General features: G+C 40.8%; 137 protein-coding genes, 1 tRNA gene, 1 pseudogene, 2 riboswitches and 1 other annotated feature (1 of these 142 only partly in view). Of the genes and pseudogenes, 115 read left to right on the forward strand and 24 right to left on the reverse strand.

All coding sequences use genetic code 11. The features are described 5' to 3' along the window. The 6 genes from ACQYAC_RS18685 to ACQYAC_RS18710 form a co-directional block, all read left to right on the forward strand. On the forward strand, positions 1-921 hold the 3' portion of the coding sequence (locus ACQYAC_RS18685; protein ID WP_429943874.1) for an acetylornithine transaminase. 231 nt of this gene lie to the left of the window's left edge; only the last 921 of its 1,152 coding nucleotides appear in the window; the start codon falls outside the window, past its left edge; its stop codon occupies positions 919-921. A gap of 69 nt (positions 922-990) precedes the next feature. After that, a complete protein-coding gene (locus ACQYAC_RS18690; protein ID WP_429943875.1) occupies positions 991-2,052 on the forward strand; it encodes a carbamoyl phosphate synthase small subunit in 1,062 nt (353 codons plus the stop codon). After that, positions 2,045-5,125 carry a carbamoyl phosphate synthase large subunit gene (locus ACQYAC_RS18695; RefSeq protein ID WP_429943876.1) on the forward strand — a complete coding sequence of 1,027 codons (3,081 nt, stop codon included), beginning with the start codon at positions 2,045-2,047 and terminating at the stop codon, positions 5,123-5,125. Before ACQYAC_RS18690 ends, ACQYAC_RS18695 begins: the two co-directional genes overlap by 8 nt. Then, the gene (argF, locus tag ACQYAC_RS18700; RefSeq protein ID WP_144462346.1) at positions 5,122-6,072 is read left to right on the forward strand and encodes an ornithine carbamoyltransferase; all 951 of its coding nucleotides are present in this window, start codon (positions 5,122-5,124) and stop codon (positions 6,070-6,072) included. Before ACQYAC_RS18695 ends, argF begins: the two co-directional genes overlap by 4 nt. Before the next feature lie 102 nt (positions 6,073-6,174). Next, positions 6,175-6,354, forward strand: a complete 180-nt coding sequence (locus ACQYAC_RS18705; RefSeq protein WP_003211282.1) for a YjzC family protein — start codon at positions 6,175-6,177, stop codon at positions 6,352-6,354. Between the two features lie 169 nt (positions 6,355-6,523). Further along, positions 6,524-7,789: an MFS transporter gene (locus tag ACQYAC_RS18710; protein WP_429943877.1), complete on the forward strand. Its 1,266-nt coding sequence runs from the start codon at positions 6,524-6,526 to the stop codon at positions 7,787-7,789. A gap of 114 nt (positions 7,790-7,903) precedes the next feature. Here the strand turns inward: ACQYAC_RS18710 and ACQYAC_RS18715 are convergent, their stop codons facing one another. Continuing rightward, on the reverse strand, positions 7,904-8,098 hold the full coding sequence (locus tag ACQYAC_RS18715; protein ID WP_003211779.1) for a YjzD family protein: 195 nt from the start codon (positions 8,096-8,098) through the stop codon (positions 7,904-7,906). A gap of 211 nt (positions 8,099-8,309) precedes the next feature. On the opposite strand from ACQYAC_RS18715, the gene ACQYAC_RS18720 reads away from it, so the two are divergent. The 4 genes from ACQYAC_RS18720 to ACQYAC_RS18735 all read left to right on the forward strand — a co-directional run bounded on the left by ACQYAC_RS18720 (position 8,310) and on the right by ACQYAC_RS18735 (position 10,962). Beyond that, positions 8,310-9,050: a hypothetical protein gene (locus ACQYAC_RS18720; protein ID WP_058014314.1), complete on the forward strand. Its 741-nt coding sequence runs from the start codon at positions 8,310-8,312 to the stop codon at positions 9,048-9,050. Between the two features lie 75 nt (positions 9,051-9,125). Continuing rightward, positions 9,126-9,701 (forward strand): nad binding enzyme, encoded by a 576-nt coding sequence (locus ACQYAC_RS18725; protein ID WP_429943878.1) that lies wholly within the window; start codon positions 9,126-9,128, stop codon positions 9,699-9,701. 90 nt (positions 9,702-9,791) lie between these two features. Continuing rightward, entirely contained in the window at positions 9,792-10,754 is a 963-nt protein-coding gene (locus tag ACQYAC_RS18730) for a BMP family ABC transporter substrate-binding protein (RefSeq protein WP_058014312.1), read from the forward strand. 10 nt (positions 10,755-10,764) lie between these two features. Further along, positions 10,765-10,962 carry a ComZ family protein gene (locus tag ACQYAC_RS18735; RefSeq protein WP_058014495.1) on the forward strand — a complete coding sequence of 66 codons (198 nt, stop codon included), beginning with the start codon at positions 10,765-10,767 and terminating at the stop codon, positions 10,960-10,962. Between the two features lie 10 nt (positions 10,963-10,972). Here the strand turns inward: ACQYAC_RS18735 and ACQYAC_RS18740 are convergent, their stop codons facing one another. Continuing rightward, a complete protein-coding gene (locus ACQYAC_RS18740; protein WP_058014311.1) occupies positions 10,973-11,206 on the reverse strand; it encodes a hypothetical protein in 234 nt (77 codons plus the stop codon). A gap of 169 nt (positions 11,207-11,375) precedes the next feature. Between ACQYAC_RS18740 and ACQYAC_RS18745 the strand changes: the two genes are divergently transcribed. The 9 genes from ACQYAC_RS18745 (at position 11,376) to ACQYAC_RS18785 (ending at position 21,362) form a co-directional block, all read left to right on the forward strand. Continuing rightward, positions 11,376-12,314 carry a beta-ketoacyl-ACP synthase III gene (locus ACQYAC_RS18745; RefSeq protein WP_012009552.1) on the forward strand — a complete coding sequence of 313 codons (939 nt, stop codon included), beginning with the start codon at positions 11,376-11,378 and terminating at the stop codon, positions 12,312-12,314. Positions 12,315-12,335: 21 nt separating this feature from the next. Further along, complete coding sequence (gene fabF / locus ACQYAC_RS18750) at positions 12,336-13,577, forward strand: beta-ketoacyl-ACP synthase II (protein ID WP_012009553.1); 1,242 nt, start codon at positions 12,336-12,338, stop codon at positions 13,575-13,577. A 76-nt stretch (positions 13,578-13,653) separates the two neighbouring features. Next, positions 13,654-14,457 (forward strand): DUF2268 domain-containing protein, encoded by an 804-nt coding sequence (locus ACQYAC_RS18755; protein WP_144462336.1) that lies wholly within the window; start codon positions 13,654-13,656, stop codon positions 14,455-14,457. Between the two features lie 160 nt (positions 14,458-14,617). Continuing rightward, positions 14,618-15,598, forward strand: a complete 981-nt coding sequence (locus ACQYAC_RS18760) for an ABC transporter ATP-binding protein (protein WP_429943879.1) — start codon at positions 14,618-14,620, stop codon at positions 15,596-15,598. Beyond that, positions 15,595-16,617 (forward strand): ABC transporter ATP-binding protein, encoded by a 1,023-nt coding sequence (locus ACQYAC_RS18765; protein WP_065098859.1) that lies wholly within the window; start codon positions 15,595-15,597, stop codon positions 16,615-16,617. The genes ACQYAC_RS18760 and ACQYAC_RS18765 overlap by 4 nt, the downstream gene beginning before the upstream one ends. 83 nt (positions 16,618-16,700) lie before the next feature. After that, positions 16,701-18,335, forward strand: a complete 1,635-nt coding sequence (locus tag ACQYAC_RS18770) for a peptide-binding protein (RefSeq protein ID WP_268498095.1) — start codon at positions 16,701-16,703, stop codon at positions 18,333-18,335. Positions 18,336-18,551: 216 nt separating this feature from the next. Continuing rightward, complete coding sequence (locus tag ACQYAC_RS18775; protein WP_044139928.1) at positions 18,552-19,502, forward strand: ABC transporter permease; 951 nt, start codon at positions 18,552-18,554, stop codon at positions 19,500-19,502. A gap of 33 nt (positions 19,503-19,535) precedes the next feature. Continuing rightward, positions 19,536-20,435 (forward strand): oligopeptide ABC transporter permease, encoded by a 900-nt coding sequence (gene opp4C, locus ACQYAC_RS18780; RefSeq protein WP_081042303.1) that lies wholly within the window; start codon positions 19,536-19,538, stop codon positions 20,433-20,435. Positions 20,436-20,609: 174 nt separating this feature from the next. Further along, positions 20,610-21,362, forward strand: coding sequence for a YjbA family protein (locus tag ACQYAC_RS18785; RefSeq protein WP_169056292.1), 753 nt, complete (start codon positions 20,610-20,612; stop codon positions 21,360-21,362). A gap of 35 nt (positions 21,363-21,397) precedes the next feature. Here ACQYAC_RS18785 and trpS read toward each other — a convergent pair whose 3' ends face one another. Continuing rightward, the gene (trpS, locus tag ACQYAC_RS18790; protein WP_429943880.1) at positions 21,398-22,393 is read right to left on the reverse strand and encodes a tryptophan--tRNA ligase; all 996 of its coding nucleotides are present in this window, start codon (positions 22,391-22,393) and stop codon (positions 21,398-21,400) included. A 53-nt stretch (positions 22,394-22,446) separates the two neighbouring features. Further along, positions 22,447-22,665, reverse strand: a binding site (T-box leader). 482 nt (positions 22,666-23,147) lie between these two features. Between trpS and ACQYAC_RS18795 the strand changes: the two genes are divergently transcribed. The 8 genes from ACQYAC_RS18795 (at position 23,148) to spxA (ending at position 30,479) form a co-directional block, all read left to right on the forward strand. Beyond that, a complete protein-coding gene (locus ACQYAC_RS18795; protein WP_144462329.1) occupies positions 23,148-24,785 on the forward strand; it encodes a peptide ABC transporter substrate-binding protein in 1,638 nt (545 codons plus the stop codon). 116 nt (positions 24,786-24,901) lie between these two features. Beyond that, positions 24,902-25,846 carry an ABC transporter permease gene (locus ACQYAC_RS18800; RefSeq protein ID WP_061407358.1) on the forward strand — a complete coding sequence of 315 codons (945 nt, stop codon included), beginning with the start codon at positions 24,902-24,904 and terminating at the stop codon, positions 25,844-25,846. Positions 25,847-25,849: 3 nt separating this feature from the next. Further along, complete coding sequence (locus tag ACQYAC_RS18805) at positions 25,850-26,767, forward strand: ABC transporter permease (RefSeq protein WP_429943881.1); 918 nt, start codon at positions 25,850-25,852, stop codon at positions 26,765-26,767. A gap of 12 nt (positions 26,768-26,779) precedes the next feature. Beyond that, positions 26,780-27,859: an ABC transporter ATP-binding protein gene (locus ACQYAC_RS18810; protein ID WP_199800891.1), complete on the forward strand. Its 1,080-nt coding sequence runs from the start codon at positions 26,780-26,782 to the stop codon at positions 27,857-27,859. A 1-nt stretch (position 27,860) separates the two neighbouring features. Next, on the forward strand, positions 27,861-28,778 hold the full coding sequence (locus ACQYAC_RS18815) for an ABC transporter ATP-binding protein (protein ID WP_169056296.1): 918 nt from the start codon (positions 27,861-27,863) through the stop codon (positions 28,776-28,778). A gap of 108 nt (positions 28,779-28,886) precedes the next feature. Then, positions 28,887-29,174 carry a hypothetical protein gene (locus ACQYAC_RS18820; protein ID WP_268498090.1) on the forward strand — a complete coding sequence of 96 codons (288 nt, stop codon included), beginning with the start codon at positions 28,887-28,889 and terminating at the stop codon, positions 29,172-29,174. Between the two features lie 137 nt (positions 29,175-29,311). Beyond that, positions 29,312-29,890 carry a GNAT family N-acetyltransferase gene (locus ACQYAC_RS18825; RefSeq protein ID WP_426972532.1) on the forward strand — a complete coding sequence of 193 codons (579 nt, stop codon included), beginning with the start codon at positions 29,312-29,314 and terminating at the stop codon, positions 29,888-29,890. A gap of 193 nt (positions 29,891-30,083) precedes the next feature. Beyond that, positions 30,084-30,479: a transcriptional regulator SpxA gene (gene spxA, locus ACQYAC_RS18830; RefSeq protein WP_003211421.1), complete on the forward strand. Its 396-nt coding sequence runs from the start codon at positions 30,084-30,086 to the stop codon at positions 30,477-30,479. A 40-nt stretch (positions 30,480-30,519) separates the two neighbouring features. On the opposite strand, the gene ACQYAC_RS18835 is transcribed toward spxA, so the two are convergent. Further along, positions 30,520-31,185: a TerC family protein gene (locus ACQYAC_RS18835; protein ID WP_058014294.1), complete on the reverse strand. Its 666-nt coding sequence runs from the start codon at positions 31,183-31,185 to the stop codon at positions 30,520-30,522. 175 nt (positions 31,186-31,360) lie between these two features. Between ACQYAC_RS18835 and ACQYAC_RS18840 the strand changes: the two are divergent. From ACQYAC_RS18840 to pepF, 5 genes and pseudogenes are all read left to right on the forward strand, one after another. Continuing rightward, positions 31,361-31,481: pseudogene (locus ACQYAC_RS18840) on the forward strand (hypothetical protein); the annotation flags it as partial. After that, a complete protein-coding gene (mecA, locus tag ACQYAC_RS18845) occupies positions 31,448-32,113 on the forward strand; it encodes an adaptor protein MecA (protein WP_012009573.1) in 666 nt (221 codons plus the stop codon). The pseudogene ACQYAC_RS18840 and the gene mecA, both read left to right, overlap by 34 nt. Before the next feature lie 85 nt (positions 32,114-32,198). Then, positions 32,199-33,719 (forward strand): cardiolipin synthase, encoded by a 1,521-nt coding sequence (cls, locus tag ACQYAC_RS18850; protein ID WP_058014293.1) that lies wholly within the window; start codon positions 32,199-32,201, stop codon positions 33,717-33,719. A 162-nt stretch (positions 33,720-33,881) separates the two neighbouring features. Next, positions 33,882-35,042: a competence protein CoiA gene (locus ACQYAC_RS18855; RefSeq protein WP_429943882.1), complete on the forward strand. Its 1,161-nt coding sequence runs from the start codon at positions 33,882-33,884 to the stop codon at positions 35,040-35,042. 214 nt (positions 35,043-35,256) lie between these two features. Continuing rightward, entirely contained in the window at positions 35,257-37,083 is a 1,827-nt protein-coding gene (gene pepF, locus ACQYAC_RS18860) for an oligoendopeptidase F (RefSeq protein ID WP_426972537.1), read from the forward strand. Positions 37,084-37,186: 103 nt separating this feature from the next. On the opposite strand, the gene ACQYAC_RS18865 is transcribed toward pepF, so the two are convergent. From ACQYAC_RS18865 to ACQYAC_RS18885, 5 genes are all read right to left on the reverse strand, one after another. Then, positions 37,187-37,360: a hypothetical protein gene (locus tag ACQYAC_RS18865; protein ID WP_044139629.1), complete on the reverse strand. Its 174-nt coding sequence runs from the start codon at positions 37,358-37,360 to the stop codon at positions 37,187-37,189. 296 nt (positions 37,361-37,656) lie between these two features. Further along, positions 37,657-38,568 carry a ClpXP adapter SpxH family protein gene (locus tag ACQYAC_RS18870; protein ID WP_429943883.1) on the reverse strand — a complete coding sequence of 304 codons (912 nt, stop codon included), beginning with the start codon at positions 38,566-38,568 and terminating at the stop codon, positions 37,657-37,659. Continuing rightward, entirely contained in the window at positions 38,565-38,963 is a 399-nt protein-coding gene (locus ACQYAC_RS18875; RefSeq protein WP_429943884.1) for a thiol management oxidoreductase, read from the reverse strand. The genes ACQYAC_RS18870 and ACQYAC_RS18875 overlap by 4 nt, the downstream gene beginning before the upstream one ends. Before the next feature lie 276 nt (positions 38,964-39,239). Next, positions 39,240-40,007, reverse strand: a complete 768-nt coding sequence (locus ACQYAC_RS18880) for a lytic transglycosylase domain-containing protein (protein WP_429943885.1) — start codon at positions 40,005-40,007, stop codon at positions 39,240-39,242. Positions 40,008-40,028: 21 nt separating this feature from the next. Then, complete coding sequence (locus ACQYAC_RS18885) at positions 40,029-40,607, reverse strand: CYTH domain-containing protein (RefSeq protein WP_058014289.1); 579 nt, start codon at positions 40,605-40,607, stop codon at positions 40,029-40,031. Between the two features lie 236 nt (positions 40,608-40,843). Here ACQYAC_RS18885 and ACQYAC_RS18890 point away from each other — a divergent pair, with 236 nt between their 5' ends. The 4 genes from ACQYAC_RS18890 to ACQYAC_RS18905 all read left to right on the forward strand — a co-directional run bounded on the left by ACQYAC_RS18890 (position 40,844) and on the right by ACQYAC_RS18905 (position 43,649). After that, on the forward strand, positions 40,844-41,209 hold the full coding sequence (locus ACQYAC_RS18890) for a hypothetical protein (protein WP_058014288.1): 366 nt from the start codon (positions 40,844-40,846) through the stop codon (positions 41,207-41,209). 33 nt (positions 41,210-41,242) lie between these two features. Continuing rightward, positions 41,243-41,872 carry a GTP pyrophosphokinase gene (locus ACQYAC_RS18895; RefSeq protein ID WP_003211990.1) on the forward strand — a complete coding sequence of 210 codons (630 nt, stop codon included), beginning with the start codon at positions 41,243-41,245 and terminating at the stop codon, positions 41,870-41,872. A 65-nt stretch (positions 41,873-41,937) separates the two neighbouring features. Continuing rightward, positions 41,938-42,738: an NAD kinase gene (locus tag ACQYAC_RS18900; protein ID WP_058014287.1), complete on the forward strand. Its 801-nt coding sequence runs from the start codon at positions 41,938-41,940 to the stop codon at positions 42,736-42,738. A gap of 44 nt (positions 42,739-42,782) precedes the next feature. Continuing rightward, complete coding sequence (locus ACQYAC_RS18905) at positions 42,783-43,649, forward strand: RluA family pseudouridine synthase (protein WP_429943886.1); 867 nt, start codon at positions 42,783-42,785, stop codon at positions 43,647-43,649. Between the two features lie 43 nt (positions 43,650-43,692). On the opposite strand, the gene prpE is transcribed toward ACQYAC_RS18905, so the two are convergent. Then, positions 43,693-44,436, reverse strand: coding sequence for a bis(5'-nucleosyl)-tetraphosphatase PrpE (gene prpE / locus ACQYAC_RS18910; protein ID WP_429943887.1), 744 nt, complete (start codon positions 44,434-44,436; stop codon positions 43,693-43,695). Between the two features lie 162 nt (positions 44,437-44,598). On the opposite strand from prpE, the gene ACQYAC_RS18915 reads away from it, so the two are divergent. From ACQYAC_RS18915 to ACQYAC_RS18960, 10 genes are all read left to right on the forward strand, one after another. Then, positions 44,599-46,440, forward strand: coding sequence for a monovalent cation:proton antiporter family protein (locus tag ACQYAC_RS18915; RefSeq protein WP_429943888.1), 1,842 nt, complete (start codon positions 44,599-44,601; stop codon positions 46,438-46,440). Between the two features lie 59 nt (positions 46,441-46,499). Further along, positions 46,500-46,609, forward strand: a riboswitch (TPP riboswitch). Positions 46,610-46,687: 78 nt separating this feature from the next. Next, on the forward strand, positions 46,688-47,398 hold the full coding sequence (tenA, locus tag ACQYAC_RS18920; protein WP_144462314.1) for a thiaminase II: 711 nt from the start codon (positions 46,688-46,690) through the stop codon (positions 47,396-47,398). Then, entirely contained in the window at positions 47,373-47,990 is a 618-nt protein-coding gene (gene tenI / locus ACQYAC_RS18925) for a thiazole tautomerase TenI (protein ID WP_061407366.1), read from the forward strand. The genes tenA and tenI overlap by 26 nt, the downstream gene beginning before the upstream one ends. Then, complete coding sequence (gene thiO / locus ACQYAC_RS18930; RefSeq protein ID WP_429943889.1) at positions 47,974-49,086, forward strand: glycine oxidase ThiO; 1,113 nt, start codon at positions 47,974-47,976, stop codon at positions 49,084-49,086. Before tenI ends, thiO begins: the two co-directional genes overlap by 17 nt. Further along, on the forward strand, positions 49,083-49,286 hold the full coding sequence (thiS, locus tag ACQYAC_RS18935) for a sulfur carrier protein ThiS (protein WP_180309222.1): 204 nt from the start codon (positions 49,083-49,085) through the stop codon (positions 49,284-49,286). Before thiO ends, thiS begins: the two co-directional genes overlap by 4 nt. Positions 49,287-49,290: 4 nt before the next feature. Beyond that, complete coding sequence (locus ACQYAC_RS18940) at positions 49,291-50,058, forward strand: thiazole synthase (RefSeq protein ID WP_058014279.1); 768 nt, start codon at positions 49,291-49,293, stop codon at positions 50,056-50,058. Continuing rightward, complete coding sequence (locus ACQYAC_RS18945) at positions 50,055-51,068, forward strand: thiazole biosynthesis adenylyltransferase ThiF (protein WP_429943890.1); 1,014 nt, start codon at positions 50,055-50,057, stop codon at positions 51,066-51,068. Before ACQYAC_RS18940 ends, ACQYAC_RS18945 begins: the two co-directional genes overlap by 4 nt. Positions 51,069-51,084: 16 nt before the next feature. Further along, the gene (gene thiD, locus ACQYAC_RS18950) at positions 51,085-51,891 is read left to right on the forward strand and encodes a bifunctional hydroxymethylpyrimidine kinase/phosphomethylpyrimidine kinase (protein ID WP_429943891.1); all 807 of its coding nucleotides are present in this window, start codon (positions 51,085-51,087) and stop codon (positions 51,889-51,891) included. Between the two features lie 149 nt (positions 51,892-52,040). Beyond that, positions 52,041-52,817 carry an enoyl-ACP reductase FabI gene (gene fabI / locus ACQYAC_RS18955; protein WP_003211867.1) on the forward strand — a complete coding sequence of 259 codons (777 nt, stop codon included), beginning with the start codon at positions 52,041-52,043 and terminating at the stop codon, positions 52,815-52,817. 114 nt (positions 52,818-52,931) lie between these two features. Continuing rightward, complete coding sequence (locus ACQYAC_RS18960) at positions 52,932-53,618, forward strand: CotO family spore coat protein (RefSeq protein WP_429943892.1); 687 nt, start codon at positions 52,932-52,934, stop codon at positions 53,616-53,618. A 35-nt stretch (positions 53,619-53,653) separates the two neighbouring features. Here ACQYAC_RS18960 and ACQYAC_RS18965 read toward each other — a convergent pair whose 3' ends face one another. The 5 genes from ACQYAC_RS18965 to ACQYAC_RS18985 all read right to left on the reverse strand — a co-directional run bounded on the left by ACQYAC_RS18965 (position 53,654) and on the right by ACQYAC_RS18985 (position 56,284). Beyond that, a complete protein-coding gene (locus ACQYAC_RS18965) occupies positions 53,654-54,097 on the reverse strand; it encodes a CotY/CotZ family spore coat protein (RefSeq protein ID WP_058014276.1) in 444 nt (147 codons plus the stop codon). A 205-nt stretch (positions 54,098-54,302) separates the two neighbouring features. Further along, positions 54,303-54,794, reverse strand: coding sequence for a CotY/CotZ family spore coat protein (locus ACQYAC_RS18970; RefSeq protein WP_003211658.1), 492 nt, complete (start codon positions 54,792-54,794; stop codon positions 54,303-54,305). Between the two features lie 146 nt (positions 54,795-54,940). Beyond that, the gene (locus ACQYAC_RS18975) at positions 54,941-55,429 is read right to left on the reverse strand and encodes a spore coat protein (protein WP_058014275.1); all 489 of its coding nucleotides are present in this window, start codon (positions 55,427-55,429) and stop codon (positions 54,941-54,943) included. A gap of 88 nt (positions 55,430-55,517) precedes the next feature. Further along, positions 55,518-55,853 carry a hypothetical protein gene (locus ACQYAC_RS18980; protein WP_058014274.1) on the reverse strand — a complete coding sequence of 112 codons (336 nt, stop codon included), beginning with the start codon at positions 55,851-55,853 and terminating at the stop codon, positions 55,518-55,520. 44 nt (positions 55,854-55,897) lie between these two features. Beyond that, positions 55,898-56,284, reverse strand: coding sequence for a spore coat protein (locus ACQYAC_RS18985; RefSeq protein WP_429943893.1), 387 nt, complete (start codon positions 56,282-56,284; stop codon positions 55,898-55,900). Positions 56,285-56,461: 177 nt separating this feature from the next. On the opposite strand from ACQYAC_RS18985, the gene ACQYAC_RS18990 reads away from it, so the two are divergent. The 5 genes from ACQYAC_RS18990 (at position 56,462) to ACQYAC_RS19010 (ending at position 57,939) form a co-directional block, all read left to right on the forward strand. Next, positions 56,462-56,812, forward strand: coding sequence for a DUF1360 domain-containing protein (locus tag ACQYAC_RS18990; protein WP_058014494.1), 351 nt, complete (start codon positions 56,462-56,464; stop codon positions 56,810-56,812). A 72-nt stretch (positions 56,813-56,884) separates the two neighbouring features. Continuing rightward, positions 56,885-57,013: a hypothetical protein gene (locus ACQYAC_RS18995; RefSeq protein ID WP_003211271.1), complete on the forward strand. Its 129-nt coding sequence runs from the start codon at positions 56,885-56,887 to the stop codon at positions 57,011-57,013. 86 nt (positions 57,014-57,099) lie between these two features. After that, positions 57,100-57,321, forward strand: a complete 222-nt coding sequence (locus ACQYAC_RS19000) for a hypothetical protein (protein ID WP_106049036.1) — start codon at positions 57,100-57,102, stop codon at positions 57,319-57,321. 84 nt (positions 57,322-57,405) lie between these two features. After that, positions 57,406-57,543: a YjcZ family sporulation protein gene (locus ACQYAC_RS19005; protein WP_003212017.1), complete on the forward strand. Its 138-nt coding sequence runs from the start codon at positions 57,406-57,408 to the stop codon at positions 57,541-57,543. Positions 57,544-57,681: 138 nt separating this feature from the next. Beyond that, positions 57,682-57,939, forward strand: a complete 258-nt coding sequence (locus ACQYAC_RS19010) for a stage VI sporulation protein F (RefSeq protein WP_003212292.1) — start codon at positions 57,682-57,684, stop codon at positions 57,937-57,939. 16 nt (positions 57,940-57,955) lie between these two features. On the opposite strand, the gene ACQYAC_RS19015 is transcribed toward ACQYAC_RS19010, so the two are convergent. Beyond that, positions 57,956-60,268 carry a UvrD-helicase domain-containing protein gene (locus ACQYAC_RS19015; RefSeq protein WP_429943894.1) on the reverse strand — a complete coding sequence of 771 codons (2,313 nt, stop codon included), beginning with the start codon at positions 60,266-60,268 and terminating at the stop codon, positions 57,956-57,958. Between the two features lie 126 nt (positions 60,269-60,394). Between ACQYAC_RS19015 and ACQYAC_RS19020 the strand changes: the two genes are divergently transcribed. Continuing rightward, positions 60,395-60,652 carry a hypothetical protein gene (locus tag ACQYAC_RS19020; protein WP_058014270.1) on the forward strand — a complete coding sequence of 86 codons (258 nt, stop codon included), beginning with the start codon at positions 60,395-60,397 and terminating at the stop codon, positions 60,650-60,652. A gap of 83 nt (positions 60,653-60,735) precedes the next feature. On the opposite strand, the gene ACQYAC_RS19025 is transcribed toward ACQYAC_RS19020, so the two are convergent. Genes ACQYAC_RS19025 through ACQYAC_RS19035 form a run of 3 tightly spaced genes read right to left on the reverse strand, consistent with a single transcriptional unit; the run spans position 60,736 to position 62,485 of the window. After that, entirely contained in the window at positions 60,736-61,170 is a 435-nt protein-coding gene (locus tag ACQYAC_RS19025) for a GNAT family N-acetyltransferase (RefSeq protein WP_058014269.1), read from the reverse strand. A 6-nt stretch (positions 61,171-61,176) separates the two neighbouring features. Continuing rightward, positions 61,177-61,692: a YjcG family protein gene (locus tag ACQYAC_RS19030; RefSeq protein WP_058014268.1), complete on the reverse strand. Its 516-nt coding sequence runs from the start codon at positions 61,690-61,692 to the stop codon at positions 61,177-61,179. Positions 61,693-61,744: 52 nt separating this feature from the next. Further along, the gene (locus tag ACQYAC_RS19035) at positions 61,745-62,485 is read right to left on the reverse strand and encodes an alpha/beta hydrolase (protein ID WP_339165529.1); all 741 of its coding nucleotides are present in this window, start codon (positions 62,483-62,485) and stop codon (positions 61,745-61,747) included. Between the two features lie 221 nt (positions 62,486-62,706). Further along, positions 62,707-62,828, forward strand: a riboswitch (SAM riboswitch). 80 nt (positions 62,829-62,908) lie between these two features. Here ACQYAC_RS19035 and ACQYAC_RS19040 point away from each other — a divergent pair. The 3 genes from ACQYAC_RS19040 (at position 62,909) to ACQYAC_RS19050 (ending at position 65,403) form a co-directional block, all read left to right on the forward strand. Continuing rightward, complete coding sequence (locus ACQYAC_RS19040; RefSeq protein WP_429943895.1) at positions 62,909-64,027, forward strand: methionine biosynthesis PLP-dependent protein; 1,119 nt, start codon at positions 62,909-62,911, stop codon at positions 64,025-64,027. Next, positions 64,024-65,202, forward strand: a complete 1,179-nt coding sequence (gene metC, locus ACQYAC_RS19045) for a cystathionine beta-lyase (protein WP_429943896.1) — start codon at positions 64,024-64,026, stop codon at positions 65,200-65,202. Before ACQYAC_RS19040 ends, metC begins: the two co-directional genes overlap by 4 nt. Positions 65,203-65,330: 128 nt before the next feature. Beyond that, positions 65,331-65,403, forward strand: a tRNA-Val gene (locus ACQYAC_RS19050). A gap of 94 nt (positions 65,404-65,497) precedes the next feature. Here ACQYAC_RS19050 and ACQYAC_RS19055 read toward each other — a convergent pair. From ACQYAC_RS19055 to ACQYAC_RS19070, 4 genes are all read right to left on the reverse strand, one after another. Beyond that, positions 65,498-66,733, reverse strand: coding sequence for a tyrosine-type recombinase/integrase (locus ACQYAC_RS19055; RefSeq protein ID WP_429943897.1), 1,236 nt, complete (start codon positions 66,731-66,733; stop codon positions 65,498-65,500). An 86-nt stretch (positions 66,734-66,819) separates the two neighbouring features. Beyond that, complete coding sequence (locus ACQYAC_RS19060; protein ID WP_246877080.1) at positions 66,820-67,338, reverse strand: ImmA/IrrE family metallo-endopeptidase; 519 nt, start codon at positions 67,336-67,338, stop codon at positions 66,820-66,822. Between the two features lie 85 nt (positions 67,339-67,423). Then, on the reverse strand, positions 67,424-68,065 hold the full coding sequence (locus ACQYAC_RS19065; RefSeq protein WP_429943898.1) for a hypothetical protein: 642 nt from the start codon (positions 68,063-68,065) through the stop codon (positions 67,424-67,426). Positions 68,066-68,099: 34 nt separating this feature from the next. Then, complete coding sequence (locus ACQYAC_RS19070; RefSeq protein WP_144525743.1) at positions 68,100-68,432, reverse strand: helix-turn-helix domain-containing protein; 333 nt, start codon at positions 68,430-68,432, stop codon at positions 68,100-68,102. A gap of 164 nt (positions 68,433-68,596) precedes the next feature. Here ACQYAC_RS19070 and ACQYAC_RS19075 point away from each other — a divergent pair, with 164 nt between their 5' ends. From ACQYAC_RS19075 to ACQYAC_RS19280, 42 genes are all read left to right on the forward strand, one after another. Then, entirely contained in the window at positions 68,597-68,791 is a 195-nt protein-coding gene (locus tag ACQYAC_RS19075) for a helix-turn-helix transcriptional regulator (RefSeq protein WP_429943899.1), read from the forward strand. Between the two features lie 22 nt (positions 68,792-68,813). Beyond that, positions 68,814-69,008 (forward strand): helix-turn-helix domain-containing protein, encoded by a 195-nt coding sequence (locus ACQYAC_RS19080; RefSeq protein WP_429943900.1) that lies wholly within the window; start codon positions 68,814-68,816, stop codon positions 69,006-69,008. A 111-nt stretch (positions 69,009-69,119) separates the two neighbouring features. Next, positions 69,120-69,362: a helix-turn-helix domain-containing protein gene (locus ACQYAC_RS19085; RefSeq protein ID WP_223251388.1), complete on the forward strand. Its 243-nt coding sequence runs from the start codon at positions 69,120-69,122 to the stop codon at positions 69,360-69,362. Positions 69,363-69,364: 2 nt separating this feature from the next. Further along, positions 69,365-69,634, forward strand: a complete 270-nt coding sequence (locus ACQYAC_RS19090) for a hypothetical protein (protein ID WP_106156873.1) — start codon at positions 69,365-69,367, stop codon at positions 69,632-69,634. Beyond that, positions 69,635-69,805 carry a hypothetical protein gene (locus tag ACQYAC_RS19095; RefSeq protein ID WP_155267116.1) on the forward strand — a complete coding sequence of 57 codons (171 nt, stop codon included), beginning with the start codon at positions 69,635-69,637 and terminating at the stop codon, positions 69,803-69,805. It abuts the gene before it with no gap. Between the two features lie 189 nt (positions 69,806-69,994). Beyond that, positions 69,995-70,186 carry a hypothetical protein gene (locus tag ACQYAC_RS19100; protein WP_025092874.1) on the forward strand — a complete coding sequence of 64 codons (192 nt, stop codon included), beginning with the start codon at positions 69,995-69,997 and terminating at the stop codon, positions 70,184-70,186. 32 nt (positions 70,187-70,218) lie between these two features. Beyond that, a complete protein-coding gene (locus ACQYAC_RS19105) occupies positions 70,219-70,440 on the forward strand; it encodes a YqaI family protein (RefSeq protein WP_025092875.1) in 222 nt (73 codons plus the stop codon). Between the two features lie 110 nt (positions 70,441-70,550). Further along, entirely contained in the window at positions 70,551-71,471 is a 921-nt protein-coding gene (locus tag ACQYAC_RS19110) for a hypothetical protein (protein ID WP_284385219.1), read from the forward strand. Beyond that, positions 71,431-72,231, forward strand: coding sequence for a PD-(D/E)XK nuclease-like domain-containing protein (locus tag ACQYAC_RS19115; RefSeq protein WP_284385418.1), 801 nt, complete (start codon positions 71,431-71,433; stop codon positions 72,229-72,231). The genes ACQYAC_RS19110 and ACQYAC_RS19115 overlap by 41 nt, the downstream gene beginning before the upstream one ends. Before the next feature lie 213 nt (positions 72,232-72,444). Beyond that, positions 72,445-73,302: a hypothetical protein gene (locus ACQYAC_RS19120; protein ID WP_284385220.1), complete on the forward strand. Its 858-nt coding sequence runs from the start codon at positions 72,445-72,447 to the stop codon at positions 73,300-73,302. 5 nt (positions 73,303-73,307) lie between these two features. Then, entirely contained in the window at positions 73,308-73,595 is a 288-nt protein-coding gene (locus ACQYAC_RS19125; protein ID WP_429943901.1) for a replicative helicase loader/inhibitor, read from the forward strand. Then, positions 73,567-74,859, forward strand: a complete 1,293-nt coding sequence (gene dnaB, locus ACQYAC_RS19130) for a replicative DNA helicase (protein WP_429943902.1) — start codon at positions 73,567-73,569, stop codon at positions 74,857-74,859. Before ACQYAC_RS19125 ends, dnaB begins: the two co-directional genes overlap by 29 nt. A gap of 14 nt (positions 74,860-74,873) precedes the next feature. Then, positions 74,874-75,068, forward strand: a complete 195-nt coding sequence (locus ACQYAC_RS19135) for a hypothetical protein (RefSeq protein WP_429943903.1) — start codon at positions 74,874-74,876, stop codon at positions 75,066-75,068. After that, positions 75,065-75,514, forward strand: coding sequence for a RusA family crossover junction endodeoxyribonuclease (locus ACQYAC_RS19140; protein ID WP_429943904.1), 450 nt, complete (start codon positions 75,065-75,067; stop codon positions 75,512-75,514). Before ACQYAC_RS19135 ends, ACQYAC_RS19140 begins: the two co-directional genes overlap by 4 nt. Continuing rightward, positions 75,502-76,188: a hypothetical protein gene (locus ACQYAC_RS19145; protein ID WP_429943905.1), complete on the forward strand. Its 687-nt coding sequence runs from the start codon at positions 75,502-75,504 to the stop codon at positions 76,186-76,188. The genes ACQYAC_RS19140 and ACQYAC_RS19145 overlap by 13 nt, the downstream gene beginning before the upstream one ends. 132 nt (positions 76,189-76,320) lie before the next feature. Then, a complete protein-coding gene (locus ACQYAC_RS19150) occupies positions 76,321-76,605 on the forward strand; it encodes a hypothetical protein (protein WP_129548419.1) in 285 nt (94 codons plus the stop codon). 71 nt (positions 76,606-76,676) lie between these two features. Further along, entirely contained in the window at positions 76,677-76,877 is a 201-nt protein-coding gene (locus ACQYAC_RS19155; RefSeq protein WP_133743970.1) for an XtrA/YqaO family protein, read from the forward strand. Between the two features lie 65 nt (positions 76,878-76,942). Then, positions 76,943-78,175 carry a putative phage abortive infection protein gene (locus tag ACQYAC_RS19160; protein ID WP_429943906.1) on the forward strand — a complete coding sequence of 411 codons (1,233 nt, stop codon included), beginning with the start codon at positions 76,943-76,945 and terminating at the stop codon, positions 78,173-78,175. A 24-nt stretch (positions 78,176-78,199) separates the two neighbouring features. Next, positions 78,200-78,583, forward strand: coding sequence for an ArpU family phage packaging/lysis transcriptional regulator (locus tag ACQYAC_RS19165; protein ID WP_429943907.1), 384 nt, complete (start codon positions 78,200-78,202; stop codon positions 78,581-78,583). 87 nt (positions 78,584-78,670) lie between these two features. Next, on the forward strand, positions 78,671-80,380 hold the full coding sequence (locus ACQYAC_RS19170) for a ribonuclease YeeF family protein (RefSeq protein ID WP_429943972.1): 1,710 nt from the start codon (positions 78,671-78,673) through the stop codon (positions 80,378-80,380). A 12-nt stretch (positions 80,381-80,392) separates the two neighbouring features. Further along, positions 80,393-80,797 (forward strand): hypothetical protein, encoded by a 405-nt coding sequence (locus tag ACQYAC_RS19175; protein WP_283860091.1) that lies wholly within the window; start codon positions 80,393-80,395, stop codon positions 80,795-80,797. Positions 80,798-81,261: 464 nt separating this feature from the next. Beyond that, positions 81,262-81,441, forward strand: coding sequence for a hypothetical protein (locus ACQYAC_RS19180; RefSeq protein WP_429943908.1), 180 nt, complete (start codon positions 81,262-81,264; stop codon positions 81,439-81,441). A 91-nt stretch (positions 81,442-81,532) separates the two neighbouring features. After that, positions 81,533-81,877 (forward strand): structural protein, encoded by a 345-nt coding sequence (locus ACQYAC_RS19185; protein ID WP_429943909.1) that lies wholly within the window; start codon positions 81,533-81,535, stop codon positions 81,875-81,877. Between the two features lie 146 nt (positions 81,878-82,023). After that, entirely contained in the window at positions 82,024-83,265 is a 1,242-nt protein-coding gene (locus tag ACQYAC_RS19190) for a PIN-like domain-containing protein (RefSeq protein ID WP_429684580.1), read from the forward strand. A gap of 89 nt (positions 83,266-83,354) precedes the next feature. Beyond that, positions 83,355-83,693, forward strand: coding sequence for a hypothetical protein (locus ACQYAC_RS19195; RefSeq protein WP_429943910.1), 339 nt, complete (start codon positions 83,355-83,357; stop codon positions 83,691-83,693). Positions 83,694-84,046: 353 nt separating this feature from the next. Then, positions 84,047-84,580, forward strand: a complete 534-nt coding sequence (locus ACQYAC_RS19200; protein WP_429943911.1) for a GNAT family N-acetyltransferase — start codon at positions 84,047-84,049, stop codon at positions 84,578-84,580. A gap of 82 nt (positions 84,581-84,662) precedes the next feature. Continuing rightward, entirely contained in the window at positions 84,663-84,851 is a 189-nt protein-coding gene (locus ACQYAC_RS19205; RefSeq protein WP_429943912.1) for a hypothetical protein, read from the forward strand. 163 nt (positions 84,852-85,014) lie between these two features. Then, on the forward strand, positions 85,015-85,731 hold the full coding sequence (terS, locus tag ACQYAC_RS19210) for a phage terminase small subunit (RefSeq protein ID WP_429943913.1): 717 nt from the start codon (positions 85,015-85,017) through the stop codon (positions 85,729-85,731). Beyond that, positions 85,731-87,035, forward strand: a complete 1,305-nt coding sequence (locus ACQYAC_RS19215) for a PBSX family phage terminase large subunit (protein WP_429943914.1) — start codon at positions 85,731-85,733, stop codon at positions 87,033-87,035. The genes terS and ACQYAC_RS19215 overlap by 1 nt, the downstream gene beginning before the upstream one ends. Next, positions 87,032-88,561: a phage portal protein gene (locus tag ACQYAC_RS19220; RefSeq protein WP_429943915.1), complete on the forward strand. Its 1,530-nt coding sequence runs from the start codon at positions 87,032-87,034 to the stop codon at positions 88,559-88,561. The genes ACQYAC_RS19215 and ACQYAC_RS19220 overlap by 4 nt, the downstream gene beginning before the upstream one ends. Continuing rightward, entirely contained in the window at positions 88,558-89,472 is a 915-nt protein-coding gene (locus ACQYAC_RS19225) for a phage minor head protein (RefSeq protein WP_429943916.1), read from the forward strand. Before ACQYAC_RS19220 ends, ACQYAC_RS19225 begins: the two co-directional genes overlap by 4 nt. Before the next feature lie 59 nt (positions 89,473-89,531). Further along, a complete protein-coding gene (locus ACQYAC_RS19230; protein WP_429943917.1) occupies positions 89,532-90,455 on the forward strand; it encodes a hypothetical protein in 924 nt (307 codons plus the stop codon). A gap of 44 nt (positions 90,456-90,499) precedes the next feature. Beyond that, a complete protein-coding gene (locus tag ACQYAC_RS19235) occupies positions 90,500-91,666 on the forward strand; it encodes an XkdF-like putative serine protease domain-containing protein (protein WP_429943918.1) in 1,167 nt (388 codons plus the stop codon). Positions 91,667-91,689: 23 nt separating this feature from the next. Continuing rightward, positions 91,690-92,619 carry a phage major capsid protein gene (locus tag ACQYAC_RS19240; RefSeq protein WP_106048419.1) on the forward strand — a complete coding sequence of 310 codons (930 nt, stop codon included), beginning with the start codon at positions 91,690-91,692 and terminating at the stop codon, positions 92,617-92,619. Between the two features lie 5 nt (positions 92,620-92,624). Next, positions 92,625-93,002 (forward strand): YqbF domain-containing protein, encoded by a 378-nt coding sequence (locus tag ACQYAC_RS19245; RefSeq protein ID WP_429943919.1) that lies wholly within the window; start codon positions 92,625-92,627, stop codon positions 93,000-93,002. Between the two features lie 5 nt (positions 93,003-93,007). Next, the gene (yqbG, locus tag ACQYAC_RS19250) at positions 93,008-93,400 is read left to right on the forward strand and encodes a protein YqbG (protein WP_119124902.1); all 393 of its coding nucleotides are present in this window, start codon (positions 93,008-93,010) and stop codon (positions 93,398-93,400) included. After that, entirely contained in the window at positions 93,397-93,753 is a 357-nt protein-coding gene (locus ACQYAC_RS19255; protein WP_429943920.1) for a DUF3599 family protein, read from the forward strand. The genes yqbG and ACQYAC_RS19255 overlap by 4 nt, the downstream gene beginning before the upstream one ends. Continuing rightward, on the forward strand, positions 93,750-94,256 hold the full coding sequence (locus ACQYAC_RS19260; RefSeq protein WP_341016201.1) for an HK97 gp10 family phage protein: 507 nt from the start codon (positions 93,750-93,752) through the stop codon (positions 94,254-94,256). The genes ACQYAC_RS19255 and ACQYAC_RS19260 overlap by 4 nt, the downstream gene beginning before the upstream one ends. A 4-nt stretch (positions 94,257-94,260) precedes the next feature. After that, positions 94,261-94,716 carry a phage tail terminator family protein gene (locus ACQYAC_RS19265; protein ID WP_429943921.1) on the forward strand — a complete coding sequence of 152 codons (456 nt, stop codon included), beginning with the start codon at positions 94,261-94,263 and terminating at the stop codon, positions 94,714-94,716. Positions 94,717-94,756: 40 nt separating this feature from the next. Next, positions 94,757-94,927 (forward strand): hypothetical protein, encoded by a 171-nt coding sequence (locus ACQYAC_RS19270; RefSeq protein WP_225310411.1) that lies wholly within the window; start codon positions 94,757-94,759, stop codon positions 94,925-94,927. Between the two features lie 2 nt (positions 94,928-94,929). Beyond that, positions 94,930-96,276, forward strand: a complete 1,347-nt coding sequence (locus tag ACQYAC_RS19275; protein WP_429943922.1) for a phage tail sheath family protein — start codon at positions 94,930-94,932, stop codon at positions 96,274-96,276. A 1-nt stretch (position 96,277) separates the two neighbouring features. Next, on the forward strand, positions 96,278-96,721 hold the full coding sequence (locus tag ACQYAC_RS19280; RefSeq protein ID WP_044139480.1) for a phage tail tube protein: 444 nt from the start codon (positions 96,278-96,280) through the stop codon (positions 96,719-96,721). Between the two features lie 275 nt (positions 96,722-96,996). Here ACQYAC_RS19280 and ACQYAC_RS19285 read toward each other — a convergent pair whose 3' ends face one another. Further along, positions 96,997-97,086 (reverse strand): putative holin-like toxin, encoded by a 90-nt coding sequence (locus ACQYAC_RS19285; protein WP_074041930.1) that lies wholly within the window; start codon positions 97,084-97,086, stop codon positions 96,997-96,999. Positions 97,087-97,238: 152 nt separating this feature from the next. Here ACQYAC_RS19285 and ACQYAC_RS19290 point away from each other — a divergent pair, with 152 nt between their 5' ends. The 18 genes from ACQYAC_RS19290 (at position 97,239) to ACQYAC_RS19375 (ending at position 111,828) form a co-directional block, all read left to right on the forward strand. Next, a complete protein-coding gene (locus ACQYAC_RS19290) occupies positions 97,239-97,688 on the forward strand; it encodes a phage tail assembly chaperone (protein ID WP_429943923.1) in 450 nt (149 codons plus the stop codon). Positions 97,689-97,711: 23 nt separating this feature from the next. Next, positions 97,712-97,864, forward strand: a complete 153-nt coding sequence (locus tag ACQYAC_RS19295) for a hypothetical protein (protein WP_234898342.1) — start codon at positions 97,712-97,714, stop codon at positions 97,862-97,864. A gap of 3 nt (positions 97,865-97,867) precedes the next feature. After that, on the forward strand, positions 97,868-102,823 hold the full coding sequence (locus ACQYAC_RS19300) for a transglycosylase SLT domain-containing protein (RefSeq protein ID WP_429943924.1): 4,956 nt from the start codon (positions 97,868-97,870) through the stop codon (positions 102,821-102,823). After that, positions 102,816-103,478, forward strand: a complete 663-nt coding sequence (locus tag ACQYAC_RS19305; RefSeq protein ID WP_073979144.1) for a LysM peptidoglycan-binding domain-containing protein — start codon at positions 102,816-102,818, stop codon at positions 103,476-103,478. Before ACQYAC_RS19300 ends, ACQYAC_RS19305 begins: the two co-directional genes overlap by 8 nt. 11 nt (positions 103,479-103,489) lie before the next feature. Beyond that, positions 103,490-104,587 carry an XkdQ/YqbQ family protein gene (locus ACQYAC_RS19310; RefSeq protein WP_429943925.1) on the forward strand — a complete coding sequence of 366 codons (1,098 nt, stop codon included), beginning with the start codon at positions 103,490-103,492 and terminating at the stop codon, positions 104,585-104,587. Further along, entirely contained in the window at positions 104,584-104,865 is a 282-nt protein-coding gene (locus ACQYAC_RS19315; RefSeq protein WP_144491120.1) for a DUF2577 family protein, read from the forward strand. Before ACQYAC_RS19310 ends, ACQYAC_RS19315 begins: the two co-directional genes overlap by 4 nt. After that, positions 104,865-105,290 (forward strand): DUF2634 domain-containing protein, encoded by a 426-nt coding sequence (locus ACQYAC_RS19320; RefSeq protein ID WP_429943973.1) that lies wholly within the window; start codon positions 104,865-104,867, stop codon positions 105,288-105,290. Before ACQYAC_RS19315 ends, ACQYAC_RS19320 begins: the two co-directional genes overlap by 1 nt. Continuing rightward, positions 105,283-106,326, forward strand: coding sequence for a baseplate J/gp47 family protein (locus tag ACQYAC_RS19325; protein ID WP_429943926.1), 1,044 nt, complete (start codon positions 105,283-105,285; stop codon positions 106,324-106,326). The genes ACQYAC_RS19320 and ACQYAC_RS19325 overlap by 8 nt, the downstream gene beginning before the upstream one ends. After that, positions 106,313-107,236, forward strand: coding sequence for a YmfQ family protein (locus ACQYAC_RS19330; RefSeq protein ID WP_429943927.1), 924 nt, complete (start codon positions 106,313-106,315; stop codon positions 107,234-107,236). The genes ACQYAC_RS19325 and ACQYAC_RS19330 overlap by 14 nt, the downstream gene beginning before the upstream one ends. Positions 107,237-107,248: 12 nt before the next feature. Then, entirely contained in the window at positions 107,249-107,632 is a 384-nt protein-coding gene (locus tag ACQYAC_RS19335; RefSeq protein ID WP_429943928.1) for a phage tail protein, read from the forward strand. A gap of 17 nt (positions 107,633-107,649) precedes the next feature. After that, positions 107,650-108,777, forward strand: coding sequence for a hypothetical protein (locus ACQYAC_RS19340; protein ID WP_178897068.1), 1,128 nt, complete (start codon positions 107,650-107,652; stop codon positions 108,775-108,777). A gap of 4 nt (positions 108,778-108,781) precedes the next feature. After that, positions 108,782-109,156 carry a hypothetical protein gene (locus ACQYAC_RS19345; RefSeq protein ID WP_429943929.1) on the forward strand — a complete coding sequence of 125 codons (375 nt, stop codon included), beginning with the start codon at positions 108,782-108,784 and terminating at the stop codon, positions 109,154-109,156. After that, complete coding sequence (locus ACQYAC_RS19350; RefSeq protein WP_429943930.1) at positions 109,153-109,296, forward strand: XkdX family protein; 144 nt, start codon at positions 109,153-109,155, stop codon at positions 109,294-109,296. The genes ACQYAC_RS19345 and ACQYAC_RS19350 overlap by 4 nt, the downstream gene beginning before the upstream one ends. 59 nt (positions 109,297-109,355) lie before the next feature. Next, a complete protein-coding gene (locus ACQYAC_RS19355) occupies positions 109,356-109,568 on the forward strand; it encodes a BhlA/UviB family holin-like peptide (RefSeq protein ID WP_034620157.1) in 213 nt (70 codons plus the stop codon). A gap of 12 nt (positions 109,569-109,580) precedes the next feature. Further along, a complete protein-coding gene (locus ACQYAC_RS19360; RefSeq protein WP_429943931.1) occupies positions 109,581-109,844 on the forward strand; it encodes a phage holin in 264 nt (87 codons plus the stop codon). A 51-nt stretch (positions 109,845-109,895) separates the two neighbouring features. After that, a complete protein-coding gene (locus ACQYAC_RS19365; protein WP_429943932.1) occupies positions 109,896-110,708 on the forward strand; it encodes a peptidoglycan recognition protein family protein in 813 nt (270 codons plus the stop codon). Positions 110,709-110,837: 129 nt separating this feature from the next. Next, positions 110,838-111,344 (forward strand): hypothetical protein, encoded by a 507-nt coding sequence (locus tag ACQYAC_RS19370; RefSeq protein ID WP_429943933.1) that lies wholly within the window; start codon positions 110,838-110,840, stop codon positions 111,342-111,344. Next, positions 111,334-111,828 carry a hypothetical protein gene (locus ACQYAC_RS19375; RefSeq protein ID WP_429943934.1) on the forward strand — a complete coding sequence of 165 codons (495 nt, stop codon included), beginning with the start codon at positions 111,334-111,336 and terminating at the stop codon, positions 111,826-111,828. The genes ACQYAC_RS19370 and ACQYAC_RS19375 overlap by 11 nt, the downstream gene beginning before the upstream one ends. Positions 111,829-111,933 lie beyond the last annotated feature (105 nt).

Consider the following 111,933-nt stretch of genomic DNA (forward strand, 5'->3'; position numbering starts at 1 on the left):
GAAAAACTGGCTGCAAACAGTTCAGGGGATCTCGTGTTTTTCTGTAATAGCGGAGCTGAGGCAAATGAAGGTGCGATCAAATTAGCGCGTAAAGCAACAGTGAAAACAAACATCGTGACATTTTTGCACTCTTTTCATGGGCGTACGTATGCTGGTATGGCTGCTACAGGTCAAGATAAAATCAAAACGGGTTTTGGCCCCATGCTGGAAGGCTTTCATTATGTACCGTTTAATGATCCAGAAGCGATTGCCGCATGTGAAGTCGATAATGTGGCAGCGGTGATGCTCGAGGTTGTGCAAGGAGAAGGTGGCGTAAATCCAGCGACAACAGAATTTCTAGAAGCTGTTCAAGCGTTTTGCCAAAAGCATGAAGCACTTCTGATCGTAGATGAGATTCAAACGGGTATAGGACGTACAGGAACAGCATTTGCATACGAACAAACGGGACTTGATCCTGATATTATCTCTTCTGCAAAAGGATTAGGGAATGGCTTCCCAGTCGGTGCAATCATCGGGAAAAAGGCTTTAGGAGACGCATTCTCACCAGGTTCACACGGAACAACCTTCGGTGGCAACATGCTTGCCATGGCAGCAGTGAATGCAACACTCGATGTCATTTTCAAAGATGAGTTTCTGACAGAAGTGAAAGAAAAAGGCGCTTATCTGTTAGAAAAGCTGCAAGATCTGAAACAACTGAATATCGTAAAAGAAGTACGCGGAAAAGGATTGATGGCAGGGATTGAATGTCATCAGCCAGTGGGGGATTATATCACAGCTTTGAGAGAACAAGGATTGCTAGTACTTCCAGCTGGTCCGAATGTGATTCGGTTATTGCCTCCGCTGAATGTAGAAACAGCAGAAATAGATCAAGCAATAGAAGCGATTACTCATGTTTTAGCAAATGAAACAGTGACGGTATAAATTTTTTTACACCAAAACGCATAAAAATTCATTTATATTACTAATTATTCAATTTGGGGTGACACAAGCATGAAAGGTTATTTAAATTTAGAAGATGGAGCCTCTTTTGAAGGAGATCTGACAGGAGAAGCTGGCAAGACAGGTGAAGTGGTTTTCTTTACAGGGATGACAGGTTACCAAGAGGTACTCACAGATCCTTCCTATAAGGGACAAATCATTGTTTTCACATATCCACTAATCGGAAATTACGGCATTAATCATGAAGACTTTGAGAGCAAAAAACCACAAGTGAAAGCGGTCGTTGTGTATGAAGCAGCCGATCATTTCTCTCACCATCTTGCTGCGGTTAGCTTAAAAGATTATTTACAGAAGTGGAACATCCCGCTTCTGACACATACAGATACACGTGCAGTCGTGCAAAACATTCGGGCAAATGGGACGATGAACGCTGTGATCAGTGTAGACGAAAACGAAACACCGCCGGCCATGAAACAAGACAATGTGGTTGCACAGGTGACAGACGAGGAAATCTACACTCAAGGCAGCGGCGAGGAACATGTAGCGCTTATTGATTTTGGCTTTAAAAAATCAATAGCAGATTCGCTTGAAGCGCGCGGCTGTAAAGTAACCGTCATTCCATACAAACAGCTGGAAAAGGTGTTTGAAATGAAGCCAGATGCGGTCCTGCTATCAAATGGACCTGGAGATCCCAAAACATTGAAGCCATATTTAAAAACCATTCATGAGATCATGATGACTTTCCCGACACTTGGGATCTGCTTAGGTCATCAATTAATCGCTCTTGCACTTGGCGGGGATACGTATAAACTTCCATTTGGCCACCGCGGGGCGAATCACCCTGTACAAGATACAGAATCCAAACGTGTGTTCATGACAAGTCAGAATCACAGCTATGTGGTGAATGAAAAAAGCATGAATGACAAAGAAGTGGACGTGAAATTCCTTCATGTTAATGATGGATCTGTCGAAGGATTCATTCATAAAGAGAAGCTCATTATGTCAGTTCAATTTCATCCAGAAGCACACCCAGGGCCTGCTGAAAGTGAATGGGTATTCGATGATTTTATTGAGAAAGTGAAACAAGCAAGGAGAGAAGTCGCACATGCCTAAAGATCAAAGCATACAAACCATTCTAGTCATCGGGTCTGGTCCAATCATCATTGGTCAGGCAGCAGAATTTGATTACTCAGGAACACAAGGATGTATGGCCCTAAAAGAAGAGGGCTACAAAGTGATTTTAGTGAATAACAACCCAGCAACCATTATGACAGACGAATCATTTGCTGATGAAATCTATTTTGAACCGCTTTCAGTTGATTCAGTGACAAGAATCATCGAAAAGGAAAAACCAGATGGTCTTTTAGCCAACCTTGGCGGACAGACCGCTTTAAACCTTGCTGTCGAGCTAGAAAAAGCCGGTGTGCTGAAAAAGCACGGAGTAACCCTGCTCGGAACGTCAGTTGAAACAATTGAAAACGGTGAAGATCGAGAGAAATTCCGTGCTCTCATGAAGCAGTTGAACGAACCTGTGCCAGATAGTGAAATTGTGGATAATGCAAAGGATGCCCTTCAATTTGCAAAAGAAGTAGGCTTTCCAGTCATCCTAAGACCAGCATACACACTTGGCGGTAAGGGCGGCGGAATCGCTTTAACAGAGGAAGCGTTTAAACCACTTATTGAAGGAGCCCTTTTAGCGAGCCCGATTCATCAGTGTTTAGTTGAAAAAAGCATCGCGGGCTTTAAAGAAGTGGAATATGAGGTCATGAGAGACCGTCAAAATACGTGTATCACGGTTTGTAATATGGAAAATATCGATCCAGTTGGTGTGCATACAGGAGACTCAATTGTCGTTGCACCTTCGCAAACATTAACGGATCAGGATTATCAAATGCTTCGTTCAGCGAGCCTGAAAATCATTTCAGCACTCGATGTAGTCGGTGGATGTAATATCCAATTCGCCCTTGATCCGCTTAGTAAAGAATACTTTGTCATAGAGGTGAATCCGCGGGTTAGCCGTTCATCCGCTCTTGCCTCAAAAGCAACGGGCTATCCGATTGCTAAAATGGCAGCAAAGCTTGCGGTAGGCTATACACTAGACGAACTCAAAAACCCGCTCACAGGCACAACTTATGCTAGTTTTGAGCCGGCACTCGATTATGTCGTCGTGAAATTCCCGCGCTGGCCGTTTGATAAATTTAAACAGGCAGATCGTCAATTAGGTACAAAAATGAAAGCGACGGGTGAAGTCATGGCGATTGACCGTAATTTAGAGTCAGCCATCCAAAAAGCCGTTGCCTCCCTTGAAATTAAAACAAAGGGCTTCCACCTGCCAGAATTGAAAGGTCAATCGACTGAACAACTATTTGAGCTTGTCAAAACACCAGACGATCGACGTTTCTTCGCTGTTATGGAGCTTCTTTCAAGAAAGGAAACGGTTGAAGCGATCCATCAAGCGACGAAAATCGATCTATTCTTCTTACATGTGTTCAACAATATGATCACGCTCGAACAGGAATTGAAGAACCATGATGGAACGCTCTCTAAAGACACCTTGAAAAAGGTAAAGGAAAAGGGGTTCCTTGATGAAACGATTGCTCTTCTAACAGGCAATAGTGAAGATGCTATTAGACAGCTTCGTCAAGAATATGGCATTACGGCTTCATTTAAAATTGTCGACACATGTGCAGCGGAATTTGATGCAAAAACGAACTATTTCTATTCCACATACTTTGGTAAAAGTGATGGAGAGCATCAAGAGAAAACAAAACAGCGTGCACTCATCATTGGCTCTGGTCCAATTCGAATTGGGCAAGGAGTCGAGTTTGACTATAGTGCGGTGCATGGCGTTCTTACCTTGCAAAAGCTTGGCTTTGAAACCATCATGATGAACAACAATCCCGAGACGGTCAGTACGGATTATGAAATTGCAGATCGTTTATATTTTGAGCCCATTACATTAGAGCACATCTTAAACGTTGTGGAAGCAGAGCAAATTGATTTTGTGATCGTTCAATTTGGCGGACAGACTGCCATCAATGTAGCAGAAGGCTTAGAAAAAGCGGGCATTACGTTGTTAGGTACATCTTTTGACACGCTAGATGCGCTGGAAGATCGTGATCTGTTCTATCAGCTTCTTGATGAACTGAACCTTCCTCATGCAAAAGGAGATACAGCTCATTCTAAAGAAGAAGCACTCACGCATGCTAAAAGCATCGGTTACCCTGTGTTAATTCGCCCATCGTATGTCATTGGCGGAATGGGAATGATGGTTGTCCAGTCAGAAGCGCATTTGACGTCACTACTTGATCAGCCAGATCATTTGCCATACCCAATTTTAATTGATGAGTATGTCACTGGAAAAGAAGTTGAAGTGGATCTGATTTCTGACGGAAAAACGACCTTCATCCCAACGATCGTCGAGCATATTGAGAAAGCGGGCGTCCATTCAGGTGACAGCTTTGCCATCCTACCAAGTGTCTCCATCAGTGAAGACATCAAACAGCAGGTGCATACTGCGTCCGAACAAATAGCGAATAAATTATCGTTTAAGGGCATTATGAATATCCAATTTGTGATCAAAGGGGATCAGGCGCTTGTACTAGAAGTGAACCCGAGGGCAAGCCGGACCGTTCCAGTTGTCAGCAAGGTAATGGGCATTGACATGATTCCGCTTGCGACTCAATTATTAGCGGGTGCAACGCTTCAAGAACTGAACCCAGTAACGAAAAACAAAGGGGGAACAGCGGTCAAATTCCCAGTTTTCTCATCACATGCCATTCAAGATATTGACTTAAAGCTGACACCTGAAATGAAAGCGACAGGAGAAGGAATGTGTGTAGGTAAGAACGCCGAAAGCGCCTTGAAAAAAGTGTTTGCGTCAATCTGGCATCAGAAAGGCAGCTTATTTATAAAAGGCAGTGAACAATTGGTAGATGAAGCAAAACATGCAGGTTTTGATGTCTGGACGGACAGCTTTGACACTTGGCTGCAAAACGAAGATAAATCCCTTCATATCCATTTAGGCGAAGATGAAGAGGCAAAAGAGCAACGCGTAAAAGCACTCACACATGGCGTCCAAGTTCTAACCGAATATGAAACCGTTCAAGCATTCCTGCAAGGGGAAAATGGAGATGTATCACCAGTATCGCTCCAAGAATTATACAAAAAGGAAGTGACGGCATGAGTCAAGTTGACCTGCAACCGACATTATACGGAAAAGACTTTTTATCATTAAAAGATTTCTCAATCAATGACATTGCTTATTTAATTGAAAAAGCGGAAGAAATGAAACAAAACCCATACCAAGATTTATTCAAAGGGAAAACATTAGCGATGATTTTTGAAAAATCGTCAACTAGAACCCGTGTATCATTTGAAGCGGGAATGACGCAGCTTGGGGGACATGCGCTCTTCCTCAGCTCAAATGATTTGCAAATCGGCAGAGGAGAAACGATCAGTGATACAGCGCAGGTGCTGTCTGGCTATGTAGACGGCATTATGATTCGAACCTTTGAACATGAGAAGGTCGAGGAGCTGGCACAATATGCGTCCATTCCTGTCATCAATGGGCTGACTGACTACTCCCATCCATGCCAGGCACTTGCTGATTTATTGACAATAAAAGAAGCAAAAGGAACATTAAAAGGAATCAAAGTCGCCTACATCGGTGACGGAAATAATGTGGCGCACTCCTTGATGGTTGGCTGTGCGCAGCTAGGCTGTGATATTGCAGTTGCATCTCCGAAAGGCTATGAACCACTTCAAGAAGTAACAGACACAGCACGTGAGTTTGCAAAACAATCAGGCGCAGAAGTCATCGTTACGACAGATCCTGTCGCCGCTGTCCAAAATGCAGATGTCATTTATTCTGATGTGTTTACAAGCATGGGGCAGGAAGCAGAAACAGAGAAACGCCTTGCTGAATTTAAAGAATATCAAGTCAATGATGAACTAATGCGTCATGCAGCAAAAGATTATATTTTCCTTCATTGTCTCCCAGCACACCGCGGAGAAGAAGTGACAGCAGACATTATTGATGGACCGCACTCAAAAGTATTTCAGCAGGCAGAAAACCGCCTGCATGTACAAAAAGCATTAATCAAAGAGCTCATGTATCAACAAACCAAATAAATGAAAAGCATCCCTGACTCGTAGGAGCAGGGACTTTTTGCATAAAGGATTGGAGAGGCAAGTCACGGGACATAATAACATCATCGAGAAAGGAGGATGGAAATGGGTCAGCAGCATCAGTTTAAATCAGGGAATAAAGCACCAAATAATGGTGTGTATGTCGAGATCGGTGAAACCGGCAGTATGGTGAAAGATCCTTTAAAGATTAAGCTTCAAGCAGGTGACGTCTTTCCGGATAACTCAAACCATAACCGTGTTTGGACCTATCAGAGAAAGCCGTAAGCAATTGACTAAGAGTCGGTTGGAATAAGTCTTTAGAGGCATGTGTCATGCCTCTTTTTTCTTTATAATAAAAAACAATTAAGTTCAAATTTTCAAATAAATAGTATGAATAAAAGAGAAAATAAGGTAAAATATGTAATTGTAATATATTGTTGAAAGGATTTGTGTGATGGAAAAGACGAATCTCAGTGAAAGTGTTTGGAATAAACGCTTCACCTCATTATTCATATCAAGACTTATTAAAAACACAGGAGAAAGTTTTGCTTTTACATCCGTCCTTTGGCTATTGATTTTGAGAGGGGATGGAGCGCTCGGTACAGGACTTCTCCTAGCAGTAACCGTACTTCCTTCATCTTTGCTAGCCCCAATACTAGGACCTCTTATGAAAAAGCACCATTTGTCTAAATGGATGTTCGCTTCAGACGTCGTTCGAGCAACCATTGTACTCATTATTCCGCTACTGCATTTTTCGCATCTATTGCCTTTATGGTTATTGATCTCATTAATGGTTATTCAATCGGCAACTGGTGCAGCGTATAACCCAGCTTCTGTGGCGATTTTACCTCAGATTGTACCGAAGCATCTGATTCAAAAAGCAAACGCCATCCTGCAATCTTCTTTTGAAATTGTTGCACTTGCAGCAGTCATGGTGGCTGGTCTTTTAGTGAAATTAATCGGACCTGCAGATACCCTGCTTATCACCACTGCCTTATTTATCATATCCGGCCTGTTTATTATCGGCGTTAAATTAAAGAAAACCGATGAAGACAAAGCAGCAGGCATTAAACAAGCAAAGAATACATATTTGTATAACTTAAAAAGAGGGTTTCTCGTCGTTAAAAATCATCATATTTTATTTGCGCTGACGTTGTATTGTATTTTAATGAATGTCGCCGCAGCTCCGTGGCAGGCACTTTCTGCTGTATATGTAGCAGAAGCATTGCAAAGCGATTCCATGGTGTATTCCATTTTAAGAGGTGTTGCTGCAGTAGGTGCCTTTATGATGGGCTTTGCTCTAGCGAAAGTGAAAATTAAGAGATTTGGTTTGTTCTTTATTGTCGCAGGTATGATTGAAGGGGCTGCATTCTTTATCACAGGGATGAGTACATGGCTGCCGATCGTTTTACTTGCTTCCTTTATATTCGGTGCCGCCGTTAGTGCGATCAATGTACCTGAAATGGTCATTATTCAAACGTCTGTCGACCAAGATGATCAGCCGCAAGTATACGCAGTGATCAATGCTTCATCAAATGTTTTCCTCCCGCTTGCAGCTGTCGTATCAGGCGTCCTGGCAGAAAGATTTGGAGCGGGACCTGTCATTGCTGGCGGTGGGGTCCTTGAAATTTTATCAGGTATCGCAATCTTCCTGTTTACAGGGCTTGCGAAAAGTCATTTGACAGCAGACAAACAGAAGTCCGAAACCGTCGAGGTGTAGGCAATAAAAAACCCCCTGTGGCTGCAGGGGGTTTTAGCGTACCTCTTTTCATAAAAAGAAAAAGAGCTAAAATCAAGATCATTTTAGCTCTTTCTCACATTCATCTCTTACGTATTAAGAGTGTTTTGTTGAACTTTCCGTTTCTTTCATTGGACTTACTTCAGCAAAGATGAATAAAATAACCGTAAACACCACTGCAAGAATAGAAGTCAAAGTAAAGTCATAAGCAGCGCCATTCATCGAAGCAACGATGTAACCAGCCATATGTGTCAGCAGAAAAGTCCAAATGAGGGTGATAATATAATGCATAATCCCACCGTCCTTTATGTAACAATCTATTGATTATCATACCATAGATACGAGTGAGGGGAAAAGACTGTTTTAGCCTTTATGTGACCATTTTTAGACCTTCTGCTATAAAAATAAAAAGAATTCTTCTGTCATTAGGGGATTTCCTTATTCCTACAAGAGTTGTTGTTCATATCATAGAAAGCAGAATCACTGAAAGGAGGCTGGCCATATGGGTGTAAGCGAACGGTTTTTCCAGCTTGGTTCCCAGTGGAACGTCATTCACCTTCCTCAAAAACCAAATGGCTTTGGCATTCTTATCCTCGGTGACCGAAATCACTTTGTGCAGGAAAATACATCATTCTGGCTTCAGCACTATGGAAGAAACCAGCTTTTAACTGCCTTAAAGGATGAAGGATATACATTGTTTAATAGTCATCTTCATGGGAATCACTGGGGATGCGAAGATGCTGTTTTTAGTGCAAAGCAGCTCGTTCATCACACATTAAAACAAGAAATATTAAACCGAGAAATTCATGTGCTGGCAGAGGGGATGGGCGCACTCGTTGCTATGAGTCTTGCAGAAGAGATGCCAGAAGTGCTAAGATCCATTGCACTGGTGAATCCATGTCTGCATCTCCATGCACAACGAGAAAGAGAAAAGGAACACAAATTCTTTTATAAACAGCTAATCAAAGAATTAGCGAAGAGCTACGGCTGTTCTGAAAAGGAAGCGGAAACGTATCAGCTCCCGGCTTGCCCTGTTCATTCTGCTCATGTACCAATTCACATATGGCAAAGACTAAACGGTGCACCCTATGCATATGAACTGCATGCAAAGCCTTTTATTGATCAGCACATGAAGAATCCAGAGCATTGTCAGATCGATCTCACCTTGCATATGTTTGATCATCCGAGAAGAATCTTTCAATCCATTCACAAGTTTTATAAATCGCATGAAAAAGAATTGTGATGAATAGGATGATAACAGCCCTTCATGGAAAGGGCTCTTCTTTTTATTCGATAAGCTAAAAAAGGGGACATGAACATGGAGACAGGACTGATCATAGGGGCAGATGAATTTTTTGGCCTAGCGCTGTGTGAATATATGATGAAAGAGGGCATTCAAGTGGACATCACATGTCCTCATGATCAAACAGAAGAGCAAAAGATGTTATTAGAAGAACGAATGATGTGGCTTGGCAGAAATGAGCTTTTCCGTGTCATTGACCTTCAGGATGGAAAAGACACGTATGATCTGATCTTTATTCAATCAGATGAATCAGATAAAAGACAGGAAGACTTGAAAGCGGCGCATGGCATGTACCGTGTTCTTTACGAAAAAACCGAAGACAAATCATCCAACCAGAATGTGCCGGCAGTTATTCTACCGCGCATGTTTGGACCATGGACACTTGATGAAGAAAGAACGAAGCGTGAAGAAGCATTTTTTGTAGAAGATGTAGCTAGGGATTTGTTCAAGTGGGCATCGGGCTCTGAACAAAGACAGGAAATGACACATGAATTGAAGGTAGAAAGACAAATAGATGACAAACAAGCAGAAGAAATGATAGCAGAATGGAAAAGACAAAACTCAACATTTTTCGACAAAAAGCAAGAATGATCTTCCATCTTATCTTTTTTCAGTATAAAATAAACCTATATTTAACATACAGGTTCATGCCTGCATGTGGCAAAGGGAGTTGAACATGGCATGAAGTATCAGCGGCTTGTCATGATCTTTTCGTTCCTTCTCCTATTATCTGCCTGCTCACAGGCACCTTTAAAAGGACAGATTGAGAAGGTGGGTTTACTCGTCCCCGATACTATTAATGATCAAGTTTGGGGAACGAAAGGTTATAAAGGCTTATTAAATATTCAATCAACATTTGGTGTAGATGTTTATTATAAGGAAGGAATGGTCGACAAAGAGAAAATCGTTGATGCCATTGAAGAATTTCACAAAAAAGGAGTCAATTTGATTATTGGCCATGGCAATGAATACAGCGAAATTTTCAATTTAATCAGTGAAGATTATCCGAAAACACAATTTATCACGGTAAATGGAAACAAGCCTCAGGCGGATAATGTTGCGAATGTGACGTTTAAAGGTGAAGCGATGGGCTTTTTCGGAGGCATGACAGCAGCACATATGTCAAAATCAAAAAAGATTGGTATTCTTGCTACATATGATTGGCAAAGCGAAGTAGACGGCTTTATCAAAGGTGCAAAATATCAAGATGAACATGTACAAGTGCTTGCTGAGTTTGTCGAAAACTGGGATGATGCGGACAAAGCCGTGGAGCTCTATCAAAAATTGAAAAAACAAGGCGTAGATGTTGTATATCCAGCAGGTGATGGTTATAATATCCCTGTCATTGAACAAATCAAAGCCGATAATTTATCAGCGATCGGATATGTCACCGATCAATCCAACCTCGGCAGCCATACCGTTTTAACAAGCACAGTCCAGCATGTGGATAAAGCGTACGGTATTATTGCGAAGAAATTTAATGAAGGCAAGCTAAATGCACAAGGTGAGTACTCCTTTGACTTTAAAGAAGGAGTGATCGAAATGGGGAAATTTAGTTCTACCATTGACCGTGCTTTTTTGAAAGACATTGAAAGTGATATTGCGACTTACAAAAAAACTGGCAAACTGCCAAATGAAAAGTGAGGATACGACGATGCAGCAAGAAAAATCGATGGAGTTTTTACAAATTGCCATGAAGTATTTTCCTCAGGCAAAAGAAGAATTAGATAAAGCAGGTATTCAGCTTGAGCCCGAAGCTCTTCAGCCGCTTTTATCATTGTTTACATCTGTCATGCAAGAGGCATATGAGCTTGGAAAAGCAGATGCAGAATCAGGAAAAGCCACAGAATAGTGGCTTTTTTTTATGATAATTTTTTTTTGAAGGCACTAATCATAGGCCCAACATCTTTAAACACAGGCTTCAATTCATCTATGGAGTTCATAATGTTCCCAATTTGATTCATGACATGCATGTAGTCAATGGAGTCTTCACTTGAAGTTGTTTCTGCTCGTTCCTCCTTTGCTTCTGTCTTGCCTTTCTCCTTTTCAAGCGGCTGTCCAAACATCATCGCCGAAAAAATATCTTTTTGTGCCATATCAAATGCTCCTTTCTACTATCGGTATATCAATAATCTATGAAAAAAGTGAGAGGAAAGGTTAGACGTTTGTATTGCCAAGGAGAAAAAAATAAGGTAAAATTAGTACCAGATACTAATATAAGATCACAATATCACATGCTCGTATGAGTAAAAGGAGTCTTATTCAATGAATGCTGGAATTATTGGCCTTGGCCGCTACATACCTGAAAAAGTGTTAACAAATCTTGATTTAGAAAAAATGGTTGAAACTTCTGACGAATGGATTCGTACTAGAACAGGTATAGAAGAAAGAAGAATTGCTTCTGATGATGTCAATACATCACATATGGCGCTTGCTGCTGCAAAAAAAGCATTAGCTGACGCAGATGTAGCTGCAGAAGATATCGATATGATTCTTGTGGCAACAGTCACGCCAGATCAAGCATTTCCGACAGTCGCTTGTATGATTCAAGAGCAGCTCGGTGCACATAAAGCATGTGCAATGGATATTAGCGCTGCGTGTGCTGGCTTTATGTATGGGCTTGTTACTGGAAAACAATTTATCGAATCAGGTACGTTCAAGCACGTGCTCGTCGTTGGCGTTGAAAAACTTTCTCGTATTACCGACTGGGATGACCGCAATACTGCTGTTCTGTTTGGAGATGGAGCAGGTGCTGCTGTGTTAGGAGAGGTCAGCGAAGGGAAAGGAATTCTCTCATTTGAGCTTGGAGCCGACGGAAGAGGCGGTAAGCACTTGTACTTAGATGAAAAAGATCATACAATCATGAATGGACGAGAAGTATTTAAATTTGCTGTAAGACAAATGGGCGAGTCAAGCGTAAACGTCATCGAAAAAGCTGGACTATCAAAAGAAGACGTTGACTTCTTGATTCCGCATCAAGCAAATATTCGCATTATGGAAGCAGCCCGCGAACGCCTAGAGCTGCCAGTTGAAAAAATGTCGAAGACAGTCCATAAATATGGAAACACATCAGCAGCATCTATTCCAATTTCACTATGTGAAGAAATCGAAGCCGGAAAAATTCATGACGGCGATGTGATTGTAATGGTAGGTTTTGGTGGCGGATTAACGTGGGGCGCAATCGCTATGCGATGGGGCCGATAAAAGAGTGAGGTGCACAAATTAATGGATAAAAAACGAGTAGTTGTTACAGGGTTGGGTGCTTTGACACCTCTTGGCAACGATGTAGAATCAACATGGAAAAATGCTTTAGCAGGTGTATCAGGAGTTGGACCAATCACACGTGTCGACTCAAGTGAATATACAGCAAAAGTGGCTGCAGAATTAAAAGATTTTAACATTGAAGATTACATGGAGAAAAAAGAAGCACGAAAAATGGCACGCTTCACGCAATATGCAGTTGTTGCTGCTCAAAAGGCTTTAGAAGATTCACGTCTTGAAATCACAGATGAAATCGCACCGCGTGTTGGTGTATGGGTTGGATCTGGTATTGGTGGACTTGAAACATTTGAAGAGCAGTTTGAAGTGTATTCAAATAAAGGGGCAAGACGCGTAAGCCCGTTCTTCGTTCCAATGATGATTCCAGATATGGCAACAGGCCAAATTTCAATTGCACTTGGCGCAAAAGGAGTTAACTCTTGTACTGTAACAGCATGTGCAACAGGTACAAACTCAATTGGTGATGCATTTAAAGTCATTCAGCGCGGAGATGCAGATGCGATGATCACAGGCGGAACAGAAGCGCCGTTAACAAAAATGTCGTTTGCTGGTTTCTGTGCGAACAAAGCGCTTTCGACAAATCCTGATCCAGAGACAGCAAGCCGTCCATTTGATAAAAACCGTGACGGATTTGTTATGGGTGAGGGTGCAGGGATTGTCGTTCTTGAAGAACTTGAGCATGCATTAAAACGTGGCGCGACGATTTATGCAGAAATCGTTGGATATGGATCAACTGGAGATGCGTATCATATTACAGCACCGGCTCCAAACGGAGAAGGAGGCGTCCGCGCAATGAAAGAAGCGATTCGAGATGCTGGTTTGTCTGTGGAAGAAATTGATTATATCAATGCCCACGGAACAAGCACACCGTACAATGATAAGTTTGAAACAATGGCGATTAAAGAAGTGTTCGGAGAGCATGCGAATCAGCTTGCGATCAGTTCGACAAAATCGATGACAGGTCACTTACTTGGCGCAGCAGGCGGAGTAGAAGCTATTTTCTCTGTACTTGCAATTAAAGACAGCGTCATTCCTCCAACCATTAACCTTGAAACACCGGATGAAGAATGTGATCTTGATTATGTGGCAAATGAAGCACGTTCAAAAGAAGTACAAGTGGCTCTAAGTAACTCACTTGGCTTTGGCGGACATAATGCGACAATTATCTTTAAAAAATACGAAGCATAATATTTCCTAAGAGGCGGCGATCTATAAACAGATCGCCGCTTTTTTGCATATGATGAAAATGGAGGTGTTTAGCAGTATGGGTCTAGTCAATACACAATATCTCATTCATCAATCTTCATCATTTCAGGAGCTTGCGTCGCGCTTTGTTCCTTATTTTAAAGGGGCGGAGGAAAAAGAATGGTCCTCTATTCTCTCCCACCTGCAGCATCACGGCATGATTCGGTCTTTTAGATCATGCATAGACATGATCGACAAGCTCAAAGAAAAAGGGTACTTCCAGCTCGTCATGAAAGAATACCGGGCGCTCCAAAAGCAGTGGAAAGGCCCTGACATTCCAGTCTTTATTTTGCCAGTCAATGAGAGCAGCAAAGAAATTAGAGAGCAATTTTATTATCAATCCGGCATGGCATTTGACGACAAGGTCTTTCTCTTTTTGTCGCCAAATACCCCGAAAGAACGTATCGGAACATTGCTGACTCATGAATATCACCATGTATGCAGGTTGCATTTTCTCACGAAAGAAGAAAAAGATTTTACATTCCTTGATACAATCATGATGGAGGGGCTCGCTGAATATGCTGTGTATCATAGATACGGAGAAAGCTATACAGCCAAATGGACCACTCTCTATGACGAAACGCAGCTTCAGCGTATGTACCAGAAATGGGTATCCAGTCATCTTGATCAAAAAGTGCAGGACGACGAAAGACTGATACAGAACCTCCTTTATGGAAAAGGGAACTACCCCAAAATGCTTGGTTACGCCACTGGATTTTATATCGTGAAAAAGTATTTCAGTGAACATAGAATCAGCGAGGAGTCTATGATTGCAGAGCCGTCCGAAACTTTTTTAAAGGCGATAGACTCACAAAGTGAATGATTCACATAAAAAGAGACATATTACAAATTTACTAAATTCTTCTTGATTTCGTCATAACGATGTAATAATATACAAATATAAATTTTGATAATTCTTTTTATTCAAAAAAAGCTGAATTTTAGATCCATTTCTATTAATTGATGGTGAAAGGGGCGAATAAATGACCACACTGCTTGAAGTGCAGAACTTAAAAACCTATTTTTTTCGAAAAAAAGAAGCGATACCTGCTGTAGATGGCGTTGATTTCAGCATCAACAAAGGAGAAACTGTTGCATTAGTCGGTGAGTCTGGATCTGGTAAAAGCATTACGTCCTTATCCATTATGGGCTTGATTAACGGCACTGGTGGAAAAATTATGGACGGTTCCATCAAGCTAAATGGTAAGGATCTCGTTACATATGGTGAAAAGGAATTATGCAGCATTCGTGGTAATGACGTATCGATGATCTTTCAGGAGCCCATGACCTCACTTAATCCAGTCCTAACTATCGGGGAACAAATAATAGAAATCCTCATCTATCACAAAAAACTTTCAAAAAAAGAAGCGACGAAAAAAGCGATTGACCTGCTGAAGCTTGTTGGTTTTTCCAGACCGGAACAAATCATCAAAGATTATCCGCACCGTTTATCAGGCGGCATGCGGCAAAGAGTGATGATTGCCATTGCGCTAAGCTGTGATCCGAAGCTTCTCATTGCAGACGAACCGACAACTGCCCTAGATGTTACGATTCAAGCCCAGGTGCTCACATTGATGAAAGATTTATGCACGACATTTGGTACATCGATTCTCCTCATTACGCATGATCTAGGTGTCGTGTCTGAAGTGGCAGATCGAGTCATTGTCATGTACTGCGGACAGGTTGTTGAAAATGGGACCGTCGAAGAATTATTTGATCAGCCGCTTCATCCTTACACAGAAGGGCTGCTTGAATCGATTCCTGTCATTGACGGAGACATACAGCCGTTAACGGCGATAAAAGGGAATGTCCCTGCGCCAGATCAGCTTCCAGCCGGCTGCCGCTTTGCTCCTAGATGCCCGCAAGTGAAGGAGCGATGCCTAGGCGAACTGCCTAAGCTGAGGACTTTTGAAAATGGCAGAAGCGTCAGATGCTTCTTATATGAGGAGGCAGACCGAACATGACCCTTGCTCAGAATCAGCCACATGCAACAGATCTAATAGAGAAAGAGACCATTCTTGAACTGAAACAGATTAAAAAACATTTTCCGATTAAAGCAGGCGTCTTTCAGAAGAAAGTCGGTGCAGTCAAAGCTGTTGACGGCATAGATTTGAAGATTTATAAAGGTGAAACGTTAGGGATAGTGGGGGAATCAGGATGTGGTAAATCGACATTAGGCCGGACTATGATTCGTTTATATGAGCCAACTGACGGTCAAATCCTTTTTAAAGGGCAAGATATCTCCCGCGTATCAGAATCAAAGCTAAGACAATCAACGCGAAAAAACATCCAAATGGTTTTTCAAGATCCCTTTGCATCACTCAACCCTAGAAAAACACTTCGAAGCATCATCAAAGAACCCTACAAAACACACCACTTATATTCCTTAAAAGAAAGAAATGAAAAAGTAGAACAGCTTTTATCAAAGGTGGGCCTACATCCAAGCTTTGCAAATCGCTATCCCCATGAATTTTCTGGCGGGCAGAGGCAGCGAATCGGCATTGCTCGTGCGCTTGCCATGAATCCCGAAATGATCATCGCAGATGAGCCGGTTTCAGCACTTGATGTATCCATTCAGGCGCAGGTGATTAATCTGATGGAGGAACTTCAGGAGGAATTTGACCTGACATATCTATTTATCTCTCACGACTTAAGTGTGGTCAGGCATATTAGTGATCGAGTCGGCGTGATGTATCTCGGTAAAATGATGGAGCTTGCCGATAAGCACAGCTTGTACGATGAACCGCTCCACCCATATACACAGGCATTGCTTTCTTCTGTCCCTGTTACCCGTAAAAAAGGTCAGATCAAAAGAGAACGGATCATGCTTCAAGGCGATCTGCCAAGTCCTGCAAATCCGCCAAAAGGGTGTGTATTTCACACAAGATGCCCGCATGCGAAACAAATCTGTAAAGAAAAAATACCAGCATTTCAAGAATTAAAACCAAACCACTTCGTTGCCTGTCACCTCTACGACGCTTAATCGGCTTGGATGAATTCATCTTTGAGAGGGGGGATGAAGCGGCTTCTGTCGTCATTTCTAAAAAAGGATAGGGGGAATTGTATATGAAAGGTAGAAATAGAAAATCCATATTGTTCAGTTTACTGCTGATCTTCACGCTCATGCTTGCGGCTTGCTCTAGTGGAAATAAAACCTCTGGAGACAGTGAAAAGAAATCCACCGGTAAACCTGTGCAGGGCGGAGATCTTGTCATCGGTTCCATTGCAGAACCAACATTATTTAACTCGCTTTATTCAACAGATGTGGCTAGCTCAGATATTGAAGAAAGAATCTACAGCTTTTTACTTCAAACTGACGGAAAGCTGAACCCTCAGCTATCACTCGCAGAAGATATTAAAGAATCTAATGACGGCAAGCAGTTTGATGTGACCATTAGAAAAGGCGTAAAGTTTCATGATGGAGAAGAACTGACAGCTGATGATGTTGTGTTTACATACAGCATTCCGATCAATAAGGACTACAATGGGGAGCGCGGATCAGGCTTTGAAGTATTAGATTCTGTTAAAAAGACAGGGGATTACTCAATCGAATTCAAGCTCAATAAAAAAGATCCTTATTTCTATAATGTCACACTAGGAAGCTATGGCATTTTACCTAAGCATATTTTAGGTGATGTGCCTATAAAGGATCTCGGTGAAAATGAATTTAACCGAAAAAAACCAATTGGTTCTGGTCCATTTAAATTTGCCGAGTGGAAAGAAGGCGACTACGTGAAACTAGAAGCCTTTGACGATTATTGGGATGGGCGTCCATATCTTGATACCGTCACGATTAAAACCATTCCTGATCAGAACGCAGCAATCGCCCAGCTTTCAGCAGGTGATATTGATTTCTTTGCGGTACCGGGATCTGAGCTGCAAACAGCCGAAAAAGTCAGCAACATTAAAATTGAATCTGATCTCGGACTCAATTATTCATACATTGGCTGGAACCAGAAAAATGAACTCTTCAAAAGTAAAAAGGTCCGTCAGGCGCTGACACATGCCATTGACCGCCAAACGATTGTCGATCAAGTGTTGGATGGAGACGGCAAAGTAGCCAACATTCCAGAAAGTCCACTGTCATGGAACTATCCAAAGACTGATCGTGTTCCAGTATTTGAGTTTGATCAAGAAAAAGCGAAAAAGATGCTGAAAGAAGAGGGCTGGGAGGATACAGATGGAGATGGCTATCTTGATAAGGATGGCAAAAAATTCTCTTTTGTCATAAAGACCAACCAAGGAAACAAAGTCCGTGAAGACATTGCTGTCGTTGTCCAGCAGCAGCTCAAGGAAATTGGTGTGGAAGCGAAGCCGCAAATTGTGGAATTCAGCGCACTCATTGAACAGACGACACCGCCTAAATGGGATTATGATGCGCTGCTGCTCGGCTGGAGCCTTGCGACATTCCCTGATCAATACAGCATCTTCCACTCAAGCCAGTCAGAAAAAGGCTTGAATAACATTTGGTATAAAAATAAAGAGGTCGATAAGCTGTTAGTAGATGCCAAGAATTTAAGTGATCGAAAAGAATACTCAAAGGCATATGAAAAAATTTATGAACTGATCGCAGAGGATCAACCATATACGTTCCTTTACTATGCCAACTCACATCGCGCGATGCCATCTAATCTCCAAGGCTACTCATACCACCCGAAAGATGAGTATTACAAAATCGAGAAATGGTGGATTGAACAGTAGGCTGCTAGTGAAAAGAAGAGGAAAGTTCTCTCAGATAACCCCTTTCATTCGGTGTTAATCAGGCGTGCTGGCGCTCACAATTTTATTCACCGAGCACCAGTTAGATTGAGAGGGTTTTCATATCACGATGCAAATGAAGACAGAGGGCTAAAAGAAAGATCATTTTAGCCCTTTTTCATCACAGTATGGCGATCCGATGAAAAAGGAGTTGTGCATATGGTTACATATATCATTAGAAGGACATTGCTTTCCATTCCCATCTTATTTGGGATTACCATTTTGTCCTTCGCCATCATGAAAGCAGCACCAGGCGATCCGATGTCACTTATGATGGACCCAACCATTAGTGCGGCAGACCGAGAAGCCTTTATTGATAAGTACGGCTTGAACGATCCTGAATATGTGCAATATATGAAATGGCTTGGCAATATGCTTCAAGGTGATTTTGGCACCTCCATTGTTAAAAAGGGAACGCCTGTGGCTGATTTGATTTTTGCAAGGCTGCCAAATACCCTCATCCTCATGATCTTTTCTACATTAGTTGCCCTGATCATCGCCATCCCATTCGGTGTTCTTTCAGCAAAACGTCCATATACAAAGCTAGACTATGGCATTACAGTTACATCTTTTATCGGACTGGCTATTCCGAACTTTTGGTTTGGACTCATTCTCATTATGGTTTTATCCGTGAACTTAGGATGGTTTCCAACTGGGGGAGTCTCTACCTTGAATGCCGATTTTAATGTGTTTGACCGGCTCCATCACATCATTTTACCAGCCTTTGTTTTAGCAACGGCTGATATGGCAGGGCTCACTCGGTACACAAGGTCGAGTATGCTTGATGTCATGAGGCAGGATTACATTCGTACCGCAAGAGCGAAAGGCTTTCGAGAAAACAAGGTCATTTTCAAGCACGGGTTAAGAAACGGTCTTATGCCTGTCATTACGATTTTCGGATTGATGATTCCATCCTTTATTGGTGGTGCAGTCGTGGTGGAGCAAATTTTCACTTGGCCAGGGCTAGGGAAGCTGTTTATTGATTCTGCTTTTTCGAGAGATTATCCGGTCATTATGGCGATGACTGTTATTTCCGCAGTGCTCGTGGTGGTTGGAAATTTAATTGCGGATATTCTCTATGCGATCGTTGATCCGCGTATTGAATATTAGAAGGGAGCTGAAGCACAATTGGCACAGCCTAATATGGGAACACCTCCTGTTGATCTCAAATTAAAGGAGGGTCTTCCGCCAAAGCCAGAGACGATGCTGCGTTTATTTTGTGAGAAGTTTTTCAAAAATAAATTGGCGGTTGCCGGCTCCGTGATCTTATTGGTCATTATCTTTTCAGCCATTTTCGCTCCAGTGATTGCCCCTTACGCACCAGAGCAGCAAGATTTATTAAAACGGCTTCAGCCGCCAAGTGCTGAGCATTTGATGGGAACTGACAAGTTTGGCCGCGATATTTTTTCAAGGGTGCTATATGGCGCGAGGGTCTCTTTATTAGTCGGTTTCGTCTCGGTGGTCGGTGCGATTACCATTGGTACTGTGGTAGGAGCGGTAGCAGGGTATTTCAAAGGATTTGTTGATTCCTTGTTAATGAGATTTGTGGATGTCGTGTTGTCGATTCCCGATATTTTTCTCTTGATCACGCTCGTTACCATTTTCAAACCGGGTATTGATAAATTGATTTTAATCTTTGCATTGACCGGATGGACCACAACCGCGAGACTAATCCGCAGTGAATTTTTATCACTGCGAACAAGAGAATTCGTACTCGCAGCAAGAACCATTGGAACGAAAAACCATGTCATCATCTTTTCGCATATTTTACCGAACTGTATCGGTCCTATTATTGTGTCAGCTACACTAAAAGTAGGTTCCGTCATTTTAGCCGAATCAACGCTGAGCTATCTAGGGTTTGGCATACAGCCGCCAACGGCGAGCTGGGGCAACATGCTGCAAGATGCACAAAATTTCTCGATTATGGTGCAGGCGTGGTGGTATCCATTGTTTCCAGGTTTACTGATTCTACTGACCGTTTTATGCTTTAATTTCTTAGGAGATGGGCTGAGAGATGCACTTGATCCTAAAAAGTTAAAGTAATGCCTCATTTGTATGACAAGATGAAAGGGACTCTGCGACACCCTTTCTTTTCTTTATGTCATAAAGAAAAGCATGCCGTGATTCACTCAGCTTGAAGTTTAATAAAGTTGGAATAATTTCTCTATCCCTTGCCCATACTGTGGACAACAGTTTTTATAAAGTGAGGGATTGGTTATGTTATTTCTTCATGACGTATGGGTGAATTGGTTTGAAGGGGAAGAAAATGGCTACAATGTGTGTCATTTTCATGAGTGGCGTAAGGAGGACAGCGTGGAGCTGTTAGATCAAGTACCTTTACTCAAGGTGCAGAGTCCTTTGTATGATTACATAGAGAATGATCTTTCAGAACTGCCAAAGACGCTGCTAGAAGCAGTATTTGAGAAATCATATATTCGAAAAAATCATGAACGGCGCAAATTAGAGTATTGTTTTGTGGTGACGGACGGTATACGAATTATTGCTGTGGATACGATTGGGTATTCCATTCCTGTGAGGAAAAGCCGCTTAATCCCAAGGCAGGAGCAATTGGTGTATGAAATGGTGAAAGATGTGAGGGCTGAGGAATATGAATTCTCTCAGGACAGTCTTGAGTCAGCGAAGGAGTATCATATTTTGTCTTTGCCGCCGCAGCACATCTGTGGATTAACGAGAAAAGAAAGACAGTTGAAGCAGCTCATGTTTATGGCGCTCGATCAATTAAAAGGTCTTCAAAACAGGGCGGAGATTGCGTATTGGTATACGGAATGGAACCCTCGCATGTACAATCAAATTAAACGAATGTCATTCGAAGAGATTTGGAACATGCTTTACAATGAAACCATTGATGGATGGTCAGAAAATCATTTAGCATTTTGTGAAAAAATGATTAAGGGACAGCCATTTTTTGAAAAGCTTTGGGAAATGGAAAACGAATCAAAGGTGAATTAGAAAAAGCTTGCAGCGTGATGTGCTGCAAGCCTTTTTTATTTGCGTTTTCTGCCAAGACCCATTGCATTCTCCATTTTTTTCAGCATTTTATTTGCTGCGCGGTTTGCTTTTTCAGCACCTTCGTCAAGAATACGATCAAGCTCGTCTGACTCAATGAGTTCATAGTATCGATCTTGAATTGGTTTTAAAGCATCAATGACGACGTTCGCAAGATCTCCCTTAAACTCACCATACCCTTTGCCTTCATACTTTTGCTCAAGCTCTGCAATCGATATGTTACCTAATACAGAGTAAATCGTCAGCAAGTTGGCAATTCCAGGCTTGTTCTCTTTGTCATACTTAACGATGCCTTCTGAATCCGTCACAGCACTTTTGATTTTCTTTTCAAGCTGCTTTGGTTCATCTAATAAAGTAATGAAGGATTTTTGGTTCGGATCGGATTTGCTCATTTTTTTCGTTGGATCTGCTAAAGACATAATCCGAGCGCCTTCTTTTGGAATCTTCACTTCAGGTACAGTGAAGATGTCATTGTATTTACGGTTAAAACGTTCAGCAAGCGTTCTAGTCAATTCAAGATGCTGCTTTTGATCTTCTCCGACAGGAACTAAATCAGTACCATATAACAAAATATCGCCAGCCATTAATGGCGGATATGTTAATAGTCCTGAAACAACCGCTTCCTTACCAGCGGATTTATCCTTAAATTGGGTCATTCTCTCTAATTCCCCAATATAAGCAACACATTGAAGCATCCATCCTGCCTGGGCGTGAGCAGGTACCTCTGATTGGATAAACAATGTCGCCTTCTCAGGATCAAGTCCCACTGCTAAATAAAGAGCTGCTAAGCTTCTAATATTTTGTCGAAGGGCTAAACGATCCTGATTCACCGTGATAGCATGCTGATCGACTACACAAAAGTAGCCATTATAATCATGCTGGAGATCGACAAATTGCTTCATCGCTCCAATATAGTTCCCCAATGTTACCGAACCGCTCGGCTGAATGCCTGAAAAAATCGTCTTCTTTGTCATACTAAAACCTCTTTTCCTCAATATAAAAAGGCCCACCCGTCACTTTTCAACAGAAAAGGGACGAATGAACCGTGGTACCACCCTTGTTATTTCACATGGAAATCACTCAAGACGTTGATATCGGAGACTGCTCCGTCTAAGCCTACTTACTTTCGAAAGTGTTCGGTTAGCTGCTCCAAAGCCCATTCCATACATGCCATTGTCTGCTCGCACCAGCCGCAGACTCTCTGTTAATGGTGAATATATGTACTCTTCTTTTTCATCGCAACAGTATGTCTATCTATTATAAAGGATGACCATAAAAAAGTCACGAAGCCCCTTATGTGACCTTCTCATCATGTCGTTTGACACTTAAAATTTTAGGTAAAATACCAACTATCTGTCACAATTTTTTAAAAAGGGATGATTAATTATATGTATAAAACATTATTCCTGCTGAATTTGTTAAATTATTTTAATCAATTTCCGCTTTAATTTGTTGAAGTGATTGAGACTTTAGTTTATAAAAATCCCTCTTTATCCCCATTTACGTTTTTTAAAAATATATGAAATTGATATTGCAATAAATTATTCTATTCATTATAATTAATTTGTTCACACGTTTGTGCTAGGCTCTTTACATAGTGAAAATTCAGAAAAAACAAAAGAAATAGAAAGTAAGCTATTTAGGGACTTTTTTACGCTATTTCTTAAATCTGAATCTCATCTTCTATCGAGACCTTTGAACTAAAACATATTATAAGGGGGAATACAGTTGAAAAAGCGTTGGTCTGTTGTTACTTTAATGCTTATTTTCACACTTGTATTAAGCGCTTGTGGTTTCAGCGGAAACAAATCAGGCGACAGCACGAGCAGTTCTGGAGAGGCTAAAACAACACTAAATGTGAATATCTCCACTGAGCCTTTTTCTCTACATCCGGGATTGGCAAATGATTCAACTTCAGGAAGTGTCATCCGTCAGACTTTTGAGGGATTAACAAGAATTAACGCTGAAGGTAAGCCAGAAAATGCAATGGCTTCTGATATCAAAACAAGTGCTGATGGTAAAACATACACATTCACACTTCGTGATGCAAAATGGTCTAATGGTGACCCTGTCACAGCTGAAGATTTCGAATATGCTTGGAAATGGGCATTAGATCCTAAAAATGAATCTCAATATGCTTACCAGCTTTACTATATTAAAGGTGCTGAAGAAGCGAACAAAGGGAAAGCGAAAGTTGCTGATGTTGGCATTAAAGCAAAAGACAAAAAGACGCTTGTCGTTGAGTTAGAGAACCCAACACCGTTCTTTACTGAACTAACTGCATTCTATACGTATATGCCAGTCAACAAAAAAGTGGCTGAAAAGAATAAAAACTGGTACACAAATGCAGGTGAAAACTACGTATCTAACGGACCATTCGTTCTTTCTAAATGGAAACATGGCGGTTCTATCACGCTTGAAAAGAACAATGAATACTGGGATAAAGATACTGTGAAATTGAAAAAAATCAACATGTCTATGATCAAAGATACAAACACTGAACTTAGCATGTTCAAAAAAGGCGAGCTTGACTGGGCTGGTTCACCAACTGGAAGCCTTCCAACTGAGTCTTTAAAAACATTGAAAAAAGAAGGCGGTCTGAAAATCCAAACGATCGCTGGTATTTATAACTACAAATTCAACACAGAAGTAAAACCTTTAAACAATGCAAACATCCGTAAGGCCCTTGCATACTCAATCAACCGTCAAGCGATCGTTGACAAAATTACGCAAGGTGAACAAGTTCCAGCTATGGCAATCGTTCCACCAACAATGGAAGGGTTCACTGATAACAAAACTGGCTACTTCAAAGATCACGATGTAGATACTGCTAAAAAACTTCTTGAAAAAGGTGCGAAAGAATTAGGTTATAAGTCTGTTTCTGATCTTCCAGCATTGAAACTTTCTTACAACACTGATGAAGGCCACCAAAAGATTGCACAAGCAATTCAAGAAATGTGGAAAAAAGATTTAGGTGTGAAAGTTGAACTTGATAACTCTGAGTGGAACGTATACATCGACAAAATCCACAGTGGAGATTACCAAATCGGACGTATGGGCTGGTTAGGTGACTTCAACGATCCAGTGAACTTCCTTGAGCTTTACAAAGATAAAGACGGTGGAAACAACGACACTGGATGGGAAAGCAAAGAGTACAAACAATTGTTGAATGATTCTGCGAAAGAAACAGATAAAACGAAGCGTGAAGAAATGCTGAAAAAAGCAGAAGAAATCATCGTCAACGATATGCCTATAGCACCAATTTACTTCTACACTCAGCTTTGGGTACAAGATCCAAAACTAAAAGGTGTGGTTGTATCTGGACTAGGTGATGTTCAATACAAATGGGCACATTTCGAAAAGTAAGAATTATAGTGTAAGAGATCTACGGCAAGGATCTTAAGGTATATGGAGGATGTCTCTCCATATACCTTTCTTGCTGATTAGAGAAAATGTTGTAAAATCATGGAGGTGCAATTCCGTTGCTTAAATATATCGGTAAGCGATTAATATATATTTTAATCACACTGTTTGTTATTGTAACTGCAACTTTCTTTCTCATGCAGGCAGCACCGGGTGGTCCATTCTCTGGTGAGAAGAAACTTCCTGCTGAAATTGAAGCAAACCTAAACGAGCACTACGGGTTGGACAAGCCCTTATTTGTTCAATATGTAAGCTACTTAGGTTCAGTTGCAAAATTAGATTTTGGTCCCTCATTTAAATATAAAGGACAAACTGTAAATGACTTAATCAGTTCTGGATTCCCCGTTTCCTTTACCCTCGGAATTGAGGCAATTCTCCTCGCATTAGCATTTGGTGTATTGTTTGGGGTCCTTGCAGCGCTCTATCATAACAAGTGGCAAGACTATACGATTGCCATTTTAACGATCTTTGGAATTTCAGTTCCAAGTTTCATTTTAGCTGCGCTACTACAATATGTATTTGCATCTGAGGCAAGCGTTATAGCGATTTTCCCAGTTGCAGGATGGGAGACTTGGGCCAGCACCGTACTACCTTCTATTGCACTTTCCTTCATGCCTATGGCATTTATCGCTAGACTTGCACGGTCAAGTATGCTTGAAGTTTTAAACAGTGACTACATTAGAACGGCTAGAGCGAAAGGATTAACGAAATCAGCTGTGACGATTAAACACGCCATTCGAAACGCATTGTTACCTGTCATTACATATATGGGACCAATGGCTGCTTCAGTTTTAACAGGTAGTTTTGTCGTGGAGAAGATTTTCGGTATTCCTGGATTAGGCTCTCACTTTGTCACAAGTATTACAAACCGTGATTACACCGTCATCATGGGTGTCACAGTCTTCTACAGTATTATTCTATTAATTAGTATTTTAGTCGTTGACGTCCTCTACGGTATTATCGATCCTAGAATTAAACTGACGAAGGCGAAGAAAGGGGTCTAACACATGGAAGAGATGAGAAAAGATTTATTTGTTCCTGCGACAGCTGACGCAGCAGAATCTGAAAAAATTTCTAAACCTAGTCTATCTTTATGGAAGGATGCTATGCTTCGCTTCCGTGCAAATAAACTTGCAATGGTTGGTCTTACAATCATTTTTATTATTGTGATGTTGGCCATCTTTGTTCCGATTTTTTCTAAGTATGATTATTCAACGACTGACTTACTGAATGCGGACCAGCCGCCTTCAAAAGAGCACTGGTTTGGTACAGATGATTTAGGACGTGACATGTTTGTCCGGACATGGGTCGGGGCAAGAATTTCGATCTTCATCGGTCTTGCTGCAGCTGTTCTTGACGTCATCATCGGGATTATCTGGGGAAGTATTGCAGCATTCAAAGGCGGCCGTACAGATGAAGTGATGATGCGTATTGCTGACGTTTTATGGGCAATTCCAACACTACTAATGGTCATCTTAATGATGGTTGTTCTGCCAAAAGGATTATTAACGATTATCCTTGCCATGACAGTTGTAGGCTGGATCAACATGGCACGTATCGTTCGGGGACAGGTTTTACAATTGAAGAGTCAAGAGTACGTTCTTGCCGCACAAACATTAGGTGCGAAAACATCTAGACTTTTATTTAAACACTTAATACCAAACTCAATGGGACCAATTCTTGTGACGATGACATTAACGATTCCTTCGGCTATTTTCACGGAGGCATTCCTAAGCTATCTAGGGCTTGGTGTACCGGCTCCATTAGCGAGCTGGGGAACAATGGCGTCTGACGGAATTCCGGCCATGACGTACTACCCATGGAGATTATGGTTCCCAGCCGCATTTATCTGTATTACAATGTTTGGTTTTAACGTGGTTGGAGACGGACTAAGAGACGCTTTAGATCCGAAGTTGCGTAAATAAGGAGTGATTAGGATGGAACGTGAACGTATTCTAGAGGTGAAAGACCTTGCAATCTCATTTAAAACATATGGTGGAGAGGTTCAAGCCATTCGTGGTGTGAACTTCCACTTAAATAAAGGCGAGACACTTGCTATTGTAGGTGAATCTGGCTCTGGTAAAAGTGTGACATCACAGGCCATCATGAGATTAATTCCGATGCCGCCGGGTTATTTCAAGCGCGGACAGATCCTGTTTGATGGGCAAGATATTGTTAAGAAAACTGAAAAACAAATGCAAACCATTCGAGGAAAAGACATCTCAATGATCTTCCAGGATCCGATGACTTCCTTGAATCCAACGATGAAGGTCGGGAAACAAATTACAGAAGTGCTGTTCAAGCACGAACAAATTTCAAAAGAAGCGGCTGAAAAAAGAGCCATTGAATTACTGGAGCTTGTTGGGATTGCAATGCCTGAAAAAAGAATCAAGCAATATCCACACGAATTTAGTGGCGGGATGAGACAAAGGGTTGTCATTGCGATGGCACTTGCAGCAGATCCAAAGCTATTGATTGCCGATGAGCCGACAACAGCACTAGATGTAACGATTCAGGCGCAAATTTTAGAATTAATGAAAGAAATTCAGCAAAAGGTGGAAACGTCAATTATCTTTATTACACATGATCTAGGTGTTGTCGCCAACGTCGCTGATCGTGTAGCTGTTATGTATGCAGGTCAGATTGTCGAGACAGGAACGGTTGATGAAATTTTCTACAATCCACAACATCCATATACGTGGGGACTTTTAGCATCAATGCCGAGCCTTGATACAGATGGCGGAGATGAAGGAAAGCTGACTGCAATCCCAGGAACACCACCAGATCTGACAAACCCGCCGAAAGGAGATGCATTTGCACTCCGAAGCGATTATGCAATGAAAATTGACTTTGAACAAGAACCGCCAATGTTCAAAGTATCAGATACGCATTATGTGAAATCATGGCTACTTCATCCGAATGCACCTAAAGTTGAACCGCCTGCTTCTGTAAAGGCGAGAATGCGTGAACTAGAAGGTAGCTACGAAAAACCTGTATTAGTAAAAGAGGGTGAATAGCATGGCAGAAAAACTGTTAGAAATCAAAAATTTAAAGCAGCATTTCCATACAGCAAGAGGGACTGTGAAAGCAGTTGACGGCGTTTCATTTGATATTTATAAAGGTGAAACACTTGGCCTTGTAGGGGAGTCTGGTTGTGGTAAATCCACTACTGGCCGTTCCATCATTAGACTTTATGATGCGACAGATGGTGAGGTTCTTTATAAAGGGGAAAGTGTACACGGGAAGAAATCAAGACAAAAAATGCTTGAATTCAACCGTCAAATGCAGATGATCTTCCAAGATCCATATGCCTCACTGAACCCTAGAATGACAGTGCTTGATATCATTGCAGAAGGCATCGACATTCATGGCCTAGCAAAAACAAAGCAAGCACGTAAAGAGCGTGTGTACCAATTGCTTGAAACTGTTGGCTTGAACAAAGAGCATGCAAACAGATATCCGCATGAATTCTCTGGTGGTCAAAGGCAGCGTATCGGGATTGCCCGTGCATTAGCAGTTGAACCAGATTTCATCATTGCCGATGAACCAATCTCTGCATTAGATGTGTCGATCCAAGCACAGGTCGTCAACTTAATGAAAGAGCTTCAAGAAGAAAAAGGGTTAACGTACTTATTCATTGCCCATGACCTGTCCATGGTAAAATACATCAGCGATCGTATTGGCGTGATGTATTTCGGGAAATTGGTAGAGCTGGCACCAGCGAATGAATTATACGAAAACCCGCTTCATCCATATACAAAATCATTACTATCTGCGATTCCGCTTCCAGATCCAGATTATGAGCGTAACCGCAAACGAATCAAGTATGATCCATCTGTTCACAAAGGAACAAACACTGAGTTCCGTGAAGTGAAGCCAGGTCACTTTGTGAGCTGCACAGAGGAAGAATTCAAAGAACTTCAGGCAAAACAATGATAAGAAGGAAGAAGCGCTGCTATGTCAGTGCTTCTTTTTTTATTTTACAAAAAAACGAGATGATGGTAATTTCTAGTTAACAACAAGCGGGTTCTAGGAGGAAATCAGATGTCGATATGGAAGACGTTTCGCTATTCATTCTTTCACTTTCTCATTGTATTCATGCTTTTTTCAACGTCATTTTTGAGAAAGCCAAATGGAGGACAGTGGATGCTCATATTTATGGTGCTCATTGGCATCGTGTCTTTTTCCGTGGAATATATGCTTCACCGGAAAACAAGCAATCAGAAAGAGGAAGCACATCGCAGGAAGTACCTTTATTTCATCATGTTTCAAACCGGGATGACACTCATCCTGTTTGTCTGTTTTCAATTACTCATGGAACGTTCGATATAAAACTTTTTTCTGTTGTTTGAAAAAAAAGTGAAACTAGAGGAGACTTTGCTGCGTCTTACTAGTACAGGCGTTTAAATTGCAGGAAATCGGGAATATCTAAGGAAGTGGTTCTTAACGATATCATAAGGAGCGGATCCATGAATTGGTATGAAAAGCTCAGTGAATACTTCCCGATAGAAGAAATGAAGTCAAAAGAGCATATGGAAGCTTTATTAAAGGAAAGAAGTGATGTTTATCATAAGGAGGAAGGACCTCATCATGTGATGATGTACGCCGAATTTGATAATTTTATCTTTATTGATTATTTATTTGTTTCCAGAGATGCAAGAGGTGAAGGCCTCGGATCAAAGCTCATTCATAAGCTGAAGGAAAAAAAGAAACCGATCTTGCTTGAGGTTGAGCCTGTAGATGAAGATGATGTAGATACTGCAAAACGCCTAAAGTTTTACCAAAGAGAGCACTTCAAGCATGCAGAATCAATCGGTTATAAACGCAGGTCACTTGCAACAAATGAAGTGAACCGCATGGAAATCCTTTATTGGTCGCCTCTTACAGATAATGAAGAAGAAATGATGGAGGCTATGAGGAAAACCTATGAACGAATCCATACGTATAAAGATGAAGAATGGTATGGGCAGTCGTATGAAGATGTTGATGATGTATTGAAGGTCATTGAAAATAGAAAACAAAAAAATATTTTCGATCATCTCGACTAAATGAGAATGTTCAGACATCAAGCAACACGAGAAAATGAATGAAATTGTCTAGTTTTTGTCACAAAAATTGCAAGAAAATCTGTTCACACTTACTTTTTTATAGTATAATCACTATAAAGATTACTTATTTAGAACAATTTTAATTTAAGAATACAGATCAATATTCATTCTACAAATTGAGGAGTGAAGATTTATGGTAACATTATACACATCACCAAGCTGTACATCATGTAGAAAAGCAAGAGCGTGGTTAGAAGAGCACAATATTCCGTATCAAGAGAGAAACATCTTTTCAGAGCCTCTTTCAATCGATGAAATCAAAGAAATTCTTCGAATGACTGAAGACGGTACAGATGAAATTATCTCAACACGTTCAAAAGTATTCCAAAAGCTAAATGTGAATGTTGAGACAATGCCTCTCCAACAATTGTATAAACTAATCAATGAGCATCCAGGTCTTTTAAGACGTCCAATTATCTTGGATGAAAAAAGACTACAAGTTGGCTACAATGAAGATGAAATTAGACGTTTCCTTCCAAGAACGGTTCGTACATTCCAACTAAGAGAAGCTCAGCGACTTGCTAACTAATAGAAAAAACGAAAAGCTGCCGATGATTTGGCAGCTTTTTTTATTTGTTTTCAGCCGTTTGTTCGTAAAACAGGCTGGCTAAAATGACCATGACGACTGTTAAAAACGGAAGCATCAATTCAAGAGTCGCATGCTGAGCCATAAATTCATTCAATTTCACATCACGAACAATCATTTCACCGCCAGTAAAAGCCAAAAGAGCACTTCCTCCGTATAAAAGATACGGAAATTTGGTTAGAGCGGTATGAATCAGTTTACTTCCCCAAATAATAATCGGTACTGAAATCATCAGGCCAAAAGCAGTCAGCAGCATGTTGCCTTTTGCCGCCCCTGCAACTGCAATCACATTATCAAGTGACATAAAGAGGTCGGCAATCACAATGGTCTGAACCGCACGCCAAAGGGAGCCGCTGCTTTTAATGCGAATCGATTCTTTCTTTTGTTCAATTAACAAATTGTATCCTATATAAAGGAGAAAAAGTCCGCCGATAAATTGTAAATAAGGGATGGTCAATAAATAAACTGCGGCACCTGTCATTGTAATTCTCATCAGCACGGCCAAAAGTGTGCCGATCCATATGGCTTTATTCCGTTTGTCATTTGACAAGCTGCGGCTAGCCATCGCAATGATCAATGCGTTATCTCCGCCTAAAATCAGATCAATGCCAATAATCATCAGTAAGGATATGATCCACTCTGTTTCCATCCATTTCACCTCATGTCTAATAGAGCTCGTACAACCAATATATGAGGACAATTCAAATATATGTTTCTGTAAGTTTTCTCTGCAAAAAATGCGTTTTTATTTCTTTTATTCATGTTTTATCATAAAATAGACTGTACGAAGTGATACCTCAATTCTTTAAAAGGTTAACATGTAGACGGAACGGGTAAAGTGTAGTAAAGTACTATTAATTGGGAGCTTGTATGTCCCTTCAACATCTTATATAGAAGGGAAGGTTGGCAAAATGGAAATCGAAAGAATTAATGAACATACAGTGAAATTTTATATTTCCTACGGTGATATTGAAGACCGCGGATTTGACCGTGAAGAGATTTGGTATAATCGTGAACGCAGTGAAGAGCTGTTTTGGGAAGTAATGGACGAAGTGCACGAAGAAGAAGAATTTGCAGTTGAGGGGCCGCTTTGGATTCAAGTGCAGGCACTTGACAAAGGTCTTGAAATTGTCGTGACGAAAGCCCAACTTTCTAAAGATGGACAAAAGCTCGAATTGCCGATTCCAGAAGATAAAAAAGATCAAACAGATGAAGAAAGTCTAGATGCACTGCTTGATGATTTTCAAAAAGAAGAGCAGGATCAAGAAGATCATAATGAGAAGGACAAAAAACTTCAACTTCAATTTGTGTTGAAAATGGATGACTTTGAAGATTTGATTGCACTTTCTCAATTAAATATGCAGGATTTTACCACAAGTTTATATTCGTTTGAAAACCGTTATTATCTATATGTTGACTTCCACGAGGATTTGTCAGATGAGCAAGTGGAGAATAAGCTCAGCATTTTGCTTGAATATGCTCATGAATCAGTGGTCAGCATTTACAGACTGAAAGAATACGGTCAGCTGATTATCGAAGGAAATGCCCTTGAAACGATTCAACAGCACTTCTCGTAACCAACAAAAGTCGATTTCTATAGAGGAATCGGCTTTTTTCTCTGAATGAATAGGTAAATAAAGAGATCGGCAAGGAGAAAATGAAATGAGAAATTTAGTCAAAGTTCTATTTTTTCTTATCATTACGATAGGTGCTTATTTAGTCATTCAATTAATTGCTGGTGATTTAGCTGTAAGTGTATTAAGTTCTGTCAGTGTTCTATTCACTTTATCGATTATCTTCATCGGGTTTGTCATATTCTTGGAGAACCGGAATCCATCTCAAACGATAACGTGGCTTGTCCTGCTTGGCAGCTTTCCGTTATTCGGCTTTCTGTTCTATATTTTCTTTGGACGCAATATCAAAAAACGCCGGCTGTTTGAAAAGAAAGCCATCCTGGACGAACAGTTAATCCAGGAAGATGAACATATTCATAGAGAAGCGATTGAGAAAATGACGCATATGGGTGATCATCAGCAGCTCTTATTTAAGCTGGCCCACAGACTTGGACATACCCCTATTACGTATCGCACGTCCTCTAAAGTCCTGACCAATGGAGAAGAAACATTCTCTCATATTTTTGAAGAAATTAAAAAGGCGACACATCACATTCATTTAGAATATTATATTCTCCGTCATGATGACCTTGGACAAGAATTAAAGGATATTCTCATTGATAAAGCGAAAAATGGTGTGATTGTCCGCTTTTTATATGACGATGTAGGGAGTTTGAAGCTCTCTCGTCAATATATTGCTGACCTCGAAAAGGCTGGCGTTCAGATCGTTCCATTTTTACCTGTGAGGCTGCCTCTGTTAAATAATAAAATCAATTTCCGAAATCACAGAAAAATTGTCGTGATTGATGGAGAAGTTGGATTTGTTGGCGGGCTGAACATTGGAGACGAATATTTGGGCAGAAGCAGACAATATGGTTTTTGGCGTGACACTCATTTGATGATTAAGGGTGAAGCTGTACGTGATCTGCAGCAGATTTTCATGCAGGATTGGTACTATATGACGAATGAAAGATGCGCAGGTGTGGACTACTTTAAAGATTTCAGCCATCTTGAAAGCACAACAGAAGGCGTACAAATGATTGCTGGTGGTCCTGATAAACAGTGGGAGGTCATTAAAAATCTCTTTTTCTCCATGATTATCTCTGCCAAAAAGTCTATTTGGATCGCTTCACCATATTTTGTGCCGGATGATGATATTTTGTCTGCATTGAAAATTGCTGCTTTAAGCGGAGTAGACGTACGGATTATTGCACCGAAGAATCCAGATAAACGGATCGTCTTCCATGCGTCCCGTTCATACTTCCCGGAGCTTTTAGAAGCAGGGGCAAAGGTGTATGAATATGATCAAGGCTTTATGCATAGTAAATTTATCATTGTGGATAGCGAGCTGGCTTCGATAGGAACGGCCAACATGGATATGAGAAGCTTTCATTTGAATTTTGAAGTGAATGCCTTCCTCTACAAAACGAGAAGCACTGAGAAGCTCGTGAACGACTTCTTAGGTGATTTAGAGCAGTCACACGAGATAGTCCCAGAAGAATTTGCAAAGAGACCGTTAAGGGTAAGGCTCTTTGAATCAACAGCAAGATTATTATCGCCATTACTATAAAGATTGTATTTTCCCCCTTTTTATCAGAGGGGGTTTTTCATTTTCCTCAGTAAAACATCAGTAAAATCATATTTTCACACCATAAAAGTTCATTTTGCCTATTCGCTCTCTTATAGATGAACAAGCTATAATACGGTCATCAAAGACTAAGGGGCGAGCTGAATGAATACAGCGATCATGGATAATGGAAAGCTTATTCGTATTACACATCATTTATCTAAAAACCGGCTGGAGCATGTCAGGACGACGTGCAAGTTTTACTGCCCTGAATGCAGGGAAGAAGTGCAATTAAAGCTTGGTGAACAACGTGTCTATCATTTTGCACATAAACAGCTCACTGCATGTCCACTAGCCTCAGGCGAAACGGCTTATCATCAGGCGGGAAAAGAAGCCATTATGAATTGGCTTCAGCGGCTTGGGCATAAACCGGTGCTTGAAAAGTATGTGTCAAAGGTTCATCAGCGCCCTGACGTGGCCGTCTCTATTGGAGGAACAAGCTATGCAATCGAATATCAATGCTCAAATATTTCGCGGCAAGAGCTACGTAAAAGGACAGCAGGACTCCGTCAAGCAGGGCACTTCCCTATATGGGTCATAGGAGCAAATCGTTTAAAGCGAAAATCTGCCCAGCTCTTTTCCTTCTCCTCCATTCATTGGGGAATGTTGAGGGAATCAAAGAAAGGGGATCTGATTTTTTACTGTCCGCTTCAGAATCGATTCATCCATCTTGCTCAATTCCTTGTATTTCAACCAACAAAAATATGTGCCGCTATGACTGTCAGATCGCCAACAGCATACCGCCAATTTTCAGATATCCTATTGCAGCCCTCAAGCAAGCGCCAAGTCTCCAAGCAATGGCTAAGATGTATACAGCAATTTAGACAGCGGCCACCTCGTATTTTATCAAATGAAAGCAAACGGTTAAGAGACATTTTTTATGAGCATCATCAAACAGCTTTCCCTTTTCTGCCGGCTGAATTATTTATCCCGCTGCCAGAAGCGTCCATCTTTACAAGCCCCGTTTATGTCTGGCAGGGGTGTCTATATGATTGGATCATAAGAAAAAAAGGAAGCAGTCCAGTGACGATTCAACTGCTGATGAAAGAAATGAAGCGGTGTATCCAGATGAAAGAAGTAAAACTTCGATATGGCGATGTTTCAATAGAAGAAATGAAAGAGGTTATCACATCATATGTTCATGCGATTGTCAGACAAGGGTTTTTGCATATGACGAAAGAGGGTAATTATGAAGTAGCGTCAAAACAACTGCCGATACAAACAGTAGATGAAGCGTTCAAACGAGATGCTTTCTTATTTCATTAGCATGTTTCATGCCCACTTTGATCATGATAAGAAAAAGGTGGTGCTGCGATTGAATAGAAAGAAACGCTTTTTTCTCATTTTTTTAGTCTGTTTGGTATTTATTTCTGCATATGATTTGACAAATATAGTTCAAAACAAAGAAGATAAATACAACACCAATTTCTTTCACTTTCTGAAAGGTTGGTTCAACACAACTTATGCAAGGGGGATTCATATGACTTCACAAAGCAAAAACAACCATTTACCAGACAGAAGCGAAGTAAAAGAAGAAAACAAATGGCGGCTTGAAGATATTTTTGAAGGCGTCGATGCATGGAACAAGGAATTCGAAGCGGTCAAAAAAGAAATTCCTAAGCTCGCCCAATTTAAAGGCAAGCTCGCCCATTCTGCTGATGTACTGTATGAAGCCCTAACCTTTCAGGATCAGCTTTCTGAAAAGCTTGGTAAGCTTTATACATATGCGCACATGAAATACGATGAGGATACAACGAACTCATCATTTCAAGCGCTGAATGATAAAGCATCGAATTTATTTACACAACTCTCTAGTACTTCTGCTTATATTGTTCCAGAGATTTTATCGATTCAAGAAGATAAATTGCAGCAGTTTATTTTGGAAAAAGAAGAATTAAAACTGTATTCCCATGCTCTTGAAGAAATTAATAAAGAACGTCCACATATTTTAAGTGAGGAGCAAGAGGCCTTATTAGCTGAGGCATCTGAACCTCTCTCAACTTCATCTACTACTTTTAGTATGTTTAACAATGCTGATATTTCGTTCCCTTCTGTAAAGGATGAAAATGGGGAAGAAAAGAAGATTACCCACGGCAACTTTATTACATTTTTAAACAGTGATGACCGTGAAGTGAGAAAGAATGCTTTTAAAGCTGTGTATAAAACGTATGATCAGTATAAAAACACGCTTGCTTCGACACTGAGCGGTTCGATTAAAAAGGATAATTTTTATGCAAAAGTACGAAATTATAAATCGGCAAGAGAATCAGCACTATCTCGGAACAGTATTCCAGAAGAAGTATATGACAATCTAATTGATACCGTTCATCAATATTTACCGTTATTACACCGTTATATTGAATTGCGTAAAAAGGTATTAAAGCTTGATGAAGTGCATAACTATGACTTGTATACGCCACTTGTAAAAGATGCTGGCATGAAGCTAACCTACGATGAAGCAAAGGATTATATGCTAAAAGGGTTAGCACCATTAGGAGAAGAATATGTATCCGTGTTAAAAGAGGGTCTCGATAATCGCTGGGTGGACGTTTATGAGAATAAAGGGAAACGTAGCGGTGCGTATTCATCTGGAAGCTATGGCACAAATCCATATATCCTCATGAACTGGCAAAATAACATTGATAATTTATTTACACTGGCTCATGAATTTGGGCACTCTGTCCACAGCTACTATACAAGAAAGCATCAGCCATATCCGTATGGAAACTATAGCATCTTTGTAGCTGAAGTAGCTTCTACGACAAATGAAGCGTTACTTGGCGAATACCTGCTGAATCATCTAGATGATAAAAAACAGCGTTTGTATGTGTTAAATCACTTGCTAGAAGGATTTAGAGGAACGGTATTCAGACAGACGATGTTTGCTGAGTTTGAACATCTGATTCATGTGAAAGCACAAGAGGGAGAGGCTTTAACGCCAGAATTCATGACGAACCTCTATTACGACCTGAACAAGAAGTATTTTGGAGACGGCATGGTTGTGGATAAAGAAATCGGATTAGAATGGACGAGAATCCCTCACTTCTATTACAACTATTATGTATATCAATATGCAACAGGCTATAGTGCAGCACAGGCATTAAGCAAGCAAATCTTAGAAGAAGGAAAACCTGCGGTGGAGCGCTACACAGACTTCCTTAAAGCAGGAAGCTCTGATTATCCAATCAATGTGCTGAAAAAAGCAGGTGTTGATATGGCTTCCAAAGAACCAATCGAAGCAGCATGTCAATTGTTCGAAGAAAAATTAAAAGAAATGGAAGAGCTCATCTCTAAAACGGGTGAGTAATGAAAAGACTTCTGTCAGACGTGTGAGTGCAAACTCATCTTTTGACAGGAGTTTTTTTCTCACAAAAAAAGACCTCTTCGCATGTAGAGGCCGCTTCCTATCATCACCCTTTAAATCCCTTAAAGGTCTTCCGATGGTTCATTCGATAAAGTGTAAAAAGTATTGCAGCAAATAAGAGAGGCGATGTGAGATAAAGAGGAAGCATTTTCATTAAGCCTAATATATTTAAAAAGAAACATAAGCCAATGGAAACAAGTCCAATGGTTGTGCTGCGCATGCAGATCCCTCCATTTTTTCGTTACTTTCACTATATGAAAGTGACAACCCTCTTATGTTTTGTGACAAAAATATGAACATATAGTATATCTGTTGTCATAAGTCGACAAAATTTGATATACTACAGATGTGAAATTAATCACATACAAACATTACCCCTTTGTTTGACCGTGAAAAATTTCTCCCATCCCCTTTGTTGTCGTTAAGACATAGTGAAACCGCGCTTATCCCGGCGCGGTTTCTTCGTGGTTTAAAAAAGAACAAATGTTCCTTTTTGAGGTAAAGAAAAAACATGGGTCAGCACCCATGTTCATTCTCACAGCGATAGACATCAGGATCTGAAGGATGATCATCTTCTTTGTAGCGCCAAAACATTTCTTGATGCACTTGTACACGTTCGACTTTTTTAGCGAAAGCCAGCTTTTTCATTTCTCGTTCAACTTCTTCAAGTGTCAGGTCATATACGACAGCAATCTCTTTGGCAGATGCAAATTGAAAGTAAGCAATAAACCATTCAATTGGAGGTCGAACTGATGGGGTCGGTTTTTCACCAATCATTTCAAAAAGGATTTCCTCGTACACATCGTAAGAGTACGCACCTGAAATTTTTAATCCTTCATCTCCGTTTACTGTATTAAAAAAGGCAAAGGTCGGAAGCTCAGACACGTCCATTTCAGCGGCAATTTTCATATCACATTTTAGTGCTTTGACAGCACTTTGAGAATGAATATCGCGCTGGAATTCCTCGATATCTAGTCCAGCGCTTTTTGCATTTTCTAGCAGTACATGTTCACTTGTGACATCTTGCTGATGGCAGAAAAGTGATTCTTGAATGAGACGCAGAAATTTCATTCCGCATTTTCTGCCTTGAAGTTCAGCCGCTTTTAATGCAAGCGAGGCGAGATAGGGTGAGGTCACAATTTGTTCAGACAGCATTTGTTCTTTTTTGGTCTGAGTTTTGGTCGCGAATTTCCCCCATGCTTCGGTCAGTAAATGCTTTTTTCGTTTTCGATTCAATGCATTAATACTAGAGCTTGTCACCGTTCGTAAAGTGAAAAACCGGCCGTACTTCATTTTTAATTTTTTAATGGATGGCTCTAATAACCAGCAGTCTGGACTTAGAGGGTCAATGAATACATAGATTTCAATCGGCTTTTGAGGATGTCCGTGACAGTGTGAGAAATATTGATCGTGCGTATTGCAGCTCAAGATCGTCCATCCTTTTCAGGTGTTTGATTGACCATATGACGAGCCGTTAAAGAGAGCCGCTCAAATAAAAAGTCACGAATATCGCCGGTTAATCCTACTTGATCCATTGCATCCTCCATGCATTCAAGCCATGCGTCAGCCCGCTCCTCAGTAATCGGAAAAGGGAGATGTCTTGCCCGTAGCATAGGGTGGCCATGCTCCTCTGTATAAAGCGGGGGTCCGCCTAAATATTGAGTTATAAACTGTTTTTGTTTTCTTGCTGTTTCTTTTAAGTCATCCGGGAAAATAGGATGAAGCAAAGGATGACACTTTACATTTTCATAAAAAGTATCAACAAGTTGCGATAGAAGTTCCTCTCCAACCGCTTCGTAAGGTGCGTTAAACGATTGTACCATGTTGACTACTCCTTTTACTCGTAGTTAATAGGATGAAGTGCCCTATTGTGAATTCATTTATTTCAAAAGTGATATTCAGTTTGTTCTATTTTATTGTTTCTATTCTTGTATATTTATTTTAACAACCTCAACTCAATTCCACAAACAAACCGCTTTGGTCTATTGGAAATAAGGGGAGATGCGAGTTCCGTGATCAATTGACCATATCATAACACATTCAGTCAAAAAAGGGTGAAAAGCGACATACAAAAAACCGAAGAGGTTATTCTCTTCGGTTTAAGCGAAATATTGTGCTGTGATTTTCTTTACATAATTTTGTGTTTCTTTAAATGGTGGAATGCCGCCGTATTTATCGACATTTCCTGAGCCTGCATTATAAGCAGCTAAGGCGAGTGAGACATTTCCATTATATTTCTGAAGCATTTGTTTTATATATTTCGTACCGCCTTCGATGTTTTGGGCCGCATCAAAGGCATTATTCACACCAAGGGACTTAGCTGTAGAAGGCATAAGCTGCATGAGGCCAAGCGCGCCTGCATGGCTAACCGCATTCGTACGATAGCCGGATTCTTGCTTAATGACCGCATGAATCAGCTTTTCTGGAACACCATGTTTTTGAGCCATTTGTGACACAATTTGATTAATTTCTTTTGATGATGAGCCGCTTGAAACAGCCTTTTGAAGCGGCGGCGTGTAGCTGTTGTTTAAGACATTTCCAATACCATTTGCTGTATTCAATTGAGCGTCATTTGCATATGAAGGTTGAGCTTGAAGCTGCTCACCACCAGCGATAGCAGATAAGTATGGGTTTGTACGCGCGTATTGCGTGTTGGGAGCCGTTGATGGGTCCGTTCCCATCAATGCAGAAATTGAAAGCGGCAGGCGTGATAATTCTGATCCGCCTAAAAAATCTTGCAGCAGCGACTGAAATGAAGCTTGTGCATTCGATTCTTGGCCGCCCGGCATTTGCGTTTGTCCAGTGTCTGATTGTAACGTTTTAAGTGCTTGGAGCTGCATAAAGGATTGAATTTGATTGACGTTCATTTTGTTCCTCCTTCAAGGAATTCATCTATTCTGTGTTTTCATTTTCTCTTCATAAAAACGTACGACTTTGTTTTTCGTGTTTCGTACAGGGATTTGAAATTGTTGGAGCAATGCGGAGAATGCGGCTTGTCCAATTTCCAGGTCGCTCACTTCAAATTCAAGTTCATAGTCCTCTATTGTTAAATATCGGCTGTGATCCAAAACAATTAAGCCTTCTTTGATCATTTTTTCAGCTCTTGACGTTTCAAGTGAACCAAAATACACAATTTGATCCTTTTGAATGTTCAAATGGTCTAGCCTGTCAGCCACTTCACCTTTTGGCAGCTGAAAATCGTCAAGGCTTGAAGGAGGCGCGATCGTTTGGTGGGTTTCGAGTAAGCCTATTTCGTGTGGTTCCTTTAACGTGAGAACCCACTGATCGTTTTTTTCTCTCATTCTTAATGCAGCAAATTGAGATTTTATATCAAATTGGGGTGTATCAAAGTAATAGTTGGTTTGTGTGTGAAAATCCGAATCCTTCAATTGGAAATGTTGTTTCAACTGTTCAAATTCTTCTTTCATTAACAATTGCTTTAGTTCTATTTCAATTTCCTGGGCCATTTTGACATCAACCTTTCATTTAGAGGAAATATGATTATTGTACATGAAGTATGTTCATCATGTAAAAGACAGTTTTTATCTATTATTTCTCTTTCCGCATGTGCCAAAATCAATGGATAATTACGTGAAAGGATCATTTATAAGAAGAAAATAGGATTTTCTCAAAAAGTTCGGTTTATCAATATTGAACTTGATATGATAAAATAAAGCTGTACTTTGTTGTAAAGGAGATCATGATGCAAAACCGAATTGAAATCGCAGAAGCAACTTTAAAAGAAGACAGGCTGATTTTGACGACCAAGTCAGAAGAGCAAATCCAAAAAGCAAAAGCATCAGGACAAATGCTTGTTGATTCTGATCACTTTGCGTTCGTTTACATACTTGAAAACGAGGAGTCCTTTTCATATCTTATCTTAGGGGAACATACATGGGCTCCATTAAAAGAAGCAATGAATCTTGACATCCCTGTCTATTTGACAGCAGGAGGCCATTCGTTAGAACTCATTCAGCTTCATCAAGAATTACATTATTTAATTGACAATATTAAAGACAATGCCAATTACGGAGATATGGAAGAGAAAGTGAAGAGCACATTCCTCTGAAATAATTAGGTATATGGAATTGGGGGAAGTTTCATGGACAAAAAACAATGGGATCAATTCCTCGCACCGTATAAACAAGCAGTCGAAGAATTAAAAGTGAAACTAAAAGGCATTCGAAAGCTGTATGAATTCGAGGATGACCATTCACCAGTAGAATTTGTCACAGGCCGAGTGAAACCCGTTGCCAGCATATTAGAAAAGGCAAAGCGTAAAAACATCCCAATGCATGAAATTGAAACGATGCAGGATATTGCTGGGCTTCGCATTATGTGCCAGTTTGTAGAAGACATACAAGTCGTGAAAAAAATGCTCCAGTCACGAAAGGACTTCGTGGTTGTTGATAAACGCGACTATATTGCAGAGCATAAAGAAAGCGGATACCGTTCGTACCACCTTGTTGTGTTATATCCGCTGCAAACGATCAATGGAGAGAAACAGCTCCTTGTCGAAATCCAAATTCGTACACTTGCGATGAATTTTTGGGCGACCATTGAGCATTCTCTGAATTATAAATATAGCGGGAATATCCCGGAGAAAGTCAAGCTGCGCCTTCAAAGAGCTTCTGAGGCAGCATCTCTTCTTGATGATGAGATGTCCGAAATTAGAGGGGAAATTCAAGAAGCACAAGTAGCATTTTCCCGGAAAAAGAAAAACGATAGCTGAGCCTGTGCTTAATCAAATATGATGCTGCCCTCTTATAGCAGCAAGGTGGAAAAGGAGAAGAATTCATGAAATTTGCAGTTTCTTCGAAAGGGAATTCTGTATCTGACACACTCAAAAATAAAATTCAGACCTACTTATTGGATTTCGGAATGGAACTCAATGAAGAGGAACCAGATCTTGTCATTACGGTTGGTGGTGACGGCACCCTTCTTTATGCATTTCACCGTTATAGCGACCGTCTGAATGAAACAGCTTTTGTGGGTGTTCATACAGGTCATCTTGGTTTTTATGCTGACTGGGTGCCAAGTGAAATTGAAAAACTCGTCTTAGCTATAGCGAAAACACCTTATCACATTGTGGAATATCCAATCTTAGAAGTCATTGTCAGATACAACGACGGCGGCAGAGAAGAGAAATATTTAGCCATGAATGAATGTACGATTAAAAGTATGGAAGGGACACTTGTGGCAGATGTTGAAATTAGGGGTCAGCTGTTTGAAACATTCAGAGGTGACGGTCTTTGTCTGTCTACACCGTCTGGCAGTACAGCCTATAATAAAGCACTTGGGGGCGCCATTATTCATCCTTCCATTAGAGCCATTCAGCTGGCAGAAATGGCTTCAATCAACAACAGAGTGTTTCGAACGGTCGGTTCGCCGCTTATTTTACCAGACCATCATACTTGTGTCATTAAACCGAGGAATGATGTCGATTTTCAGGTAACCATTGATCATTTGACGCTGCTTCATAAGGACGTCAAATCCATTCAATGCCGGGTAGCAGACGAGAATGTCCGCTTTGCCCGATTTAGACCATTTCCGTTTTGGAAAAGGGTGCAAGATTCCTTTATCGGAAAAGGTGAATAAGAAAGAGGTCGTTCTCGCTGGAATACTTTACACTAAACAAAACCATGACAGCCAAAGAAGAAGGGCTGCTTTTAAAGGATTATTTAATAGATATTGGCATTTCGAAAAGAATGCTGACGGATATTAAATTTGATGGCGGTGATCTCCTCATTAATGGAGAGCATGTGACTGTGAGATACAAGTTGCATAAAGGAGACAGGCTCACTATTTTATTCCCCGAGGAAAAAGTGAGTGAAGGGCTGAAGCCTGCTCAGATTCCGCTTGATATTTTATTTGAGGATGAGCACGTCCTTGTGCTGAATAAAAGGCCATATATCCCGTCTATTCCTTCTCGGGAGCACCCAGAGCACAGTATTGCGAATGGATTGCTGCATCATTATGCAGAGCAGTCTGTTAGGCTGACGGTTCATTTAGTGAACCGCCTTGATCGTGATACATCTGGCGTCATGCTTGTGGCCAAGCATCGCTTTGCCCACAGCCTTTTATCAAAAGCGCAGAAAAGTGGAGCGGTCAAACGAACATACAGAGCGTTTACACATGGCTTGATCAAAGAAAAGCGTGGAACCATTCGTGCAAAAATTGCCCGAAAAGGAGATAGTATCATCGAGCGAATGGTCGATGATACTGGACAGGAAGCTGTGACGCATTTTACAGTGCGAGCGGTGGACGCTGAGTTGAACATGTCAGATGTGACGCTGGCACTTGAAACGGGGAGAACCCATCAAATTCGTGTTCATATGCAGTATCTTGGTCATCCGCTCATCGGAGATACGTTATATGGCGGAACGAGTGAGCAGATGAACCGGCAGGCACTGCATAGTGAGACTCTTGTCTTTCCTCATCCGATGACCGGGGAGGAAATGACATTCTCGGCTCCGCTTCCTGAAGACATGAAATCATTGCTGCTTTAAATAGAGAAACCCGGCTACCTGCAAGCTCAGGACCGGGTTTTTTTTATGATGTGAAATGCTGAAACCTTGAATCGTCATAAGGCATAGAGGATGGAACAGAAATCGTTTCAAGCTCAGGGTATTTAAGGGCAGACAGCCGGTGGCCAAATACACAGCCTGTATCAATGTTGACGGTTCTACCAACGAATCGCGGTTCTTTCACTGGTGTATGCCCGTAGACAATCCATGGTTTTCCGCGATATTCCTTTGCCCAATCCTTCCGCACAGGTCGTCCATCTGGCCATGTTTCTCCTGTGACTGCGCCAAATAATAGATAGGATCGCATCTGTTTGTTCGGCTTTCTACCAATGTCCTTTTCCTTCATCGCTGCGTGAGCAATCATTAGTTCATCAGGAATAAGTACATCGTAAAGCGGAGCCTTCTCAAATAGCTGCTTAAATTCATGTGACAATTTCGTTTGTTCATGAAGGGGAAGCTTTTTTATTTCGTTCACTGTGGTTTCAATGCCATGAAGTAATTTCACGGGATTTCCTTTCAAATAGCGATATAGTTTAAAGCAATGGTTGCCAGGTACGTAGCGGATCGCGCCGTGTGCGTAGGCATGAATGACAAAGCGCATGACATCTACTGACTGAGGTCCTCGATCTGTTAAATCACCGACAAGTGCTAGCGTTCTCTTATCAGGATGGACGGGTAATCCATGTTTGAGTTCGTATCCTAGTTTGTGTAAGAGGGTAAGCAGCTCTTCGTAGCAGCCGTGGATATCACCAATGATATCAAATTTCATAAGATTTCCTCCTGATTTTACTCATCCATTCATCGGGGTTAAAGAAGTTTGAATTTTAGAACATATAACGAATGGCTTTCTTTTCATTTAGGCAATTGTTAGAATCAATGCTTTAACGTAAACCTTAAAAGATTAAACATCAATGTTAGGAGGCTTTAGCCAATGGAGCATACATCTGTTTCATCACTCGTTGTCGTTATTATTGTTGCCTTTTTCACCCCACTTTTATTGCACCGATTTAAGCTGACCATTCCGGTCGTTGTTGCTGAGATCATCATGGGGCTCATCATTGGAAAAAGCGGTCTTCAACTGGTTGTTGAACATGATGCGTGGTTAGATACGTTATCCATGCTCGGTTTTATTTTTCTGATGTTTTTAAGTGGACTTGAAATAGATTTTTCTTCTTTCGAGTCAAAGAAGAAAGCACGAGAACTGCCAAATGGTCTAAAAGAACCAAATACGTTTATTGCAGCCACTATTGTTTTTCTTGGCGTATTTAGTATTTCTTTTATCCTGTCTTATGCGTTTGTTCTTGCAGGGTTTATCCAAAATGCCTTTCTAATGACGCTCATTATATCGACGATCTCATTAGGGGTAGTGGTTCCCACCTTAAAAGAGGAAAAATTGATGCAGACGAATATCGGTCAAATCATCTTGCTTGTCGCTGTCATTGCTGATTTGGTGACAATGATTTTACTTGCTGTATTTTCCTCCATTTATGGCGATGGTACAGGGAATATGTGGCTTCTGCTCTTATTATTTGCTGCAGGCATCCTTCTTTATTTATTTGGCCGCGTATTTAAGACAAAGTCAATTTTTCAGTCCATGTCAAAAGGGACCGTGCAAATTGGGACAAGGGCGATCTTTACTCTCATTATAGTCTTAGTTGCCTTATCTGAATCACTCGGTGCTGAAAATATTCTTGGGGCATTTTTAGCAGGTGTGCTTGTGTCTCTTCTTTCGCCGAATAAAGAGCTTGTTCAGCAGCTGGATTCATTTGGCTACGGATTTTTGATCCCTATCTTCTTTGTGATGGTCGGAGTTGATTTGAATATATGGGCACTGTTCAAGGACCCAACCATTATGATCATGATCCCGCTGCTATTTATTGCATTACTGATTAGTAAGCTCATCCCGATCCTTTATTTGAAAAAATGGTATGACATGAAAAAAGTGATTGGCTCTGGCTTTTTATTAACATCGACGTTATCACTCGTCATTGCAGCAGCGACGATCGGGGAGCGGCTTGGAGTCATTGATCATAAAATGTCTGGCGCGCTGATTTTAGTCGCGGTACTCACGAGTATTTTAACGCCTGTTTGGTTTAAAGCGCTGTTTAAAAAAGAACAAGCTGCGAGCCATAAAAAACGTGTGACCTTTATTGGTGCAAATCAGCTCACCTTACCTGTCACACTCGATTTACATCAGGATGAATATGATATTCGAATTTTGCATGTCTTTCAAGAAAATAAAGAAGCGCTGCTTGCCGACTCCATCTTTGAAGTCGAATCGATTGAGAAGTACGACGATGAGACGCTGCGAAAGGCAGGCGTTGGCCGGGAGGATGTCCTCGTCGTCGCAACAGGCAGTGAGACAAAAAATAAGGAAATTGCTTTATTTGCAAAGGAAGAAGGAGCAAAACAAGTCATTGCGAGTGTGAATAAAGCTGAGGCAGAGCTGACATTGAAGGAAGCGGGCATTGATACGTTTTCTAATTTCCTATCATCTAAAACGGTGCTAAGAGCCTTGATTGAAGCACCGGATGCGATTCGATTATTAACAAATGAGGATACTTCCTTGTATCAAATTCAAATGAACAATCAGCGCTTTCACAATGTCATGCTGAGGGAGTTTCCATTTACCGGCGATTTGGTCTTTGTCCGTATTTTCAGAGGGGTAGACAGTTTAGTCCCACATGGAGATACGACGCTTAGAAGCGGCGACCGTGTGCTTGTGTCGGGCTCTCGTGAATATGTGGCAGGACTAAGAGCCCAATTAGAGTAACAATGAACCCTTGACCAATGAACAATTCCTGATTAAGATAGAAGTACAACATCATATATTTGATCCACTAGGGGAGTCCTTTAAAAGGGCTGAGATAAAAGTATTGACTTTTAGACCCTCATTACCTGAACAGGTTCATACCTGCGTAGGGAAGTGGTGCGGTTTTTGATTATGCTTTTGACAAATTCCAAGCCACTTTCCATATGGAAAGTGGCTTTTTTATATGGAAAAACAGGAGGAGAGAAACATGACGTTTTCAACTGAATGTAAAGAAGCAGCAGCAACATGGTGGAATGGAAGCTTTACACACCCCTTTGTGAAAGGGATTGGAGATGGCACGCTGTCACTCGATCGTTTCACTTATTACGTGATGCAGGATTCATATTATTTAACTCATTTTGCAAAGGTGCAAGCATATGGAGCGGCGATTAGTGAGGACTTACATACGACGGGCAGAATGGCGTATCATGCGCAGGGGACGTATGAAGCGGAGCTGTCGCTGCATAGAAAGTTTACAGAGCTTTTAGAGATTTCAGATGAAGCCATCGAGAACTTTAAGCCTTCTCCAACTGCTTACGCGTATACCTCACATATGTACCGATCTGTGAAAAGCGGACGATTCGAAGAGATATTGGCTGCGTTATTGCCGTGCTACTGGCTTTATTATGAGGTGGGTGAAAAGCTGAAACAAACCACACCTGACCATCCGATTTATCAAGAATGGATTTTGACATATGGAGGGGATTGGTTTAAGGAGCTCGTCTTTGAACAGGTCAACCGCTTTGATGAACTAGCCGAAAAGGCACCAGAACATGTGCGGGCCAATATGAAAGAAAATTTTGTGATTTCTAGCTATTACGAATACCATTTCTGGGAGATGGCGTATCAAAAAGAAATGTGGCAAACAGCATGCTTAGATGGGGTTGGTGCAAATGGAACTCCACGCAGTGACAAATGATTCGCTTCCTGCGGAAGAGCTGATCAAACAAATAATAGCCATTGTATCTGAAGTGGATTTTATTCATATACGGGAACGGTCTAAAACAGCAAGTGAGCTTGTTGATATCGTGAAATGTCTCCTTTTAGAAGGTGTACCAAAAGAGAAGCTCATGATCAACGACAGAGTAGACGTTGCGCTGCTCACCAATATTCACCGGGTACATCTCCCAGGCCATAGCTTTTCGCCAAAAGAGCTGCGGAAAAAATTCCCTCATCTTCATGTGGGTGTCTCCGTTCATTCGATAGAAGAAGGGAAAGCAGCTGAGAAAAATGGAGCAGAGTATGTCATGTTTGGGCACGTATATGACACCACTTGTAAACCAGGACTTCAGGCAAGAGGCATACAGCTTGTGGAAGAACTGACATCTGTACTGTCTATACCAGTGGTGGCAATCGGTGGTGTGACACCTGAGCGCGTTCCAGAATTGAGACAAGCGAATGTGAAAGGGATTGCTGTCATGTCTGGAATTTTTACTCATCATCAGCCGCGCAAGATGGCACAAGCATTTTCTAAACAAGTAAAGGAGAATCCTTATGAAGAAGCATTATGATGTGGCAATCATTGGTGGTGGAATCATAGGGATGTCCATTGCCTATCACCTTGCAAAAGCAGGAAAGCAGGTCGTCTTATTTGAGGCGAATGAGGCAGGGAAGCAAACGACAAGTGCAGCTGCTGGGATGCTTGGTGCACATGCTGAAGGAGAGGGTCATGAGGATATTTTCTTTCAAGCAGGCAGAGCAAGCCAGGCATTGTACGAGAAGTTAAAAGTCGATTTACGGCATGAATCTGGCATTGATATTCGAACATCAGCGGGCGGTATCATGAAGGTAGCCTTTACCGAAGAGGAGAAACAAGCACTTTGCCGGATGCAGCATATGTCTACATTTGAGTGGCTTGACGCAGGCAGCGTAAAAAAATGCATGCCTCAAATGGCAGAGAACATCCTAGGAGCAGGTTTGATTAAAGAGGATGTTCATGTCGAACCTTATGCGGTATGCCGGGCATTTTGGCAGGCGGCGGTCAGGTACGGGGCAGAAGTGAAAGAGTGTACACCCGTGATCGAAGTGAAGCGGGAGAAAGAAGCGTTAGCAATTAGAACAACGATGGGAACATTCACATGTGATGAACTAACTGTAGCAAGTGGTGTATGGTCTGGCCATTTTTTTGAAGAGCTTGGATTATCTCATTCTCTTTATCCAGTAAAAGGGGAATGTGTGTCTGTATGGAATCATGGTCCAGCACTCCAACACACCATTTACCATGATCATTGTTACATCGTTCAACGAGATAGCGGCAAACTGATCGTTGGCGCAACGATGAAGCCAAACGAGTGGCAAACTGTTCCAACGCTTGGCGGTATCGAAGCTGTCATTCAAAAGGCGTCACAGCTGATGCCTTCGATCAAGGAGATGCCGATTGATCAGTGCTGGGCTGGCCTTCGTCCGGCGACAAGCGACCAGCATCCCTACATCGGAAGACACCCAGAAGATCGGCGTATTCTTTTTGCTGCTGGTCATTACAGAAATGGTATTTTACTTGCTCCGATTACTGGAAAGATCATTCGCGACCTGATATTAGGTGAACCGGTCAAAAAAGAATGGCTTCACGCATTTCGTATTGACCGAAAGGAGGCACTGTTTGTATGAAAATTCAATTGAATGGCAGAATCGTTGATTTCGATCAAGAGAATGGAACGATCTATGACCTGCTATCAGACTATCACCTTGAAAATCGAGTAGTGATTGTGGAAAAGAACCAAGAAATTATTGATAAAGAAGCGTTTCAACAAGTGAAAATTCAACCTAATGACACGATCGAAATCGTTCACTTTGTAGGAGGAGGATGACAACATGCTGCATATTGGCGGAAAAACATTCACATCTAGATTATTACTTGGTACAGGGAAGTACCCATCATTTGAAATTCAAAAAGAAGCTGTGAACGTATCAGAAGCAGAAATATTAACCTTTGCTGTGAGAAGAATGAACATTTTCGAAGCATCTCAGCCTAACTTTTTGGAACAGCTGGATTTATCTAAATATACGCTGCTTCCGAATACAGCTGGTGCAAGTACAGCGGAAGAGGCAGTTCGTATTGCTCGTTTAGCGAAGGCTTCTGGACTGTGTGACATGATCAAGGTAGAAGTCATTGGCTGCTCAAGGTCTCTTCTGCCAGATCCAGTCGAAACGTTAAAAGCATCCGAAATGCTACTCGAAGAAGGATTTATCGTGCTGCCATATACATCTGATGATGTGGTACTAGCAAGAAAATTAGAAGAGCTTGGTGTCCATGCCATAATGCCAGGTGCTTCGCCGATTGGTTCAGGGCAAGGCTTACTAAACCCTCTGAATCTCTCATTTATTATCGAGCAGGCGAAGGTACCGGTGATTATTGATGCTGGTGTAGGCTCTCCAAAGGATGCGGCTTATGCGATGGAGTTAGGAGCTGACGCTGTATTACTGAACACAGCTGTGTCAGGTGCAAAGGACCCTGTGAAAATGGCAAAAGCCATGAAACTGGCGATTGAATCAGGAAGGCTAGGCTTCGAGGCAGGCCGTATTCCTTTGAAAAACTACGGGACAGCAAGTAGCCCTCAGGAAGGAATGCCGGCATTTTGAGCACTCGTTATTCACGTCAAGAGCTCTTTCAGCCAATCGGCACAGAGGGGCAAAAGCGGTTAAATGACTCAAAGGCTGTCATTATTGGTGCGGGAGCGCTTGGGACAGCTAGTGCTGAAATGCTTGTTCGTGCTGGCGTTGGATCTGTCACCATTTTGGATCGAGATTATATTGAGTGGAGCAACCTTCAGCGTCAGCAGCTTTACACAGAGCAAGATGTGCAGGATCGGCTGCCAAAGGCCGTGGCGGCTGAAAATAGACTCAAACAGATAAATAGTGACGTACAGGTCAAGGGAATCGTCGTCGATGTGACCGCTGAACATATTGACGAACTGGTCAGCGGCGCTTCAATCATTGTCGATGCAGCGGATAATTTTGAAGTGAGAATGATCGCTAATGATGCTGCTGTGAAACATCAAATTCCATTCCTTTATGGAGCTTGCGTTGCCAGCTATGGTATTCAATTTACTATCATTCCTGGTGAAACACCGTGTTTACACTGTCTTCTTGAACATTTACCCGCACAGGGCATGACATGTGATACAGCCGGTATCATTAGTCCAGTTGTGCAGCAGGTGGCAGCATATCAAGTGGCAGATGCCCTGAAGTATTTAACGGGTCATCACGTGACGCCGATATTAAGATCGTTTGATTTATGGACCAATGAACGGTCTGACATCCGATCAGCCAGTTCCTTAAAGAAAAAACAATGTCCAAGCTGCGGAATGAAAACATATCCTTTTCTCTCCTATGACAAGAGAGCAAAGGCAGATGTACTATGCGGCCGCAATACGGTCCAAATCCGCAGTGCAGCTGAAACTCCGCCTTCGTTACACGAAGTGGCTCTTCGGTTAAGGAAAGCAGGGATGGATGTCCTTGAAAATCCGTATTTGCTTTCCTGTCAAAAGGATGAATATAAGCTTGTCTTATTTAAAGACGGCAGAGCCCTTGTCCATGGCACAAATGATATGGCAAAAGCAAGAACCATTTATCATCAATGGATTGGCTAATGAGAGGTGTAATGAAATGACGATTAAAAAAGCATTTACAATCGCAGGTTCTGATTCTGGCGGCGGAGCAGGCATTCAAGCTGATTTAAAAACCTTTCAGGAGCTCGGTGTGTACGGAATGTCTGCAATCACAGCGATTACAGCACAAAACACACTAGGTGTTCATGGGGTATATCCGCTTTCAATCGAGGCGTTAGAAAGTCAAATTGATGCAGTGGCAGAGGATTTACTGCCAGATGCCGTCAAAACAGGAATGCTGTGGAGTGCAGATATGATCAAGATAGTTGCTGAAAAAACGGTTCAATATGACATGAAGCTCATTGTCGATCCAGTGATGATCGCAAAAGGAGGCGCTTCTTTATTAAATGAAGATGCGGTCTTAGCGATGAAAACACACTTGCTACCTGTCAGCTATGCCGTAACGCCGAATCTTCCTGAGGCAGAAGTACTGACAGATATGCGCATTCAGACAAAAGAAGATCGATATCTAGCAGCGGAGCGTTTATATGAGCTTGGTACGAAACATGTCGTGATCAAAGGCGGTCACGGCCCATCTGGCGGGATGATCACAGACCTGTTGTATGATGGAAAAGGCTTTATAGAAGTCACAAATGAACACATTGATACCCCACATACACACGGCACAGGCTGCACGTTTGCAGCAGCATTAACAGCTGAAATTGCAAAAGGATACTCCATGAGAGAAGCTTTTGAAACTGCAGAAACCTTTGTCCATGAAGCCATCAAGTACCCTTTGAATATTGGAGCTGGACACGGGCCTACCAACCATTTTGCTTATCAGCAAAACCGGCTCAAACGATAATAAAGTCAAACCGTCTTCACTCGTGTGGACGGTTTTTGATGAAAAAGAAACTTTCTTTCAGCGGAAATTGTCATTCTCTCATGATCTGTGATAATATTATGATCAGGTACTAATACTATGTCTTGAAAAAATAGGAGGCTTTATTACATATGAACTTTTCTTTAGAAGGCCGTAATATCGTGGTAATGGGTGTTGCCAACAAACGAAGCATCGCATGGGGAATTGCCCGCTCACTTCACGAAGCTGGAGCTCGTTTGATTTTTACTTATGTTGGAGATCGTCTTGCTGAATCTGTAAAAGAACTTGCAAGCACACTTGAGCGCGATGATTCAATCATTCTTCCATGTGACGTGACAAGTGATGAAGAAATCGAAAAATGTTTCGCTACAATTAAAGAAAAAGTACAAGTCATTCATGGCGTTGCGCATGCGATTGCATTTGCAAACAAAGAAGAACTTGTCGGTGAATACTTAAACACGAATCGTGAAGGTTTCCTTTTGGCGCACAACATTAGCGCATACTCATTAACAGCTGTAGCAAAAGCAGCACGTCCATTGATGACAGAAGGTGGAAGCATCGTCACGCTTACATACCTAGGCGGAGAGCGTGTAGTTTCTAACTACAACGTAATGGGTGTAGCAAAAGCAGCACTTGAAGCAAGTGTGAAATACTTAGCAGCTGATTTAGGCGCAGAAGGTATTCGTGTAAATAGTATTTCTGCTGGTCCAATTCGTACGCTGTCTGCAAAAGGCATCAGTGGCTTTAATACCATTCTGAAGGATATTGAAGAGCGTGCACCGCTTCGCCGTACAACGACTCCTGAAGAAGTTGGCGATACAGCTCTATTCTTATTCAGTGATCTATCACGCGGCATGACAGGTGAGAACCTGCATGTTGATTCTGGCTTCCATATCATTGCCCGCTAAACAACTAAATGATTTGCAGCATACCGAATAAGGGTATGCTGTTTTTTTATTTTTCTTCTGATTTGAGTCGTCCGCTCATATATATAAGGAATGAATCATTCGGGAGGGATTAGTATGTCAAATAAAGGTGATGAGAACCAGAAGCCGCTTATGTATATTGTTCAGCCGAGCTATGATGAATCAATGCCGGCCATGCAAAATATTGTGAGAAAGCGAAAGAAATCAGAAAAACCGCAAGAAAGTCATCAGAGTGCAAAAGACGTGATCGAAGAAAGTACGCACGAGGAGCCTGGGGCTCAAGAAATCGAGAAGAAAAAAGAAGCCGAGCCATCTGAACTTCAGCAAGAACAAGACATTACAGAAGAAGCTGAGGTTACACAAGAACAAGACATCACGCAAGAAGCTGAGGTTACACAAGAACAAGACATCACGCAAGAAGCTGAGGTTACACAAGAACAAGACATCACGCAAGAACCGGAACTTACACAAGAAAGAAAGCCCCAGCAAGAAGAGGAAAAGCCGCCAGAAGGTGTATTTCATGAAACAAAAGAAGAACCTAGAAGAAAACGAGTGAAAAAGCCTTTAAGTCAGATGAGCATTGACGAAAAAGTCGATTTTCTCACAAGCCTGCCTCATAATATGCCAAGAGCCCTTTGCCTGATTGAAGCTGATGGTAAAACTTATAGAGGGATTATCATGGATCGAAAAGAAGATACAGTGGTCATTCGAACAGCGGGCGGGGGAAATCCAGTTGAATTAGCAGTAGATGAAATTTCCTCGATTCATCCACTTGGTTTTTAACAAATAAAAAAAGTCCCATAGAGGGACTTTTTTTGTTAGCAGTTACGGTTGATGAGTCGTGGATTTAAGCACTCGATTGCGCAGAAGCAGTCAAGATCTACTTCAATGCAATACTTCGATTTTTCTAATCGGAACACATCACATACGGAATCTTTATCTGTAAAATCTAAAATATGACGGTCTTTGTCAAATGCGATAAGCAAGCTGAGTGTTGCGCAGTGGTCAGAGATGTGTTCGACTCTGAAAAATGTAGTGCTAAAGCAAGGACCTGGATCTACTTCTCCAACGTTTCCGAATGCGACGAACGGTTTTGATTTAGAGGTAAAGAGAACAAACGGGACAGTGTCACCTAATGAATGGGATGGAGAAAGGAGATTGCTGTAACAGCTGGTCGGACATTCTTCTTCAACGGCATTTTGTAAGTCGTTAATATTTTCAACAGCCTCTGCTACACAATTCCATGAATGTTTGCGGCTCATATTCAACCCTCCTATACTAGGAAATTTGTTTGAGTGTTTGAGCACTGTCATCATCTACAAGCTTTTTGTTTTACCGGTTGATACTTCTACTTTCAATCAATGCGGAAGCGGCAGCTCTTATGCTGACTGTTCCGCATGATTGACTGTCATTCGTAAGGAAGGGGATGCTTTGACTCATGACAAGTTAGGTCAACGGATGATTGATTTAGCCGTGGTGATGATGCTTTTTATCTTTCGATGGCATGACTCTGTCTACTAGTTCTGGGTTTAAACATTGGATTGCGCAGAAGCAGTTTAGATCAACCTCAATACAAAAGTCCGTTTTTTCTAGACCAAAGAAGTCAGGGTCACAAGGGTGACACACGCTGAGCGTATGTCCGTGTACATCAACAGGTCTTAATACAGATAACGTAGCACAGCAGTCGTGTAATTTTTCAACCCGGAAGAAAATGGATTCGAAGCATTGGCAATCGTCAACAAATCCTCCAATGTTTCCGAAAGTAGAAAACAATCCGCCCTTTTTATCAAAAAGTAAAAACGGAATTGTATCTTTTCCAGAAACTGTCGGGCTTAATAAATTACTGTAGCAGCTCGTAGGACATTTATCTTCTACAGCTTCCTGCTCTGCTAAAATCTTATCAACCGCATCGCATACACAGTTTTCATCATGTCGGCCATGGTGTTTTCCGCAGCTCATGGATTTCAGCTCCTTTAACAAGGTATTTGACTTTAGTCCTTAACAACATATGTATGCGCCCTCTAGTTGGTGTGGGTAAATGACTATTTATATTTGTTGTATTTTTATAAAAGGAAAAGCAGAGCTTTTCGCTCTGCTTTTGGACATTAGAGGATACCGATTGCAACGATTGTCGCAACAAGTGTTTGAGTAAGTGTTTGGATTGCGATCGAGATGTCCGCATCGATTGTTGATACTGTAACGTTTCTAGAGTTTTCAATGACAAGTTTCTGGCGGTTTGTTTGTTTGTGAGTAGCGGCTTGTAAGAGATCTTGTGTGACGCGGTCTGCTAAATCACCATCTGCGATTGAGATGTTTGTAATGGTAATGATCGCTGTTTGAACAGCTACTTGGATAGATGCTGCAACCTGTGCATCAACAGAAGAGACGTTAATGTCACAAGAGTCTCTAACGATAATGACTTCCTCAGATGTCTGCTTTGTCACACTTACTTGATCAAAGTCTTGCAAGACGTCTTCATCATCATAATAGTGGCCGTCACAAACTGCTTTTCTTTCATAGTTGTAATCGCCGTGGTGTCCGTGGTGTGTACAGTTACGATCTAGAGCGACCCAAGAATATGGTTTAGAATCCATTTCTATTCCTCCTTCCGTTTACTTTATTAAATGCTGGAATGCATGGTTTTGTCTCAGGCATTTACCCTATCACGCAACCCATTTTTATTTAATCGTTGTTTCGCTGCGCATCACGGCGCTGTTGAATACGATCTCGAAGTGAATTTCGTTTTGGACGTACTTGCGGTTCAGGGGCTACTTCTTCCACATGTTTTGCTGACTCAGCCTGCCTTTTTTTCTCCTGCTGCTGTTGTACGAAGTCATCTGCTTTCTTTTGTAAGTCCTCAACTAATTTCAAAATCATTCTTCTTTGATCATCTGAAATATTTGCTTTCTGATCATCTGTGATATTGTTTTTGTTTAAAATATCACTTACAAGAAGGCTCGTTAATGGATCAACCTCAGTGTTGATTTGAAATTCCTTTTTTTCGTTCTCTTCAGCCACGATTATTTCACCTCTTTCATACATAATGTTAGAAAAAGAAAGGGTCAAAGAATGCCGGCTTCAACTAATAGTACATTCAATGTTTGAGTGAGAATTTGTACGGAGTTCATAATGGATGCATCAGATAGTGTAATCGTGACGTTATAGCAATTGATGATTTGAATCACAGTCTTCTTTTGGACTGTCACTTGTTGTGTGGCTAAAAGCTGATCTGTGATATCTGCAGCCAATTCATCGTCTGGTACAAGAAGTTGGATTAAAAGAGTAATGATTGTCGTTACGGTCGCTTGAAGGGAGAGTGCGGCTGTTACATCTGTTTTATGAATCGTGACATTTTCGGAATCTTTGATTTCAATGAAATCATCATAATTGCTGATTAATTCGTTTAATAGTTGTGTGTATAAAAAATCAGCACTTTCTTCAATAGACAATACTTTCACTCCTTTCTTATCTATACATTATTTAATGCAGCAGAGGCTCAAGGTGGAATCGGAAAGTGTGAAAAAGTACAACCCAATTTTATTTCCGCTCGATTCATCATGGCGGTCTTTCTTTTTGCATATATAAAGAAAGGACGCAAAAAAGAAGAAAGAAGGAGGTGGAGGCTCCTGAGCGGTGCTTTGTCATTTGTCGTGTTTGCCCTCGCATCCTTTAGACTGACGAGGCTCATTGTGTTTGATACCATTACTGCTCCTTTCCGCCGTTTATTTCATGAAGAACAAGAAGAGATCAATGAACAAGGTGAAGTAGAGACATATATCATCATTAAAGGTAAAGGGCTGCGGTCTTGGATAGGAGAGCTGTTAAGCTGTTATTGGTGTACGGGTATGTGGTGCACTGCTGCTTTACTTCTGATATACATACTATTTCCTGTCATCAGCATGTGGCTTAATTTACTATTAGCCATTGCAGCAGCAGCAGGCATTATTGAAGCAATTGTCTCAAAGCTGGTGAAATAAACAGGCATTCTCATCAGACACGCTTTCAAAAAATGCATATACTATCATGGAATAGGGAAAGGAAGGGTTGCGATGAAACCAACTGAAACGCCGTCACATACGCTTCAAGGTTATCCAGCGCAGTCAAATCAACAATCTGTTTATACGAAGAAAATTAAAAAAGCAGGCTGCGGCTGTGGAAACAAAAAGAAACCTCAATAGAAGAGAAAACAAAAGCCGGATTTATCCGGTTTTTTTGTTGCCCTTTTTTTGAGTGATGCATATGTAAGAGAGAAGGGGTGACCAGAATGGATGCATTCGAACAATTAATCGGCTCCTTGTTCACTAAACCCCATGATGGGAAAGAGCAAGCGCACGAAAAGGGTGAAATGGATCTAGCGGATAAAGCGAAGGATCTTGAGCAGCACTTAAAGGCATTTGGCGAGAAGATGGATGCTTTTGCGAAAGAAACAGAAGCATTCATGATACGTCATGGAGAGGCAGATTACGTCTTTAAACAGCAGAAATAAAAATTCCGCACTTTTTTATGTGATCGTCCAAACCATTTGTAGTATTTTTCATATTTTGTAAGGGAGAAGAGGAGGTGCTTATATATGAGTTGTTACGGTTACGGTGGCGGTTCTTGCGGCGGCTACGGCGGAGGTTACGGCGGCGGATATGGATCAACATTTGTTCTTGTCGTTGTGCTTTTCATCCTTCTAATCATCGTTGGTGCTTCTTTCTTTAACTAAACAGTAAGAAGGTGAGGGAAGCAATGGGGGAGCCTTTTGCTTTCCTTTCTCTTTGGGCAAACCAGGCTTTAGGATAGGCACATATCTCGCCTATTTTCATATAGTGAGGTGATTACTCCATAAAGAGGAGGCAAATGAATGGATAATAAATTCTTTAAAAGCGTTGAAAATAAAACGGGTGTGAATATGAACGATGTCTTTAAGCTTGCAGGTTCTTTGCAAAATGCTAACTTTAAAGATGAAGCAACGGTTCGAGGCGTCATTAAAAAAGTCGCGCAGCTTGCGAATAAACGTGTACCGAAAGAAATGGAAGACAAAATCGTTCAATCGATTACAAGTGGAAAAGAAAAGCTTGATTTCAATACCATCGCTAAAATGATGAACAACAAAAAGTAAACAACAGGCTCTCCGCTTAAAGGGGGGCCTGTTGTTTTTCTGTGAATAATGCTCGATTTTTCTTTAGTAGGGGATATAAAAAGCGCGAGCGATGAGTGGTTTTCCCTCGTCTAAATGATGGAACCGATAGATAAAGAGACTGTTCAGCTCTTGTCATAGCCACATATAATAAACGGCGCTCTTCTTCCAAGGCTTCATCATCACCGTTTCTCAGTTCATCGAGTGAGAAATCATGTGGCAGTGCTCCGTCGACCACGCAAGTGATGTACACCGTTTGGAATTCCAGTCCCTTTGCACGGTGAATCGTCATGAGCTGAACACCTGGTTCGTCTGTCTTTTCCTTTTCGGCAGACTTCATATGCTCGGCATGTGAGAGAAAGGCTTCAATCGTTTCAAAGCGTTTGGCAGCGGTTTTTACATCTCGTACATCATCCGCCCCTTTTTCAAGTACATTCGTATCGTTCACTCGTTTTTTTAAGTAATCACCAAGTCCCATCTTTTGTTCAATAAACGCCACAGCGTCAGACGGCTTTAAATTTCGTAACGTGCGGAACAGAGGAACAATGGATTGCAGCTTTTTCCGTTGAAACGGCTGAATATCTGTTAGTTTTCCGAGTGCATCGACCATTGAACAATCTTCCGTGATGGTTAGTGCCTTCATTGTGTTTAAGGTCTGCTGCTTTAAAAAGAAAACCGGAAGCAGCTGTTTCATAGAGGACACATCATCGGCATCCTGACTTAAAGAGAGAAAGGCGAGAAGAACCCGAACAATTCGTCTGCTGTAGAAGGCTTTGACACCAGCCTCCGTCTCATACGGAATCGCGGATTGATGCAGACGCTCATAAATCGCGCGGCCTCCCGTATTGGTGCGAAAGAGCACGCAGATATCACTCGGCTTTGCACCGTTTTTAATTTTCTCCTGAATATCTGCCACGATCATGGTCGCTTCCTCTTCCTCGTCATATGGATAAAAGAGCGTAGGAGGGATTGTCTCCGATCGGACGGCTTTTAACGTTTTCTCATAACGATGCTGATTTTTCTTAATAACGGCATCCGCACTTGCGACAATCGTATGATGCGACCGGTAATTGGCATGTAAATGAACAATCTGAGCCGAAGGATAATCTCGTTTAAATTCAAGAATGAAAGCAGGATTACTGCCCCTAAAGGCATAAATGGCTTGATCATCATCACCGACACAAAATAGCTGCTCAGATTCTCCAGCTAACAGCTGAATCAATTGATATTGAACTGGATTTATATCCTGAAATTCATCCACCAATATATATTGGAACCGTTCTTGATACCGTTTCAGCAGTTCAGGCTGTTCAGTCAGCATGTGCAAGCAGGCAATGGCCATGTCATCAAAGTCAAATTGCTGATTGTCTCGTTTTTGCTGTTCATAAGATTGATAGATCGTCCACATGTGTTTTTCCTTTTCATCCTTCAAATCAGGAAGATCGCCTGGTAAAAAAGCATTTTTCCAATAGCCGATCGATTGCAGGACTTGATCGGTAGGGTAGTCTTTTTCATCTAGTCTTTCATTCATGATGGCTTTTCGAATGTACTGTTCCTTCTGCCAATCAAACTTGATCAGGTGCTGGCCGTTCCATTTGTTTGCGTCATCGTGAAGCAGCATTTTATAAAAAAGACTGTGGAAGGTGCCTGTCACCACTTGGCTTGCTTGTGATGGGTGCAGCTGATATTGCTTGCGCAGTCTTTCTTTCATTTCACTGCTGGCTTTTGTGGTGAACGTCACGAGTAAGATATGGTGAGCAGGAATATGATGATGTGACATGAGATAAGCCGCTCTTGCTGTCAGGACTCTTGTTTTCCCGCTGCCAGCACCAGCCAGCACAAGCATCGGACCATCTTTATGTGTGACAGCTTGAAGCTGCGGTGTGCTAAAGGTGATATGCGGAAAGAGATCGATGGTATGTGCTTGTTCATTTTCTTCTAAATGTATCACATCGCTAAATTGAATCGACCTTGGTTCCTGCCAGTCATATGATTCATTCGTTTGCGAGATGATTTGTTTACCTGTTGGAAAACGGAAGCCCCCAAGTTCTTTATAAGAAGCACTTTCCTCTCGCTCTGCGTGTTTTTTCTGATCTTCTTGTTCTTCTGCTTGTTCACACAGCTCTTGCTGAGACATATGTTTATGAATAAAGGCAGGTTCTTCATGTATATTTAATCTGAAAAAGACTGGTTGTCCGCAATATGGGCAGAATAAGTGCCCTTTTTTTCCCTCGTCATGGAGGAATTGATAATGTTCTCTCGAATACGTATGTAATGAGATCGTTCGATCATGTCGTCGTGCGCATTTCAAAGCTAGTCCTCCAATAGTTAATCAATCTTAAAAAGAAACACATCTAATCATATCAAATGAGACGTGTTTCAAACAGTCATTATTAGGGAATAGTAGAGTAGAAGAGAAGCAAAGGAGGCGTTCTTGATGGGATATATAGCCCCGATTCAGCCGGATCTGTATTTTCAATATATCAATCGTCCTGCTCCTCAGGATAAAGAAGACTACGCGAAAGTAACTAAGGTTACTCGCACCTTTCATGACAAGGTATACAGAGAACTGGAGAAAAAAGAGGACTTAGTGACAGAAGCGGAAACGAAAGTACAGCAAAAAAAGCGGGAACGCTTTGTACGAGATATGTTTATGGAGGAAGGCAAAGGCGTTCATATTAATACGTATATATAAATGATTGCGCTTTCTTCCATTGACGAACGATGATAAAGAAAAAGCCAGGACATCATGGATGATGCTCTGGCTTTTTCTTTTGGTCAAACAGACAGCGTTTTTGTCATTTTGACATGTGTGATCCCTGCTTCTTCAAATGGTTCAGATACGGCTTTGTAGCCTTTCTTTTCGTAGAAAGGAAGAGCTTGGACTTGTGCGTGCATAACCGCTTCCTTCGCTCCATTCGCAATGGCTTCTGTTTCCAGCGCTTCTAATAGTTTGTGGCCAAGGCCGAAAGCGCGCGCCTCTTTTAACACGCAAATTCGTTCTAGCTTTGCCTTTGGTCCTTCAATGATCCGCAATCTAGCAGCTGCCTGAGGCTTCATTTCATCATTATAAATGACAAAATGAATGGCCTCGTCTTCTAATTCATCTATTTCAATCTCTAACGGGACTTCTTGTTCTTTGACAAATACTTCTTTTCGAACGTAATATGCATCTTCTCGTTGTGTTTGTGCTGTTGCGATAACTGTTTTCAAATGTACTTAACCCTCTTCTCCTAAAATAAATGTTTCATAGACGGTCCAAGATCCGTTCTCTAATTGATATAAAAGGTGGAAGCGATCCACTGTTTCTTCATGGTCAATCTTTCTCAGCTTTAATGTGCCAAGAACGTCTGAATGCTCATCATCTGATAGTTTTTGAGCCACTGTCACATGCGGAACAAAGGCATATTCAGGTGTACCTTCAAGTGGATCTGCATACAACCTTTCATTGAGTGCCATGATTTCTTCGTTCGGTTCTACTTTCATATAAATAACGTTGTTTACAGGAGCGAATGAACTGAATTTTTTAATACGTAATGTAACAGGAGAAGCATTTTTTGCATACTCTCTTAGCGTTGAGACGACCTCAGCCGCTTCTAGATCCGTTAATTCAAAAGGTGTTCTAAGTGTTAAATGAGGCGGTATGAGTGCATAGTTCGGATCATAACGCTTCCGGTAAGAGTTCGCAATATCTTGCAATTTTTTTGATGGAAATATAACAACTCCGTATTTCATCTTGTTCCCTCCTGATTAAGAAAGTATTTATTATTGTTTATTATAACAAAATTCAGTTGATTAACGAATATGGGAGCATTCTTTTTAACGAAGGCGCAATGAGCGGCTGCCAATACGTCCATTTATGATCTCCTTCGAATGTCTCAAATAAATAATCTGCACCTGACTGTTCAAGAAGTGTCTTTAAATCGTCGTTCGGCTGAATAAAATCAAGCACTTGGCCGTCTGTCGTTTTCACAGCCGTTTCTTCCAGTCCAATTTGATGAATAATCGCATAATGAGAAAGGGCAGTCGACTGTTTAACAGCTTCTAAGACTGACTCATCAACGTAAGGAGACTGCAAAATGAGTCCGCCAAATAAAGAAGGATAATCTATCGCTGTCATAAGAGAAATTGTAGCACCCAGTGAATCACCAATAAACGTGCGTCCTGAGCCAATTTGATAGGTTGGATAGTGCGTATCAATATAAGGGACAAGTTCATTTGCTAAAAAGCGTTTATATGCTTCAAATTTTGTGCCATCTGGATGATACGTATTCCGTCTTTCCGTGACATTTTCATAAGGGACACCAATGATAATGGAGCGTTCCATATCTTTGTTTTGCATCAATTCTTCTGCCTGTCTGCCTATTTTGCCTAAACGGAAATAATCATGACCATCTTGGGCAATGATGACATGATATGTATAAAGGGGGGAGTAATTGACTGGCAAATAGATCAAAAGGGTCATATCCGCCCCAAGTTCTTTTGAATGTAAGGTTTCTTCTTGAATAATGCCTGTTTTCTTCACCATAATCCATTCCTCCAGCTAACCGATTTCATCACAAAGTGAAATGTTTCCATTCATTGTAACATGAAAAATAATGTTGTTCCTATATGCTAACATGCAATCAATTCAGTTAACACCGAATCTGTTATAAAATACAGAAAATTTCAATTAATTGTTCCATTTCCTCTTGAAAAATGAGATTTAATGCGTTACAGTATTAAGAATTAGAACAGACAGACAACACATTCTTATCGTGAGAGGTGGAGGGACTGGCCCTTTGAAACCTCAGCAACCGGTATGCATCACTTCATGTGATGTACCAAGGTGCTAAATCCAGCAAGCAGTTTTTTTGCTTGGAAGATAAGAGGAAGCGATTAAAACCCCTTCTTCTTATGAAGAAGGGGTTTTTCTGTTTTGAAATCAGATTTTTACTTAGGATGGTGTCAAATGACAGAACATGTGGAAACGACATTAGCGCAAATTGGAAACCGGAGCGAAGAGGCGACTGGTACGGTCAGTCCCCCCGTTTATCTTTCAACAGCATACAGACATAGAGGTATAGGGGAATCAACCGGATTTGATTACATTCGAACGAAAAACCCAACAAGGCAGCTTGTAGAGGATGCGATTGCTTCACTCGAAGAAGGGACCGCCGGATTTGCCTTCAGTTCGGGAATGGCTGCGATCCAAACGATTATGGCCCTATTTGAAAGCGGTGATGAACTCATCGTCTCATCAGACCTATATGGCGGTACATACCGTTTGTTTGAAAAGGAATGGAAAAAGTACGGCTTACGTTTTCTTTACGATGATTTTTCAGATGAAGACTGTTTACGCTCTAAAATCACGCCAAACACAAAAGCAGTCTTTATTGAGACGCCGACAAATCCACTGATGCAGGAAGCGGATATTCAAAAAATAGCGAAGGTTGCAAAAGAACATGACGCATTGGTCATTGTTGATAACACCTTTTACACACCCGTTTTGCAAAAGCCGATTACGCTTGGAGCAGACATTGTCATCCATAGTGCAACCAAATATCTAGGCGGGCACAATGACGTTCTCGCCGGGCTTGTGGTGACAAAAGGAGAGAAGCTCTCTGAAGACATGTTCCAGCATCAAAACGCAATTGGCGCCGTTTTATCTCCATTTGACTCATGGCTGTTAATGAGAGGGATGAAAACACTGGCTCTTAGAATGCGCCAGCACGAGGCAAATGCGAAGGAGCTAGCAGCGTTTTTAAAGAAACAGCCAGAAATTCAAGATGTCCTTTACCCAGGCAAGGGAGGAATGCTGTCATTCCGTGTAGCCGAAGAGGACTGGGTCAATCCATTTTTGAAGCAGCTGAAAACGATTTGTTTTGCTGAAAGTCTTGGCGGAATTGAAAGCTTCATTACGTATCCAGCGACGCAAACGCACATGGATATTCCTGAGGAAATTCGCATTGCAAACGGTGTGTGTAACAAACTGCTCCGTTTCTCCGTTGGTATTGAGCACGTAGATGATCTGAAGGCAGACCTAAAGCAGGCACTATCACAAGTAAAAGAGGAGGTACATGCTAAATGACCACACATGATTGGACATTCGAAACCCAACTCGTTCATAATGCATTCAAAACAGATCGTTCAACAGGTGCTGTCAGTGTGCCGATTCAGCATGCGTCCACCTTTCATCAAAGCAGCTTTGATGATTTTGGTCAATATGACTACTCAAGATCGGGGACTCCTACACGTCAAGCATTAGAGGATACGATTGCGGCGCTAGAAGGAGGAACAAGAGGGCTTGCTTTTGCATCAGGCATGGCAGCCATCTCCACTGCTTTTCTGCTATTATCAAAAGGAGATCACGTCCTTGTCACAAGAGATGTGTATGGCGGTACTTTCAGAATGATTACTCAAGTTCTTTTGCGATTTGGCATTGAGCATACCTTTGTGGACATGACGGATTTGAATGAAGTCAAAAGAGGCATTCAATCGAATACAAAAGTCATTTACTTGGAAACACCGTCAAACCCGACTCTAGGAATTACGGATATTGGGGGTGTCGTCCAGCTTGCCAAAGAACATGACTGTCTGACTTTTTTAGATAATACATTTCTAACACCCGCTCTTCAGCGTCCGCTCGATCTTGGCGTTGACGTTGTCCTGCATAGTGCAACGAAATTTTTGAGCGGACACAGTGATGTACTATCAGGCTTAGCTGTAGTAAAAGACGAGAAGTTAGGTGAGGAGCTGTATTCGCTGCAAAACTCCTTCGGTGCGGTCCTTGGCGTGCAGGATTGCTGGCTTGTGTTAAGGGGATTAAAAACCCTTCAGGTGAGATTAGAAAAAGCCAGCCAAACGGCATTTGAACTCGCTTCATTCCTCAAAGAACATCCTGCGGTGAAAAAAGTATACTATCCAGGCTTAGATGACCATCCTGGGGCAGACATTCAGCGAAAGCAAGCGAGCGGAGCTGGAGCCGTTCTCTCATTTGAATTAGAAAACGAAGTAGCGGTCAAAGAATTAGTGGATGCTGTCGCATTACCAGTATTTGCCGTCAGCCTTGGCGCTGTCGAATCCATTCTGTCATACCCAGCCAAAATGTCACATGCGGCTATGCCAAAAGAAGAAAGAGAAAAAAGAGGGATTACAGATGGCCTGCTTCGATTAAGTGTAGGAGTAGAAAACGGAGAAGACCTCAAACGCGACTTCAAACAAGCACTCGATCAACTCAAGCCCGTTCTTGTCAACCAATCATAAAGGAAGAAAAAAGCCGGTCCGTCTACCGGCTTTTTGACCTTTTTTGAACAAAACCATTGACGACTGGTTATGCTGGTTATATAATAGAAACTGTCAGTAACAGAAAGCCCAGAACTGATACATAACCCGATTCCGTAGCTCAGCTGGGAGAGCGCTACCTTGACAGGGTAGAGGTCGCTGGTTCGAGCCCAGTCGGAATCATCGTTGAAACCCTTGCTAGGCAAGGGTTTTTTGTTTTTTTGACAACGAAGATTTGTTCTGTTTCTTTTGATTGGGGACGAATTGGGGACGAACTTTATCCGCCAGATTGTTTCTCAATATTTTTAGGATCAAAATGATTAAAGTGTTCTGCAGTGTTAAATTCTAATTTGTTTGTGACATGACCATAAATATCTGAGGTTGTTTTAGCACTGGCATGTCCGGCTCTTTTCTGAATAGCATTAATGCTCTCACCTGCCTCTATAAGGAGAGCGACCATTGTATGTCTTAAATCATGTAGTCGAATGTTTTTTAATTTGTGTTTGTTTTTGATTTTTGACCATTTGGAAGTAGGGGTTGTGTAATAGTAAGGCTCACCAAAACCATTATGAAATAAATATTGGTGATCATCACCTTCCCATAAGTCACCAACTAATAGTTTTTCTTTTTTCCACATGATATGGTACTGCTTTAATTCATCCATATACCAGTTAGGCATCTTTACAAAGCGTTTAGAACTTCTTGTTTTAGGTTCTTTAACATAGGGTTTGCCATCAACTGTCTTTGAAATTGAACGATTAATATGAAAGCCGCCGAGATCCCAATCAACATCCAAATGCCATTCAAGTGCAAGACCTTCACCGCGTCTTAGACCACCAATCATAGCAGCTAAAAAATAAAGTCTCCATTTAATATCAACTTCTTTATACAAAATTTTTATACATTCAGTAGCTTCGTCAGCTTCAAAATAGTTCATTTCTTGCTTTTCATTTTCTGGTTGAGGGAGTCCTTTCATAGGATCAACCTTAATGATCTTCCATTCTTCAGTTGCAGTTTTAAAAACAACTTGTAAAATTTTAAAAATGTCCTGTATAGTGGCCCCGCTTAAACCTCCTGATTTCCCATCTTTTCGTGCGCCATCTTTTTTTAAACTGTCTAAAAAATCTACAATATGAAGGCTTTTTATTTGCTCCATTTTTTTATTGCCAAAGACAGGTAGAATGTGATTTTTTAAATGTCTCCAATATACATCTGAAGTAGTGAGAGAATAAGGTTTTCCGCTCTTTTGATAAAGCTTCTTCTCTTTCCACTTAGCGATAAAAGATTCAAATGTTAATTTTTCAGGTTCTATGTATTCTTCAGAAGAAACTTCGATTTTAAATTGATAGAGCTGGTCTGAGAGATACTCTTGCAATCTTCTTTTCGTCTTTAATAGTTTAGTATCTTCTATGCGAATGGTTTTAGTTTTTTTCTTTCTTTTTCCGTGTATATCGTGACCAGCTTCAACAATTAATCTATATGAATTGTTTCCTCTTTTTTCAATGCTAGCCATATAAATCACTCCTACTATGAGAAATCTACAACAAATAATTTAGAGTCTTTTTCCTTTTTGAATAACTAAACATTGAAGCTTACATATTAGTAAAAAGCATATTCAAGCATTGTTTTGTTTTGAATCTGATTGTAATAGTTTGGAAAGGTAATCAGATTACGATAGAACATTTCCAGTCTATGATGCGCAAAGTCAAATGAAACTCCAAAACGTCTTGATATAAAGGGCACAGCTTCATATATGGAGTTGGGCATATCTATTTTATTCAAAATGAAACTTGGAACTGCAAAATGATACATGAATGCATTTGCTTGATTTTCTTGCATTTGTTTAAAGAGATAATGTGTATTATTCTGTGCCCCAGTGTGTTTTAAAATGTGGCAAAGTTCATGACAAAAATCTTCTCTTTGTTGAAATGAGTCTTTCCTTTTGTCTATGACAATAACTTTCTTATTTAGGATACTAATCGCCTTTGATTCTGCTGATTTATAAATAAGAGAAATATCAAAGTGTCTGGCCACTGCTTCAATATTTAATGGGTTCATATCATCTAAAGGTAATTTGCTATAAATATCTTTCACTTCTATTTCTAATGCGGAATACATGTATTTCAAGAAAAATACCCCCTAGTTTAAGAATATATGTTCGTATTTTATTTTAAAAAAATAAATACTCGAATTGAGTATCTATTTAAAATTTGACTTTAACCTTTTTCTCATCAGTAACAGTAGTTCCATTACCAACGGAGCTGTCAAAAACAAAAGTGATTTCTTTTATGTCTTTAGGATCACTTTCAAAAGGTATACCTTGAGTTATATCCTTTTTTGCTCCTGAATAAAGTTCCCATTCTCCAGAGTCAAGTAGTTGGTTTTCTTTAGCGTTAACTTGTTCTTTTGTGTTCAAGATAACATGTGATATTTGTGGCCATAGTAAATCAATTTTCCCTTTGTTCTCTGCTGAAAAAGATATTTGTATGTAATTAACGGGGTTTTTAAGTTTCAATTTAAGCCCCTGTTGATACGATTCGAGAAGATCATCTGAAATATTAGATATACTCAAAATTTTTACGTCCTTGATATTTATTGACAATGGATCAAGGTCAGTGGTTTCATCAACAACTTTAATATTTTTTAATTCATATATTTCGTTGTCCTCACCTTTATTCTTTTGACCAACTTTTGTCAAAGGACCATCAACGTATTCTTCTTGCTTTGGAGTCTCTTGTTTTTTCTCTGTGTCTTTTTCATCAGTACCAGCAGTATAGTTATTACCGCATGCACCAAGGAAGACTAAACAAAAAATCAGTAGAAATAACAATCTTCCTTTTTTCATTTAATTAGATCCCCCTGTTTTTATAACTCCGAATTTAATCTTTTTTACCAAAACCTTTTTTAAGGATTAATTCTAATAATTCACGAGCTTCTTCTTCGGTAATTTCTCCATCTCGAGAAGCGATTAATGTTTCCGGATCATTTAATATTCGACTTGTTTGTTCATCAATACTGTTTCTACCTTTGAGAAGAAAATCAATCGAGACATCTAAAATGTTCGATATAGCTATTAACGTATTATGGTCTGGCTCTCTTTTCCCTAATTCATAGGCTGTATATGCTGGTCTGGAGATACCAAGTTTATCTGCCATATATTGTTGCGTTAGTTTTTTTTCTTTTCTAATTTTTTTCAAATTATCTGGAAACATTTTATCACCTACCCTTTAATAAATACATTCTAACGTAACGTTTAGTTACATATAAGTGAATGTAACAAAAAGAAACTTTTTTTCTCAAAAGGGTTGATTTTGTAACACAATGATACTATTATAAGGGTAACGAAACGTTACTTTTTTAAAAAAGGAGTGTTACAATGCGTGACTGGTTGAAATTAGCTAGGGAAAGTAAATCTCTAGTACAACAGGATGTAGCAAATCTTGTCGGTATTGAGAGACCTTACTACACAATGATAGAGATTGGGAGTAGAAAGCCCAGTGTTAAAATCGCAAAAAAATTAGCAGAAGTATTAGAAATCGATTGGACTTTGTTCTTTGATGACAATGCTTAAATTCAATAAGGAGGTTGTTAAATTGCCAACAAAAACAACTATGACTGTTCATGAAACAGCTGATTTTCTTGGGGTACATCACGACACTGTTTACACAATGGTTCGTGAAAAACAAATACCGTTCTTTCGAATAAGAAAAAGAATTTTCTTTAAACGAGAAGTTCTTGAAGAATGGCAATTAGCACAAATGGAATCCAATTTTCAGCCAGTTGAATGATTAATAATTTACCACCTTAGAATACAGCGGATTTTTAAGTTTTGCTGTTCCAATTCGCAACATGTTCTATATAAGAACAATAAGGGGGTGAGGAAGTTGAGGTTGGGGGTAGTGCTCCGACAAGCAAGGAAAAGAGCTGGGATGTCCCAAGAGAAGTTGGCTGAATTGTTAAGTCGCTCAAGGAGCTGCATATCAAAATTTGAGAACGATCAAAAGATGCTTGATGTTCCTACATATGTACGGTGGATGGAGGCGACAAATGCAAAAGAAGCCATGATCGCAACTTTATGTGGTGTCGATCCACTTGCAGTCACGCAGCAAATTACAGCCATCATGGCTTTGTTTGGAGGATGAAGATGAGAAAAGCAATTTTCAAGAGTATTGATCATGAAGGGATAACAGCTGAAATGATCTGTATTGAACAACTACAAAAAAGATTAATGAAAGCATTAGAGAGTGCTGATACAGATACGGCATTAGCAGCTCACAAAGATATTGCTAAATCTTTAAACCAAATTCAGCGTTACGAAAGCCAAGCTAAGGTTCATTTATTAAAACAGGCTGCGAGGGTTACAAAAATCAAATATCCAAAATCACTAAAAAATAGATTGAGAGGATTGATCTAGGTGAAGTATTTGTTCACAGCAAGTCGTTTAATGAAGGCGAAAGATATCGTGAAACAATGTCAGATGCGTCATACAGAGGAAGGGCTCATTTTATTAGCCGCTCTGGAATTACAGATCAGAACGGAAATAGAAAACAGAAAAAAGCAGCAAGCTCCGACACTTACTGCTTAAATCATTTCAAACCATGAATAACAAAATGATCGATCTCATTATAGCGTTATTTAGAGATCACGACAAGGCTTATTCTTGTCGTCCGGCTTGCGGATGGGACAGTGTACACCTACCCCCTCAAATCATGCTCCATCCGCGGTCGGACGATGCGAATAAGCATCAAATAATGTGTTAAGGAGGAAAGAAGTTTTGAGAACTAAACCAGTTATTAAACCTTTCAGTGAGAGACAGTCTGATCAGTTCTATCTATCACAAGTGAATGGATCAATTGTGATGACTAACAAAGGTAAGCCAATGTTCCAATTTCCTGATAAACAAGCCTTTGAGAAATTTCAACAACTAAAGGCAGATGCGATCCGCTCAAAATTAGAGATTTCTTGATGTTTACACCAAACAGAAAAGGAGGGAAGAAGATGAATATTGAGCATCCGATTATCACAGAGATTAATAGATATGGCTATCCAAAAGATATGGTGAGGCAAGAAGAACACTTTGGAATTGATTTTTATGGGTCAGAAATTTTGCTAGAAGATGACTATGTTGAGGATAAAAATTCGGGTGAATTGATCTTGCGAGAAAATCTAGAACGATATCTTGCAGAGGAACTTGATTTTGAGTTTAAAACAGCAAAATAAAAGAGTTCACTTGTTGGGAGTGAACTCTCATCTAAATAACCAGACACAGAATAAGGTGTCAACCACTATTATAAGCAGGTTGGCACCTAAATTCAATGGGGGTTTCTTATATGAATGGATTGTCAAATGTTGATTACTCAAACTATATGGCAGGTTCTCAGCAATCAGCAGGAACTTCAGTAACAACAGAAGCTATGGTTAGTCGGCAGGCACAAGAAGTACAAGCAGCTATGGTCATAGCAAAGAAATTTCCACGAGACGTTTATGCTGCCTTTGAACGAATCAAGAAAGCATGTGAGCGTAGGCTATTAGCTGAGAATGCAGTCTATGAATATCCACGAGGTGGCACTAAAGTATCAGGTCCTTCAATTCGACTCGCTGAAGCTTTGGCACAGAATTGGGGGAACATTGATTACGGAATCATGGAACTTGAACAAAAAGCAGGAGAATCTTCTGTTATGGCTTATGCATGGGATCTTGAAACCAATACTCGCCAGACCAAAATATTTACGGTGAAGCATGAACGGAAAGCAAAAGGATCCATTACAAAGCTTAATGATCCAAGAGATATTTATGAACTGGTTGCAAACCAAGGTGCACGTCGGGTTCGTGCGTGCATTCTCGGAGTGATACCAGGAGACATTGTTGATGCCGCAGTTGATATGTGTCAAAGAACGCTGATTAGTGGTCATAAAGAGCCTTTAGAAGACCGTTTAAGAAAAGCATTAACAACATTTAAAGCTGATTTTGGTGTTACGAAGGAAATGGTCGAGGAATATGTCGGTAGCAAATTGGATGCCTTTACTGAGCAAGATTATCTCAAAATAGGACGCATCTATACTTCACTTCGTGATGGAATGGCAAAGAAAGAGGACTATTTCAATGTCAAAGCTTCAGGTACTACTAATGCTACAAAATCCAAAATTGAAGAAGAATTTCTAAAGCAGCAGGAACAAAAAGAAAGTGCTGAAAAGGCTGGTGAGCCAGCAAATGATGATGCCGACAATCAACAAGGAGAATTATTACTCTAACGAGATAGACCGAGTTTATATGTCAAATTCTCAATATAAGAGTTTCTTAGAGTGTGAGGCGGCTACAATGGCAAAACTCAACGGTGAATGGCATCCACCGTCCTCTGAGGCTCTTTTATTCGGACAATACGTCCATGCATGGCTTGAAGGAGATCAGGCCTTTGATGAATTCAAGAGAAACACACCTGCTCTATTTACACAAAAGGGCCAGCTTTATAAACAATATCAATTGGCTGATCTCATGATTGAAGCTATACAGAATGACGATTTGTGCATGTTTGTTCTTCAAGGAGATAAAGAAGTGATCATCACAGCTAAATTGTTCGGAGTGCCTTGGAAAGGAAAACTCGATGTGTACAACCCTGCAGGTGGCCGCTTTGCTGATCTTAAAACAACTCGCTCTCTTAGGGAAAGGATATGGGATCAAGAGCTTGGCTATTGTTCATTTGTAGAAGCCTATGGATATATTGCTCAAATGGCTCTCTATGCAGAATTAGAAAGACAGGAAGCAGGACGTAGTGAATGGTTAGAGCCTTTGATTGTGGCCATATCGAAAGAAGATCCACCAGATAAAGCAGTTATCAATATTGATGAGTCAAGGATGGAAATTGAGTTAGAAGATATAGAAAAAAACATGGAGCGGATCGTTCAGGTTAAGCATGGTGGAGAAAGACCGAGAAGGTGTGAAAAGTGTAAGTATTGTCGATCTACAAACCGTCTTAACCGGATCATCCATTTTTCTGAGCTGGTGAACAGCTAATGAGAGAGAAGCTAATCATTAAAGTTCCTATTCCGTTTGTGTATCTGTCTTTATCTAAATCAAGTCGTAATCAAGCTACTTTATTTAGAGCATATGTAAAGGGTTATATCCAAAGAAATGAGACAGGTCTTACTTTTATTAGGATAAGTGGAATGTACGCTCTATGTGAAATTAAAAGGCCTTAACTGAAGGTGTTGGAGAGGAGGAAGTTATTTGTCTACTGGATGGGTAAAGCTACACCGAAAAATATTAGAACACGAATTATGGAATGACGTGACTACCTTTAGACTGTTCACTTTATTAGTTATGAGAGCAAGTCATCAAGATGGCTTCAAAATGAATGGAGTTGTATTAAATAAGGGCCAGTACATAAGATCGTACTCAAAACTATGTGAGGACCTCGCTTATAAAGAAGGAAGAGGGCTAAAAAAGCTGTCTAAAAGTACAATTATGCGTTCAATTAAGAAACTTGTTACGAACAACATCATCACTGTTAGCGAAACGGAACTAGGAACACTATTCACCATCGTGAAATACGAGTCATATCAAGAGTTTTCGAGTGATCACGAAACAGAACCCAGAACGGAAGGAGAACCTATCGCAGAACGAAGACGGAACGAAAGCGGTACGAAGTCGGAACTATATCAAGAATTAAAGAATTTAAGAATTAAAGAAGAAGAGGAAGAAAAGAGAGCCTCAGTAGAACATGATCTAACTCCTTTCCAGCAGATCGAAGAAAAGTACTTATCACGAAAAGACGGGTTGATGTTAACACCAAAAGATTCAGCTGCCATTGAAAGGATTCTCAAGGAGCGAATCCCACTTGAAAACATATTGATGTGGATCGACGAGGTATTTGATCAATATCAACCAAAGCATAGAGCAGACAGTATTAAATCATTTGCATACCTGGAATCAGCGATTCTTGATCGTTGGCATGCACAGCAGCACCAACATCAGCCTCTTAAAAACAATGTTTCTGAATTTAAACCAAAGCAGCATAGGCAAAGTAATTTAGACGCACTAGCTCAATACGCAAAAGAAAATGGGATTAAATTTGGAGGAGGTTGATGAACATGGATCAAGAGCAAGCAATGTCTATCCTAACAAGGATTGCAGCTGCCTATCCAAGGTTTGAACTCACTACAGACGCGATCGGAAAAGAAAGAATTATACTCTGGCTTGACCACTTAAAGGATCAACCCTATGAACAGGTTTTAAAAAAGATCGACCAGCACATTGCTGAAAAGAGATTCCCACCTGCTATCGCAGAGATCAAAATCAAACAACCAGAGCAAAATGAATTCTTAGCGAAACAGAAAGTGTGGGAACAAAATGCAAAATTTGCGAAACGTAGAGGCTGAACAGTTTTTATTAGGTTGTATCATCCTTGAGGGTGATTTGATTAAGGAAACTGCACTAGAGCCCAGACATTTTGCTGAAGAACGCCATAAGCGGATTTTCGAAGCGATGAGGGAAGTGGACAAGCTAGGTAAGCCTGTTGAATTGGCCAATATCGCTGCATCTATGGGAGACCTTTTAAATTCAATTGGAGGCTTTGAATACTTAACCAATCTTGCAAGTACTGTTCCCTCAAAACATGCTTTCGAGACCTATGAAACATTAATTTACGAGGCTTTTAGACTCAGAGATTTACAAAGTGCAGCTTTAGCTTTTGCTAATGCCCCATGCGATGAGGGAATCACTGAGCTTTATCAAAAGACCATTGAAGTACAAGAAGTTGGAGTTAAAGTTACTCGGACGAAAATGGATGTTTTGACGGAGATATTCATGAGCATGGAAGAAGATCAAGGAGAACTTACAGGAGTCGACACTGGTCTTGCAGATCTGAACGCTATGACAGGTGGTTGGCAAAAAAGCGATTTGATTATCGTGGCTGCTCGTCCATCAATGGGAAAGACTGCTTTTGCTCTTAACCTAGGATGTAACAACGCACTAAAGGGTGGAGTAACTGATATTTTCTCGCTCGAAATGTCAGATACACAGTTAACCCATCGAATGTTAAGTAGCCTTGGGAGAATTGAAGGCACGAAGTGGAGGAATCCAAAAAAGTACTTTAGCGATCAAGATTATGACAGAGCCAACAAAGCCATGGGTGAATACGAAAAATTAGATATCTATATTCATGATCAGCCCACACAAACAGTCGCAGACATCCGGTCCCAGATCCGAAAAACGAAAAAGGATCACCCTGATCAAGATCATTTAGTGGTCATTGACTATCTTCAGCTCATTACCTCAATCGGTAAATTTGAGAGCAAAAACTATGAGGTTGGTGCCATCACCAAAGAGCTGAAGAATATGGCGAGAAGCTTTAATGTTCCAATCATTTTGCTATCACAGCTCTCACGTGGAGTTGAACAGCGGCAAGATAAACGTCCAATGATGTCTGATCTGCGTGATTCAGGAAGCATTGAACAAGACGCTGATATCGTTACGTTCCTCTATCGTGATGATTATTACAACAAAGATAGTGAACAGAAAAACATAGTTGAAATAATCTTTGCTAAACAGCGAAATGGTGAAGTTGGAACAATAAATGCTGCCTTTATGAAAGAGTACGGAAGGTTTGTAAACTTGTCGCGGCAAATAGAAGCCGCTTTATGATACGGAGGATGAACATGTCAAATATTAATAGCAAACAGCGTCGTGAGTACCTTTTAAGCGAATTAACTCGTATTGGATATTTAGCTAGTTTGGACAAGAACCCTGAAAATTTATCACTCTATGAACTTGAAATGCTTGTCATTTCTCTCAAGAGTCAGCGTGGCAGTAGGGTGTTAACATATAACGCTAGGGTGGAGGCATCTGAATGAAGATAGCATTCACCGTCTACGGAGAACCAGTTGCACAAGGGCGTCCAAGAGCTACTCATATGAATGGAATGACAAGGTTATACGACCCCAAGAAGTCACGAGACTTTAAGCAATACGTTAAGTTGGCTGCGAGCGATCACCGTCCTAATCAACTTCTTACAGGTCCACTGGAGTTGAGGGTTAAAGTTTACAAATCCACCCTAAAAAGTTTCAGCAAGAAAAAGGCCGCAGCAGCCGAAAAAGGCGAGTTGAGACCAGCCAAGAAGCCAGATGTTGATAACTACATCAAAGGGATAAAAGATGGCCTGAATAAAGTCATTTGGCAGGATGATAGCCAGATAGTTGATTTACATGTAAGTAAGTTCTACAGCAGCTCACCGAGAATCGAAGTCGAAGTATCAACTCTCAAACCAACCCATGAGGAGGAACAAATATGTCTTTTGTAAATTTTGATGGATCAGTCAAGAAAGTAAATCACAAGCCTAAGGGTGTTACAGAATTGGTCCTTGAAATCTCAACGAAGGATCTAGGAAACAGCATTCAAAATCTTGCTGAAATGATTGATAACGATGTGCGTGTTGAAATTGAGAGCGATGTTGTCCGCTATAACGTGCAGATCAATGCTCACACTGAGCGACCCATCGTAAATTATCAAGTAGATCAGAGCGGTGTGGTCCACATTGCTGAGCCTGAGCCAGAACAGTTAGAGGCTGAATTGGGCTTACCTGCAGAAAAACCACAAATTGAAGAAAAGCCTATGGAAATTAAACGCGAAGTGGTGGATCAATTCATCCAAGAAGGTATGGCACCAGAGCAAGAAGGTTTCCCAGAGAATATGGCTGACATTGTGAAACGGCGCATTGAGGGTGAATCATACCGCAAATTGGCTTCAGAGCTTGAGATGTCATCCGGTGCTATCGTTGATCTAATCAATGATTACCGAGCTGCAGTGGCTCCACTCGCTGAAAAATGGTGGGATTGGAAAGAGGATCAAGCCAACGAAGCTGTGCCGATGCAAAAAGATGAAGAAGCAGCTGATGTAGATTTAGATTCCTCTCAAAGTGTGAAAGACGATTCTGACGGGAATGATCAAAAAGAAGAGGAAGACGGGGCTACCTAAGATGGCACGCAAACGATCAAAACGGTGGTTCTTGCTTTATCGCAAAGAGGATGGACAGCGAGTCCACCTCTATGAACCACTTAAACAATATGAACTAGTCAGTAGAATTAAGAAAGGATGGAGGATTATCAGATGAAAAACAAATTCTTAGAAGGAGACTGGATCAAAGCATCAAGGAAAGGCAAAAGAGAAACACTTAACAAAGAAGGTTATGTACTTAAAGTATCTGAAGATGACATTTTAGTAAGGTTCCTTAGTGGTAATACCTTGGTTGTTCCAAAGTCTTGGGCTGAAAATTTGGAAGAGGCACTTACTGAAGATGATCTGAAGGCTTTGATTGATTTGTCTTTAGATTTAAGGGACGAACATCTCTTTAGAATGTGTGTATGTGATTTGCAAGCTCTTCAGGGCAAATAAAAAGAACCGAAGCACAAGGCTCCAGTTCTATTGAATCTGCACAATTCATTATAACATGGGAGGCCTTGTGCATGAACTTACCTATTGAAATTCTAACTACAAAGAAAATTGAAGAGCATATCGAGTACGGAAGGGTAAAGCTGCTAATCCTAGACGGAGTTAACCACAAAGCCTACTTATCAAATATTCCTGATTACGGGAAGACTAGTATTCATTCAAAAAATGGCTTACCTATAAGGATACAGTATGATTATGGATATAAAATAATGTGAACATTGTTATATTATGGATTACATGTTACGATTTATAGGATTTTTGGATGATGGGAGATAATTTAATGAAAGAATGGTTTAAAGAAAACAAGTGGATATTTGTTGGGGGAATTGTGATTGTTGCAGCGATATCAACTCCTCTTATATTATTCATTGTGAGAAATAATTTAGATCAAAAAACGTTTGAAGCATTAGGGCCAGTAGGAGATTTCTTTGGTGGAACCACTGTTGGCCTCTTAACGTTGGCAAGCATGTTATTTGTTATTGCCAGTATTTCAATGCAAAAAAAGCAACTTGATATGCAACAAGATGAATTAAAGATGCAGAGAGAAGAGCTAGCTAAAACGAGAGAAGAGTTTGAACTTACAAACAAGACTTTGACTAAACAACAGTTTGAGAGTACTTTCTTTAACATGATTAATCTACATCATAATTTGTGGAAAGATTTAGAGGTAAGACGTAATTTTTTTGAGACAATATATGGGGAACTGAGGTTCAATTACAATAATTTTGTGAAAAAATATTGGGAAAGTCGTTTGATTTCGCTTAAAAATGAAGATCCAATTGCATTAAAAAAATTTTTGAGATCTATTTATTTAAACAATAGTAAAGTTAAGAGATTTGAAACGGAACTAAAAAACATTAATCGTTCGGAAATAAATCAAGAACTAATAAGAAAATTAGAATCTAATAATGAAGAATACTTTAATGATTTTTCAGATAAATTTAATGATGAATTTGAAAGAAGAGAAATAGACGATCTTTTTATTGAATATATGAACAATCCATATTTATTGGACTACTTACTTATTGAAAATAGTAATAGATTTTATTATTATACTTTCGATGGAACAATTGATTATACTCTATCTAATGAGAGGTTTATTGAAGATCTTAATGATGAATGGACCATTAGTTTTATGAAACAAATTAGAAAAGAAACATTGTATGAACCCTCTATTTTAAAGAGAAATGCGTATGAGGAGTTATATAATAATAAAGAAGAAGAAATTGGACACTATTATAGAAACCTTTATAGAATTGTAAAATTTATACAAGATGAAAATTTCAGCACTGATAAAATACAAAATGAAAAAGAACAAAAGAAATACCGAGGGATACTTAGAGCTCAGTTATCTTCAATGGAATTATTAATGCTTTTCTATAATGTCGTGTATTCAAAAAAAGGAGAGAAATTTAAAGAAATCCTAAAAGGTACTAACTTTTTTGACGATCATTTAATTGAATCTAAATTACTATGGGCAAACGATAAAGAAGAGTTAGCCGCTTTAAAATAGATGTGATATGCGTGGTGAATAACCTTGACAGTTGAAGCACTTCACCTTTTACCAGAGATAAATGAAAAGCAGGTCCGTCAGACATTAATAAATGAATTGAAGCTTTATAAAGCATTAAAAGTTAAACAAGAGAACTTGGATGAGCAAAAAGCAAATGGCATCTTAACTTTGTTTCCAAGATTAATAGATCAAAATGTTTGTTCGGAGCTGAAGGTGCGGCAAATAGAAAGAGCACTAGAGTACAGCTTGGATGAAATTGAACAAGACATTATTCGGATGAAGTACCTTACTTCACGAATGGTTAAAGATCTTGAGGTATGCGAAGAGCTCGGGTTAAAGAAAGATCGATATTACAAATTGAAAAAACAAGCAACGTTTAAACTTTCGACAGCACTTGGAATCATCTGAGTGCTGTTTTTGTATCTTTATTCCTATTTAATGACAAACTTTGTGTTGGTAAAATTGACCTTGTCAATGAATAGGAAGGAGTGAATTCTGCTGGGGAAGATACTTGATGCAAAAGCACTAACAAGTGCCATGGATACAAGGGCGAAACACTATCAGGAACTCCGTGAACAAATGGTTGATTTAAAAAAGGCACTACAAGGCGTGGCAAATCTTGGTGATGATTTCACTGGAAAAGGTGCCGATAACATTAAAAGTTTCTACAAAGAGCTCGCCGGAAATGTAGATATGTTTATCAGCTTCATCGATAAGCAGAAAGCCTTTCATGAAGGTGTTTCTGGGACACTTGATGATACGAGCTTTGGCGGGGACACCTTCGTAGAAGAACACTTTTTAGACAATGCAGTACATATGGGCATGAAAAATGCCAAAAGCATTGTGAAGGGTCAAAAAAATGCTCTTAAAACGATTTTTGAAGATATCGATGACCTTATTTCCCTAGAGGTATTCGATAGCCAAACCTTTGATGAAAAAATAGAAGATGCTGAAGATGTTCGAAAAAAGACAGTAAAAGACTTAATAGAGCTTGATCAAAATTTAAAAGATGAATATGCTTTGTCAGAAACGGAGCAGCAAGCTACAATGGCATTGTACGGAGAAATGATCAATGCCACGAATGACGGGAAATCCATTTCACCTATGAATTTTGACAAAAAAGCATTTCAAGATAGTGAAATCTATAAGGCAAAAAGCGATATTGAGAAGCAAACTGCTGAATATCTCAAAATCAAAAAAGAACAAGAAGAAGCCCGCGAGATCGCAAAGGAACAAGAAGCGCTCGCCAACCGTCCTTGGTATGAAAAAGCCCTTGATTATGGGGGAAACATTGTCAATGAGCTAACCGGTGTGAATGATGCAAAACGAGCAGCTACGGGCGTCGATCCAATCACAGGCGAAGAGCTTACAGCAGGCCAACGAGTCGCTGCAGGTGGCATGGCAGCAGCCGGTTATATCCCTATCGTCGGCTGGGCAGGACGCATTTTTAAAGGCGGGAAAGCCGTCTATAAAACCACCCAAGCCACTTCAGCCGCAGTCAGAGCGGTCGACATCTACAAGACGTCTCAAAAATCTTTTGATGCCCTAAAGACATCCCAAAAAGGTTTATACGGGCTCACCGCGACCAACGGCTTCAGCGAAGCGATTACAGGTCGAGACATGTTTGGAAACAAGGTCTCGAAAGAACAGCAGGAAACCAGTATGAATACGGCGCTTGCAATGCTTTTACCGTTTGGTATGAAAGGACCTATAAAGAAAACTCCAGGAGTTATCCAAAAGTCAAATAAACAAATTAGTGAAAGCTATGATGAAATAAAGAGATTTAGGGAAAAAGCGGGATTAAAACCTTATGCTATTGATTCTGGTGATACGGTAGCAGCAGTTAAAGTTAATGACAGAACATTTTTTGGAGTGAATTCTACTATCACTAAGGAGTCTCAACAAGCAACAAGAGAGCTAAGACAAAAGTGGTTAAAAGAAGTACAATGGGTTCCACCTAAAAAGAGTTCCCCTAAACATTTAGGCCATGCTCAGTCATTGACACATGCAGAATCTCATTCATTAATTAGAGCTTTTGAAAAGGAAGGTCAATTACCGCAAAAAGTAACTATGTTTGTAGATAGGAAGACTTGCAATATTTGTAGAGGGGAAATGCCAGCCTTGCTAAAAAGGTTGGGGGTTGATGAATTAGAAGTTTATAGTGGTGGATTAGAAAAACCTTTAGTTATCAAAGCAACTAAATAAGGAGGAAATTTCGTGATTGTATATAACGGACCAGTTGAAGAACCAATTGAAAACCCAGAAGAAGAATTTATTAAAAATATTTTCTTTGAAAAAGAAGCGGATTATTGGAAACAAGGAAGTGGAGATTCTTGTTTTGAGGTAGAAGGAGAAGATGAATGGCTTATTTTCTTTTATGATGAGCCATATGGATTCTTTATCATGAGACATCCTGATTATTTAGTCCCTTTGAATAAGGATGTTGAAATAGAAACAATAGAGCATTTGGTTGGTGGAGAACCAATGAAGGTACCATCATGCAGTTATGTAAGTCGAGAAGAAGCATATAGAATTGTTCAACACTTTTTAAGTACAAAAACTATGCCTGATTTTGTTGAATGGGTTGATTTATATGACATCGATTTTGAACATGATTTTTAAAACTAGAGTGTCCATCTTTATGGGCACTTTTTTATTTGCATTGCAGAGAAAAAGCCGACAAAAAGGGGGATAAAATGGGGACCTTTTTTCATGCGTGGGTAATCGTATGATAGAGACAAGCAAAACGAACGTGAATATTTTGTCCAGAAGGAAGAACCTGCGGACGCTAATCATTGAGCACTCTAAGTGCCTTGATTGGTGTCCGCTTTTTTATTGGGAGACGCGCCTTTCCCTTATCAATGGCGTATCTGGATACGGAACAAAGGTGTTGAGGAATGTGGCCATACGAGAGGAACATTCTGAGCCTGGATAGCAGCTGGTCTGCGGCAGCCGTATCGAGGACAGTTTTTCATTTTACTTGATGAATGACTGTACTTGGCATCCTCTCGGAGTGTAGTCATCATTGCAAAATCTATTTAAGCGAATAGCGTAAGGTGGTGCTTATTCGGCAAGGAGCGAGTGAAATGAAGATCAGGGATTCTTTATCTGTAGAAACAACGAAGCAATTAAAGCGCATTGCTCCTGGTTCTAATAGTAAGAAGAGCGATGCTGATCCGATAACGACGCGTGATTGGGAAGAAATAATGGGAACGAGACGCCAAACGTACCAACGACAAGGCGGCCGCATCCGGAGGAAACGATGATTTGATGGGAACAGTCGTCTTTTGGGTGTATGGCTGCAGGTGCTTTGGTGAGGGATAGGAGCGCAAAAATATAAAAAGGGAGATGATGAGCATGGCATCATTAAAAGGTGTGTCAGCGAATCCGACAAAAGCGAATCATATTTTAGGAAAGGATAAGGTCGTTCGTGTTGCTGTCAAAAATGACAATGACTATATCGCAGGACCGAACCTTATTCCGCAGCGCAAGGTTAATGGAAAGTGGGAGACGATTAAAACAAATTCTCCGAACCCGCTTAATCCCGGTGAAAAACTTTATGATCAATTTGACATCAAGGATTCATTTGGTAACAAGAAAGGTACGTATCGATTCAAGGTTGATGTAGAGCGATACGACAAACATGGCAACCATATTGAAACAGTTGGTACATTCTATACAAACGAATTTTACGTTAAATAATTAGCTGCTGTCGCCTCGGGCGGCTAATATTGTAATTTCCTCAACTATTATAATTTCGTTTTTCGTTCGACAAAATTCGCAATCTCTTCAAATTATCCAATTTAGTTCGATAATTCATATGAACTTATCCATTGGGGGAAATTAGATTGAGAGAAAAATTCCGCGAGTTTTATTTTGATAAAAATGATGAAAAAATTTGGCAAGAATCGATTATTATTTTAGACACAAACGTTTTACTTAATTTGTACAGATATACCAAGGAAACATCAGATCAAATTCTTGAACTACTGAATAAATATAAAGAAAATTTATGGATGCCACATCAAGTAGGTTTAGAATACCATTACAATAGGAAATTAGTTATTTTAGAACAGAGGGGATCAAATGATAAAGTCTGTGCTACTTTTGAAAAGATCCCGGAAAAAGTTAGAGAATTTCTTAATGATGATCTATCAAGTTTTAAAAAGAGACATAAAGATGATTTGGAATCCTTAGTTAAAGAAATAAAATCAGTAATTGAAGAAAAGATTAAAGGTCTTAAAAACATAAGCCAGGAAGAGGATCTTTTAGAAGAAGATTTAATAAGATTAAAAATTAATGAGCTGTATACGGATAGAGTAGGTGACCCTTATTCAGAAGAAGAACTTAAAGCAATAATGGTAGATGCAGACGATAGATTCTCTAAGAATATACCTCCTGGATATAAAGATGTAAAAGGTAAAAAAGGTATTAAATTTTACAACGGAGTACAGGTTCAAAATAAGTATGGTGACTATATCCTTTGGAGACAAGTATTAGATTATGCCAAAAAAAATGAATCTAATGTAATTTTTCTAACTGATGAAAAAAAAGAAGACTGGTGGTATGAAGCAAAGGGAAGGACTATTGGTCCTAGAATAGAACTACTCAATGAATTTTCTTTTCATTCAAAGAAAAGTTTTTATATGTTTAGCTCTATTGGATTCATAGAGATTAAAGGTGGTTTAGATCAATCAGCCGTTTCAGAAGTTAAGGAAGTAAGCGAGGCCTACAAGGATATAGCTAAAGAAACATATAATGAAGTTATTTTATATAATACCCCTACAGGTAAAAGAACTAAAACCCCTGTAGAAATTAAAATGAGTGAAATAAGTGATGAATCCAAGGAAGAATTAATGTATAAGTTTTGTTTATTCATAAGAGATATGCTTCATGTGTTCAATGGTGAAAATCTTTATTACTATAAATTTTACGAACTTGTTAAAGGACAATATGGAAGACTTTATACAGATATAATAATGGATGTTTTAATACATGAGAATAATATTAAGTTGAAACAAGATGAATCAGGTAGACATATAATAGATATAAATGGCTTGAGTCGCTATATATATAGTAAAACCATTTAAAAAAATGCTAATTGTTTTATGAATAATTTTATATATTTGTTAAACATTACTATATTTTTGCCGATTTAAATTATATGGAGGTGATACAATTGGAATTTGATCAAAGTTTAATTAGCTGTTTAAAAAGTTATAGCAAAGTTCAACTTAGTTATGAGCCTGACATTCCTGGTTTTGATGAAAGTATAAGCCATAAAATAAAAGGTCATGATTTATTTGATACAAAATCAGGTGCTCTTTTGCTCGTACGTTTGGAAAATCCAGAAACCAAAGAGGAGTATACATACAGTTTTCCTGACATTGTTAAAACCGAGTTGGTTAATTTTTCGGAAAATCATGACAAATGGTATGTCTATTCATTAGACAGATCAAAGTTTAAGGAAAATATTCGAAACAAAAAAATGATTTATAGGCTCATTTTTAGTAAATAAAAAGCATTCTTTTGGGTGCTTTTTATTTTGGAGAGGGACACAATGTGGACAACTCATTCTGGGAACTAATCATTAACACATTCATTGGATATCACTTTGGGTTGTCTTGTGAAAAGGTCCAACAGATGAAAGATAATATCATCGACCGATTATGACAATATTGCCACTTTGGGTAATTGTTGAATGATGAAAGATACAAAATGTAAAATGGAAGGTAGGACGGAGAGGCATAATCTTTCTGCGTCACCACAATTTAATTTATTTTCTCTAGAGAACCCATTTTTCCACTTCTTATTTGTAATACCACTATGATAGTCTTGAATTAAACAATAAGAATTGGATGTGTATGTAAAATGAAGGGGAGTTTTAGGAATAATAGTGCTGAGGAATTGGAGGAAATCATTCGTAATTGGGGTCTTCCAAAAGCTTTATTAAGAGATGATGAAGATATTGAATTTAGGTTTTCTGATGAGGGAATAAAAAATAATACTGAGACAAACTATCGAATTGACGGAGGAACCTGTAAATTTTGCTTATATGATGTGAAAAAAGAAAGGCCTTTATTTAGTATGGAATTTTATCAGATTAGTGATAAACTAGCTGGATTACGTGCTGCAGACAAGCCGATTAAAAAACCACTAGTATTGGAATTTTTATATGTGCACGATGACTCTTTAAGAAAAAAGGGTATTGCAACGTTTTTTATGAAAAAAATTATTCAATACGCAAAATCAATTAAAGTTGACTATCTTAAAGTAATGCCCAATGCAAACGCAAAAAACTTTAAGAAAGATAAGAAAACAAATGCTTTAAGTCAAGAAGAGCTAAAACGATTCTATACAAAATTTAGTACTCATGAAATGCCGATAGAACTAGTGAATATTTAACTGAATTCGTTCGACAAATTCTGCGAATAGTTCCATGTGCTCGCTTACTGCCGATATATATAGGTGGGAGGTGAGTGATGCTATGTTAACAATTGTTATGAATAGTGGGAAAGAATACACTACTAATAAGTATTCAAGTTTAGAAGCGTTCATGCAAGTAGTTCAAGGTCATTTGAATTCAAATAACGGATCCGAACATACCTATATGACGATTACAGAAGGGGTTTTAATAAAAATAAACCAGATTTCATCTATAGAATTTAATGACTAAATGAATTGTCACTCTTTAGGAGTGGCTTTTTTTGTTCCCTGTAAACTGCTGCTGATAATTCTTTACACCAAGCATCGGCTTAATAGTAGAGTGCGGCGACAGTTTAGAGGAAATAAAAATTCCAAAACAACACGAATCAGAAGGAGGCGGCAGGTGAATGTAGATGGAATCCAAGAACATTCAGGCGGAGAAAGATTACGTCAAAGGCATGAAATACAAGGACCTTGCCGAAAAATACGGGGTGTCGATCAACACCATAAAATCATGGAAAAAGCGGCATGGTTGGGAAAGGAAAAAGGGTGCACCCAAAGATAAAAGTGTGCACACAAAAAAAGGTGGGCAACCCGGTAACAAAAACGCTGTAGGGAATAGCGGCGGTGCTCCTGCAAGAAACCAAAACGCAAAGACACACGGCTTTTACTCAAAGCACATGCCCGCTGAAGCATTTGAGATCATGCAGGACATTCAGGAATATTCACCCGTTGATCTGCTGTGGGAGCAAATACAAATTCAGTTCACCGCTATAGTGAGGGCGCAGAAAATAATGTTTGTTGAAAACAAAGACGAAATGATCAAAGAGCTGAAAAAGAAAAAATCAGTTGTTTCAGATTCTACCGATATTGAGGAAGAAGAATACGAATTTCAGTTTGCTTGGGATCGTCATGCAACATTCCTAAACGCTCAATCTCGTGCGATGGCAGAGCTCAGGAGCTTGATTAAACAGTTTGAGGGGTTAGCACACGAGAAAGACGAAAGACGACTTAAGCTGAAGCAGATGAAGCTTAATATTGACAGAACAAAAGCTGAAGTGGAAAGGATTACAGATAATAAAGAAGATCCAACCTTTGAAATCATTATCAAGGATAAGGGGGACCGTTGATGGAAAAAGAAGTGAACCCCCACTTTAGAAAATTCCTTTTTGACTGGGATCAGAAGTTTCAGTTCTTGGTGGGTGGTTATGGATCATCTAAAAGCTATCACATTGCGCTGAAACTCATTCTGAAACTACTAGATCAAAAGCGAACAGCTCTTGTGATTCGTGAAGTCTATGACACGCATAGAGATTCCACTTTTTCTTTATTTGAAGAGATCGTGAATGATCTGGGACTCGATCATGTCATTCAGTGCCGCACATCACCGCTCATGCTTAAATTTCACAACGGCAGCCGGATCATCTTCAAAGGGTTGGACAAGCCAGCCAAATTGAAGTCGATCAACAACATCTCGATCATCTGGATTGAAGAGTGTTCAGAGGTTAAATACGAGGGATTCAAGGAGTTGCTTGGTCGTTTGCGTCATCCTACTTTGGATTTGCACATGATCCTATCAACTAACCCTGTCGGTCAGGATAACTGGACATACCGTCACTTCTTTAAGGACGATCAGAACAACCGATTTATCTTGGATGACGAGAAACTATACAAGGAACGTACTATCGCTATCAACGATACTTACTATCATCATTCTACAGCTGAAGATAACTTGTTCCTTCCGGTTAGTTATATTAAGCAGCTGGACGAACTAAAAGAATACGATCCAGACCTTTATCGCATAGCTCGAAAAGGTCATTTTGGCGTTAACGGTATTCGTGTTCTTCCTCAATTCGAGGTGCAGCCGCATGAAGATGTGATGCTGGCCATTTCGAAAATCAATCGCCCTTTGCTTAGAGCGGGCATGGACTTTGGTTTCGTTGATTCATATAACGCTGTGGTTAGGTTGGCTGTTGATCACGAGAAGAAGTATCTATATATCTATTGGGAGTATTACGATCGCGGCAAGACTGATGATGTCACAGTTGAGGACTTGAAAGAGTTCATTGAAACAAAAGAGCTGATAAAGGCAGACAATGAACAAAAGACAATCGCATATTTCCGCAAGATGGGATACAACATGGTGGCCGCTCATAAGTTCCAAGGATCACGCTTGCAGTACACAAAGAAGATCAAGCGGTTCAAGAAAATCATATGTTCTGACTCATGCAAAAACACGATCTATGAGCTTCAGCCGCTCACTTACAAGACGGACAAGCACGGCAATATCATAGAGGATGAGTTTAAGATTGACCCTCATACCTTATCGGCCATCTGGTATGCGTTAGATGACTATGAGGTCACCGATCTGAAAGAGCAGCCTAAAGAGCGGAAACGCCCTAATAGAGAAAGGAGGTCGATGAGAAGGCTATGACAAAACATGTGAAAGCTACTGTGTTTAAAGCAGACATCTCTCAAACTACGAAACAAATTCATGATGATAGTTTTAACTATGATGCTGATGGATTGATCGAGCCGCCGTACAATATCACAGAACTCAAACAAATAGCTGAGTATTCTACCATTCTTCAGCAATGCATTGATGCATATAAAACAAACATTCTAGGTTTCGGCTTAGGAATTGAATATGTCTTTGATTTCAACGCTGAGGATGCACCAGAAGGAAAGAAAGGCGCTGCTGAAAAAGAATGGACGAGGCTTGAGGAGCTTGTGCGATACATGAACTATGATGAATCAGCCGAAGTGGTTCTAGGATATGTGATAGAAGATCGCGAGCGGACAGGGAATGGCTTTCTTGAAGTGTTACGTAATGGTACAGGGCAACCAGCTGGGATTGAATATTTAGATGCTCAACACATGCGAATATGTAAGATAGGTGATCCTGTCGAAATTGACTTTAAATATACCGATCAGGGTCAAGTCAAATCTCTCAAAAGAATGAAGCGGTTCAGAAAATATGTTCAGCAGATAAATACTAAAAAAGTATTCTTCAAGGAGTACGGCGATCCAAGAATATTGAATGCTGCTACGGGAGAATACAGCGAAGACACCCCTTCTAATCTTGTAGCAAGCGAAGTCATTCACTTCAAGATTGGCAGCGGTACATATGGTGTTCCTCGTTGGATTGGTAACATCGTCAATATGTATGGTGCGCGCAAGGCAGAAGAGTTGAACTATCTGTACTTTAAACAAGGTCGTCATGTGCCGGCCGCTATCACAGTGGAAAATGGCATGCTGTCTGAATCTTCGTATGAACAGTTGCAGGAATACATGAACGGCATCGAGGGATCAGACAATGCACATAAATTCCTTTTGCTTGAAGTCGAAGGGATTCCTAAAAAGAAAAAGGACGAAGTAAGCAATGACGAAGACCCAGCACCTGTTAAAGTTGAAATAAAATCACTAGCCGAGATTCTCCAGGAGGATGCGCTGTTCCTGGAATATGATGAGAAGACGAGAAACAAAATCCGCTCAGCGTTTCGCCTTCCACCAATTTACACAGGCGAATCACAGGATTATAACAAGGCGACAGCTGACACCGCACGAAAGACAACGGAAGAGCAGGTATTTCAGCCTGAAAGAATGATCATCACTGGCAAGCTCAATACACTCTTTCTTCCTGATCTCGATCTCTGGCATGTGCGCCTTATATTAAATGGTCCAGACTTTCGTGATCCGCTCGAAATTGCAAAGGTTCTTACACCATTTATTCAAGCAGGGGCGGTTTCACCGAATGACCTGCGTGATCTGGCTGGCCGTATTCTTGGTAAGACACTTGAAGAATGGCCAGAGGAAGAATATCATCGACCAATTGAGGCGAAGCCAAAGGCATCAACTAGCTTCCTTGATACGGTTCTTCAAAAGTCTGCGGGCACTAACAATGAATTGGTATCTATCCTCAAAGACCTTAGGGATGAACTAGAGGAGATCCGCAAATGAGCAAGATCGATCAGCTGATAAAAAACATCAATACCTTTGTACAAAAAGCGGAGGCAGATGAGGTCAAGGAACTTGAAGCAGCTGTAGCTGATTTCCCTGAACTGAAGGACGTTCCCTCTTTGGTGGAAGAGTATGAGAAAACCACCGCAAAACTTCTCAGATTGCAACGCAGGACGTTTTTAAATGCTTTGAATGGTTTTATATCCAAGGATGATTCGGAGACGTTAGAATCAATTCTAGCGTTCTTCCAAAATGACTTGTTCGCAGTTGATGAATTTGCGGAGTTGTTCGGAAAAGAAACTGCTGTCTTTCTTACTCTTACCGTCACACAGTTGGCCGAGAAGATCATGCATTCCATCGATGCAGATATTCCATTCAAGGTTTTATCTGAAAGAACCGCTGAGTGGATTGAATCATGGTCGCAGGAGTTGGCGCAGCTGATGAAGCTGAATACTCATACAGCCATAGAGCAAACGCTGAAAGAGGGTATAAAAGAAGGCCGCTCTATCCAGGAGATTGAACTGGAGCTGAAGGACCTTCCTGAATTCAGCCGGAAGCGCGCACGTGTAACAGCCATTACAGAGGTGTTGACCGCTTCTTCCGTCGCTCAACATGAATCCTACGTCCAATCCCCGGCAGTAACGGGGAAGAAGTGGAAGCACAGTGGCGGGAAAAAGAATCAGTCCAGAGAAAGTCATGTGCAACTGGACGGTACAATCATTCCTTTGGATGAAGAATTTGAGATACCAGGCAGCGGAGAGCGCTGCATGTTTCCGAGAGATACACAGCTTACGCCAAAAGAGCGGGTTAACTGCCATTGTGCTGTGGGTCCTGTGGTTGATCCTGTTATTCTAGGATTGTCAGCTGAAGAGAAAGAAGAGATTCGGAGAGAAGTATTAAAATTGGTCTGAATAAAAAGTGGATTCTCTGATGATAATACCTTCTGAAAACAAAAAAGGAGGTATTTCAATTGACTTTAGTAAGTAAGATACAAAATATTTTAGATGAAACAAATAAAAAGATTCAAGACCTTATAAATAGCAAAAACTATTCACCTAAAGAAGCTGATAAAATAGTACAAGATGCGACTTTAGAAATAAGGGGAATTACAGTATCAAATATTACTGGTAGCGAAATCGATCCTGAGTTGAGTATTGGCCGTCCGCACATAAATTTCCCGCCTATCCATGTAGATCCTATTCCGGTACCAAAACTTGAGGATATTATCCCAAGAATACAAATTCCGACACGAGAGGAATTAGAGGAACAGGCTAGAAAACTGGCAAAAGATTTGGCTGATGCTACAAAAGCAAAACTTGTTGAGACAGCACAAAATGCTATTAACGATCTCAGGAATCAAATACCGGACCCTACTGAACAAGCAAGACAAATGATTGCTGAAATAGAAAGTTATAAAGAACAATTAAATTCTTTGTTAGAGCAAATGAATCCAGTTGCTTTAATAAATAAGGCTTTGGATAAGGCCGAACAAATTAGTGAAGCATATATTGATTCTAAAATGGTTGAGGTATTTCAGTCGTTTGAGACTCTTCATTTAAAAGCAAAATCAAATGTTGATTTTAGTCTAGATGGCACCAAAATTAATGGAAGTGTATCTTTATATTTAGTTTTTGAAGATTTTAATGGTGATTTCACTCAACAATATTTAAAAAGTTTAACTACTACAGTAGAAATTGATTTAAGCAATTTACAAGATATTCATCTTCCTGAACCAGTTCCGCATGATGGTAATATCAACATAGAAAAGGAAATTATGAATAATATAAATGCAAGAAAAACTGAAATTATATTGGGTCTAACTGAAGCGGTTACGGATAGTTATTTACCGATTTTTACTGTTATTAATAAATTTAAGGAAATTATGAAGATATAATTTGAGTGCAAAGTGCGCTTTTTTTTTGAAAGGAGGTGAATGAATTGCCACGCGAATTGATAAATGCAAAAATCACACACGTTTCATACGTGGACAAGGCTGCTAATCAAAAGCAGTTCTTTTTTATGAAATCAGAAAAACAGCCAGACTTTCAAAAAGAGATCAAGGTCATTGCGAAGGCCGATGATGTGCAGCGTCTTGTGTACGGTATTGTATATGAGCCGCATGTGGAAGATGCACATGGAGATTTCATGACACCAGAAGAAATTGAAAAAGCCGCTCATGGGTTCCTGAAGGATGCACGTGAGATCGACAAGCAGCACGACTTCCAAGGTGGTGTCGGAGAAGTCGTTGAATCTTATATCGCTCCTTCCGACTTTGAAATGGGCGAGGAGATTATCAAGAAAGGATCGTGGGTCCTTGTGACAAAGGCTTCCGAAGATATTTGGAACCAGATTCAAAAGGGTGAGATCACCGGATATTCAATGGCCGGAACAGCAGACATAGGAAAACAAGAGGATCACAAGCCAGCTTCTGATGAGAAGGGGCTTTTTTCTTTGCTCAAAAACTTCTTTTTATCAAAAGGAGAAGTAAAGAACCGATACGACAAAGGCCGCATGCGTCGTGAGTTTTGGGCGGCACAAGATGCACTGAATTCCGTTTTGTATAAATGGGATTCTTACGACGATGAAGACTTGGAGACTGATCCTAACAAGGTTAGGTCAGCACTGCAAGATTTTGTGGAAATCACACAAGAGATTTTGCTTACTGATGACTTAGCGGGGATCCAAACTGATCCACCTGAAGCTGTCGCAAAAGCTGGTAAAAAGTTTTCAGCTGCTAACTTAACGGAATTGAAAAATGCAAGAGCCGCTATCGACAATCTGTTGAGTCAAGCGGAAGAGAAGGAGGAGAACGAAGAAGTGAAAAAAGAAGATCTGCAAAAGATGCTAGATGACACAATTGCACCGGTTGTAAAACGACTTGAAGACCTTGAAAAAGGAGAAGGCGAGCAGCAACATGATCCGCAAGAAAAACAAATTGATGAAGAGGTCGCAAAAGAAATGGCCGCAGCTGTAGAAAAGGCACTGGCTCCAGTTGTTGAAAGAGTCGAAGCCCTTGAAAAAGCACGTCCGCAAGGTAATGGCGTAGAGGATGCACAACAACAAGACTTACAAAAATCTGAAACGGTATGGGGCGGCTTGCTTTAAGCCGAGAAAAAGGAGGAACTAGAGTGAGAAATCAAGAGGTAATTAACAAAGCGGAAGTGACGCTTGGGACGTTAAAAACAGGCGGTCTAATGAATCCAACCCAATCTAGCACATTTATTCGTATGGTGCAAAATGCACCAACACTGCTACAAGATGCACGTGTTATTCCAATGGATAGTGATGCACAAAAAATCGAAAAAATCGGTTTTGGTCAGCGGATTCTTCGTCCTGGTCAAGAAGGTGTAGGTTTAACTAATGAGCAAAAGACTGCGCCAACAACAAGCACTGTGGAGCTTAATGCAAAAGAAGTCATCGCAGAAGTAAATATCACATATGACACGCTTGAAAATAACATCGAGGGTGATAATTTACAAAATACTATCATGCAAATGCTTGCTGAGCGTGCAGCCGTTGATATTGAAGAATTGATTTTGAATGGTGATACGAAATCTAGTGATGCATATCTAGCGCAACTTGATGGTATTCGTAAGCAAGCAACATCTCATATCGTAGATGTAGCTGGTGAACCACTTACACGCCAAGTATTCAAGGAAGGTTACAAAGCTGTTCCGCCAAAATACTTGCGAGTTCCACAAGAATTCCGTTTCTACACTTCTCCAGGTCAAGAGGTCGAGTGGAAAGACAAAGTAGCGGATCGTCAGACAGGTCTCGGAGATGCCGCTGTTCAAGGCGGGCTTTCCTCTGCATTCGGTGTACCAGTCAAAGGTATTGCAAACATGCAGCCTTATGGAATTGAAGAGGGCGGCACAGATGTTTCGGACATTTTATTGACTCATCCAAAAAACATTATCCTTGGCTTCTCTCGTAACATCCGCATTGAAGTTGATAAGGACATCCGTAGACGTAAATTCATCATTGTGTTGACTGCGAAGCTCGACAGCAAATTTGAGGAAGAGGATGCTGTTGCTAAGATCATCAAGGTCAAGGAGTGATCAACATGTATACAGCTGAATTGATCAAGGGAAAGACATACTCTGTGATGGGGCATGTCTTTCTTTTAAATCAGGTGAAAGAGATTGAGAAAAAGGTATTTCAATATCTCGATGGCAATGAGTTTTTCAATTGTACAGAAGTGAAAGCTCCTGTTGATGATCCAAAAACGGATGATCAACCAAAAGAAGATGATAAGCCTGTGAAAGAGGAAGAAAAACCGCAACAAGAACAAAAAATCTACACTGAAACTGAATTGAAGGAAATGAAAAAAGATGGACAAGAAGCCGTTATTGTTGATCTTGGCGGCGATCCGTCTGAGTTCAAGAATGAAAGTGAAAGAATTGCCTTCATCCTCAAGCAACAAGAAAAAACAGGAGAGTAAGGCCGATGCTGATCTCTCCTGAAGAAGTTAGGGCGTATAGCGTATTCGAGAGCGTGAAAAACCGCTCTGACGAACTCTTAATCAGTGACATCATTGAGGCTGAAGCTGAGGTATTTAAGATTGCAGGTCATGATTTCACAAGTGAAAAATATCAGCCACTTCCTGAAAAGGCGAAGATCGCATTGATTAAAATGGCGCAGTTCTTCGCACTGATCAACGGGGATGAATCAATCATCAAAGGGTACAAGTCTGAAAAGATTGGTGACTACTCTTATACACTGGCAGACGGGAACGCCGTTTCAAAGCCAGATGTGTATAACCTGTTGATAGATTTCATTGAGCCAGGGGAACCGCCAGAAGATCCAGGCAACGTCAAATTAAGGTTGAGATCGCTATGAGCTATCAATCATTATTAACGGATCGATGCGATATATATCACTTGCAAACAGAGCAGCTGTCAAAAGATCGCTATGGAATACCTGTCCAAGATGCGCAGCCGCTCTTTTCATATCCTGATGAGCCTGATCAAGTTGATCAAGCATGTTACTTCACAGAGAGAAATCAAAACATCACACAGCAGGAGCCAAACGCAACCATTCATCAATCATATCTCGTTCATTTTCCTATTACCGCTGATGTCCGAGTAAATGACAAAGTGGTATGGGAAGGTGTGACATTGAAACTGCAAAAGCCCAGACGGATCAAAAACCATCATATTGAGGTGGTAGCAATGAGGAGTGAAAGCCTATGAGGATTGATGGTTTAGATCAGTTCATAGAGGACTTGAATGCAGCTGTTAATGGCGGCTTGCAAGCTGAATATGAAGAATGGTTGGAAGCGATGGGTTATGAGTTCCTTGATATTGTTCAAGATGAAGTTATCCGAACAAAAACAGTGGATGCTCGGCGTTTGCTCAACTCATTCCAAAAAGGAGACCAAGAAAACGTATTTTCTATGAGCAGTGGCGGTCTAACGTTGGATGTTGGGACCAACTTGGAATATGCATCTTACACAAACGATGGACACTTTACCATTGATCCCTCCAAGAATCAGGACAGACGTTGGGTTCCTGGCAGATGGGTTGGTGATCGTTTTGAATATGACCCAAATGCCGAAACAGGGATGCTCTTGAAATTTCAATGGGTTGAGGGCAGCGGCTATTGGGACAATGCGTTGGCTATCTTTGAACAGATGTTTGAACAATCACTAGATCGCAAGCTGCAGCAATGGATTGATGAGCAATTTGGGCGGTGATTAGATGAATCAAGAAGTCGGCGCTATCATGAATTATTGTTACAAGCAGTTTCCGGTGAAAGTATATGAGAATGAGATTCCTGAACAGTTCCAGGTCCCTTCAATGTACTTTCCAGCAGCATGGGTCAATACAAGAAACGATACTGTTTCAACGTTTCTCAAAACATACACGCTGCATATAAAAGTGTTTCACAAGGACTCTGAGCAGGCTCATGATGCGGCAGAAACAATCGTTGATGCCTTGTCAGCTGATCGGAATATTATTCAGATGGTCAGTGTAGAAGGTGAACCGCTCGATCAATATGTTCGCATTAAGAGGGCAGAAACTAGGAATGGTGATCAAGGCGTGGCAACGATTGTCCTCACATGGGATAGTGCCTATTGGTACAACCGAGACGAGCAACCGAGCCTAGACGACATAAATTTTTCAGACGGGGTGATAAAAAGTGGCCAAGAATAAAAATGAATCACAGGTGAAAGAAGAGAAAGCCGCACCAGTTATTCCAAAGGAACCTGGCTTTTCATTTGAAGCCTTAAAGGAGCACAGCAAGGAATTGTTTGGCGTAAAGCCTGAAATCCTTGAGGGTGCTCTTTTTTATATCAAAGATCAACCAATTACAAAAACAGAAGCAAAGAAGCAGATTGATGCTTTTTTGTCTAAGGAGGTTTAAGCATGAATGGAGGTACTTTTACGCCAGGTACAGAAAAGAAGCGTCCTGGTATCTACTTCAATTTCAAAACCACAGCACAGCAACGTATCACGTTAGGTGATCGCGGCACCGTTGCACTTCCAATCACAATGAGCTGGGGAGAGCCGAAGACGTTCATCTCTATCTCAGGCATCGAGGACTTAAATAAAAAAGTCGGATTAAACATCGATGACAAATCACTGCTTCTTTTCCGAGAAGCGAAGAAAAAAGCACAAACGGTTCTTTTATATCGCTTGAATGAGGGTGAACCTGCAAAGGCTCAGATCAGCGAGAATTTCAACGTTCTTGCTAATTATGGTGGACAGAAAGGGAATGAGGTCACGATCCAAGTCACTGAAAACGTATTGGATAGCTCCAAGCGTGATGTGGTGACATACGTTGGTACAGACATTGTTGATAAGCAGGTTGTCACTGATGTCAAAGAGCTGAAGCAAAACAAATATGTTTCGTTCTCTGGTGAAGGTGAAGTGACGATTACCGCTGGCGTAACACTAAGCGGTGGGAAAAACGGCGTGCCAAGTGTCGCAGACTATACAGCTTTCTTAGAAGCAGCTGAAACAGAATACTTTGACGTAATTGCGCTACCCAATAACACTAGCGAGCAGTTAAAAGCGACATTTGTGGCTTTCATCAAGCGGCTGCGTGATGATCAAGGACGTAAGGTGCAAGGTGTTTTGGCAAACTATCCGGCTGATCATGAAGGAATTATCAATGTCACAAGCGGTGTGCTGCTAGAAGACGGCACAGAGATCACACCAGCCAAAGCAACTGCATGGGTTGCCGGTGCATCTGCTGGAGCAAACTTCAATCAGTCATTAACCTTCGTTGAATACGAAGGCGCAGTCGATACGTTAGAGCGTCTTGATAATGATCAAGTGGAATACCGTTTATCACAAGGCGAATTCTTGTTCACGTTTGATGCGAGAGATCGCACAGTGAGCGTTGAGAAGGACATTAACTCCTTAACGACTTATACAACCGAGAAGAACAAGACATTCGCTAAAAACAAGATCATTCGTGTGCTCGATGCGATCAACAATGATCTCACACGTGAATTGAAGGATTTAATTAAATTACGCAAAGCAAATGGCAATGACATTCCGGCATCGGATGATGGTCTGCAGCTGGTGAAAACACTCATCACGCAATATCTCACGCAGCTCCAAGATGGATCTGGAATCACTGGCTTTGACTCTGAAACTGATATTACGATCGCTTTGAATGAAGATCGTGACGGTTTCTTGATTGATCTAGCTGTTCAACCTGTTGATGCAGCTGAAAAATTCTATTTCAATGTAGAGGTGAAATAAGATGGCTTTTAAAGCGCAGAATACCATTTCAGGTAAGGAAGGGCGTCTTTTTCTCGACGGTGAGGAAATGGCGTTCATCAAAACGTTTGAAGCGAACGTGGAGAAAAACAAATCAGAGGTCAATGTCATGGGCCGTCGTATGACCGGTCACAAGACAACCGGTGCGAATGGTACTGGCACAGCGACTTTTTATAAAGTCACGTCGCGTTTTGTACAGCTCATGCTGAATTACGTGAAGAAGGGACAAGATCCGTACTTCACCATTCAAGCTGTACTGGATGACAAATCATCCGGCCGAGGCACAGAGCGTGTCACATTGTTTGATGTGAACTTTGATTCTGCAAAGATTGCGGGGCTTGATGTGGATTCAGAGGCACTGGAAGAAGAGGTTCCTTTCACGTTTGAGGACTTCGATCTTCCTGAGAAGCTGAAGGATTCATTCTAAAAAAGATAAAAAAAGTAACACTTTTTTGTGTAAAAAATTATCGTTATGTTATAATGACATCATAATTAAGTTCGTGTAATATACTAGGTTACACTGGACTACACGAGCTTACACAGAATTACGTTTACATGCAAAGCATTTTGCATACAATAAAAAGAAGCCAGGATGCGCTAACATCCCGGCAATGTACAATGAGGCCCTCAAGGGGCTGGCTTATCAATCTGATAGTATTAAGGATAGACTTTCCCTTTTACCTACCACAGCTCAAGGGGAGTCTATTTTTTATTTATATACGTCAACAAAGCAAGGATAAACATCCCGAATAAAAGCATTAGGGAAATCGCTTGGAACGTTGACATGAGCATCACCCCCTTTCTATCGGGGATGAGCCAGACACCCTTGAGCAAGCCGTTCAATTGTACGAATTATATTATACATGAAAAGATTGGAAAGCACATTCAAAAAATGGATGTGCTTTTTTGCATTCAAAAAAACAAATCAAAGGGAGTTTTTAAACATGAGCGAAAAACAAACAAACAACACATATGATCTTTCATTCTTTATGCCAGGACAAACAACAGAAGTGGAAGAGGTCAAATCCATTATCTCAAAACGTTTCGTTGATAAAGAAGGTAAAGTGATTCCATTCGTATTCAAAGCGATCACAACAGAGCGCATCGATGAACTAGAGAAAGAAAACACGACTTTCAAAAATGTTAAAGGTCGTGGACGTGTGAAAGACTTGGATTCTCAACGTTTCTACGCACGTATTGCGGTTGAATCTACTATCTATCCAGATTTCAAATCAAAGGAATTGCGTGAAGCATACAGCACACAAGATCCAGTCGAAGTGGCAAAACGGGTCCTGTCAGTCGGCGGTGAATATGCGAACTGGTTAAACAAAGCTATTGAGGTCAACGGTTTTGAAGACGAGATTGAGGACCTTGAAACAGAAGCAAAAAACTAATAAAAGACGGGGACAAAGAGGCTGTGTATCTGTATTACTGCATGCATGAGCTTCATTACTCCCCGTCTGAACTCATAGAGGTCTATGAAGCGCCAAGGGAATTCAAGGCCTTTTTGTTTGGGTTGATAGCCCACAAACTTGAAGTGTTAGAAAAAGAATCGAAGAAAGGGGGATAAGACATGGCTCATTTGACAGCTCGGTTTGATTTACAAGACCGGATCACGCGTAAATTGCGTTTGATTAGAGGAGATATGGAGAGGCTTGATAGATTGCGTCGCAGATCAGAGCGGCCAATCACTTTAAGGATCAGGGACAATGCGACAATCGCATTAAGACGTGTGCAGCGGTTTGTATTGCGTGACCTTGCTCGAACATATCAGCTGACACTGGATGTAAATGATCTGGCCACAAAAGCATTGAGAAAGTTCAATGGCTTTTTACAACGCAAGATGCCGCGTACTCATAGCGTGCTGATGCGCATTAAGGATCAGGCAACACCAGGGCTTGTCAGGCTGCGTCGTTATATCAACCGTAACTTTGGCAAAGTAGAACGGTTTGCCATAACGGTCTATGATCGGGCAACAGCGGGAATCAAACGTATTGCATCCTATGCAGCACGTCAACTTGGTCGAGGCTACAGCTATACCATTAGAGCCGTTGATATGGTCCGGCGCACGGTAAGCCGTATAGCGTCGTATACTCGGAATACCCTCGGTACTGAATACAGGGTGGCGATTAATGCGATTGATCGTTTCACCGCTCCAGTTCGTGGGGCTGTCTCATTTGCAAATACCCATTTGGGACGGACTTACACAACCACAATTAAGGTCCTTGATCTTATCACAAAGCCATTACGGGGGATTGTGTCAGCTGTAACCAGCACACTTGGATTGCTTGGAGTCGGTGCCGGTGCAACAGGTGGTATTGTTGTGCCGCTCAAAATGGTTGCAGATCGTCAGAACATGACCACTGCGTTTGAAACTTTGCTAGGTAGCAAAGGGAAAGCAAATGCACGTCTGGACGAACTGACAGTCTTTGCTGGTCAAACACCATTTACACGTGACGAGATATTTGAGTCATCTCGTGTCCTCCAAGTATTCACAGGCAACGCCCTTTCTACGACTGAGGGATTGAAGCTAGTCGGGGATGTTGCTGCAGGTGTTCAACGACCGTTTTCCGAAGTTGCGCTATGGATGGGGCGTTTATATGACGGCATTAAATCGGGGCGTCCTATCGGTGACGCAACGGCTGCTCTTCAAGAAATGGGGGCAATCTCTGGTGATGCCAGAGGTAAGCTCGAAAAACTTGCAAAGAGCGGCAAGGACATAAATAAAACGTGGCCTGAAGTTACAAAAGAGTTTGGCAAATACAACGACATGATGATCAAAATGTCGGACAACCTAGCCAACTTATTCCTGGGTGTTAAATCATTCATCAATAACAGCATCCTTATGCCTTGGGGTAAAGGACTTGCAGCCGCGTTCCAACCCGCTCTTGAAGCATTTAGAACGTGGCGTGGGGAATATTCTTTTGTACTCACTGACCTATCAAACAAAGCTGAAAAAGCGGGTAAGAAATTCGCTAATAGCTTCCTTGATCCGACCAAAAGCGTATTCGGATTTATTGGTGATCAGTTCAAAATTTTGTTCCCAGGAGAAAAACTCTCCAAGAAGCAGACACAGGAACTCAAAGTGAAATTTAAGGATAACCCCAAATTGAAGAAACACTTTGAACAGCTTGAGAAATATCGAGATATGAGCTTTGAGACAAGGTGGAAGCTCGTCCTTGATAACACGAAAGACGTCTTTGGCGAATGGTGGGAAAAGACAGGAAAGCCTGGTCTTTTCAAAATGGCCGAGAATGTCGGGAAGACTTACGGTGGCATCATAAACGGTGTGATCAATGGTCTGCTTGGTATTGATGACAAATCATCCGAGGACAGTTTCACTGATGCAGGAGCCAAAGCAGGAAAGATATTCATTGAATCGTTTCTTGAAGCACTTGATCCTGTGCAATTAGGTATTCGGATCGCCAAGAAGATTGGCGAGATCAACTGGAATGCCCTTACTGGCGAAGGTTCAATTGCCGGTGCGCTGATTGCCAATGCGTTTGCACTCGCCTTCCTTGGAAAAGTGGCCACTTTATTAAAGCCACTTAAATCCATCATTTCAGGAGCCTTTGCTCTCTTCAAATGGGGCAAAGGTTTAAACGGAGGATTAGGACCAGGAACAAGCGGCGGTATAATTGGCGGAATTGGAGGAACAAGACCTCCAAGGAACCCAAGACCACCTGAATATCGTCAGCCTTGGATCAATAGAGGTGAGCCAGTAAGACCAACCACACCAAACCAAGGGCGTGGCGGTGGTGGATTATTGGGGAGTATCGGTAAAGGTGCAAAGAGCATCGGAAAACGTATACCTATTCTCGGCACTCTTATTGCAGCCACAGAACTTATCGGTATGAATAATGACAACAAATTCGAGAAGATCGGTGGGTTTGCTGGTAATCTGGGCGGCGGTATCGGTGGAGCTGCACTAGGTACATTGATCGCGCCTGGAATTGGAACAGCGATCGGTGGAGTATTAGGCAGCATCTTTGGCGGTGATCTTGGCAATTGGATAGGAAAGATGTTCGACAACGGAACCATCCAAAAGAAATGGGATGAGCTTGTCAAAGGCGCGGAAAATGCAGTCCAATGGATTAAAGAAACATGGAGCACTGTTTCCGGTTGGTTCAATGATAATGTTCTAACACCTATCACAACGTTCTTCGAAGATACATGGACATGGATCACAGAGAAATGGAGTCAGCTTTCTTCATGGTTCAATAATAACGTGTGGATACCGATTTATAACTTTGCAGTTCCAATCATCAACTTTATAGTTGGTGTTTTTGTCGTGGGATGGGAATTGATTAGTACCGTCTGGGGAGCTGCAGCAACTTGGTTTAATGACAATGTTTGGACTCCATACGGACAAGTGGCGGTCGCTGCGATCACCCTTGTCTGGAACAAGATTGTTGAATTGTGGAATTGGATACAAATCACATGGTCCGTTTTCTCAGCATGGTTCATGACCTATGTATGGGAACCATTTGGATCAGTGGCGATTGAAGCCATTGTAGGGGTGTGGACTAAGTTGACTGAGTTCTGGAATTGGGTTCAATTCGTTTGGGGCGCATTTGCGGTGTGGTTCGATACTTTCGTCTGGCAGCCGTTTAAAACATACGCTTTGCCAGCCATCATGTTTATCTGGGACCAATTTAACAGTACATGGAACCGGATTAAAACATCATGGGTGGTGCTGGCTACCTGGTTTGATGAGTACGTGTGGCAGCCATATAAAAAGTATGCAGAGCCAGCGATATCCTTCGTGTCAACAAAATTCGATGAAGCATGGAAAACGATCAAGGGTATCTGGAAAGTTGCGAGTGCATGGTTTGAAGAGAAAGTATTTAATCCATTAAAAAAACATGCTGATGCTTTGAAAGCGGCTTGGCAAGGAATTTTTGGAGTCGTCGGAAAAGTAATTGATAAAATGAAAGAAACCACCGGAAATGTATTTAAAATCTTTGAAAAAAAAGGTGAAGAAAAGACAGGGTATAAAAAAATAGATCAGAAAGCCACTGGTGGATATATCACAAAACCAACAATTTCATGGATCGGAGAAGCAGGGAAAGAATTTGTCATCCCAACTGAAAACAACAAAGGGCGAGGGAAAATGTTACTTGCTCAGGCTGCATCACATCTTGGAATGTCAGTTGTGCCAAGCGGTGCATCACCAACCTCTCCAGCAGGTTCATCATCTCCTATGAGACCGGCAGCTGCTTCATCAGTTTCCACGTCTGCAAGTGGATCGGTATCAATTGGTGAGACTGGCAACGCATCAAAATACGGGGAACAGTTTAGCACTGACTTTGAAAAAGGGTTAAACAGCAAAGTCGTTTCACTTGAACAGTGGAAACAAGCTAATATCAAGCAGCCATTTACTCAAATTCAGGCAGCGACTCCGCAGTATGGAGCACAAACTGTCAGTGGCTTTGCCTCAGGTCAAAACATGACACCAACTGGCACAGGTCAATTCTTAGATCAAAATGTAAGGCAACCCTTCGTATCTGCTCGACAAGAGTCACCTACATGGGGAGCTGGAATGATTGACGCCTTTAACAGCGGCATGCGTTCCAAAGGAAGCGAAGTGACACAAGCAGCCAAGGACATGGCCAAGAAAGTGGAGCAGGCGTTTAGGGAAGAGCTAGACATTCACTCCCCTTCACGCGTCATGATGAGTCTTGGAAAATTCGCATCGATTGGTGTCGTCAAAGGTCTTGATTCAGTTGACGTGAAGAAATTCGCAGAGAATCAAGCCGGTTCCTTAATCGCTGCATTTAGTGGTATGGGTGCATCTAACCTGAGTGTTCAACAGTGGCTGATGGCTGCTTTAATGGCAACCGGCACATCTATGAGCTGGCTACCTGGTTTGATGACGATCGCACAGAATGAGTCACGTGGAAACCCGAAAGCGATCAACCTATGGGATTCAAACGCCAAGAGAGGAACGCCGTCTAAAGGATTAATGCAGACCATTGATCCGACCTTTAATTCTAACAAGGCAAGCGGCATGAATGACATCTGGAACCCGATCCATAATGCTGCAGCTGCTATCAATTACATCAAAGGCAGATATGGAAGTGTCTATAATACGCCTGGATTGAGAAGCATCAGAAATGGTGGACCATATAAGGGGTATGCAAACGGTGGTCTAATCACACAAGAACAAATCGCTAGAGTCGGTGAAGGAAACAAGCGTGAATGGATTATTCCTGAAGAGCGTGGCATACGTGGTCGCTACTTGTTGGCTCAAGCTGCACAGGCTTTAGGAATGGACGTATACGATCCGGCCACTGCTGCATCATCTGAGCTTTCACAAGGGCAGGTGCAAACAGTAACAGCTGGCACAGCAAATGCACCGTCTGCTTCAGGTGGATCAAAACAGATCATCATTAATTTTAATGGTGAGCAGCATTATCATAATGGCCAAGATGCAGAAAACCTTGCAGAGAAGATCAAGCAGATGCTCATTGATGAGTTAGAGAATGAAATCAACACAGGAACGAAGGGAGTCGTGATCGATGGCTAAATCAAAATATCAATTGTGGATTTCGCAAGGGAAGGACAAATTACGATTCCCTGTTCTTCCTGAGAAATTGGAACTCAATAACAACGTACAAAATGAAACGGTAAAGGTCGCCTCTTTTGGCGAGCTCACATTCTTGGATGTACCAGGGGCTCGCCAAATTTCATTTACAGCCTTTTTTCCGAAGAAGTATACACCGATCGCTGAATATAAAAGCATTCCATCACCAGAGAATGCAATTGCCAAAATAGAGCGGTTCATGAAGTCAAAAAAGCCTGTACGCTTTATCGTTACTGGAACCAAAATCAATATGCAATGCAGCATAGAAAGCTTCAATCACAATGAAGGTACGTATGACGTGGGCGATCGTGAATTCACGCTGCAGCTGAAAGAATACAAAACAGCATCACCTAGAAAAATCAAACGGAAAGCCAAAAAGAGCAGCAAAAAACGCAGCTCAAAAGGCGCACCAAAAGTGTACACCGTTAAAAAGGGTGATACATTGTGGGATATTTCTGGTCGCTTCTATGGTGACAGCACAAAATGGCGGCGCATTTGGAATGCAAATAAAGCGGCGATGATCAAACGAAGTAGACGCAATATTAGACAACCAGGGCATTGGATTTTCCCTGGTCAAAAATTAAAAATACCACAATAGGGGGGCTGACATTGATTGAGCTTTTTGCCATCAGAAGCGGCACCATGTACGAGCTTGTGACAGAGAGCGTGACACTTCGGGGGCAAAGGTATCAAGCTCCCCGATCTATACAAGCAACTATCGTGACTCAACAGGGTTCACAAAAATATTACAGCATCAAAGAAGGTGACACTGTTCTTTTCAAGTGGAAAGGAAAAGAACTCTTTCGAGGAACAGTCTTTGCAAGGACGCCCAAGGATGAAAAGCTCACTTTTACTGCTTATGACATGCTTCAGTATTTGGTGAAGAACCAGGATGTATATGTCTTTGCAAACAAGCGGGCTGATCAGATAATGAAGCGGCTTGGTCAAGATTTTCAGATCCCGATGACGTCAATCGCTAACACTGGCCATGTCATTAAATCGCTTGTATTCAAAAACGATACAAGCCTTTATGACATCATCTTGCAGGCTCTAAGGGAAACAAAGAAGCAAACAGGACGTAACTATCAAATCTATTCTGCTAAAGGCAAGATGGGGCTGAGAGCATGGCCTGATCCGTCCGAAGTATGGGTAATTGAGTCAGGCGTCAATCTCATTGATTATCAGTACAGCACTTCCATTGAAGAAACGGCCACACGTGTGAAAATGAGGGCCACACGTGTGGAAAAAATCAAAGTTTTAAAGAAGGAAAAAAAGAAATCGAAGTCTACAGACAAAGATAAAGAAAAAGATAAGAAAACGACAAAACCTACGAAGCCGAAAACTGTCACGCAAAAGAAAGATATTGAGATGTTGGCTGTGGCGAGTGATAGTGCTGCAAGAAGCAAATACGGCATCTTGCAGCACGTTGAAAGAGTGTCAGGGGAGATCAACCAAGCACAGCTGCAAAAGCGGGCTGATGTTCGTCTCTCACAGAAAAAGGGTGTAAAAAAAGAACTTAAAAGCATCCAAGCTCTAGGTATTCCTGAATTACAAAGCGGCATGCCTGTCCGCATCATCATCCCTGATATCGGCATCAAGAAAACGTATTGGATCGATCAAGACAGCCATGAATTTAAGGGAACCAAACACACCATGATAATTGATGTCGTTGAAAAAAATACAATCCCAACGGGGAACCAGACATGAAACTAAGTGAGGCAATTAAGCGATTGGCCGTCAATGCTGTGGATGCACAATCGCCAACTGACTTGATACTTGGTGATGTGGTGTCTGTTTCCCCTCTTAGTGTTCGACTCAATGAGAATGACAAACTCATCATTCCTGAAGAACTTCTCATCTGGCCAGCCCGCTTAGACGAGGGAGAAGATGATGAGCTAGAAGAAGGCGATAGTGTCATGGTCCTTGCGATGACAGGCGGCCAAACGTTTTACATCTTAGATAAAGTAGTAGGAGGTGGTTCATGATGGCACTCTCTCCAGAAGAAGAAATTGAAGATTTTGAGGAGGATGAAGATGATATTGTTGAACCTTCGACCACCTATCGCATTGACTTCACATCTGGCTGTCTAACCAATGAAAAGATTAATGGTCTTGATGCCATTCGCCAATTCGTCTATATGGCTTTGCGAACGGAACGATATTCACATGCCATATACAGCCATGATGTTGGTTGTGAGGTGCAGGAATCCGTATCTGATGAAGAAGCAACAGACGAATACAAGGAGATGGAGATTCCGCGTCTAATTGAAGAAGCACTTCTAGTTGATGAAAGAATTGAAAGTGTGCAAGATTTTGAGATTACGAAAGAAGGGGCAACTTTTAAAGTGGTCTTCAATGTTGTGACAGATGAAGGAACCTTGGAGATTGAGGAGGTGATCGGAGATGTTTGAGGAACAATCGTATGAAGCCATCATGGAACGCATGTTGGAACGTATACCCGATGATATTGATAAACGTGAAAACAGCGTCATATGGAATGCGTTGGCTCCTGCAGCTGCCGAACTTGCTCAATCTTATATATGGCTTGATCAAGTATTTGACCTTGTTTTCGCGGATACAGCGCAGGGAGAATTTTTAGATAGACGAGCTGCTGAAGTGGGGATCACTCGTAAAGCGGCCACAAGTGCTGTTTGGTCCGTTGAAGTCTCGCCTGAAGGTATTAGAATACCAACGGGATCAAGATTCTATATCGATAATCTGTACTTTCAATATCAAGACGGCACGCTGAGATGTGAAACAGCAGGTTCTATAGGGAACGGGAATTTTGCAGAGCTGCCGCTCCTATCGCTCGATAACATACCAGGACTAGAGTCTGTCATCTTTGAAGAATTGAAGATACCAGGGCAAGAGGAAGAAGACGATGAAGCGCTGTATGAACGGTACTTGATGAGGGCAAGGCGAGAAGCTGTCAGTGCCAATAGAGCACATTATAAAAAGTGGGCTGAAGAAGTTGAAGGAGTTGGCAGGGCAAAGGTTTTTCCTCTTTGGAATGGTGAAGGCACAGTAAAAGTTGTCATCACTGACGGGAATTTTGATGTGGCGACGGATCTGCTCGTCAATAAGGTCCAAGAGTACATTGATCCAGTTCCAGGGGAAGGGGAAGGCCAAGCACCAATCGGGGCTACTGCCACTATTGAAAGCGCCAAGTGGAAAGATGTTGAGGTGTCCGTATCTGTGGAGCTTAAAATGGATTACTCCATTGAGGATGCACAAGAGGAAATTGAAGAGAAGGTCAAAGCGCTTCTAAAATCACTTGCCTTTGAAGAAAATGTGATCAGAATGTCAGCGATCAATGACATTTTATATCATGCGGATAGTGTGTCTGATTATGCGGATGTATTAATCAACGGTGAGGCAAAGAACTTACCGCTTCAGGACATTGAGATTCCACGTCTAGGGCAGGTGATCGTCAATGAGCAAGTATGATGATATGAAAGCCTATTTACCTTCCTATCTAACGGAGATCACAGATTTTGATGAGCTCATGAAATCCGAAGCTCCTGAGATGGAAAAGCTAGACGATTCTATTTTTGATATGACTGATCAACTGTTTCCGATCACTGCCACGTGGGGGCTTAATCGATGGGAAAGGATGCTGAAAGTGCAGCGGGAGTCAGGTGATTCAATTGAGCTGCGCAGGGCACGTATTTTGAATCTCATGTCCAACATTCCGCCGATCACGTATGCATCACTAGAAAGAGCAGTGAACCGGTTCTTGAAGAACCCTAGCGCAGTGGTTCGTCTAACGACAGGCCGCTATCATTTCTCTTTACGGGTGAATCTGGATGATTTGCAAAACACGAGGTACATTGTAGAAACGCTTGAAAACTTAAAGCCTGCGCACTTGGCTTACAAATTCACAAGCGTTCATCATACGGATGTTCATGAAATCAAAGACTATTATAACCGGCTCACACTGCGCAGCAGAGTGGGTTTTTTTGATCACATCCCGATTCTGCTGAATGGAGAGTTTTTACTGAATGGCACTTTTTATTTGAGCGGATCGCGCAATTCAAAAGACATTCCAGTGCGCTTTCGGCAATCTTTAAAGCTGGCCATGAAGCTCAAAAAAGAAATGAAAGTTTCTGGCCGTACAAGATATGTCATGGTAGGAGCCAGAAACGAAACGGATCAACAAGCAGCTCTTACGCTTCGATCAGGCTTCAATCATGTTAGGAAAGAAAAAAAGAAGATGACATTCCGCATGGATGCTCATGTATCAAATGATCAGAGTGGAAGTGTAATCATTAAGCAGAAATATTGGACGCTTGATGGATCGGTACCGCTCGACGGTTCAAAATATCTAGCTGCCACGTCCAAACAAATAGATTTATAAAGGAGGATCATAATGGCTGATCAATTAACCGTAACATCGCTTTATGCTCGCCAACAAATGGCGAAGGCTAGAGCGGAGGGAACTAAGCTCACGAAAGTGGTCAAGATGGCTTTTGGGAATGGCGGAACAAAGGACGGGAAACCAATCTCCTTGGATGGCACAGAACAAGAATTAAAGAGTGAACTTGTTCAAAAGGACATTGATTCCTATAAATTTATGGAACCAGCCAAAATTCGCTACACCTGCACCATCGCTGAAGGGGAGCTTGCTGGAGAAGTCATCAACGAATTAGCTCTTGTTGATGAAGATGGAAAGTTTACGGCCATCCGTACCATGACAGACAAGCAAAAAGACGGTGACATTGAATTCATCTTTGAGATTGATGATATTTACTAGGAAAGGAGTGCTCATGGATGGATATTAAATCTCCTAAAGTGTTTGAAACAAGTGACAAGGCTCATGCGGATCTGTTCAATGACATGGTTAATGTGTTGCTTGAAAATGACTCTGGACTGTTAGATCAGATCATTGGCCATATTGATGACACCAAGCCACATGCATCTGCAGCAGAGAAGAAGAAATGGAATGAATCACAGCTATATAAGATCACAGCTGATGACGGCAAATACTTGATCTCTGTTCCGGCTGACGGAAGTATTTTTGATGCAATCAAGGACAAGGGAACCTGTACTTTTATCGCTTCTCCAGGTGTAGAAGATTCCCCTGCGCCTAGTAACGCTTATTTAAGAGGAATACAGACAGTTGGCCAAGATAAGATTGGGACTGGTTTTGCGGTAGATACGTCAGGTAATGCGTATTACTTCTACTATAATTCTAGCCATATATCAATCACTTGGACGCAGCTGCCGTCAGTTGCCGAAAGGAATAAATGGAATAATGGTCAGTTATATAGGCTCACACCAAACGATGGAAGAATTGCAAGGGTTCCAAATGGTACCGATATATTTAAACTACCGACAGGTCCTTACATGGGAGCTCAATTGTTGAATGCTCCAGTAGAAAATGATACGAGCTTTTATTACGTTGATGTTTTTGAAACAGCGTATGAACAAAATGAAGTCATATATAAACGCATTATCGCTACAAGATCATTTGATAACATAACTTGGATTGGTACATTCCATGCTCAAGGTTTCAAAGGGTGGGAGAGAATTACCACCAGTAAAGATGCAAAACTCGACTGGAAGTTACCGACTATCAGAAACGGATGGAAAACATATAAGTCTGAGGTCAATAATGACTATCGGGTTCGCGTTGCAAAGGATGCGATGGGAATTGTTTATGTTACAGGAGCCATCACAGGCGGTACACTTGGGGATGTTGGTGCGTTTATGTTGCCAGAAGGGTGTGAACCGCCTTTCCCTCTCTATAATGTTGGCATCGCTTCTAGTACCGGTGGTTTTAAGGGACCGCAATTTAGTAGACAGTATATTGCTACAGATGGACGTTTCTGCATTCAAGACACGAGTAGTAATACTGAGTTTATTGTCGTGAATTGTATGTTTAAAGCAAAGGAGTGATTTTATGAAGCCAATATACGCCTATGATGAAAATTTTAAGTATATACCTGGTGGGGATAAAGAAATACCCGATGATGCTGAAATTCCAGCGGGGTTTACTGATGTACAACCTCAAGAAGGGTTATATATAGCGGAATATAATCCAAAAAGCAAAACATGGAGTGAGTCGGCAACTCAGGAATACATTGATAGCTTGCAAATCGAGCAACCGCCGTATGATATAGATTTATTAAAACAGCAAAATGCGGTGTTAACTAAACAATTGACTGAACTGTCAAAGGAAGCAGCTGCAGCTAAATTACGTGAGGCACAAATGGCAAAACAATTGGCTCAACTCATGACTGAGATTCAGGAGTTGAAGGGTGGTGGAAAATCATGATATATCCAACAGTTGCGGATATTAAGCAGTTTTGGGATTGGAAGTGTTATGGTCCTGAAGACATTGCCTTTTATGTAAACATTGGCTGGATCTCGGCAGATGACTATCAAGACATAACAGGAGAACAATACGAAGTCTAGAAGGGCTTTTTATTTTGCCTCTTTAAGGGGGTGATCAAGTGAGGGAGTAGGTGAGTATGGTGGAAATGGATTTGGCTCAATATTTGATGACACAAGGACCCTTTGCGGTCCTTTTTTGTTGGGTATTGTTTTATGTTCTCAACACGACAAAGGAAAGAGAAAACAAGCTCAATGAGCAAATCGAGGCGCAAAATGATGTGTTAGCAAAGTTTAGTGAAAAGTATGATGTCGTGATCGACAAGCTCGATAAAATTGAACGGAATTTAAAATAGGAGGGAACATTTATGAAAAACTTCGACAAAGGCACGATGATCCGCACGGTGCTTCTATTTATGGCATTGATCAACCAAGCGTTAATTCTATTTGGCAAACCAATCTTGCCGATCAGTGAGGATCAAGTCACTTCGTTGGCTGAGACATTGTACCTTGCTGGCTCAATGATCTTTACAATCGTAACAACACTGGTGGCATGGTTTAAAAACAACTATGTGACTGACAAAGGCAAGTTACAAAAAGAAATTTTAAAAGAAAAAGGATTAACGAAGTAAGGAGCTGCCATGAGGTGGCTCTTTTTAATACATCAAAAGGAGACGATGAACGTGGTAAAAATCATTAAAGATTATATCCCGAAAAGCAACAAGAACCGTCCTGGTAACTACATGAAGCCTTTATATATTACGGTCCACAATACTGCTAATACTAAAAAAGGAGCAGACGCAGCAAGTCACGCAGCTTTTGTTAAACGATCTAATACAGCCGTTAGCTGGCACTACACTGTGGATGAAAATTGTATCTATCAGCATCTGCCGCTAAATGAAAACGGATGGCATGCAGGAGATGGACGAGGAACCGGAAACATGAAGTCAATTGGAATTGAGATTTGCGAAAACGCAGACGGCAATTTTGAAAAAGCGGTTGAAAATGCTCAATGGCTAATTCGTCAGCTGATGCAGGATCAAGGTATTCCGCTGGCCAATGTTGTTCCCCATAAAAGATGGAGCGGTAAACAATGTCCACGAAAGTTGCTTAATCGCTGGGACAGCTTCAAGGCGGGTATTGCAACCGCTCATACAAGTAAAAAGGCAACAGCAAAGCCTGTGAAAGCAACACCTGTAAAAAATACACCATCCAAACCAAAAGCGAGTAAGCCTAAAAAATCGTTTAACTTACCATCTGGCATCATTAAAGTGACCAAACCTTTGACAAAAGGCGCTGGAGTAAAAGCATTGCAGGAGGCTCTGGCTGCTGTGTATTACTACCCGGACAAAGGCGCAAAAAATAACGGCATTGATGGCTACTATGGGCCAAAAACAGAAAATGCCGTCAAACGATTCCAATTGATGCATGGACTTGTTGCTGATGGTATTTATGGCCCGAAGACTAGAGCGAAGCTTACATCGCTTGTGAAGTAGCTAAACTCTTATTATGACTGTAATTTTTAGTAAGAGACTATACAAATAAGAGTTAGAAATATTTAAAATTATTGACATTACGTGGAAACATTCCTAGACTTAAGACATAAACTATTGGGAGTGTAGGACATGGCGTATGAAAATGGCTATAATATATTAGATTATTTTGGAGATAGTATTGAAAAGTACAAAAAGGATAATATGATTTTCACTAAGGCATTAACAATAATAAACACTTTTCAAACTAGAAGTGATTGGCCACATTGTATAGATGAACTTAATATTGCCTTAAATCCTATTATGGGTGAATCTTTTATTGAGTTAGGTGATCGTGGATTTTATCTCGATGATGACAGTATGGAGTGGCCAGAAGACATTCCTGAAAATTATCAACAGGATGCACTTTCATTCTATAGAACTATAGAAACTATTGTGTCACAGTTCTATTTTAAAAGAACTGAACCGTTGAAATTGTTTAGTATTGTTTACTCTAAAGATTTGTATAAAAATATAAGTATAGTAAGATTTTCAAGAAATGACGGGCAATATATAGACTTTGAAATGAATGACCACGATTTAATACAGACAGTAAGTTCTTTAAGAAGAATACTGGAGCAAGATATAGATGAAGAATGAAGCAGGAAACATTGATAGCAAAGTTATTAGACTGCTTCAGTATCAACGTTCAGGGGCAATTTCTAAAAACACGAGAATTAACACTTTTCACTCAAACAATTTAAGCATTGATAGTACCGGAAGTTTAGAAAACGAAGAAATATTACAAGATATTGTAGTACAATTAAATTCAATAACACAATCATTAACACAAATTTCGTCTGGTAAGGAGAGTGATGACACTATGGAAAAGTTAACAGAAAGAATATCCAACCTTGAGAGAGACGTCGCTGTCCTCAAGGAAAGAACCAAAAAACTTGATGATTTACCGACAAAAGCAGAAATTAAAACTTTGTTTACGGATTCCATTAATAATTCAAATATTGCAACAAGAGACCATGTAGATTCAAAAGTTGAACAAGCAACATCTAGTATTATTAAATGGACTATTGCAACCACTTTAACTGTAGGTGGATTAGTTATTGCGATAATTAAATTATTCTGAAAAGAGCCTCTTTCATAATTGAGAGGCTCTTTTACTTTAATCTGCTTTTTCTAAACTTATGAGATCTGCCTGTAAAGACTTACTCGTACTCCAAACACTGCTCCT

The sequence above is a fragment of the Bacillus sp. MM09(2025) genome, from assembly GCF_050496725.1.
Taxonomy (GTDB): Bacteria; Bacillota; Bacilli; order Bacillales; family Bacillaceae; genus Bacillus; species Bacillus pumilus.

What these genes read in the sequence shown, in the direction of transcription:
- ACQYAC_RS18690 (WP_429943875.1), top strand. Translation starts at nt 991, where the DNA reads ATGAAAGGTTATTTAAATTTAGAAGATGGAGCCTCTTTTGAAGGAGAT.
- ACQYAC_RS18695 (WP_429943876.1), top strand. Translation starts at nt 2,045, where the DNA reads ATGCCTAAAGATCAAAGCATACAAACCATTCTAGTCATCGGGTCTGGT.
- argF (WP_144462346.1), top strand. Translation starts at nt 5,122, where the DNA reads ATGAGTCAAGTTGACCTGCAACCGACATTATACGGAAAAGACTTTTTA.
- ACQYAC_RS18705 (WP_003211282.1), top strand. Translation starts at nt 6,175, where the DNA reads ATGGGTCAGCAGCATCAGTTTAAATCAGGGAATAAAGCACCAAATAAT.
- ACQYAC_RS18710 (WP_429943877.1), top strand. Translation starts at nt 6,524, where the DNA reads ATGGAAAAGACGAATCTCAGTGAAAGTGTTTGGAATAAACGCTTCACC.
- ACQYAC_RS18715 (WP_003211779.1), bottom strand. Translation starts at nt 8,098, where the DNA reads ATGCATTATATTATCACCCTCATTTGGACTTTTCTGCTGACACATATG.
- ACQYAC_RS18720 (WP_058014314.1), top strand. Translation starts at nt 8,310, where the DNA reads ATGGGTGTAAGCGAACGGTTTTTCCAGCTTGGTTCCCAGTGGAACGTC.
- ACQYAC_RS18725 (WP_429943878.1), top strand. Translation starts at nt 9,126, where the DNA reads ATGGAGACAGGACTGATCATAGGGGCAGATGAATTTTTTGGCCTAGCG.
- ACQYAC_RS18730 (WP_058014312.1), top strand. Translation starts at nt 9,792, where the DNA reads ATGAAGTATCAGCGGCTTGTCATGATCTTTTCGTTCCTTCTCCTATTA.
- ACQYAC_RS18735 (WP_058014495.1), top strand. Translation starts at nt 10,765, where the DNA reads ATGCAGCAAGAAAAATCGATGGAGTTTTTACAAATTGCCATGAAGTAT.
- ACQYAC_RS18740 (WP_058014311.1), bottom strand. Translation starts at nt 11,206, where the DNA reads ATGGCACAAAAAGATATTTTTTCGGCGATGATGTTTGGACAGCCGCTT.
- ACQYAC_RS18745 (WP_012009552.1), top strand. Translation starts at nt 11,376, where the DNA reads ATGAATGCTGGAATTATTGGCCTTGGCCGCTACATACCTGAAAAAGTG.
- fabF (WP_012009553.1), top strand. Translation starts at nt 12,336, where the DNA reads ATGGATAAAAAACGAGTAGTTGTTACAGGGTTGGGTGCTTTGACACCT.
- ACQYAC_RS18755 (WP_144462336.1), top strand. Translation starts at nt 13,654, where the DNA reads ATGGGTCTAGTCAATACACAATATCTCATTCATCAATCTTCATCATTT.
- ACQYAC_RS18760 (WP_429943879.1), top strand. Translation starts at nt 14,618, where the DNA reads ATGACCACACTGCTTGAAGTGCAGAACTTAAAAACCTATTTTTTTCGA.
- ACQYAC_RS18765 (WP_065098859.1), top strand. Translation starts at nt 15,595, where the DNA reads ATGACCCTTGCTCAGAATCAGCCACATGCAACAGATCTAATAGAGAAA.
- ACQYAC_RS18770 (WP_268498095.1), top strand. Translation starts at nt 16,701, where the DNA reads ATGAAAGGTAGAAATAGAAAATCCATATTGTTCAGTTTACTGCTGATC.
- ACQYAC_RS18775 (WP_044139928.1), top strand. Translation starts at nt 18,552, where the DNA reads ATGGTTACATATATCATTAGAAGGACATTGCTTTCCATTCCCATCTTA.
- opp4C (WP_081042303.1), top strand. Translation starts at nt 19,536, where the DNA reads ATGGGAACACCTCCTGTTGATCTCAAATTAAAGGAGGGTCTTCCGCCA.
- ACQYAC_RS18785 (WP_169056292.1), top strand. Translation starts at nt 20,610, where the DNA reads ATGTTATTTCTTCATGACGTATGGGTGAATTGGTTTGAAGGGGAAGAA.
- trpS (WP_429943880.1), bottom strand. Translation starts at nt 22,393, where the DNA reads ATGACAAAGAAGACGATTTTTTCAGGCATTCAGCCGAGCGGTTCGGTA.
- ACQYAC_RS18805 (WP_429943881.1), top strand. Translation starts at nt 25,850, where the DNA reads ATGGAAGAGATGAGAAAAGATTTATTTGTTCCTGCGACAGCTGACGCA.
- ACQYAC_RS18810 (WP_199800891.1), top strand. Translation starts at nt 26,780, where the DNA reads ATGGAACGTGAACGTATTCTAGAGGTGAAAGACCTTGCAATCTCATTT.
- ACQYAC_RS18815 (WP_169056296.1), top strand. Translation starts at nt 27,861, where the DNA reads ATGGCAGAAAAACTGTTAGAAATCAAAAATTTAAAGCAGCATTTCCAT.
- ACQYAC_RS18820 (WP_268498090.1), top strand. Translation starts at nt 28,887, where the DNA reads ATGTCGATATGGAAGACGTTTCGCTATTCATTCTTTCACTTTCTCATT.
- ACQYAC_RS18825 (WP_426972532.1), top strand. Translation starts at nt 29,312, where the DNA reads ATGAATTGGTATGAAAAGCTCAGTGAATACTTCCCGATAGAAGAAATG.
- spxA (WP_003211421.1), top strand. Translation starts at nt 30,084, where the DNA reads ATGGTAACATTATACACATCACCAAGCTGTACATCATGTAGAAAAGCA.
- ACQYAC_RS18835 (WP_058014294.1), bottom strand. Translation starts at nt 31,185, where the DNA reads ATGGAAACAGAGTGGATCATATCCTTACTGATGATTATTGGCATTGAT.
- mecA (WP_012009573.1), top strand. Translation starts at nt 31,448, where the DNA reads ATGGAAATCGAAAGAATTAATGAACATACAGTGAAATTTTATATTTCC.
- cls (WP_058014293.1), top strand. Translation starts at nt 32,199, where the DNA reads ATGAGAAATTTAGTCAAAGTTCTATTTTTTCTTATCATTACGATAGGT.
- ACQYAC_RS18855 (WP_429943882.1), top strand. Translation starts at nt 33,882, where the DNA reads ATGAATACAGCGATCATGGATAATGGAAAGCTTATTCGTATTACACAT.
- pepF (WP_426972537.1), top strand. Translation starts at nt 35,257, where the DNA reads ATGACTTCACAAAGCAAAAACAACCATTTACCAGACAGAAGCGAAGTA.
- ACQYAC_RS18865 (WP_044139629.1), bottom strand. Translation starts at nt 37,360, where the DNA reads ATGCGCAGCACAACCATTGGACTTGTTTCCATTGGCTTATGTTTCTTT.
- ACQYAC_RS18875 (WP_429943884.1), bottom strand. Translation starts at nt 38,963, where the DNA reads ATGGTACAATCGTTTAACGCACCTTACGAAGCGGTTGGAGAGGAACTT.
- ACQYAC_RS18880 (WP_429943885.1), bottom strand. Translation starts at nt 40,007, where the DNA reads ATGAACGTCAATCAAATTCAATCCTTTATGCAGCTCCAAGCACTTAAA.
- ACQYAC_RS18885 (WP_058014289.1), bottom strand. Translation starts at nt 40,607, where the DNA reads ATGGCCCAGGAAATTGAAATAGAACTAAAGCAATTGTTAATGAAAGAA.
- ACQYAC_RS18890 (WP_058014288.1), top strand. Translation starts at nt 40,844, where the DNA reads ATGCAAAACCGAATTGAAATCGCAGAAGCAACTTTAAAAGAAGACAGG.
- ACQYAC_RS18895 (WP_003211990.1), top strand. Translation starts at nt 41,243, where the DNA reads ATGGACAAAAAACAATGGGATCAATTCCTCGCACCGTATAAACAAGCA.
- ACQYAC_RS18900 (WP_058014287.1), top strand. Translation starts at nt 41,938, where the DNA reads ATGAAATTTGCAGTTTCTTCGAAAGGGAATTCTGTATCTGACACACTC.
- ACQYAC_RS18905 (WP_429943886.1), top strand. Translation starts at nt 42,783, where the DNA reads ATGACAGCCAAAGAAGAAGGGCTGCTTTTAAAGGATTATTTAATAGAT.
- prpE (WP_429943887.1), bottom strand. Translation starts at nt 44,436, where the DNA reads ATGAAATTTGATATCATTGGTGATATCCACGGCTGCTACGAAGAGCTG.
- ACQYAC_RS18915 (WP_429943888.1), top strand. Translation starts at nt 44,599, where the DNA reads ATGGAGCATACATCTGTTTCATCACTCGTTGTCGTTATTATTGTTGCC.
- tenA (WP_144462314.1), top strand. Translation starts at nt 46,688, where the DNA reads ATGACGTTTTCAACTGAATGTAAAGAAGCAGCAGCAACATGGTGGAAT.
- tenI (WP_061407366.1), top strand. Translation starts at nt 47,373, where the DNA reads ATGGAACTCCACGCAGTGACAAATGATTCGCTTCCTGCGGAAGAGCTG.
- thiO (WP_429943889.1), top strand. Translation starts at nt 47,974, where the DNA reads ATGAAGAAGCATTATGATGTGGCAATCATTGGTGGTGGAATCATAGGG.
- thiS (WP_180309222.1), top strand. Translation starts at nt 49,083, where the DNA reads ATGAAAATTCAATTGAATGGCAGAATCGTTGATTTCGATCAAGAGAAT.
- ACQYAC_RS18940 (WP_058014279.1), top strand. Translation starts at nt 49,291, where the DNA reads ATGCTGCATATTGGCGGAAAAACATTCACATCTAGATTATTACTTGGT.
- thiD (WP_429943891.1), top strand. Translation starts at nt 51,085, where the DNA reads ATGACGATTAAAAAAGCATTTACAATCGCAGGTTCTGATTCTGGCGGC.
- fabI (WP_003211867.1), top strand. Translation starts at nt 52,041, where the DNA reads ATGAACTTTTCTTTAGAAGGCCGTAATATCGTGGTAATGGGTGTTGCC.
- ACQYAC_RS18960 (WP_429943892.1), top strand. Translation starts at nt 52,932, where the DNA reads ATGTCAAATAAAGGTGATGAGAACCAGAAGCCGCTTATGTATATTGTT.
- ACQYAC_RS18965 (WP_058014276.1), bottom strand. Translation starts at nt 54,097, where the DNA reads ATGAGCCGCAAACATTCATGGAATTGTGTAGCAGAGGCTGTTGAAAAT.
- ACQYAC_RS18970 (WP_003211658.1), bottom strand. Translation starts at nt 54,794, where the DNA reads ATGAGCTGCGGAAAACACCATGGCCGACATGATGAAAACTGTGTATGC.
- ACQYAC_RS18975 (WP_058014275.1), bottom strand. Translation starts at nt 55,429, where the DNA reads ATGGATTCTAAACCATATTCTTGGGTCGCTCTAGATCGTAACTGTACA.
- ACQYAC_RS18995 (WP_003211271.1), top strand. Translation starts at nt 56,885, where the DNA reads ATGAAACCAACTGAAACGCCGTCACATACGCTTCAAGGTTATCCAGCG.
- ACQYAC_RS19000 (WP_106049036.1), top strand. Translation starts at nt 57,100, where the DNA reads ATGGATGCATTCGAACAATTAATCGGCTCCTTGTTCACTAAACCCCAT.
- ACQYAC_RS19005 (WP_003212017.1), top strand. Translation starts at nt 57,406, where the DNA reads ATGAGTTGTTACGGTTACGGTGGCGGTTCTTGCGGCGGCTACGGCGGA.
- ACQYAC_RS19010 (WP_003212292.1), top strand. Translation starts at nt 57,682, where the DNA reads ATGGATAATAAATTCTTTAAAAGCGTTGAAAATAAAACGGGTGTGAAT.
- ACQYAC_RS19020 (WP_058014270.1), top strand. Translation starts at nt 60,395, where the DNA reads ATGGGATATATAGCCCCGATTCAGCCGGATCTGTATTTTCAATATATC.
- ACQYAC_RS19030 (WP_058014268.1), bottom strand. Translation starts at nt 61,692, where the DNA reads ATGAAATACGGAGTTGTTATATTTCCATCAAAAAAATTGCAAGATATT.
- ACQYAC_RS19035 (WP_339165529.1), bottom strand. Translation starts at nt 62,485, where the DNA reads ATGGTGAAGAAAACAGGCATTATTCAAGAAGAAACCTTACATTCAAAA.
- ACQYAC_RS19040 (WP_429943895.1), top strand. Translation starts at nt 62,909, where the DNA reads ATGACAGAACATGTGGAAACGACATTAGCGCAAATTGGAAACCGGAGC.
- metC (WP_429943896.1), top strand. Translation starts at nt 64,024, where the DNA reads ATGACCACACATGATTGGACATTCGAAACCCAACTCGTTCATAATGCA.
- ACQYAC_RS19055 (WP_429943897.1), bottom strand. Translation starts at nt 66,733, where the DNA reads ATGGCTAGCATTGAAAAAAGAGGAAACAATTCATATAGATTAATTGTT.
- ACQYAC_RS19060 (WP_246877080.1), bottom strand. Translation starts at nt 67,338, where the DNA reads ATGTATTCCGCATTAGAAATAGAAGTGAAAGATATTTATAGCAAATTA.
- ACQYAC_RS19065 (WP_429943898.1), bottom strand. Translation starts at nt 68,065, where the DNA reads ATGAAAAAAGGAAGATTGTTATTTCTACTGATTTTTTGTTTAGTCTTC.
- ACQYAC_RS19070 (WP_144525743.1), bottom strand. Translation starts at nt 68,432, where the DNA reads ATGTTTCCAGATAATTTGAAAAAAATTAGAAAAGAAAAAAAACTAACG.
- ACQYAC_RS19075 (WP_429943899.1), top strand. Translation starts at nt 68,597, where the DNA reads ATGCGTGACTGGTTGAAATTAGCTAGGGAAAGTAAATCTCTAGTACAA.
- ACQYAC_RS19090 (WP_106156873.1), top strand. Translation starts at nt 69,365, where the DNA reads ATGAGAAAAGCAATTTTCAAGAGTATTGATCATGAAGGGATAACAGCT.
- ACQYAC_RS19105 (WP_025092875.1), top strand. Translation starts at nt 70,219, where the DNA reads ATGAATATTGAGCATCCGATTATCACAGAGATTAATAGATATGGCTAT.
- ACQYAC_RS19110 (WP_284385219.1), top strand. Translation starts at nt 70,551, where the DNA reads ATGAATGGATTGTCAAATGTTGATTACTCAAACTATATGGCAGGTTCT.
- ACQYAC_RS19115 (WP_284385418.1), top strand. Translation starts at nt 71,431, where the DNA reads ATGATGATGCCGACAATCAACAAGGAGAATTATTACTCTAACGAGATA.
- ACQYAC_RS19125 (WP_429943901.1), top strand. Translation starts at nt 73,308, where the DNA reads ATGGATCAAGAGCAAGCAATGTCTATCCTAACAAGGATTGCAGCTGCC.
- dnaB (WP_429943902.1), top strand. Translation starts at nt 73,567, where the DNA reads ATGCAAAATTTGCGAAACGTAGAGGCTGAACAGTTTTTATTAGGTTGT.
- ACQYAC_RS19135 (WP_429943903.1), top strand. Translation starts at nt 74,874, where the DNA reads ATGTCAAATATTAATAGCAAACAGCGTCGTGAGTACCTTTTAAGCGAA.
- ACQYAC_RS19140 (WP_429943904.1), top strand. Translation starts at nt 75,065, where the DNA reads ATGAAGATAGCATTCACCGTCTACGGAGAACCAGTTGCACAAGGGCGT.
- ACQYAC_RS19145 (WP_429943905.1), top strand. Translation starts at nt 75,502, where the DNA reads ATGTCTTTTGTAAATTTTGATGGATCAGTCAAGAAAGTAAATCACAAG.
- ACQYAC_RS19150 (WP_129548419.1), top strand. Translation starts at nt 76,321, where the DNA reads ATGAAAAACAAATTCTTAGAAGGAGACTGGATCAAAGCATCAAGGAAA.
- ACQYAC_RS19155 (WP_133743970.1), top strand. Translation starts at nt 76,677, where the DNA reads ATGAACTTACCTATTGAAATTCTAACTACAAAGAAAATTGAAGAGCAT.
- ACQYAC_RS19160 (WP_429943906.1), top strand. Translation starts at nt 76,943, where the DNA reads ATGAAAGAATGGTTTAAAGAAAACAAGTGGATATTTGTTGGGGGAATT.
- ACQYAC_RS19180 (WP_429943908.1), top strand. Translation starts at nt 81,262, where the DNA reads ATGAAGATCAGGGATTCTTTATCTGTAGAAACAACGAAGCAATTAAAG.
- ACQYAC_RS19185 (WP_429943909.1), top strand. Translation starts at nt 81,533, where the DNA reads ATGGCATCATTAAAAGGTGTGTCAGCGAATCCGACAAAAGCGAATCAT.
- ACQYAC_RS19200 (WP_429943911.1), top strand. Translation starts at nt 84,047, where the DNA reads ATGAAGGGGAGTTTTAGGAATAATAGTGCTGAGGAATTGGAGGAAATC.
- ACQYAC_RS19205 (WP_429943912.1), top strand. Translation starts at nt 84,663, where the DNA reads ATGTTAACAATTGTTATGAATAGTGGGAAAGAATACACTACTAATAAG.
- terS (WP_429943913.1), top strand. Translation starts at nt 85,015, where the DNA reads ATGGAATCCAAGAACATTCAGGCGGAGAAAGATTACGTCAAAGGCATG.
- ACQYAC_RS19215 (WP_429943914.1), top strand. Translation starts at nt 85,731, where the DNA reads ATGGAAAAAGAAGTGAACCCCCACTTTAGAAAATTCCTTTTTGACTGG.
- ACQYAC_RS19220 (WP_429943915.1), top strand. Translation starts at nt 87,032, where the DNA reads ATGACAAAACATGTGAAAGCTACTGTGTTTAAAGCAGACATCTCTCAA.
- ACQYAC_RS19225 (WP_429943916.1), top strand. Translation starts at nt 88,558, where the DNA reads ATGAGCAAGATCGATCAGCTGATAAAAAACATCAATACCTTTGTACAA.
- ACQYAC_RS19245 (WP_429943919.1), top strand. Translation starts at nt 92,625, where the DNA reads ATGTATACAGCTGAATTGATCAAGGGAAAGACATACTCTGTGATGGGG.
- yqbG (WP_119124902.1), top strand. Translation starts at nt 93,008, where the DNA reads ATGCTGATCTCTCCTGAAGAAGTTAGGGCGTATAGCGTATTCGAGAGC.
- ACQYAC_RS19255 (WP_429943920.1), top strand. Translation starts at nt 93,397, where the DNA reads ATGAGCTATCAATCATTATTAACGGATCGATGCGATATATATCACTTG.
- ACQYAC_RS19260 (WP_341016201.1), top strand. Translation starts at nt 93,750, where the DNA reads ATGAGGATTGATGGTTTAGATCAGTTCATAGAGGACTTGAATGCAGCT.
- ACQYAC_RS19265 (WP_429943921.1), top strand. Translation starts at nt 94,261, where the DNA reads ATGAATCAAGAAGTCGGCGCTATCATGAATTATTGTTACAAGCAGTTT.
- ACQYAC_RS19275 (WP_429943922.1), top strand. Translation starts at nt 94,930, where the DNA reads ATGAATGGAGGTACTTTTACGCCAGGTACAGAAAAGAAGCGTCCTGGT.
- ACQYAC_RS19280 (WP_044139480.1), top strand. Translation starts at nt 96,278, where the DNA reads ATGGCTTTTAAAGCGCAGAATACCATTTCAGGTAAGGAAGGGCGTCTT.
- ACQYAC_RS19285 (WP_074041930.1), bottom strand. Translation starts at nt 97,086, where the DNA reads ATGCTCATGTCAACGTTCCAAGCGATTTCCCTAATGCTTTTATTCGGG.
- ACQYAC_RS19290 (WP_429943923.1), top strand. Translation starts at nt 97,239, where the DNA reads ATGAGCGAAAAACAAACAAACAACACATATGATCTTTCATTCTTTATG.
- ACQYAC_RS19300 (WP_429943924.1), top strand. Translation starts at nt 97,868, where the DNA reads ATGGCTCATTTGACAGCTCGGTTTGATTTACAAGACCGGATCACGCGT.
- ACQYAC_RS19305 (WP_073979144.1), top strand. Translation starts at nt 102,816, where the DNA reads ATGGCTAAATCAAAATATCAATTGTGGATTTCGCAAGGGAAGGACAAA.
- ACQYAC_RS19315 (WP_144491120.1), top strand. Translation starts at nt 104,584, where the DNA reads ATGAAACTAAGTGAGGCAATTAAGCGATTGGCCGTCAATGCTGTGGAT.
- ACQYAC_RS19320 (WP_429943973.1), top strand. Translation starts at nt 104,865, where the DNA reads ATGGCACTCTCTCCAGAAGAAGAAATTGAAGATTTTGAGGAGGATGAA.
- ACQYAC_RS19325 (WP_429943926.1), top strand. Translation starts at nt 105,283, where the DNA reads ATGTTTGAGGAACAATCGTATGAAGCCATCATGGAACGCATGTTGGAA.
- ACQYAC_RS19330 (WP_429943927.1), top strand. Translation starts at nt 106,313, where the DNA reads ATGAGCAAGTATGATGATATGAAAGCCTATTTACCTTCCTATCTAACG.
- ACQYAC_RS19335 (WP_429943928.1), top strand. Translation starts at nt 107,249, where the DNA reads ATGGCTGATCAATTAACCGTAACATCGCTTTATGCTCGCCAACAAATG.
- ACQYAC_RS19340 (WP_178897068.1), top strand. Translation starts at nt 107,650, where the DNA reads ATGGATATTAAATCTCCTAAAGTGTTTGAAACAAGTGACAAGGCTCAT.
- ACQYAC_RS19345 (WP_429943929.1), top strand. Translation starts at nt 108,782, where the DNA reads ATGAAGCCAATATACGCCTATGATGAAAATTTTAAGTATATACCTGGT.
- ACQYAC_RS19350 (WP_429943930.1), top strand. Translation starts at nt 109,153, where the DNA reads ATGATATATCCAACAGTTGCGGATATTAAGCAGTTTTGGGATTGGAAG.
- ACQYAC_RS19360 (WP_429943931.1), top strand. Translation starts at nt 109,581, where the DNA reads ATGAAAAACTTCGACAAAGGCACGATGATCCGCACGGTGCTTCTATTT.
- ACQYAC_RS19370 (WP_429943933.1), top strand. Translation starts at nt 110,838, where the DNA reads ATGGCGTATGAAAATGGCTATAATATATTAGATTATTTTGGAGATAGT.
- ACQYAC_RS19375 (WP_429943934.1), top strand. Translation starts at nt 111,334, where the DNA reads ATGAAGAATGAAGCAGGAAACATTGATAGCAAAGTTATTAGACTGCTT.